The organism is Thalassospira lucentensis (assembly GCF_032921865.1).
GTDB classification, from domain to species: Bacteria; Pseudomonadota; Alphaproteobacteria; order Rhodospirillales; family Thalassospiraceae; genus Thalassospira; species Thalassospira lucentensis_A.
On record NZ_CP136684.1, the window covers coordinates 2,759,840 to 2,874,423 of the forward strand.

Sequence of the window (114,584 nt, forward strand, 5' to 3'; positions counted from 1 at the left end):
AAAACAAGTGATGCGACATACGGGAACCGGGACATTGGTGCTCCATTCAAATTGCCCGGCCCTGTCACGGTCGGTTGAGACGGATTTTGACAATATTTCAACGATATCGGCAACCGGGAATTGAAGGGAAAGCGATATGGCACTGAGCGACATCGCACTTTGTGCGCGCGCATTGGTGATGATCGGGGCGGCACCGATTGTTTCGTTCGAGGATGACACCGCCGAGGCCGAGGTGGCGGGGATGCTTTATCCGGCTATCCGGGACGGGATGCTGGCGGGTTATCCGTGGCGATTTGCGGCACGGGGCGCGTGGCTGGCGCGGATGGAAAGTGAGGATGCGACCGGTTCGGGTGACGGGATGTTTGTCCTGCCGGGTGATTTTATCCGGCTGCTGTCTCTTGAGACGGATGGCGGGGCGGTGCCGGAGTTTGAGCTGGTGCAGGGGGCGGTGAGGTGCGGGGCGGATCGGGCGTACTTACGCTATGTCGGGCGGCTGGCGGAGGGGGCGTTTCCCGCGTTTTTTGATCTGGCGCTGATTATGCGCCTTGCGGCGGAGTTTTGTGTGCCGCTGACCGAAAGTACGTCGCGGGCGGAGTATCTTTTTAAACGCGCCGAAGACCAGTTTCGCAGCGCGCGGCTGGCCGATGCGCAGCAATCAACCCCGCGGGCGATTGGGGATTTCACCCTGATCGGGGTGCGGGGATAGGAAATTTCGGGTGTGGTGAAGGGGACGGGTTATGGCGCGCAGGGTACTGGAAAAGACGACATTTTCGACTGGTGAACTGGCGCCGGAATTGTGGGGGCGGTCGGACCTTAATGCCTATGGCAATGGGGCGGCGCGGTTGCGCAATGTGTTCATTGAACCGAGCGGCGGGGTGCGCAGACGGCCCGGTATCGCGTTGATTGATGCGGTGTCCGGCCCGGTGCGGTTGATCCCGTTCGAGTTCAATACAGAGCAGACCTATCTGATGGTGTTTGGGGATTATCAGGGCACGGTTTATCGCGACGGGGTGGCGATTGTCGGGTTTGAGACGCCGTTCGGGGTGGCGCATCATGCGCTTCTGAACTGGACGCAAAGTGCCGATACGCTGCTTGTCACCCACCCGGAGGTCGAGCCGATGCGCCTGACGCGCAAAGGATCAGACGACGGGGCGGGGACGTGGGAGCTGACCAACTGGGCGTGGCGCGAAACGGCGGTGAAGCGGTTTCAGCCATACTATAAATTCGGGGATCTGGCGGTTTCGATCACGCCATCGGGGACAGGTGGCGCTGGTGGCACGATCAGCATCACGGCCAGTTCGGCGCTTTTCGAGGCCGGGCATGTCGGGACGCGCTGGCGCATTCAGGGGATCGAGGGGCAGATTGCCGGGGTTTCGAGTGCGACGGTGGCGACTATTGCGTTGAAAGAGGCGCTTCCGAATGCCAGCACGACACAGGATTTTGAAGAACAGGTTTTTTCGCCCGTGCGTGGCTGGCCGCGCAGCGTGACGTTTCATCAGGACCGGATGGTGATTGGCGGATCGCGGGATTTGCCCAATCGGTTGTGGATGTCGAAATCGGGGGATCTGTTCAATTTCGATCTGGGCGAGGGACTGGATGACGAGGCGATTGAATTTGCCCTGCTGGCCGATCAGGTCAATGCGATTACCGGTATTTTCGCCGGGCGCCATTTGCAGGTTTTCACCAGCGGATCGGAATGGATGGTGACGGGGGCCCCGTTGACCCCGGCCAATATCCAGGTCACGCGTCAGACCCGGATTGGCAGCCGGGCGGATCGGACGGTGCCGTTGGTCAATGTCGATGGCGCAACGATCTTTGCCGCGCGCAGCGGCCGGGAATTGCGCGAATTCCTGTTTACCGATGTGGAGCAGGCCTATGGGGCGGCGGATTTGGCGCTTTTATCGCGCCATCTGGTGCAAAACCCGGTTGATCAGGCGTTTGATGCGGATCACCGGCTTTTGCATGTGGTGATGGGCGATGGCAGCCTTGGCACCTTAACACTTTATCGCAGCGAGGCGATTACCGCTTGGTCGGCGCAAAGTGTTGCGGGGGCGGCATTTCGGGCCGTCGCGGTGGCGGGCGGGCAGGTTTACCTTTGCCTTGAACGTGCTGGGAAATTTTACCTTGGCCGGTTTAATGAGGGTTGCGGGCTTGATCTTTCGATCACCGCACAAGTGGCGGAGGAGGAAAGCCCGCGCCGCCATTGGGGCGGGTTTGGTGATCTGGAAAATGTCACCCTGGCCGTGTGGGCCGATGGTCGGCTTTATCGCGACATTACGGTGTCGGGCGGCACGATCAGCCTTTCGGAAAATGTTTCAACGGTCGTGGCCGGATTGCCGTTTACCCATGAAATTGCCGCTTTGCCACCCGCCGGATCGGATGGCACGCGGGCACATGGGGGCAATGCGCTGCGGCTTGTGTCGGTGACGTTCCGGGTGCAGCAGACCGAACAGTTGCGCGTTGATACCGGGCGAGGATTGCGCGATGTCGCACTTGGCCGGGGGCGCCAAGAAGATGCGGCTTACAGCGGTGATGTGAGCTTGCGTGCCCTTGGCTGGCGGCGTGGCAGTGCCGGGCGGGACAATGATGGATTATGGCGGATCGCCGGGGATTTTCCCCGGCCTTTTTTATTGCTGGGGGTCGCCAGCGAATTGGGGGTGAATGACTGATGGGCGCGTTTGCATCCTATGCACCAATGGCACTTTCTACCCTGCAAACCGGGCAGCAGATTTCATCAAGCCGGGCGAACCAGAAAAGCCGCGCGGCAGAGACGGAGGCCAACCGGAAGGCCGATATTGCCAGCATCAATGCCAGCGAGACGGAACGCGCACGCGAACGAGCCGAGGAATTGCGCATCCGGCAGGCAAGGCTTCGCGCACGCCAAGGGGCGGCGGGCCTGCAAAGCGGGGCGACGGGATCGGCCAGTGCGGTTCTGGCCGGGTTTGAGAAGCAGGCATTATCGGACAGTCAGGCCGATGCGGATGCGGCAGCGCGCAGACGGGCCGAGGTTAACCGGCAGGCAAGCTATCGTGAAACATCGCTTTTGCGATCCTCGCAGGATGACACGGTGGCACGGTTGAATGCGTGGTTTGCAAGGCGGGATGGGTGGTGAGGGCCTAAGGGGTTGGTGGCTTGTATTGAGTGTGCGGCACTGTTTACTGGATTCCCGCGTGCGCGGGAATGACGGGGAGTAGAGCGTCACAGCATCGTCACTCCCGCGAAAGCGGGAGTCCATGGGGCATCTGATGATTGCAGAGTATTCAAACTGTTGCATTTACACCCGGCTTTCTCATGGATAGAAAGTAATTCAAGTTTTACAATTTTTACGGAACTCACTGTGAAAAATATCTTATTGTCTGGTCTTCTTTTCGTCCTCCTCGGTGGATGTGCGACCTACCCTGAACATGCTCCACGTGCGGACGAGCGCAGTCAATTTGCCGCGCGTGAACTTGTTTCGAGTGGCCGCCGTGTTGATATGGTTGTGGAAACCAGGGAGAAATTGGGGCTTCCCGACGATACGGAATGGTATGAAACGCTGTTTAATCCGGGCATATCGGGCTTTCCTATTATCGGCCTTTTCTCGTCTGATGGCAGTTTGTCGTACGTTTCAAAATATGCGCTTCCCGAAACTGTTGACGGACAGGCAATCGATAGTCCCGATGCGGTTGACAGGGTTCTTTTGAATATGGTGAGCAAAGCGGGCAGACAGGCGGGAGGGCGTGTCATGCTTGAAGGGCAAGATTATCTGGTCTTTGAGAGCAAACTAGATGAAGGGGTGACCAATTATCTGCTCGTCTATAACAAGGGGAGTGTTTTGGTGGAAACGCCGGACCCGCTGGATGAATACGCTTGGGGCTTTAGTCCAAAATGGAAATCAGAGAGGCCAACAAGCCTTTATGTCTGTCAGGGTAACGCGTTCGCTCTGACTGAAGAAGGCGACATCAAGTACGGCGAAGATAAGAAGGGTCGCATTCTACCGATTCTTGATTGTGAGCTTGGGACATCTGTTCTTCATACGCGGTTTCTGGAGGAGCTTACCACCAACCCGTACTTTCTTTATGCGGATAAATCACCACGCGTAAATCGGTTCTATTTTCAAGAAAAAGTTATGTCACCGTTTTTTTAGTGCCTGAAGAAAGGCAATCATAGAAGCAGAACGGTACATCGTTGCAAGCGGTCGGACATTTCATGTCCGGCCGTTTTTGTTTGAGCAATGGAGAAGTATATGGGCGCGGTATTTAAGGTTGATGGCGGGGCGGGTGTCGGCTTTGCTGGCGACGGCGAGCGCACGGTTTTTCCGTTTCAGTTCGCGGTTTTTGGCAGTGATGATGTGGCGGTGCGCGTTGATGGAAAGCCGGTCATGACCGGGTTTCATGTGGCGTTAAATGACGCCGAAGAAGCGCCCGGTGGTGCGGTGATTTTTGAGGTTGCGCCAAAGGTTGGGGCGGAGATTTCGATCCGGCGGTATTTGCGGTTACGGCGCTTAAGTGCCTATGGCAGCTCGGCATCGCCCCGCGGTGATGCGGTGGATCGGGATCTGGATTATCTGACCGCCGCCCTTGGCGATATTGATCGGGCGATGGTGGGCAGTTTGCGGCTTGATCCCGCCGATCAGGACAAGGGTGATCTGGCATTGCCGCGGATGGCGCCCGGTCGGGCCCTGATGTGGAACGATCAGGGCGACGGGCTGGCGAACGGGCCGGATGCAGGCGAGATTGCAGCGGCGGGGCGGCATGGTGCGATGGCGCAGGATGCAGCGAACCGGGCCGAGGCCGCCGGAACGCGGGCCGAAACCGCGCTTGCAGGGTTTCAGAAGCAATTGGCGGGGGCAGCGTTTGATCTTGATCTGCGCGCGCAAAACGTAACGCTTTGGCAGGATGAACGCCGGATGCCGGTGGTGGATGCGCCGGGCGACCGGATCATGGATATCCGCGAGACCGGGGCGCTGGTGCGGTTATCGAATGGCGGGCGGTTGAGCCTTCCGGGGGTGAGTGCCGCGCGCAACGGGGTGCGATACCGGGTGGTCAATGGCGATGGCACGATGGTCGATATCGCGGCGGCCAGCGGGGATCAGATTGTGCCGCTGGATGGCGGGGGCGTGCGCAGTGTTCATGCCCTGCCGATCCGGGGGGATTGCGTTGATCTGATCTGTGATGGGACGCGGTGGTTTGCGGCATCAATCCGCGAGGGCGGGCCGGTGGTGAAGCTTTTGCGCACCAATGCGCAGGATATTCCGGCGGGTGGTTATTTCATCGTCGAATGGGATCAGGTGGCGGAGGATAGCCACGGGCTTTATGACGCCGCCCTGCATGGGGTCGGGAACCTTCCGCCCGGTTTTTACCATGTCGATGCCGGGGTGAATTTTGCCATCGGGGAGACGGCGGTGGCGGTCAGTGCCTATGTCGAGCGGCAGGGAGCGGCGGGATGGAGCACGCATTTGCAGGCGTCCGATATTGTCGGGTCGGGGAGCAATGCGACGCAGAGTGTGCGGGTGAGTGGTATCGCCCGGATCGGGATTGGGAGCGATAATGCGCTTCGGCTGCGGGTGCGCCATTCGGACAGTGTGACGCGCCAGATTGCGGCGGGTTCGGTGATGAGCTGGTTTCATCTGCATCGGATTGGCGGGTAGGTTTTGAGGCTGCGGCACGGCTGACTGGATTCCCGCGTTCGCGGGAATGACGGTTTATTGGGATCAGGCTTTTCCGCCTGTTCGTCACTCCCGCGCAGGCGGGAGTCCATCAGGCGGCGGGCTCTGTGATCCAAACGACATTTCATTTATTCAGGGACGGAGAATGCAAAATGGGCATGCGATATGCGCCATTGGAAAGCTGTCTGCGCGTGACGCGGGCGAGCCCGAAGATTGTGCGCGGACCGGACGGGGTTTTGGCCACGATTGGGGCAGATATTCCCGGCCATGATCATGATGGGTTGGGCCGGGCCAAGGGGCTTTTGATCGAGGCGGCGGCGAGTAATCTGCTGCGCTATTCCACCAGTTTTGCCAATCCGCTTTGGGAAAAGGATGCGGGGGTGGTTGTGGCAACGTCCGGGGTTGCGGCCCCGGATGGGAGTATCACGGCCACACGCCTTGACCTTCCGGGCGGCACGGCGGGGCTTTATCAGCGGGTCGATGATCTGGCCGTGGGCGGGATATACAGCTTTGGCGTCTGGGCGCGGGCGGTTTCGGGCGTGACGGAGATTACGCTGGGTGGGGTGAATGGGGCGTCAAACCATGCGGTGAGCCTTGATGAAAGCTGGCAACGGGTGGGGTTTGGCGAGGCCGCATCGGGGGCCAGCCGATATCCGAAAATCAGCACCGCGATTTCGGGCAATCCGGCATCGATCCTGATCTGGAATGCGCAGCTTGAGGCCGGGCCGGTTTTGACCAGCGATCTGATCAGCAAGGGTATTCCGGCGGCACGCGCGATGGATGATGTGATGCTTGATCCGGGGGACTGGTTCCGGGGGGCAACCGGGCGGGGGACGTTTGTGTTTGATCTGGAATTGCCGACGGCCTGGAGCGGGATTTGGCGGATCGTACAGATGCATTCGGGGAATTTGAACGATGATCATCTTGATCTTGGTTATGACAGCGCAGCCGATCAGTTGCGGATTTCATTGCGCAAGGCTGGCGTGCCGATCATCACGCAGTCGCTTTATGGCGGGCTTGTTCCCGGAACGCGCAGGCGGATCGTGCTGGCGTGGGAGGATGATGGGGTGGCGGTCGCCAAGGACGGGGCGGTTTTGAAATCGCCGGGCGGCTTTGCCATGCCGCGCAGTTTCAACACGATCCGGCTGGGGAGTTATGCCGGGCAAAGCGGGGCCTTAAACGGGCATTTGCGCGGGGTTTCCTATTGGCCGGAACGGTTGGGCGATGAACGCCTGATCGCCCTTTCGGCAAATTCGGGAAATTAACCCCATGGAAGCCAAATCGGGAACGGAGGACAGGATGGAGGAACTTGAGACGGTGCGGGCGGAGTTTTTGCAAAGCCTGCCCGGTGATATCAACCGGGCGCGCAATGCCTATCGCCGGATGGCGCAGGCAGCCGCCCTCAAGATGGATGCCAAAAGCTTTGCCGCCCATCAAACGGCCTGCAAGGCGGGGCTTTCGCATCTTGAAGGCCTGATCAAACTGCTGCGCTGGGCGGCCGGCCCGGATGGGGCGGAGAATGACAAGGCGAAGTCGCCTGCGGTGGAGGAGGCGGAGATCAGGAAGCTGATTGCCGAGGCAAGGGGGGCGTTGGCGGGGGGTGAGGGTTAGACGGTGGTTATGGAGGATATGGCAGGAAGGACTGGATTCCCGCGTTCGCGGGAATGACGGTTTTTGGGGAGGTAAGGCCTTTCCATCCGTTCGTCACTCCCGCGTAGGCGGGAGTCCATGGGGCGGCGGGCGCGGTCGCTGGTTTTGTTATACGGTCATTTGCCATTTGGCATAAAAATGATATATTAATGCCAAATGGAGGTGTGCGATGGAATTCGCGATTGTGGAGCCGACCGGGGCGCGGCCGGATCGGGCGGCGATTACCGAGGATGAGGCGGCGGCGCTGGCGCGGGCTACGGTCAATCTGTTTGGTGTCTGGGATCTAAGCGATCAGGAAGCGCGCGTGTTGCTGGGCGATATGCCGGCGCGCACATGGGCGCGGTGGAAGAAAAAGGATATCGGGCGGATTGATCGTGATTTGCGCACGCGCATGGCGATGCTGATCGGGATACACAAAGGGTTGCGATATCTGTTTCGTGAACCCGCACGGGGTTATGCCTGGATCCGCAAGCCCAATGCGGCGTTTGGCGGGCAAAGTGCGCTTGAGATCATGTTGCGCGGCGAGATCATGGATATCGCCGATATCCGAAGTTACCTTGATGCGGAGCGTGGTGGCTGGTGAGCAGGAGCAGGCATGTTGCGTGGCCGCAATGCGTGCGGATCATCCGGTCGATCTATCCGCCGATTGACCTGTTTGAAGACATCGCCGATCCCGCCGATTGGGAGGCGCTGGCATCGGCGGAAGCCAAGATGAACCCGCGTATTCGTGACAGCATCGGCAATCTGGCGAAGGTGCCGGTCGAACGCCGGGTATCGGGGCCGGGGGCGAGTTACGTGATGGCGCCGTTTGTGCATTGTTCGCCCTATCGCCCCGGCCGGTTTTCCGATGGCACATACGGGCTTTATTATGCCGGGGATGGCCGGTCTGTGGCGATTGCCGAAACCGTGCATCACCATGCGCGTATGATGCGGGCGACCGATGAGGAGCCGGGCTGGACATCGCAGTTTCGCGAGCTGGTCGGGCGGATTGATCATGTGTTTGATGACGTGAGCGATCAACCCGATCTGCTTGATCCCGATGATTATGGCGCATCGCAGAAATTTGGTGCAGAGCGCAGGGCAGCGGGATCGGACGGGATTTATTGGCCGAGTGTGCGGTTTGACGGCGGGCATTGCATCGCGGCGTTCTGGCCCGATGTGGTGCCGATCCCGGTGCAGGGCGATCATTTTTCCTATCACTGGAACGGGGAGGCGGTCGATTATGTCCGTAACCTTGCCAGTGGGGAGACTTGGCGGGTTTTGTGACAACCGGGTGGTTGTGAGGGTGCGGCGCGGAGGACTGGATTCCCGCGTTCGCGGGAATGACGGAGGGAGGCAGAGTGCTACAGCATCGTCACTCCCGCGAAGGCGGGAGTCCATGGAGCGGCGGGCGCGGTGGCTGCACCGTTTCGGGATGCAGCCACCGGATATCCAAGCGTTATTTGAGCGTGACATGGGCATGTGACGGGGCGTGATCGGTAAGGGCTTTGGCGGCGTCCGCCCATGAGGTATCAGCCGGATCAAGCGCGGATTTGAGGTAGGCCAGCGTCATGCGTTGGGTGATGGCGAGGCGGTCGGGGTCTTCGTCGTCGGTTTCCCTGGCGTCATAGCCGGCAATGCCGCCAAGGCCGTGTTTGCCACCAACGAGGGTCAGCAGGGCATCGGCACCGGGGCTGTGGTGGAACGGGTCGGTGTGCCAGGCGGGGCCGCGGGTTGTCAGGTGCGGGTTGTCATCGGCATCGCCGGCAACGACGAGGGTTTTTGTCGTCAGGTGGCTGAAATCGGGGTTGAGCGATGTGTAGTTTGCGCGTGCAAAATCGCTGAGGCTATCCCCGCCCTTGCCGGGGGCGGCCAGAAGGACGCCGACCGTGATGCGCGGTTCGATGAGATCGACATTCTGTGCGGCCGGGTCGTTGATATCGGTCAGACGCGCACCAAGCAGCATGCCGACGGTCTGCCCGCCCAGCGAATGGCCGATGGCCGCGATTTTGGAACGGTCCAGCCGCCCGGCGATGGCGGGAAACTGGTCCTCTATCACGTCAAGCTGATCAAGAATCAGCTTCATATCCAGCACGCGCGAGCGCCAGAAAAACGGCGCGCCCGGTGCATCGGCCGGAAGGCCCGCGACCCTGGAATTTCCGTGTGTCGGTTGGATCACGACAAAGCCGTGGGCGGCATAGAAATTCGCAAGCGGCGCGTAACCATCCTTGGACGGGATATAAAGCGATGGCCCATGCCCGTGCGACAGCAGAAGGATCGGAAGGTCGCGATCATTCGAGGGCGGGGTGAGCGGGGCGGTGATGCGCAGTTCAAGCAGCAACCCGCGATCCGGGGCCGGGAGGGTGACGGGATTGAGGCACAGGGTCGGAAAGGATGGGCCGGTCGGGATATGGCGGGCATCGGTAAGCAGATTGTTCATGACGGGGTGCCTTGTTTTGCTTGGCGAAGGTCGGGGGCTTCGCCTATATAGAAAAACGGAACGTTGATCCGATAATAAACGGAACTTTGCTCCACTTGATGAATTGTATATACGGAACGTTGTTCCGTATATCAAGGGTAATTGCGTGCGGGGTCTTCGGACCGGCGGCAACAGGGAAGATTTGAGTGACAGACGACCCGACAAAACATGACCTTGAAGGCAAGGCACCGAAGCGGCGCGTGAGGGCCGATGCCAAGCGTAACGAGGACGCGGTGCTTGAGGCGGCCAAGGCGGTTTTTGCGACCGCGGGCGTCGATGCGCCGGTGCGTGAAATTGCCACCAGGGCCGGGGTTGGTGTGGGGACGTTGTATCGCCGTTTTCCGACCCGATCCGACCTTGTGGCGGCGGTTTTCCGGCGGGAGGTTGATGCCTGTGCGGCGACGGCGGCAACGCTTGCGGCGGATTATCCGCCGGGCGAGGCGCTGGTGCGCTGGCTTAACCGCTATACCGATTTTATCGCAACCAAAAAGGGGCTGGCGGCGGCATTGCATTCCGGCGATCCGGCGTTTGATGCGCTGCCCGATTATTTTCGCGCGAAGTTCGAGCCAGTGCTGGTGTCGCTTCTGGAAGCCGCGGCGGCGGCGGGCGAGGTGCGGCGCGATATTGCGGCCTATGACCTGTTGCGCGCGATTGGCAACCTTTCGGTGGCGGGCGTTGGCGACGAAGCGGGGGCGGCGCATACGCGCAGCATGGTGGAGCTTCTGGTCGATGGGTTGCGGTTTGGGGCGGTGAAGACGGGGCGGTAGGGCGGAGGCCTTCGGTTTTGCGCGAAGGTTTTTCCAATCTGTCGTCACTCCCGCGCAGGCGGGAGTCCATCGGGCTTGCGGGTCCGGTGGAAGGTTTTGAGGCTGTGGCACGAAGGACTGGATTCCCGCGTTCGCGGGAATGACGGAAGAGAGTTTATAGCTGCTTATGCGTTCAGGCTGTCGAACAGGTCGTTCCAGTCGGGATTGTGTTTTTCGATCAGGTCAAGCTTCCAGGCGCGGCGCCATTTTTTAAGGCGCTTTTCGCGCAGGATGGCGTTTTCCATGCTGTCATGCAGTTCAAAATGCACGAGTTGCCCGACATTGTAACGTTGGGTGAAGCCCTTATCCGTGGCTGTGCGATGTTGCCAGATGCGGGCGCGCAGATCGGCGGTGACGCCAATGTAAAGCGTGCCGTTGCGGTTGCTGGCAAGGATATAGACGCAGGGCTGTTTCATCGTGGAAGGATAGCAGGATTTGGCCGGATGGCGGAGCTTTTGGTGATGCTGACGGGTGGTTCTGGTTGCCGGGTTTGAGGATGCGGCGCGAAAGACTGGATTCCCGCGTGCGCGGGAATGACGGCTTTGGGGATGGGCTTTCTACACATTCGTCACTCCCGCGAAGGCGGGAGTCCATGGTGCAGCGGGTTGAGTGATGAGGGGGATCGGGCATGGCGCAGGTGATTGATCGGGGGCGGGCGAGATGTGCCGGGTTTGGTGAGTTTGTCTGGATCTGGAATGCGATGATGGGGCTTGGTTTGCCCGATCATCATCGGGCGATGGCGGGGTGGCTTGAGGATTGCTGGAAGGCGGGGAAGGGGCAGCTTTTGCTGATGGCGTTTCGCAATTCGGGCAAGTCCACGCTGGTCGGGCTGTTTTGCGCGTGGTTGCTGTATCGCGATGCGGATTTGCGCATTCTGGTTCTGGCCGCCGATCTGGGGTTGGCGAAAAAGATGGTGCGCAATGTCAAGCGCGTGATCGAACGCCATCCGTTGCTGGCGGGGCTTCTGCCCGAAAAGCGGGTCGATTGGGGGACGCAGCGTTTTACCGTCGAACGACCGGGCGTATTGCGGGATCCGTCGATGCAGGCGGCCGGTATTGGCGCCAATATCACCGGATCGCGGGCCGATGTGGTGATTTGCGATGATGTCGAGGTGCCCAAAAACAGCGATAGCGCCCATAAACGCGCCGAACTGCGCGAAAAACTGGGCGAGATTGCCTATGTCCTGTCGCCCGATGGGACGCAGATTTATGTTGGCACCCCGCATAGCTATTATTCGATCTATGCCGACGAAATCCGGGCCGAAACCGGCGAAGCCGCCCCGTTTCTGGCGGGGTTTGAGCGGTTCTGCCTGCCGATCCTTGATGATCAGGGGCAATCGAGCTGGCCGGAACGGTTCCCGATCACCAAGATCGAGGATATTCGCCGCCATACCGGGGAGCGGAAATTTGCCAGTCAGATGATGCTGGAGATGGTCGCCCCCAGTGACGGGATCCTCGACCCTGCGCGGTTGCGCCGTTATGGCGATGATGCGGTGATCGCGCAGGCCAATGGCGCACTTCACCTGTCCATCGGGGATCGGCAGATGATGGCGGGCGCGTGCCATTTTGATCCGAGTTTTGGCAAAGGCGGGGGTGTACCTGGTGGCGCAAATGAGGGCGCAAAGGGGGGTGATGGCGCGGTGATCGCGTGCGTTTATGTCTGCGAGCGGGGCGAATACTGGCTGCATGATATGGCGTGGCTGACATTTGATGCCACGCGCCTGCACGAAGCCGATGAAGCCAGCCAGATCTGTGCCGGGGCGGCGGCGTTCATCAAGGCGCATCATTTGCCATCCGTCCGGGTCGAGACCAATGGGGTCGGGCGGTTTTTGCCCAATATCCTGCGGCGCGCCTTAAAGCAGGCCGACTGGGCGGCAAGTGTGGTCGAACATCACGAGGCGAAAAACAAGGATGTGCGGATCGAGGATGCATTTAGCGCGGCGTTGAGTGCCGGGCTTTTGCATGCGCATGAACGCATCTGGCAAACGCCGTTCATCCGTGAAATGCGCGAATGGCGTCCGGGCGAGGGCCGGGCGCGCCGCCGGGGCAAAACGGGGCAGCATGATGACGGGCTTGATGCGGTTGCGGGGTGCCTTATTCATGAGCCGGTGCGCCTGCCGCGGGTGGAAAAAGCCCGGTCGGAGGGCGACTGGCGGCCATCCGGGGCGGCATTTGCGGCGCAAAAGACGTTTGAACCGTAAAATATTCCGTGAATTCACAAATGCTTATGCACATCGTCGATCACAAAAGCGCGATATTCATGGAAAATTCAACTTTCATGCTTACGTTAACTATATGAAGGAATAGTTTTACGGAAATTTATCTATACCAAAGGCGTATATTTGACGAAATGATTTGCCTGCCGGTGCGATTGGGCCGGACCTATTTCCGCTTTGCGGCGTTGGTCAATTTATAGACTGGTTTACAAGTTGCTCCTGATTTCAACCGGAGCGCGCCGTCTGTGATCCCTTGAAGGAGGGCCTGACCATGAGGAGCATTCCAAAACTCATCGCCGTGACAGTTGGTGCGATTGCGGTCGCAACCCTGCTTGCCATGCCAGCCAATGCCGCATCCCCTGTCTGCGGAGACCGGACCAAGGTGCTTGACAGCCTGAGTGCCAAATATGCCGAGGAACCGGTTGCGGTCGGTGTGACCGCCAATGGCGGCGTGATCGAGGTGTTAAAAGCCCCCGATGGCAAAACCTGGACCATCCTGTTTACCTCGCCCAACGGGGCAAGCTGCCTTGTGGCATCGGGCGAGGCCTGGCAGGAACTGGAAGTGAAACTGAACGGGCCCCATGCCTGAACCGGTAGCGCGGCAAGATCGCTGCGTGACGGCTTCAAAAGCGCATTCGAGCGCGCATGGTGCGGCCTGTGTCGGGATGCCCGCCGGCCGATTGTGGCCGGGGTGGTGCCGGTGAGACCTAAGCCTGAGCCCCGAACCCTGAACCCTGAATTCGGATGATATTGCGCCTTTTGAGTTTCGACGAGTGACCTCCTTGACTGACCCGCAAGCCTTTCGGTTTGCGGGTCTTTTTTGTTTCGGGGCGGAAGGATGATGCCGGGGATGCAGCGCGAAGGACTGGATTCCCGCCTGCGCGGGAATGACGGAGGTTGAGGCGGAGCTTGAGGCGGGCGATATCCCCCATGCCGTCACTCCCGCGAAAGCGGGAGTCCATCTGGCAGCGGGTTTGGTGGATGGTTTTGAGGGGGTTAAATTTATGAAAATGCGGTTCTTTTTCGTGTTGACCTCAATATTGGTTAAGGTTGCAGCATGGCCTTCCTGCCCCGGAACGGGGCGCCCCATCAGGAGGAAAGACGGATTATGGAACAGATTTTCATGAAGCCCCGGCATGCCGCGCCGCCGCGTGTGATTGACGCGATCCTGCAAAGCGGGTGGCTGTGGCTGCTCGCGCGGATATGTCTGATGATCATTTTCATCGCGTCGGGTGCGGCCAAGCTGATCGATTTTGACGGCGGGGTGGCGGAAATGGCCGCCGCCGGGCTTTCGCCCGCATGGCTGTTTAACATTCTGGTCGTGGTGACCCTTCTGGTCAGTGCGGTTCTGGTGCTGATGGACCGGGCGGTGTGGCTGGCGTGCGGGGCGCTTTCGGTGTTTCTGCTTCTGACCATCGTGATCGTGCATAGCTTCTGGAACATGGAGGGGCCAAAGGCGCAGATTTCGATGTTCTTTGCGCTGGAGCATATCGGGGTGATTGGCGGGTTGATGATGACCGCCATGGTCAGCCGGTTACGCCGCCTGATCAGGGATGCCGGGGCCTGAGCCAGACCCGGCAGTAACGAAACAACAACAACCGGCCCGCATGGCGTGACAGCGATGCGGGCCTTTTTCATGCGCGATTTATGCAAAGGGGCAGGAGGATGTGATGAGCGGACCGGTTGATCTGATCTGGTGGATTACGGCGGTGGAAATCCCGGCGGTGGCGGGGCTTTTCTGGCTGACCTGGCGGATGCGTGGCGAGTTTTCCGACCGGCTTGAAAGCCTGCGTGTCAGCCACGATGCGGAGATGATCGAACTTCGCGACGGGCTGGCGGATTTCAAGCTGGATGTGGCGCGAAACTACGTTTCGATCCCGTACCTCAAGGATATTGAAAAACGCCTGACCGCGCATCTGCTGCGGATCGAGGCGAAGCTTGATCACAATGCGCCAGCGGCATGAGGCCGGGGGCAAAACAGGATAAGGAAACAGCGATGAATGATGTTCTGACGATGGATGCGATCACCGACCCGCACATTTTGCCGGTGGGTGATGTTCTGGCGCGGACCCTTTATGGCGAGGCGCGCGGCGAGGGTTTGCCGGGGATCGAGGCGGTGGCCTGCGTGATCCTGAACCGGGTGGCGTTTGCCAAAGCGCGCGGGCGGTATTGGTGGGGCAGTACGGTTTCGCAGGTGTGCCTGAAACCGGGGCAGTTTTCATGCTGGAACGCGGGCGATCCGAACCGGGCGAAGTTGCTTAAACTCAGCGCGCGCGACCCGGCATACCGGCTGTGCAAACGGGTGGCGACCCGCGCCCTAGCGGGGGAGATTGCCGACATGACCCAGGGGGCGACGCATTATCACACCCATGCGGTTGATCCCTATTGGGCGCGGGGGCAGGTGCCGGTGGCGGAGATTGGCGGGCATCTGTTTTATCGCGGGATTAACTAACCCGTTGGTCGTTATTGCCATCATGGCCATCGGGTGAATCCAAAGCCTTGCCTCAATTGGCGATAAAGGCCCCGGACCACATATGGGCGATGTTCTGGAACGGGACGGGCTGGGTGAAATAGGACAGCGGATCATTGATATAAAGCACTGCTGTCGGCCCCATCGGGGTTTGCACCCATGCCATCCCGCGCAGCACCACGACATGCCCGGAAAAGGGGGTGTTTTGCAGTTTCAGGATAATCGGACGCCCCGATGCCAGGGTGTTGTAAAGCACCATCGGATGGGCGGGCATGCCATAACCGGCGACATTGTTGCTGACCATGCTCAGCAATTGCATGATTTCCGGGTCGTGTCCGGTGCGGATGCATTGCTCTGCCAGCATCGGGTTGGACATCACGAGCGCTGAATTGCAGCAGGTCGGTTGCGACATGCCGTTTGCGACAGAAACAAGCTCGCACTGATGCGGGGATGTATTGGGATGGGTATGGTTTTTCCAATGGGCGATCTGTTCGACCACGGCGACCCAGCACCAGACCTTTGTCTGTTGCGTGATATTGACAATGCCAAGGTCGATCGGCGGCGGGAGCTGCTGCGCATTGGCCTGATTTATCCCCAGAAACAATAGCATTGCGGCAAGAAATCTTTTCATGACGGCCCCCTGATATCCCCTGCATCCAAACGCGAATATTAGATTTGATAAATAAATCTATTGGTTTTTTATTTTCGCGTCAATTTATTCAGGGTTGTGTTGGCGGGCTGAGGAAACCGGCATTTTTAAAAGGAAGGAGGTATCACGTGATACCAGCATTACTGGCGCAAATCGGCCTGCCGCTTTTGATGAAGGCGGTTGGCGCGGGGCTTGACACCATTGATCATCCGGTCGCGAAAACTGCGGCCGAGGGGCTTAAACAGGTGGGCGATGCGGTGACAAAGGGGGATGTCACCCCGGCCCAGATCGCGGAGGCCAACCGCCATTCCGAACGCATGGCGGAAATAGAGCTTTCGCGGGACCGGAGCGTTTTGGCAACCGTCAACCGCACCATCCGGGCCGAGGTGCAAAGCGAGGATGCGTTTGTGCGGCGCTGGCGACCGAGCTTTGGCTATGCCGTGGCACTGACCTGGATCATGACCATGGGATCGATTGCGGCCGCCATCATCCTGACCCCGCTTCAGGCCCCGGCGATTATTGCGGCATTGGTCAATACCAGCCCGATCTGGGGCATTGCGCTGGGCGTTCTGGGGGTCAGTGTGGTGAAGCGGAGTGCGGATAAGAAGATCGGGTGATCGGTTGAAGGCTTAGGCAGGCTGGCTATCGAATGTGCGGGAGACAAATTGCTCGATATTTTGCGGAAGATATCCGAGTAACTCCCCCATTCGTCTTACATCTGTTTCATGGCTGATGACGGTTCCCACGCAGAGATTCCGGTTCATTTCCATGGCGTCCGCGATGCGCCATTCTTCGCCGGAAAGGGCGAAAAGCAGGTAACGGATTTTGTGCTTTTCGGGGTGGCTGAGCACCGGAATGATTTCTTCGTGGCGGATGATGGTGCCGTTTGCAACGTGGGGGCGAAATCGGTATCGGGCAGGTGGGCGCAGTATAGAGCAGCATCATAAAACATTGCCATCGGTTTTGACCCGGCAAGCATCAGCTCAAGTTCCCTTCCTTCATGCGGGCCGATGCCCAGTGGAAGGGGGGCTTGCGGATTGCTGCGGTTGTTGGTCAATGGAGTGTTCCGATTGTGCGGGGCTCAGATGCTATATCGAAAGGGATAGGGCCGGGCTTCCGCGATCAAGGAAGTGGCGCACGGGGAGTGGGCATTTATGCTGGAGGGTAAGGTTATTAGATACTCGGGTGAGGAAGAGCTGCCAAATTTTCAAACGCAAGGTTGATGCCTAAAGGCTCGTGTTGTGCCAGTTTCTTATCAATTTGCCAATTCAACCAACATATCCATGGAGATCCCGCTTCAATATCAGATGATCCAATTAAAAACAGATACTTATCTATGACTCGCCTCGGGAATTGATATTGAAGTCCCGCTTCCTGTATTGCATCTTCAATTGTCTGAATATTCTGCAAACTGAAAGTTTCGGCGAAGCATACTTGAAAATCATCTTTTATTTTATTCGTGCTGAGACGATTGTTCAGCATTTTCAACCCTAAACGTGACAATGAATCATGCATCATCCAACCGTCTGGATCAAAGAACCAAACGAGTTTGGCGCAGAACGTTCTTGTTGATTTGTCGCCGACGAATTGGCGTATTATTTTCTGTAATTCGTTATGTATTGACAGTGCTGGTGCCTCTTCAGGCATTTTGTTCAAAAGCGTAGCAATTCCGTTATACAATTTTCCCATTTTTTCTTTTTTGATTCGAGCGCTTTTTTCTTTTGGGTGTAAGGAAATGGTGCGACTAACACTGTAGAAGTTTGCAAAAACCTGAACGTCATAGGCCGTTAATTCTCGCTTCTTAGCTTTGAGGTACAAGTACTCGTCTATAAAATGCCAACCTCTTTCCGCTTCGAAAATTGCCCATAGCCATGCGGCCTTGTGCAGATTGTCCGAGTTGTGCCAGAAATCCGATGAGTGACGATCCTCAACGAAATTAGTCATATTGGTTGTTCCTGCGCGGCGATATTAATCTCTTAGTAGAGTTTTTCACAGTTTTCGCTTGAGGCAAACAACTCTTGCCGCCATTAGATTTTGTTGCGTGTTTCCCTTAGGGAAACAAACCCGCCGACCCCGCGTTGCAGGGACAACGTGATTTTGCAAACAGGCAGCGAGGGTTGGCATGACGGACACAGGGCCGGGTTCCGTGGGCGGGATTGTGGCGCGGATCCGGGATCGGGCGGCGGGGCGGCGCGCGGTTTCGGTTGAGGATATGGTGGCTGTGCTGGGGCGGCGGAGTTATGGGCCGTTCCTGTTTGTGCCGGGCCTGATCGGGGTGACACCCCTATCGGGCATTCCGATGGTGCCCGCGATCCTTGCGATTATTGTCGCGCTTTTTGCCATTCAGATCGTTCTGGGGCGGTCGCATTTGTGGTTGCCCGATATCTTTGGCCGCCGGTCGTTTGACGGGGCAAGGGTCGCCGATGCAATGCGCCGGATCGAACCGGTGGCGGGGAAGCTTGATCGCTGGTTTTACGGGCGGTTGCCGGTCCTGACCGGGCGGCATGCGGTGCGGGTGGCGGCGGTGATCTGCCTGCTGCTTTCGGCTGTGGTGCCGTTTTTTGAAATGATACCCTTTGCCGGGATCGCACCGATGAGCGCGATTGCCGCCTTCGGGCTTGCGATCCTTGTGCGTGACGGGGCTTTGATGCTGTCGGCGATCATCATCACGGTGGCGGCGGTCGGCGGGTTTATGGCAGTTCTGATATAGTTCACAGCGCGCGATTGATGCCATATTGCGCAAAGCGGGGACGCGCCCTACATTCCCCGGATGACAAATACATCACATACCATGATTTACCGCGTATTGGGTTCGGACGAATGGGCCGAGGCGCTGGCGACCGGGCATTATGCCGGGGCCCCGCACGATATTGCGGATGGCTTCATCCATTTTTCCACCATCGATACGCTGGCGGCGACGCTTGCGCTGCATTATCCGAAGCGCGGCGGATTGCGGCTTTTGCATGTGCCGGTCGAGGCGGTCGCGGACAAGCTGAAATGGGAACCGGCGCGCGGTGGCACGCTGTTCCCGCATCTTTATGATGCGCTTTCGGTCGAGCATGTTGCACGCGTTGATGACCTGAAACTTGATGATAACGAAGTTCACATCCTGCCGGAGGATCTGCGCCCCGACTATATGAGCAGAGGATAATTACAGCCGACGATAGACCCGCCCGCCGCCGCGCTTTTTACCGGTATCCTCGACCGTGGGGAAATATCCGGCCCGCACGGCTTGCAGAAAATGGCGGCCGATGCTGACCTTGTCCCCGATATAAAGCCTGTCCCAGCCGGGGCCGTAAATTTCCGGAAAGTGAAATTCACCGGGATCGCGGGCGGCGAGGCGGCTTTGCAGCCGGGCGATTTCGGCGGCATCCATTGGGGGTTTCATCTGGGGCCTCCTTTTTTTGTCGGTGGCTTTCCTTCAGGTAGTTTTCAGGCGGGCATAAAGAAAGGGCGATGCCGGGATGGCACCGCCCTTTTGTGTTGAGGAACAGGCCGCCGCGGAAACCATACCCCGTTGAGTCAGAGGACTGGATTCCCGCCTGCGCGGGAATGACGGAGATGGGCCGGAAGCCGTTTCTGCAATCAAAGCCTGTCGATCAGACCAGTTCGCCCAGCGTTGCCGGATCAAAGCCCAGCAGCGCATCGGTTTTGTTGTCGCGGACCTTGGCGGTCCAGGCGGCATCGGTGATCAGCGCACGGCCGACCGCGATCAGATCGAACTCATCGCGTTCCATGCGGCTGACCAGTTCATCAAGCCCGGCGGTGGCCGAACCTTCGCCAGCAAAGGCGGTCATGAAATCACCGGAAAGCCCGACAGAGCCGACCGAAATCGTGGCCGCCCCGGTCAGTTTTTTCGCCCAGCCGGCAAAGTTCAGGCCGTTTTCGCCGTCCAGTTCGGGGAATTCCGGTTCCCAGAAACGGCGTTGGGACGCATGGATGATATCCACCCCGGCATCGACCAGCGGACCAAGCCAGTCGGTCATTTCATCGGGGGTTGTTGCCAGACGGGCAGCGAAATCCTGCTGTTTCCATTGGCTGACGCGCAGGATGATCGGGAAATCGGGGCCGACAGCGGCACGCATGGCGGCGACGACTTCGCGCGCAAAGGTCGCGCGTTCGCGGATGGTTTTGCCGCCAAAGCGATCCGTGCGCAGGTTGGTGCCCGACCAGAAGAACTGATCAATCAGGTAGCCATGCGCGCCATGAATTTCAAAGGTATCAAAACCGGCATTTTTGGCGTCAAGGGCGGCCTGGGCGAAGGCGGCGATGGTGTCGGCGATATCGGCATCCGACATGGTATTGCCGCGCGGCTCGTTCGGCGCGACAAGGCCCGACGGGCTTTCGACCGGGGTATCGGGCACCCATTCGGTCTGGAAGCTTTTGACCGATCCGGTATGCCAAAGCTGCGGACCCATCTTGCCACCGGCACCATGAACGGCATCCGCCACGGCCTTCCAGCCCTTTAACGCATCGGCGCCGTGGAAGAACGGAATGCCCGGATCGTTGCGCGATGACGGACGGTTGATCACGGTACCTTCGGACAGGATCAGGCCGACACCGCCTTCGGCGCGCTTGCGATAATAATCGGCATTGACCGGGCCGGGGATGCCGTCAACCGCGTGCGAGCGCGTCATCGGCGCCATGACGATGCGGTTGGGAAGCTCCAGGGTTTTCAGCTTGAAGGGTTGAAAAAGAACATTGGTATCTGACATCGGGTATCCTCGGATTGGAATTGGGTGTATGGTGGCTACTAGATATATGATGTATACTTACTGTCAATCAGGCACCTTGAAGTTACCAGGTATACTTGAGGAAACCTGGATGGCCCGGAGCCGGAGGAAATGAGGTGGAAATGCCATGGTAATGAAAGAATGTTCGGTCGAGATGTTCCGCTCGAACTGTCCGAGCCGGGAGCTTCTGGACCAGATTGCCGACAAATGGTCGATGATGATCCTGGCGGTGCTGGCCCATGGGCCCTTGCGGTTTAACGCGATCAAGCGCGGGCTTGAGGGCATTACGCAAAAGGCGCTGACGCAGACGCTGCGCAAGCTTGAACGCAATGGCATTGTCGCCCGCCACGTGATCGCGACATCACCGGTCGCGGTCGAATATGAAATCACCGATCTTGGCCGGTCGCTGGTGGAACCGTTCAAGGCGCTTTATACGTGGACGCGCGATCATTACGACGAAGTCGAAAAGGCGCGGGTGGCGTTCGATGCGCGGATGGAGGAGCGGGTTTAGGAGCCCATGTCCCAACCGCCGCCTTGGGCGACGAAGGTGTCACGGGATTGCTGCGTGACGGCGACGTCGAGAATTTCCGCGACAGTGGCGATATTTTGCGAAAACATGTCGCGGCAGGCCTTAAGGCTTGGGCCTTCCATCATATCCAGTGAGTCCTCGACATCCTGTAGAAGCGCACCCAGTTCGTTGAAATAGCGGGCGCGGGATTTTTCGGTGCGCATGGTGCGCGCAAGGCCGATGGCGGAAATGCAGGCGGCGATATCCGGTGCAGTTAAATCGGCCATTTTTTCGGCCTGTCCGATATTGAATGAAAAATCGTGGGTGACGGACCGGTCCAGAACAACCGGGATGATATCATAGGCCGGGGCGAGGATTGGTTTGTGGCCCAAGGCCGGATAAAGGATGGCGTGGTTTTTGGCGTGATTGTCGGTATTGCCGACCACCAGATTGAAGATCGACAGGGCCATAAAATGCTGTCGCGCGATCAGCGGGACTTCGGTTTCATCAAGAACGCGCGCCACGCCCGTGGCCGAGAATTTGTTTTCCTCCGTCCCGTTGCGTTCATATTTCAGACTGGGCGCAAGCGATAGCGCCTGACAGAAATCTTCCTGATGAATGCGATAGATGTTTCCATCTTCGATTTTGCGGTCAAACCGTTCGATCAGCAGGGCTTCGCAGCCTGCAATTTCGATTGTCCCCACATTTGCCACCGGCAGCGGCAGGACCCTGGTCGCCAGTGCCATCAGGGCGGCTTCCTGGGTGACAAGGGCCTCGTTGCCCCGTGACGGGACTTTGAGGATATGGGTCGTTGGTGCGCCGGAGCCCGGTTTGGGCAGGGCGAACTGGCCATCTTCAAGCCGGGTTACTGCGATTTTCCCCTGTACCCCGGCAAGGGGCGAGGGATCGTTCCTGCCATCGGGCAGGCGACGACGGTCACGCAGGCTGATCAGGATTTCGCCAAGATCGTCATTTGAAATCGCGTCATAGTCATCGGCCATGTTGCCGGGCATTTTTGACGGGTTTTCACCCGCTGGTACGCAGGATATGGCACCGGGGCAATCGCGACCGACGTGGTAGAGCAATCCGGCGATGTCGTCGCGGTCGATGCGATGCTTTGCCATGACCTGCTCAAGCGCGTTGTTTTCCTGTAACAGGTTGGCAAAGAAGCCGCGCGTGGTGTGATCGGTAAATGAACCATGCGCGGCAGGCATCGAAATCGACAATTGCATGTTCGCGCGAACAGCATCGTCGCCATAGGCAAAGGTCAGCGACTTGTCGTTATTGCCAAGAAGCTGGCCAATGGGGTGATCGACCCCTTCGAGATACACATCAAGCCGTCTGGTCATCTGATATGTCCTCATATCCCAGTTTCAGGCCAAGTTCCCGGCAGACATCCAGCGCCAGACCGACATTGACGCCGGGCGTGCCCTTTTCCAGTTCGCCAATCAGTTGCCGCGAGACGCCCATCATGGATGCAAGATAGGTTTGCGTTATTTTCAACTGCTTGCGGCGGGTTCGGATCGCCGTGGCAAGGTCATGGGTGTCTTTGATGAGTGCTGTCATGTCAGTATCAAAAATGTCAGGAATATTTGACATTATGCCGAAAATGACAGAGAAGTCAATGAATGTCAGAAATAACTGACAAATCGATCTGTTTTGGTGTTCTCTTTCTTAATGTTAGATATAACTGACATTTTATCGAAAATGAAAATCGTGGTGATGGGGGTGTCTGCCATGTCCTGACGCCATTGATCCTTGCCCCATCCTCCCTCACAGCGTAAGAACAAGGCAGGTATTTACAAGCACGGAGCAGGTCGCGTGGGGTGGTACAAGTCACTGGTTTTGCCGGTTGTGCGCTGGATCGATGCGGAGACCGCGCATGGTCTTGCGATTTGCGCGCTGAAAAACAATCTGGTGCCGCGCGATGATGATGCGCTCGATGCCACACCGATCCTTGAGATCGAGGTTTTCGGGCGCAAATTTGCCAATCCGGTCGGGCTTGCCGCGGGGTTCGATAAAAATGCCGAGGTCCCCAATCAGGCGCTTAGCCACGGGTTCGGCTTTGTTGAAATCGGATCGGTCACCCCCGAACCGCAACCGGGTAACCCCAAGCCCCGGCTTTTCCGGCTTTATTCCGACCGGGCGGTGATCAACCGCATGGGCTTTAACAACGAGGGTGCCGCCGTTGTTGCCGAGCGCCTGCGCAAGCGCGCACGCAAGGGGATCCTTGGTGCCAACCTTGGCAAAAACAAATATTCCGAAGATGCGGCGGCGGATTATGTGAAGGGTGTTGCGGCCCTTGGCCCCTATGCCGATTATCTGGTGGTCAATGTATCCTCGCCCAATACGCCCGGTTTGCGGGCATTGCAGGGGCGTGCGCCGCTTGAAAAGCTTCTGACGTCGGTTCTTTCGGCGCGCGATAGCCATGCCAAGGGCGTGCCGGTGCTGCTTAAGGTCGCACCGGACCTGACCGAGGAAGACAAGGCCGATATTGCTGCGGTAGTGCTCAAGCTCAAGCTTGATGGCATGATTGTTTCAAACACCACGATTGACCGGCCGGTCGGGCTTAATTCCTATGATCAGGATGAAAAGGGCGGTCTTTCCGGCCCGCCGCTTATGGAGCCTTCGACCAAGGTTCTCGCCGATTTTTACCGCCTGACCGAAGGCAAAATTCCGTTGATCGGGGTTGGCGGGATTGCATCGGGCAAGGATGCCTATGAGAAGATCCTCAATGGGGCGTCGCTGGTGCAGCTTTATTCCGCCCTTGTCTATCACGGGCTGGAGCTTGTGACCGATATCAAGGAAGACCTTGCACGGCGGTTGCGTAAGGACGGTTTTGCCAGTGTTGCTGATGCGGTTGGTGCGGCCTATCCGGAGATTTCCGGGCGCAGCGCCCCGGTGGATGAGGCGCGCGCGGCCAAGGCGGCGGTGACGGCGAAGGCGGAACCCGCCAAGGCCGAGGTGGCGAAGGTGGCTCCGGCGGCTAAAACGGCGGCGAAGAAGCCCGCAGCGAAGACTGCTGCCAAGAAGCCTGCATCCAAGCCTGCGGCGGCGAAAAGCAAGGCTGTACCAAAGGCCGAGCCAAAGGCTGGACCAAAGTCTGGGCCCAAAAGCGGACCGGCGGAATAGATTTACCTGTGGCGGCATGGACTCCCGCGTGCGCGGGAGTGACGGTTATTGGGGAGGGTTTGTGCTCCCCGTCATTCCCGCAAGCACGGGAAACCATCTTGCCGCATGTGCGATGACGACGATTTTAACATGAAGTGGAATGCGTGAATGACGGTTGGCACCAGCTATCAGATGATCAACGGCCTGTCGGAAGTGATCGAACAGTACGATGCGGTGATCCTTGATCTTTGGGGCGTGGTGCATGACGGGGTCACACCCTATCCAAGCTCCATCCCGGCGATGGAGGCGCTTAAAAAGGCCGGTGTGCCGGTGGCCCTTCTGTCGAACGCGCCGCGCCGATCCAGCGTCGTTGTCGCACGGATGGAAGATATGGGCATTGCGCGTGATCTTTATGGTCCGGCGGTGGCATCGGGCGAGATCGCCTATAGCCAGCTTCTCGCACGCTCTGACCCTTGGTACGCCAAGCTGGGGCGCCGGGTGATGAGTGTCGGTCCGGTGCGCGACATGTCGATGTTTGAAGGTCAGGATGTTGAAATCGTCAAGGATGTGGCCGATGCCGACTGGCTTCTGGTGACGGGGCCGAATGACGATTATGACGCGGTTTCGGTTTATGAGGATCTGCTACATGCCGCCAAGGCGCGCGATTTACCGATGTTGTGCCCGAACCCGGACCGTGAAGTGATCCGCGGCGGGGATCGCATCATCTGTGCCGGTGCGATTGCCGCACGCTATGAAGTGCTCGGCGGTAATGTCCGCTGGGAAGGCAAGCCGCTGGCGAGTGCCTATGATTTCTGCCTGCAACTGTTTGACAAGGGCCCGGATGCGAAGCTTCTGGTCGTCGGCGACAGCCTTTCGACCGACGTTGCCGGATCAAACAATGCCGGGCTTGATGTGGCGCTTGTGACCGGTGGCATTCATGCCGAGGAACTTGGCGCACCGCGTGGGACCCTGCCGGAAAAGGGCAGGCTTGACGCGCTTCTGAACGCGACCGGGCGCAGCATTACCTATGCGGTTGGGGATTTTTGTTGGTAAGGGCAGCCTGTACTTTAGGTCTACCTATTGAGGGTGGGTATCTACATAACCCTAGGTTTATATAAAAGTATGTCCTAATGTTTCTTGCGAGGTTAACTCGGGAGGAACAGATGCCTAACTATCTGGTTAATAGAAACGCTCAGCCAACAGGCGAGCACGAAGTGCATATTTCTACATGTGGTCATTTACCCGACTATCAGAATCAGGACCATTTGGGGTTCTATAGTAATTGTCGGGAGGCGGTGGCTGCTGCAAGAGCGCGTGGTTATATCAATGTTGACGGTTGCTATTACTGTTGCAACGATTGTCACACTCGGTAACTTTCAAAAGCAAAAATGCGCGAAATCACGATTGAAGAGTTGGCAGCACGCATCAGCCAGAAACGGGCCGAATTGGGCCTGTCTGGCAAGGGTGACGTGCAGCCAAATTCCGGCCGTCGGCGCACCCAAAGCAAGCGTAATCTGTTGCGCAATATTGCCGAGCTTGCCGCAAGGGACGGGCGAGAGCCGCCTTTTAAGGCCAATTACTGATTTACTGTAATCCCGTTTGCACCCGCCTTTCCCGTTGGAAGGCGGGTTTTGTTTTTGTGGTTTCGGGATTGCGGTGGCAGAGTATTGGGGCGTCAACAAACCGGAAAAAACATGCTTCTGACAGATGACATTCGCGATTATGCCGGGCGGTCGGTTTTGTGCTGGCTGGCGAGCGTTTCCGAAGACGGGCCGTCGGTCAGCCCCAAGGAAATCTTTGCCTGTTATGGCGAGGACCGGATCATCATCGCCAATATCGCATCCCCACAATCGGTGAAGAATATTCGCCATGACCCGCGCGTCTGTGTCAGTTTCGTTGATGTGTTCTCGCAGAAGGGTTGGCAGCTTTATGGGCGGGCCGTGCTTTTGAAAAACGGTGATGACGGCTTTGCCGGGCGGCAGGCGATCCTGCAGGGTATGGCAGGCGATGCGTTCAAGGTCGGCATGGTGATTGATGTGGCAATCGATCGGGCGCGGGAAATTATTGCGCCGAGCTATCGGTTCAGGGCCGATGTTAACGAGGCCGACATGCGGGCCGGGGCGATGGCGACTTATGGGGTGAGGCCGGTGGATTAGGCCCTTTGTCCTTTGGCGGCGTTTGAGGATGCTGCGCGAAGGACTGGATTCCCGCGTTCGCGGGAATGACGGTTTGGGGGAGCATCAGCTTTCGGCCACGCGCTTTTCGCGGAAGATGATGAAAATGCCGCTTCCGGTAATAATGGCCGCCCCAACAAATGTCAGAAGATCGGGTGTTTCGCCCCAGAAAAACCAGCCAAGCCCGGTGGCCCAGACGAGGGCGGTGTAATCAAACGGGGCGACGGTTGGCGCATCAGCCACCCGGAAGGCCTGGGTGATCAGGGTCATGCCGCTGGTGCCGACAAAGGCGATGGCGATGAAAAGTCCGATATCCTCTGTCCGGATCGGGGTCCAGAAATACCAGACAGCACAGGCGCTAAGCAGGGTGCTGGTGAAGCTGAGGTAAAACAGAAGCGTCCACATGCTTTCGCGCGGGTCAAGAAGCCGCGCGCTTAGCATCAGAAGCGCATAGGTAAAGGCGGTCGCCACCGGCAAGAGCGAGACGGGCTCAAAGGTTGCGGCACCGGGGCGCACGATCACCAGAACACCCAGAAAACCGACCATCACGGCCACCCAGCGCCGCCAGCCGACCCGCGCAATCAGCACCGATGAAATCGCGGTGATGAAAAGCGGGGCGACAAAGGCAAGGGCGGTGGCCTCGGCCAGTCCCATCAGATGGATACTGGTAAAGAACATGATGGTCGCGGTGATCCAGATGACGGTGCGCATGAAATGCACGCCAATACGATTGGACCGCAGGCCGCCAAGCCCGACCATTTTTATGGCCAGCAGGGCGGCAAAGGGCAGGGCAATCGAATTGCGCAGAAAGATGATCTGGATCGGTGAATAATGATCCATCAACCCCTTGGCCAGGGCATCATTGACACACAGCAGGGCGACACCGGCACACATCAGAATGATGCCGGTCAGGTTGTGCGGGGGCTGTTGTGCATTCATGGTTCGTGGCGCTTTCCCTGTGTGATGGTGGGTTATCGCAATCACCATCTGTTTTCTGAGCTTTAGGGGAAAGTGCCGGATTAGGCCAGCAAAGAAAGCGCCCGGTCGGCATTCCGGGAAGGGGGGATGAATTTTGCGAGACGTTCGCAAAAACGGTTGACTTTCTGCCTTGGAACAGATTTTAAGTGTTATGTTATATCATAACAAATTTGTTTCATGGAGAAGATGATGACGCGAGCACTGCTTGCCCGTTTTTATACCCTTGCCGGTATTCTGGCGGTTGCCGGGGCGGTTGAAACCACCGGAGGGATTACCGGTGTGGCGATGGCCGGGGCGAATGACGATGTGCTTGATATTGCAAGTCCGCTTGAGATTTCCGGACTTGATCCGGCCAAGTCGGGCTATCTTTTCAGTCGCATGCAGGCCGCCGAAACGCTGTTTACGGTCAATCGCGAAAGCCAGATCGTGCCGATGCTGGCGACAGGCAGCCGGGCAAGCGAGGATGGGCTGCGGTGGGAAATCAGCCTGCGCGATGATGTGACATTCCATGATGGCACGCCGATGACGGCCGAAATTGTGGCCGCCGATCTTAACCGCGCGTTCGAGCGCCCGGGCGTGTTGCGCCAGGCACCGATTACCGGCATTTCCGCATCGGGCAATGACATCGTGATCACGCTGTCCGAGCCGTTTGCGATGTTGCCAGCGTTTCTGGCGCATTACAGCACCATCATCCTTGCAGCGGGATCGTTTGACGATGTCGGGGAAGTCCAGACGATTATCGGCACCGGCGCATACCGGGTTGATGCGGTTGTGCCGCCGCTTCGGATCGAGCTTTCGGCGTTTGACAAATGGTGGAACGGCCGCGCGCAGATCGAGAAAGTCAGCTATCTTGCGGTCAGCCGTGGTGAGACGCGCGCGATGATGGCGCAAAGTGGTGATGCCGATCTGGTTCTGTCGCTGTTGCCGGTTGCGGTGACACAGCTTAAGGGCAATCCCGATGTGAATGTGACGGTGGCGACCGTCCCACGGACCCGGCTTTTGAAATTGAATCTGGCGCAGCCGTTCTTTGACGAAACGGTGGAGCGGCAGGCGCTGAGCCTTGCGATCAATCGAAAGGCGATTGCCGGGGTTGTGATGCGCAACACCGATCTGGCGGCAAGCCAGATGTTCCCGCCCGAAATTCGCGACTGGTATGATGCGAATATGCCGGTCCTTGATTTCGATCCGCAAAAGGCGCGCGACCTTTTGGCCGATGCGGGCTGGGTTGCCGGTTCGGACGGCATTCTTGAAAAGGATGGCAAACGGTTTGATGTGACCGTGCGGACCTATGCAAGCTGGCCGGATTTGCCGCTGATTGCCACGGCATTGCAGTCACAATTGCGCGATGTCGGTATCGGGCTTGAGATTTCGGTGGGCAGCTATACCGAAATTCCGGCCGGTCATGCCGATGGTACGCTTGAGGCCGCCCTTGTGACACGCAGTTTTTCGATGGTGCCCGATCCACTGGCGACGGTGATGGAAGATTATGGTCCCGGCGGGGCTGATTGGGGGGCGATGAACTGGCACAATGCCGAGGCCGAAGACCTGATTGCCGATTTGCGCAAGACGACGGACGGGGATGCGCGCGCGCAGATGCAAAAGAAGCTTGCCGATATCCTGCAGGCCGAATTGCCGACCATTCCGCTGGTCTGGAGCGAGCTTGCCATGGCATCGAGTGCGCGGTTGGAAAATGTCCGCACCGATCCGTATGAGCAGAATTATTACCTTGCCGATCTGCGGTGGGCTCGATGAAGGGATTGATTGCGACCCGCCTGATGCAGCTTGTGGCGGTTATTCTGATCGTCGGCACGCTGAGTTTTGCGTTGATGTATTTCCTGCCGGGTGATCCGGCATTAAGGATTGCCGCAGGCCGGTATGGCCCGGACATGATGGATAATGCGATTTCGGATATGGTCCGGGCCGAGCTTGGCCTGGATCAGCCGATCCTTGTCCGGTTCCTGTCATGGATGGGCGATCTGGTCCGGTTTGATCTGGGCCATTCGCTGGTGACCGGGGCGCCGGTGATCCACGAGATCGGTTTGCAGCTTGGCTATACCCTGTGGCTGGCGGTGACGGCCTTTGTACTGTCGCTTGTCATCGGGCCGGTGGCCGGGGCGATTGCCGGGCTGTTTCCCGGATCGGTCTATGACCGGGTGATGCTGCTTGTCGCGGTTGGTTTGCGTGCCGTGCCGCCCTTTGTTCTGGCGATCCTGTTCATGATGGTGTTCGGGGTGACGTTGCGCTGGCTGCCGACCGCAGGGTTTGGTAGCTGGGAGAACCTTGTGCTGCCGTCGTTCACCCTCGCACTTGGTCTTGCGGCGATGTCGTCGCGCGTGATGCGCGATGCCATGATGGGGGTGGCATCCGCCCCCTATTTCATCCATGCCCGGTACAAGGGATTGTCTGACCGGGCGGTGGTGATGCGCCACGGGGTCCGCAATGCGTCCCTGCCGGTTGTCACCTATCTGGGTTTGCAGATGGTGTATCTGGTCGAAGGGGTGGTCGTGGTTGAATCGATCTTTGCCTTTCCGGGGATCGGTCATGCGCTTGTCCATGCGATCATCGCGCGCGATGTGCCGATGGTGCAGGGCACGGCCCTTGCCATGGGGGGATTGTTCGTGTTGCTGAACAGTGTGGTCGATCTTATGTGTCTGAGGCTTGATCCGCGTTTGCGGAGGGCAGCATGATGAAAACCGGATCACTTGCACATCTTCCGGCTGGTCTGGCCGAACAGCAGGCTGGCGGATTCTGGACAACCGCACGCATGGCGGGGGTGGCGATCATTGTGCCGCTTCTGGCGTTTGCGTTTATCGGGCCGATGCTGATTGATACTGATCCGCTGGCACAGGATTACGATGCGGTTCTGATCGCGCCGGGCGATGCGGCGCATATATTGGGGACCGATCATTTCGGTCGTTCGATGCTCGCACGTCTTGCATTCGGTGCGCAGCTTTCGTTTGTCATGGCCTTTGTGACGGCATTGACGGCGGCGGTGCCGGGGATTTTGCTGGGCATTCTGGCGGCGGCACGCGGCGGATTAATCGAACGCGGGCTTGTCGCGCTTTCGGATATTGTTCTGGCCCTGCCGGGATTGTTGCTGGTTCTGCTGTTGCTGGCGTTTGCGCCGGGGCAGTTCGGGCCGCTTTATCTTGGCCTGGCGCTTTATCTTTGGGTCGAGTTTTTCCGGGTGGCGCGCATCGAAACGGCGCGTGTCATGACATCGCCCAGTGTTGAAGCCACACGGCTTTTGGGGTTCGGGCGGTTTTACATCGTGACGCGGATCATTTTCCCGGCGCTGGCCGGGCCGATGATTACGCTTTTTGCCTTTGCCACCGGATCGGCGATCATTGCGGTCAGTACGTTAAGCGCGATCCATGTCGGCCTGCGCCCGCCAACACCCGAGCTTGGCGCGATGATTGTTGAACTGATGCCCTATTACAGCGAGGCCCCGTTGCAGATCATGATGCCGGCAGCGGCGATTTTCCTGCTGGTTCTGGCGTTGCAGCTTCTGGCCGGAAGGAAAAGCTGATGCATGATATCCGTATCGAAAATCTGACGGTGCGCACACAGGGTGGCACGGTTCTGGTTGATGATGTGTCGCTGGCATTTGGCCCGAACAGGCCGGTTTGCCTGATCGGGGAAACCGGATCGGGCAAAAGCCTGATCATGCATGCGGTGATGGGCAGCCTGCCTGACAGTCTGGTGTGCGAGGGGAAAATCCTGTTTGACGGAGTGGATCTTCTGACACAGACAGCCGATGCCAGACGTGCCTTGTGGGGGCGCAAGATTGCCCTTTTGCCACAAGAGCCGTGGCTTGCGCTTGATCCCACCATGCGGGTGCAGGGGCAGGTGGCGGAAGTTTACACCGCCCTGCATGGTGTTCCGGCGCGGGAAGCCGGGCAGAAGGCGGATGGTGAACTTTCGGCGGTGGGGCTTGCCCATGCGGGAAATGCCTATCCGTTTGAATTGTCGGGCGGCATGGCGCAGCGCGTTTCGATTGCCATGGCCCATGCGGGCGGCAGCCCGGTGATGCTGGCCGACGAGCCGACCAAGGGGCTTGACCGGGCATTGTGCAAGGTTGTGGGCGAATTGCTGTGCTTCGAGGTTGCACTTGGCCGGGCGATGATGGTGATCACCCATGATCTTGAACTGGCCGAACAGGTTGGCGGGACGGTCGGCGTGATGCGGCGTGGCCGGTTGCTTGAGGCCGGGGCGGCGGCGGATATTTTGTCTGCGCCGTCCGATCCCTATACCCGGGATCTGGTGGCGAGCTTGCCACGCAACTGGCCGGTGCGCGACCATCCGCATCCCCGTAACGATGTGACGTCATCGGGTGATAAAGCGGTCGTCACCGGACGCGGTATTGGCAAGTCATTTGGCGAAAGGCAGCTTTTTTCCGGGCTTGATATCACCCTGAACCGGGGCGAGATCACCGTGGTCCTGGGGCCAAGCGGCAGTGGGAAAAGCACGCTTGGCAATATTTTGCTGGGATTGATGCCGTTTCAGGAGGGGACGGTGGAACGACCGGGAAATCTTCCGGCGATGCGATACCAGAAAATCTATCAGGACCCGCCATCGGCCTTTATTGCCCATCAGACGCTTGGTCAGGGATTTGACGACCTTCGGCGGTTACACGGGATCGACATGGCACGCCAGACCGCGATGATGGAAAGCCTTGGCCTTGATCGCGGGCTTCTGGCAAGGCCGCCCTCGGCGATTTCGGGTGGGGAATTGCAACGTTTTGCAATTGCGCGGTCGCTTCTTCTGGATCCGGTGATGCTGTTTGCCGACGAGGCGACATCGCGGCTTGACCCGGTCAGTCAGAAACGGGTGATCGACCTTCTGGTGGCACAGGTTCGCGAACGCGATCTTGCGTTGCTGCTGGTGACGCATGACGAGGTCTTGGCCGAACGCATTGCCGACCGGATCATCCGAATTGATAATGCGCGGACCGCGACCACACAGGCCAAAGCGGCATAACGGCTTCCTTGGCTTGTGGCCGATGGTTCGGTCGCGAGGCCCCGATTATTTCAGACAAACAAAAAAACGCCGCCCGGTAAAGGCGGCGTTTTGCGTTTGGGACGCAAGATGCTGAGTGGTCAGATCGCGGTGGCGCGGTTGGCGTCGATATAGATTTCGCGCAGCCGCTTGGCGATCGGGCCCGGCGTGCCATCGCCGATTTTCTTGCCATCGACTTCGGCGACCGGGCAGACAAAGGCCGAGGCCGAGGTCGAGAAGGCTTCCTTGGCGGCATAGACTTCATCGACCGTGAACAGGCGTTCTTCGACCTTGAGCTGCAATTCCTCGGCACATTTCAGGACGGCCTTGCGCGTGATGCCATGCAGGATGTCGTTGGAAAGCTGGCGGGTGACGATGACGTTATCCTGCGTCACGATATAGGCGTTGTTTGACGAGCCTTCGGTGACATAACCATCGAGCACCATCCACGCATCATCAGCCCCCTTGGCAGCGGCTTCGGTTTTGAGAAGGGATGCATAAAGAAGCTGGACGGTTTTGATGTCGGACCGGCGCCAGCGGACATCCGGGTAAGTCAGGATTTTCTGGCCGCGTTCGGCGAGCGGCGATTTGATCAGGGATTTGGATTGGGTGAACAGAACAACCGTGGCCGGAGTGTCATCCTTGATCGCGAAATCACGGTCACCGGCCGACCCGCGCGAGATTTGCAGGTAAACCAGGCCTTCGGTGATGTCGTTGCGTTTGACCAGTTCGCGGTGGATTTCAAGCAGTTCGTCGATATCGGCCTTGTAGGTGAAGCCCAGTTCGGACAGCGAGCGCGCCAGACGGGTCATGTGACCGTTGAAATCGATCAGCTTGCCATCAAGCACCGAGGTGACTTCATACACGCCGTCGGCAAACAGGAAGGAACGGTCAAAGATCGAAACCTTGGCTTCATTTTCCGGCAGATAGTCGCCGTTCACATAAACAGTACGCATGTCATCTTCCTGTCTGTTCGGGAACCGTCGAAAGGCGATGCCGGAAATCCGGTTTCCGGGGATGGCCGATCGCGCATGTTAAACCATATACCCATTTCGATAGCACAGAGCGGGCGGGTTTGTCGCGCGACGCTTTGGTTGTTGCGTATAAAAGGTGGAAAATTGCCTTTGCGGCCTTTCGAATGCCGCAATGTCGCATATATATGCGTTCATTGGCGCGCAGAACCGCAGAACATTCGATGAAAACTTTTTGAAATTAGTGTTTGACCTGAACTTAACTTGAGGTCCTATGGTCCTGTTCCAGAAACGGAAGTCCTGATTACATCACGCCCCAAACGGACAAGACACGGAGCCCCCCGATGAATACGCATCTGCCGATAAGTGCCCCCAAATTCGATGATGCCGCGATCACTTCCAGCGTGCAGAACGCGATTGACGCAAGCTGGGCAAAGCCCTTTCCGCTGCCTGAGCCGCAGGTTGATCTGGACGCCTATTTTGCCCGGATCGGCTATGACGGCCCGCGCGAGGCGACGCTTGAGGTTTTGCGCGATCTCCATGCGCTGCATCCTGCCCATATCCCGTTCGAGGCGATCAATGTGCTGTGTCGCAAGGGGGTAAGCCTTGCGCCAGAGGATATCGACCGCAAGATCATTTTTGAAGGACGCGGTGGTTATTGTTTCGAGCAGAACGGCCTTTTCCGCCGCGTGTTGCGCAGCCTTGGCTTTGAGGTCGAAAGCCTCGCCGGGCGGGTATTGTGGGGCTATAACGAGGGCGATGGCCCGCGGCCGCGCTGCCACATGGCGATGCGCGTCACGCTGGATGGCGAGGCGTGGCTGGTTGATGTCGGGCTGGGCGGCTGTGTGCCGACCGCGCCGCTTTTGCTGGGCGTTTCGGTGCCGCAGGTCACCCCGCATGACACCTTCCGGGTGCGGGAACGTCATGGCCGTTACCTGACGGAGCTTGAACGCGACGGGGTGTGGAAGCCGGTGCATGAGGTCGATATCGTCCCGGTCGAGGATATCGATTACGAGGTGATGAATTTCTATGCCAGCACCCATCCCGAAAGCGGCTTTGCCAAGGTTCTGATGGTGGCGCGAAGCGCCCCGCATGCAAGGTTCACGTTGCTGAACAATCGCCTGACCATTCGGCTGCGGACGGGCGAGGAAGAGGTGCATCACCTTTCAGTCGGCGATGTCGAGCAGACATTGACCGATATTTTCGGCATCAGCGTTGATCCGTCGTGGCGGACCTACCTTGAAGATGTGGTTGCCAGTGCGGAGGCCGTGCGCAAGCAGGGGTAATGAAGCCGTTAAATCAGCATGATCAGGGGCCGTGGCAAGGTGCTGCGGCCCTTTTTGCAGGCGGGTCAGTAATTGACCGACAATTCATGGCGGTTCATCAGGCTTTCGAATGTGCCGTTCTTTTTGACCTTGGCGAGGGCAGCGTTAAAGCGTTCAAGCAGTTCGGTGCCGTTCGGATAGTCCTTTGAGGTCATCAGAAACAGGCCAGCGCCCGGAAGCAGCGGTTTTTCAAGCGTATAGAATTTTTCAACTTCTTCGGGTGGGAAGAGGCTTCGGATGACGTGCCAGCCGACCGAGCGCGCGGTGGAAAACAGGTCAATCCGGCCCAGTTGCAGCATTTTGAAATTCTGTTCTTCGGACAGGGCATATTCGACGTTTAGCCCGGCTTCCTCATACCATGGCTGATAATAATATCCCTGTATCCCGCCCAGGCGGTAGGAATGCAGATCGGCCAGGGTTTCATATCGGATGGCTGGTTTCGCACCCTGTGCGTTATAGGCGAAAAACGGGGAATCCTCGATATAGAGCGGGTCGGAGAAATTGAATTTCCGGTCGCGTTCTTCGGACCAGCGATAGGGTAATGTGCCCCATGCTTCGAGATTTTCAACATCCTGTTCGCCGCGCTTCCACGGTCTGAAATGAAATTCGAAACGGACATTCATTTCTTTGCCGATGGCGCGAAACAGATCAGGCAGGAAGCTTTCGCGCGCCGTGGCATGGGTATAGGGCGGGTAATCGTTGGTGACGATCACCAGCGTTTCGGTGGTTTCGCTTGCGCGTGCCTGTATCTGTGTTTGAGCCAGCAGCAAAAAGGCCGCTGTCAGCCAGACTTTGCGAAAGAATGTCATCCGTGTCCTTTTCCCGGCGGCACCGGGTGATTGGTTGCGGTGTTCTGTCGTTGCCGCAATTCAACCGTGTGTTCCCTTGTATATGGGTGGGGGAAAAGGACTTTGCAGGGGGATGTCTGGTTTTCCGATATTCCGGGAAATAAAAAAAACGCGCCGCATGGGGGGATGCGGCGCGTGAAGTTGGGCAGATGTTGAGGGAGGCAGGCGTTAAGGATCAGTTGGCGTTGGCGGCCTTGAGGATCAGGTCGGCAACTTCCTTGGGGTGGGAAACCATGACGACGTGGGAGGCGCCATCAATCACGACGGTTTCCTGTGAATTGGCGCGTTTGGCCATGAATTCCATTGCGGCGGGCGGGATGTTTTTATCGGCCGTGCCATAGATGTGGTAGGACGGCACATCCTTCCATGCGATATCGCCAGACGGTTCGTTCAGCGCAAAGTCGGTGACCGGGCGTTGGGCAATCGCCATCAGGCGGGCCTTTTCAGCCGGAACGTCGGCGGCAAATTGCGCGTGGAATTTTGCCGGATCGATATAAAGGTCATTCACACCGTTGCCGAGCGGAACCGGGGCTGCCAGGGCCTCGCCCAAGGTGCCGCCGGGGAATTTTCCGGCCAGTTCGGCAATGGTTTCACCCTTTTCCGGGGCGAAAGAGGCGACATAGACCAGCGCCTTGACATTGGCCGCACCGGTTGCGGCGTTGCTGATGACTGGCCCGCCATAGGAATGACCGACCAGAACGACCTTACCCGGAATGCTGTCGATAAGCGAGCGGGTATAGGCGGCATCGCCCGAGACACTGCGCAGCGGGTTGGCAACGCTGATCACGCGATATCCTTCGTCCTGCAGGATCGGCGCGACACCGTCCCAGCTATCAGAGGCGGCAAAGGCGCCGTGGACCAGAAGGATGGTCGGTTTGGTATTGGCGGCATTCGCGGCCGCCGTGTCAGCGGCAAAGGCCGGAGATTGCGCGGCCATCAGACCGAAGGCAAAGGCAGTCGCCTTGAGCAGGTTTTTCACATTCAGCATTTTCATCTTCCCTTTTCCCGGTTTCGCCGATGACCGGCCAAACGTTGTTTCGATGAGATGCTTGTAGCTGTGAATTTATGATCGTGCAATATTAAATCGTGTACGATTTAATCACGTGAGATCACATGAGCGTGATGTCGGTATTGTGGCGGGGGTGCTGGTGGAGGTAAGGGCGGCAGGACACATTATCCGTTACTCCCGCGAAAGCGGGAATCCATCTTGCGGCGGGTTTGGTGTGTTCGGTTTCCGGGATCAGAATTTCATTCTGAACCCGGCACTGGCGGCATGTTCGCGGCGACTTTTGGAGATTGAGGGCTGGTAATCTGCATAGAAGCTCCAGCCATCGTCATCGGCAAGGGTCATGCCGAGATTGCCGACCAGTGTATCGCGGTCGGTTTCGCTGCCTGCGACCGTGAAGGAGGATGTGCCGGTAAAGGCCAATGTGGTGCTGTTGGCTGTCGGGCCAAGGTGATGGTCCCAGCCAAGCCGGAATTGCGGGATCAGGGTTTTGCCATTGCCGGTTTCAAACATGCCCACCATCCTTAGCCCGAGGCTTGCGGTTCCGGTCAGGGTGCTGTCAGATGCGCGTGACAGATTGGCCGAGCCGGCCCCGGTTTCGGTAAAGGCGTCATGATCGTTCCAGAGCACGCCCAGCGCGCCATAGGGCACAACCCGCCAGTTATGGGCAACGTCAAATCCCCTTGCCAGTTCAAGATTGGCATTGAGCGCATTGTCGGTGTAGTCCGCCGTGGCGGTACGATCAATACCGCCAAAAACAAGATTACGGCGGCTGTCATTTGCCGTTCGGGTCCATCCGGCCTGCCCGGAAAGCCGCAAATCATCGCCAAGGTCACGCGTGCCATAAAGCCCGGCCATGAAATTACGGCTATCGAGGGTGGCATCCCGGCCAGCCTGACGGTTCCTGGCGTCGGCATAACCGAAATAGACCCCCAGAATGGTGGTATCGGAAAGCTGTGTGTCAAAGCCGCCAACCATGCCGGTCCATTGGTAATCGGTGGTGTCGGCATTGCCATCACCATCGATCCGGCCGGTTGCGCCGATGGCCTGAAGCCAGATGGCGGATGCGGCCTGTGGTGCATTTTCAGCCCCCAGCGAGAGCATGTTTGCATCACTGGCATATATTTCACTGTCACTTGCCATCGGGCCGGAACGGGCAAAGCCGGTAAGTTCGGCGGGGGACAGGGTGCTGGCGGCGACAAGGGACCCGCTGATGGTTCCGGTAACGCCGCGGCTGCGATTCAGATCGGCAAGGCGCGCCCCGATCTGGCCGGTGGCCTGATGGGTGATGTGGTCATTCATGGTGGGGCCCGCGGCAAAGATATCGCCCGAGAGCTGCTGATAGGCGTGCTGCGCCCCGGCATCCGTCAGGCCGAGAATGGCGTTGCTGATGGTGGTGCCGTCCGTGCCCGAAAGGTTGCCGACCTGGCCTGCGACGGCTTTTTGATTGGGGGTTGTGGCAATGTCGGTAAAGCCACTGGCGTTGCGGGTCAGTGTCAGGGAGACATCATTGCCGGTGCCGCCGACGGTGGAACGGGCGGCGTCATAAAAGGCAAGCTGATTGTCAATCGTTGCAAAATCGCCGGTAATCGCATCAACGCCATCATTTTCGATGATTACGTAATTATAGGTGGTTTGACCGGAGAAATTGTTCCCCGATACGCCTTTGACCCGCAGTGTCGAGCCGGTGATATCGACCGTGCCAGTCACGATGACCTTGTCGGAATTGCCAGCACTATCCACCTCGATCTCGAGGATGGAACCGGCATTGAGGACATAGGCGCCATTGACGGTCTGGGTGCCGATGGAATTGCCCGGCGCGTGAACGCCGCCCGACTGTAAGGTCGTCGCCCCTAAGGTGCCGGTGCCGCCAAGGGTGGCACCGCTCGCGACCGTGACGGCAGAGGCAATTGATCCATTGACCGCAAGGCGGCCCGCAGAAACGGTCGTGGTGCCGGAATAGGTGTTGGCCCCACTGAGTGTGACGGTGCCGGTGCCGGTTTTGGCAAGCGCGCCGGTCCCGGCCAGAACGGCACTGATGGTGCCCGACTGGGTCGCGAAGGTGCCCGATGATGACAGGGTGCCGTTTGACACGGTTGCACCATTGAGTGTGATGGTGCCGGTGCGGGTCTGTGTTGTCGTGCCGAGATCAAGCGTGCCGCCGGTCAGGTTAAGTGCGCCTGCGGCATTTCCGAGTGTTCCCGATCCTGACAGGGATAATGTGCCCGCCGAAAGGTTTGTTGCGCCGGTATAGGTGTTGGCAGCACTCAGTGTGACGGTGCCGGTGCCGGTTTTGGCAAGCGCCCCGGTCCCGGCCAGAACGGCACTGATGGTGCCTGATTGGGTATCGAAGGTGCCCGATGAGGACAATGTGCCATTTGACACGGTTGCGCCATTGAGTGTGATGGTGCCGGTGCGGGTCTGTGTTGTCGTGCCGAGATCAAGCGTTCCACCGGTGAGGTTAAGCACCCCGGCGGCATCCCCGAGTGTTCCCGATCCTGACAGGGATAATGTTCCCGCCGAAAGGTTTGTTGCGCCGGAATAGCTGTTGGCGGCACTGAGTGTCAGGGTGCCTGCGCCGTTTTTGGTCAGTGCCCAGCTTCCGGTGCCGCCCGATCCGGCCTGATCGGTGATGGTATTGGCAAGGGTTTGTGTATCGCCGGTATCAGGATTGAAGGTCAGGGTGCCGCTGCCTTGCAGGAAAACACCATCGCCAAAGGCAGAGCCGTCCTCGGCCGTGCCCGCCGCACCGGTTCCGCCGGTTCCGCCGGTGACGGTGTTGTTATTGACGGTCAGGGTTCCGGCGATGGTCAGGGTTGCGCCATCCATGACAAAGATGGCACCCCCGGCACCAAGGCCACCACCCCCGGCCGCCTGAGAGGTGGTACCGCTTGAGACACCGTTGCCAGCGCCAAATCCGCCCTGACCGACACTGGCGACGCTGCCAAGGCCGCCACCACCACCGCCGCCGCCAAAACCGCCATCGCCCCGGAATGCGCCACCCCCGCCGCCAAAACCGCCATTGCCGGCTTTGCCGCCGCCGCCGCCAAAGCCGCCATCGGGGTCGTCGGTAAACGTGCCATCAATGCCGTTGACACCGCCGCCGCCGACCGACTGGTCGCCAGAACCGCCGCCGCCGCCATTACTGCCGCCCGTACCACCCCCGCCGCCGAGATCGGCGCCATCCCCACCGGCACCTTCGCCCTGGGCGATTCCGTCACCGCCATTTCCAACATTTGATCCACCGGTTGCTCCGCTGCCAAGGCCGCCGCCGCCGCCGTTAGTGCCACTGACAACCGTGCCGCCATCGCCCCCCATGCCGCCGCCGCCGCCGGTGACCCCACTTGCGGTTTGTGCACCGCCATCACCGCCGGTTGCGGCGTTGTTTTGCGCGACAAGGTTGCTGATGGTGACATTGGCGCCATCTTTGACGAACAGCGCCCCGCCAAGCCCGGCGCCGCCGCCGGCGGCCTGACCTGCGTCGCCGCCCGAAGCAACGGCGTTTTCAATGGTCAGGTCGTTGATGGCCACGGTGCCGGAATACACAAACAGGCCGCGAAACGCGTTATTGCCACTCAGCGTATTGCCATTACCGTTCAGCGTGATGTTGCTGTTTAACGCGTTCAGATCGCCGCTGGTCAGCGTGATGGTGCCCAGACCGTTTTGGACATCGATGGTGTTGGTGCCGCCCGCAGCGTTGGCATCAAAAATCGCCTGCCGCAGGGAACCGGCACCGCTGTCGGCGGTGTTGGTGACATTGAACGTTGCGGCCTGTGCCGATCCGATTGGTGCGGCGCATGACAGGATCAGGGGGACAAGACCATATCGGGTGTGCGCAAAGATACCTCGCCAGCACGAGAATTGACGTGCCCGCCGGGATGGTTGATGCGGATCCATGTAACAGCACGCCTTTGGTCATGAGAAATAAGAGGTTCCCATTCCTTTGGGCGACTTTCGCAAAGGGCACAACCCGCTATCTGAGAGCGTGGACTTTATTCTGCGCAATGTGGATAAGGGCTTGCGCAAAGTGGATAATTGGCAGGTTTTTTGATAAAAAGACCATCCGTCGGCGGGGCATGGTCGCCACGCGCCCGGATCAGTTTGCCGGTCTGGCATCGGCCCTTTGGGAAAGATCGTCAAGATAGGCGAGAAGATCGGCGATGGTTTCAGGGGTGAAGGTGAATTCCGGCATGGTCAGTTGATCGTGCGACACGGTGATGCCTTCGGCAAGGGCCTCTTCGAGGTTTTCAATCGGCCAGCGCTGACCGAAGCTTGCCAGTGGCGGGGCGGTGGTGATCGTCGGGTCGGGATAGGGATCACCGGCAAATTCCATATGACAGCGCAGGCAGGTCTGTTCGGCAATCGCCTTGCCACGAGTGATATCGCCCTGTTCCTCGCCGCGATGGGCAAGCTGGTTGCTGATCAGCAGGAAGGCCGCGGCGGCGACCCCGGTGATCAGGATGACAAGGCTTCGTTTGTGTATCATGGCGGTTCCCTCTTTCGTCTTTGGCGGGAGTATAGCGCCATTTGGTAAATGAAGTTTTTCGAATGTGCAGGCGGGATGTTGCGAAAGATATTGATAATCAGTCTTAATATCTGCTAGTGAAGCATCGTTGTTTGTGCCGTCCCGAGGAAATACGGCTTTGTCCGCGAACCCCAACGCCCTTGTTCTTTTCATGTCGCATCGCCCGGCGCTGGTGAATTATGCCAGCAGCATCACGGGTAACCGCGTGCAGGCCGAAGACCTGGTGCAGGAAGCCTGGTTGCGGTTTGACGCGGCATCGGACCGGCGGCTGATCGAGGATGCGACGGGGTATCTTTACCGGATCGTGCGCAACCTGGCGCTGGATAGCAAACGCAGGCTGGCGCGGGAAAACCGCGTGACCAGTGCCGGGGATTTTGACGAGGCGGCCCGGATATCGGCCGATATTGCCCCGGACCCGGAAACCGTCGCCCTTTACAAGGATGAATATGCGATCGTGATGGCGGCGATGGACGAATTGCCCGAACGCACCCGCATTGCATGCGAGATGCATCGGTTTGGTGGCGCAAAGCTTAAGGAAATTGCCGCCTTCCTCGATATTTCCGTGCCGCTGGCGCACAAGCTGGTGGCGGACGGGATCGAGCATTGCAAACAGCGGCTGGATCAGGCATGAGCCGGGTTCACAATATTTATAGAAAAAAGTTCCGCAAATGCGTTTAGTAGTTGTAGGAACTTTAGCTTTGGTTCTTTTCGGGGCAGGCCGGTGCGCACCCGCAATCTGCGATACCGACCGGGAATAGAGACGAGAATGGCAGCGAACACAGATGCGATCCCGCCGCAGGCCTCACGGGAGGCGACCGACTGGCTGATCCTGTTGCAGGAAGAGCCGGACGATCAGGATATTCTGCGCGCATTTGCGGAATGGTGCGAACGTGACCCCGCACATATGCAGGCATGGAACGCCACGCGCCGGGCGGCGGATGTGATGGCGACAGGCGCGCCTGAGCATGCTGATCGCTGGCAGCCCTTCGTTCGGGAGATGCGAACGGGCGGTGAAGGATCGTCTGTTTCATCATCATCGCGCAAAGACAATGTCGTGCATCCGGCTTTCGGGCGGCGAAAGATGTGGCTTGGTGGCGGGCTTGCCATTGCCGCATCGCTTTTTGCCGCCGTGATCGGGCCGGGGATCGTCACCCGTGCCGTTACCGGCTGGCAGGCCGATTATGTGACCGATACCGCCGAGATGCGGACCATCACCCTTGCCGATGCCAGCACGGTGACGATGGCACCCGAAAGTGCGATCCGGGTGCGGTTTGAGGCGGGCGAGCGCCATATCGACCTTTTGGGGGGGGAGGCGTTTTTTGAGGTTACCCCAGATGCCGAGCGGCCGTTTACGGTTTTTGCCGACGAGGTTGGCGTGACGGTACTTGGCACCGGGTTTGACGTGCGGCGCAATGAGGCGGGCACGGATGTTGCGGTCGAGCATGGTCTGGTGCGGGTCGGGTTTGATCAGATCACCCCGCCGGTCGCAGAGTTACTGGAAGCCGGGCAAAGTGCCAGCGTGACATGGCAGGGGGCGGTGGCGCGTGGCCAATTGCCTGCAGGTCAGGTTGCCGCGTGGCGGCAGAACCAGTTGATTGCTCAGGATCAGCCGCTGGGTACCGTGATTGACGGGCTGCGGCGCTATTATCCGGGCCGGATCATCATCACCGATGATGCGTTGGCGACCCGACCGGTTACGGGGGTCTATAATCTTGCCGATCCGCTGGCGGCTCTTCGCGGGATTGCACGGGCGCAAAATGCGGTGGTGCGGCAGATGACGCCGTGGGTTTTGCTGGTGTCGGCATCCTGAGAACGGCCTGAAACAGGCCGTTTGACAAAAATCTGAAAAATTTTCCGAAGTTTTTTTGAAAAAAAATCCCCGAGGCACGTTTTGTGTTTTAAGCGCAAATGAGAAGCGTTGTTATTCTCATTTGTGATCATGTATATGACGCAGAACGGAGATCCATGGAATGACCACAGGGGGTAAGGCGGGCATGCGGAGCCGCGGCAGACAGACGGTTTTTGCAAGCGCGCTTTTGGTGACAAGCGCGTTGGTGCCGGTCGTGATCGCGGCACCGGCGATGGCGCAGGCACAGGTGGCGCAAAGCGGGGCGGGGGTCCTTGCCGCGTCACATGCATTTGAGATTCCGGCGCAATCCATGACCAGCGCGCTGGCCCTGTTCGGGCAGCAGTCCGGTCTTCAGATCACGGTTGATGGCGCACTTGTGCGCGGGGTTGATGCGCCAGCGGTCAACGGCAGCATGACATCGCAGCAGGCGCTGGACCGGCTGTTTGCCGGAAGTGGCCTGACCTATAACATTTCCGATGACGGCACCGTGGTGGTCGAACAGATTGCAACCGGTGCGGCGGCGGCAGAAGGCGAGGTTCTTGATCCGATCCGGATTGAGGGCAATGCAGAGGGTGCTTATGGGCCAATGGGCCCGACAAAGGATAGTGTTGTTGCCAGCCGGTCGCGCACGGCATCGAAAACCGATACGCCGATCCTTGATGATTCCGCCGCCGTGTCCGTGGTGACGCAGAAGGAACTGGAAACGCGCAATGTCCAGGACGTGCAGCAGGCGGTTGCCTATAGTGCAGGCGTGCAGGCGGGCGAATATGGATCGGATGTGCGATATGACTATATCCGTATCCGCGGTTTTTATTCGTCGCTTTCGACCTATCGCGATGGATTGTCGTCACGGACCTACAACTTCGTGACGGCCCGTCAGGAACCCTATGGCCTTCAGCAGGTCGATATCCTGAAAGGATCGACATCAAGCCTGTTTGGCATGAACGGGCCGGGGGGGCTGGTCAACCTGATTACCAAACGCCCGCAGGACGAAGCCGGTGGTGAGGTTTTCACGACCCTTGGCGAAAACCATGTGCGCGGTGGCGGGGATGTGACCGGGCCGGTCGCGGAAGACAGCAACTGGACCTATCGCCTGACCGGACTTTGGCAGGATGCGGAACGCGAACAGGATTATTCGCAGGATGACCGTGTGTATATTGCGCCGGCCTTTACCTATAAGCCGAAGGCGGGAACGGAACTGACCATCCTGACCAGTTACAGCAACCGCGAAAGCAATCTGGGTTACGGCTTCCCGGCCGGGATCGAAACCAGCCGCAATGCGTTTTTCGGTGAACCGGATTTCAACACTTTCGATACCGAAGAAACCAATATCGGGTACGAGTTCTCGCACCAGATTACCGACAAGCTGCAATTCCGCCAGAACGCGCGATATACCCATGTCGATCTGGATTACGAGACGGTTTATCTGCATGACACGACGCCACTTGGTGACCGTTGGGCTTTTGCGATCTATGGCGAGCTTGACCGTTTTGCCATCGACAACCAGATGCAGTACGACACTGCACTGAATGAAACGTTCGACAGCAAGACGCTGGTGGGGTTTGACTACAACCGCGATCAGAACCGCGAACAACGCTATGACGGGACAGCATCGCCGATTGATCCTTACAATCCGTCTTATTGCGGGCTTTCGTGCATCAACTTTACCAGTAACTCGGACACGGAAATCACGCAGGCGGCCTATGGGCTTTATGCGCAGGAACAGCTTACGATTGCCGATGACTGGATCGCGACCGTGGGTGGGCGTTTTGACTATGTCCAGAGCGATGTCGATACGCTGAGCAGCGGGACTGTCGAGGAACGTGACGACCATAAATTCACATCGCGTCTAGGTCTGACCTACAAGGCGACGGACGAGATTTCGGTTTACGGGAACTATTCGGAATCTTTCCAGCCGGTCTATTCCAGCACATCGTCGCTTCCGGGCGGTGCCAAACCGCAGGAAGGCACACAGTACGAGGTTGGTATCAAATATCAGCCTGCCGCAATTGACGCGTTGTTCACTGCTGCCCTGTTTGACCTGACACAGGAAAACGTTTCGCAATGGAGCGAGGATTATTCGGTTCATCGTCAGATCGGCGAAATCAATTCACGCGGGTTGGAGCTTGAAGGCAAGATGTCGCTTGATGAGCGCACCAACCTGACGCTGGCCTATACCTATCTTGACGCTGAAATCAAAGAAGAGGTTATTACCGACAATATTGGCAACCGTCCGTCAAACGTTCCTGAACATAATGCATCGGCGTGGCTGGATTACACCATTCCGGAACATGGGGTGTTTGGCGACCTGACCCTTGGTGGTGGTGTCCGTTTTGTCGGGTCACGCTATAACAACGATGCCAATACCGATCTGCTGGGATCGCATACGGTGGTTGATGCCATGGTGAATTACATGGTGACGGACAATGTCAGCCTTGCGGTCAATGCGACCAACCTGTTTGACCGGGAATATGTCGCGTCCAACACGTTCGGCAGCCGTTTCTATGGTGAGGGCCGCACGGTTCTGGCGACGCTGAAATATAGCTGGTAAGATTTCCGATCCGTGAAGATGCAGGCGGCCGTATCCCCGTGATACGGCCGTTTTGCATGGCGGGGTTGCTGGTTGGTGTCTCTATCGGAAAACGGAAACCTTTGGTAGAATTCCGCAACGTTCCGGGAGGACATCATGGATCAGCGTCTTTTGGGTAAAACGGTTCTGGTATTCGGTGGTGGCTGCTGTGCGCCGGGATGGGGAAATGGCAAGGCGACGTCCGTGCTGCTGGCCCGGGCCGGGGCGAAGGTTGCAGTGGTTGATATCAACAAGATCGCCGCAGATGAAACCGCATCGCTGATCGAGGAAGAAGGCGGCGAGGTCATTGCATTGACCGCCGATATCACCAAACGCGATCAGGTCGATATTGCGGTTTCGACGGCACGCGGGTCGCTGGGCGAGATTGATGTACTGGTCAATAATGTCGGGATGGTGATTGGCGGCGGGCTTGAACGGCTTGACGTTGAAGACTGGCACAGTGCGTTCAAGACCAATGTCACCGGATTTTTCCATAGCTGCCAGGCGGTGATGCCCGCGATGCGCAAACGCAAAAGCGGATCGGTGATCAATATCGGATCGGTCAGCGGGGCGCGGCAGATGGGAATTGATTATCCGGCCTATGCCGCGGCCAAGGCGGCCGTTACGCAATTCACCAAATCGCTTGCGGTGGAATATGCGCCGCATCATGTGCGGGTCAATGCGGTGGTGCCGGGGCTTATTCACACGCCACTGGTCGAGGCATCGCTGGCACGGCTTTATGACGGGGCCGAGATCAACCGTATTCTTGAAACCCGCAATGCACAGGTGCCGATGGGGCATATGGGTGATGCGTGGGATGTGGCAGAGGCGGTTTTGTATCTGGCATCGGACGGGGCGAAATATGTCACGGGGATCGAGCTTGTGGTTGATGGCGGGTTAAGCTGCACCACACGGTGATGGGCTGCACGGTGACGGGCCATGAGGTGAACTGGTTCACCTGTAGCGGATTTGTGATTTGCCCGATCCGCGTGATTGCAGAAAACTTTTCGCAATCTTGCCGCCAGCATCATGATTTCCGCCCCGGCCCATCCGAAACAGGGAGCTTACGATGAACCGTTTGACTGCCAAAGATTTCTCGCCGGAACTGCTTGAACTTTATGATTTCTATGCGCATGGGATCATTTCGCGCCGCGAATTTCTTGACCGGGCCGCGAAATATACTGTCGGCGGGGTCACCGCGATGTCGGTTCTGGCGTCGCTTAGTCCGGATTATGCGCTTGCGACACAGGTCGAGTTTACCGATCCCGATATTGTCGCCGAATATATCATGTATCCGTCGCCCAACGGCCATGGCGAGGTGCGGGGCTATCTGGTGAAGCCCGCAAATCTGACGGGCAAGGTGCCCGGCGTGGTGGTGGTGCACGAAAATCGCGGGCTTAACCCCTATATCGAGGATGTGGCGCGAAGGGTGGCCAAGGCCGGTTTTATTGCCCTTGCCCCGGATGGGCTGACATCGGTTGGCGGATACCCCGGCAATGATGACAAGGGGCGCGAATTGCAGCGCCAGGTCGACCCGACCAAGCTTATGAACGATTTCTTTGCCGCCATCGAATTCCTGACCGCGCATGAGGCAACCACGGGCAAAACCGGCATTACCGGTTTTTGTTATGGCGGGGGTGTGTCGAATGCGGCGGCGGTGGCTTATCCGGAACTCGGTGCCGCCGTGCCGTTTTACGGCCGTCAGGCGGACGTGGCTGATGTGCCGCGCATTCAGGCGCCGTTGCTGTTGCATTATGGTGAACTGGACGAGCGGATCAATGAAGGATGGCCTGCGTATGAGGCGGCATTAAAGGAACATAACAAGGTTTATGAGGCCTATATCTATCCAGGCGCCAATCACGGGTTCCATAATGATTCCACCCCCCGCTATGACGAGGAGCAGGCCAAGCTTGCCTGGGACCGCACGATTGCTTGGTTCAATAAATATCTGAGCTAGGCGCGTTCTGCGTTCTGGTCCGCATGTTCATTTACAGCCCGGTGGTCACTATTCCGCCGGGCTGTTTTGTTTTGGCTGTCTTGTTTGGAGATGCTTGACGGGAATGGCTTTTACGATACATCATAAGTTACGTGATTCGATGTGGCTTGTGATGAAAGAGCATTTCCGATGCAAAACGCGACCGAACGGCCGGAAAACCCGGTTGAATTCTGGGAAGATCATTATCGGACAAAAAAGACCGACTATTCGGGTAATCCGGGGGAGTTGCTGGTGCGGTATGTGGCCGACCTGACGCCGGGGCGGGCATTGGATATCGGCTGTTCGCATGGGGATGATGCGCTTTGGCTGGCCGGGCGGGGCTGGGATGTGACGGGGGCGGATATTTCGCAAACCGCGATTGAGCGGGCGCAGGAGCGTCTGGTGGGGAGTGACCTTGCGGGGCGGGTGCGGTTTGTCGCCTGCGATCTGGAACGCGAGATGCCGGACGGGGAATATGACCTTGTCACCGCGTCCTATTTTCAGTCGCCGGTGGCCCTTGCGCGGGCCGATATCCTTCGGCGTGCGATGGCAAGGCTGGCGCCGGGCGGATATTTCCTGTGTATCGCGCACGCATCGGCCCCGCCGTGGCGGAAGGGCAATGGCGAACATCAGTTCCCGACCCTTCAGGAAGAGCTGGACGGGCTTGAGCTTAAACCCGATGAGTGGATTTTGCACAAGGCCGGGAATGTGTCGCGCAGGATGACCGGGCCGGAGGGGCAGGTTGCCGAGGTGATGGATCTCGTACTGTTTTTGCAGCAACCGTCATTGTTGCTTTAAAGAGTTGCGGCTTTGGCGACATGGACCGTAAGGAACTTATGTCTCTTAGGCGGTTTTATCACGTTTTCAGTGTCTTTAGACGCGGATCGGCAGGAAGCTGCGCAGGGCGGCAATGACTGCCTGTGGAGATTCTTCAGGTAATAAGTGTCCTGCGTGGATCGTCATTCCCGTGACGTCGTTAGCCCACTGCGACCATATTTCGATTTGGGTCTCGGCCGTGTTTCGGGGATCACTCGTTGGCCATAGGACCTGGACCGGGCATAAGAGCTTTTTACCGCTTGTTCTGTCGATCCGGTCAAGGTCCATATCTTCGTTCATTGCTGCCCGGTAGTCCTCGCAAATGGCGTGACGTACTTTGGGATTGCGAAAGGCTTCGCGATAGATGGCAAGTGCCTGTGGCTCGATATTCTCAAGACCGTTGGCCATTGTGGCCAAGCTGTGTTCGATGAAGGCATCGGGTGCTGCTGCCAGAAGTTTTTCAGGTAAACCTGCTGGTTGTGACAGGAAAAACCAATGGAAATTCCTGGCGGCGAATTGGTGATCAACAGCAGACATTGCGTCAAGCACCGGAACAACCGCAAGGGACGAGAAGGCCGTCACCAAATCCGGGTAATCCAGAGCAAGACGAAATCCTGCACGTGCCCCGCGGTCATGCCCGACAACCGCAAACTTCTGATATCCAAGGTGCTGCATCAAGGCCGTCAGGGACCGGGCCACACGTTGTTTTGTCCAGCGTGGCTTTGTGGTGCCGATCTGACTTGCGCCATATCCTGGCAAATCAGGAATGATAAGTGTCCATGAGCGCGCAAGATCATGAGCGATTTTTCGCCATGCGATATGGGTCTGAGGATAGCCGTGCAAGAGCAGCAATGGCGCGCCATTTCCGCCAATTACGCCAGCAAACCGAACATCATCAACCGTAACATCCAGCCGTCGAAAGCCGGGGAAAAAAGATAGGGATGCCGTTTTATCGGTGAGTAAATCCATTGTGTATCCTGCGAAGCATTCGGTTCTTGGGAGCGCCAATGCACGTTCTGATAATTATTTGTAGTGATCGATACAAATAATCTCTTGCGTCAGGAAGTCAAGTTATGTTTAGTGATCGCTACAAATTATCATTTTTACTGCGGGCGTGAATGGCCTTGCAAACAAAGGATGGAAAGCAAGATGGCGATGAACAGGCGCGACCTGATCAAGAATGCCGGCATGATGGGCATGCTGGGAATGGCATCAGCGGTTGCTGCACCCGCAAAAGCTGCGGATGCCTCTGAAGGACTTGTCGGCAAGGGGGCTTCGAAGTTCATTCTGGTGCATGGTGCGTTTCATGGGGGATGGTGTTATGGCCGAGTTGCCGCGCTTTTGCGCAAGGCGGGGCATCAGGTTTGGACGCCTTCATTAAGTGGTATGGCCGAGAATGCGCATCAATTTTCCGGATCGATCAATCTTTCGACCCATATCGAGGATATTGTTCGTCTGATTGATGCTGAAGACATTGATGATGCCGTGTTGTGCGGGCATTCCTATGGTGGAATGGTGATTGCCGGTGTCGCGGATAAACGGCTAAAAGCGATCCGCTCGATTGTTTATCTGGATGCTTTCATGCCAGCTGATGGACAGTCGTTATTTGATCTTGATGCGCCGGGTGCCGTGCAAGCTCATTTGAACAGTGCCGCCAATAATGGCGGCCATACAATCCCGCCTATACCGTCTTCGATCTTTCGGGTGAACGAGGCCGATCAGGCCTATGTGGACAGCAAATGCACCGCGCAGCCGCTTGCGACATTCAGCGAGCGCATAAAACTTGGTGGCGATTATCAAAGGGTTGCGAAAAAAACATTCGTCTATGCCGAGGGATGGAAGGATATTTCGCCGTTTGGCGGTGCTTACGAAAAGGCAAAGACAGATTCCGGTTTTGTGACGCATAAAGTGCCGTGCGGGCATGATGTCATGATCGATATGCCTGATCATTTGGCAAAGATTTTGGTTGATGCCGTATAGCGGATATTCTGTGTGCCTGCCGCTTTGTTCTGTTGAAGCGGCAGACACACTGTGATTGCCCGTCAATTCCTTGCCTTTTTGGGGTGTCTTGTATTTAGTGACAACCATGAATAAACAACCAGTATCCAGACGGAAAGGCCCCCGCAGTTTTGATCGCGATGAAGCGGTCAAAACTGCCATGCACCTTTTCTGGCGTCATGGATATGAAGCCGTTTCGATCAATGATCTGACACGGGCAATCGGTATTGCGCCGCCCAGTTTATACAGCGCGTTTGGCAACAAGGCCGGATTATTCCGCGAGGCTCTAGAGCTTTATGATGGGTTGCCCGGTGCGCTTGATGGTCTGACCGAAGCGGCGACACTTGAGGATGCGATCAGTGGATTGCTGCACCGGGCGGTAGAGGTGATTACAGATCCCGCACGTGAAGCAGGCTGCATGATTTCTACGGGAATGCTCGAATATGGGGCGGATCACGCGGATATTGCGGCGTCTATATCCATGCGACGAAGTCAGATGCAATCACGTATTGCAGAAACGCTAAACCGTTGGCTCGACAAGAAAACGGCGAATGCCAAGGCGTTTTATTTAGCCACCGTCATGCAGGGAATGTCGGTGCAGGCTCGTGATGGTGTTGCACGTTCTGATCTTAAGCAGATGATAAATGAGGTACTGGCCGGTTTGCGCTTGTAAGTCGAAATGATCGCAGCATCCGGAATGATGCGCGCATTATTATAACAGAGGCGAAAAGGGCGGGATCATGTGACCCCGCCCTTTGTTTTTCATTCGCGGAACTTTTCGCGGGCCGGGGCACCGCCGCGGCCACGTTTGAGGCTGGGCAGGGCCAGCATGGCGAGAACGAAAAGCCCGGTTGCCAGTTTCAGATCGGGCGGGGGCATACCGGCGGCCAGGCAGAGCGACACCAGCTGATAATAGATGATCGCGCCGACAAACGGGGCGAGGAGCTGTCGGAAGACGCTGTGTTTGCCAACAATTGCCTCGCCGATCATGAGTGCGGCCAAGCCATTGATCAGGATGCCAAGGCCCATATTCACATCGGCAAAGCCCTGTGACTGGACCATAAGCGCGCCGCTGGTGGCCGAAAAGGCACTGGCGAGGCCAACGCCGCCGATGGTTGAAACCCAGACGGAAATGCCTTGGGCCTCTGCCATGGCCGGGTTGGCGCCGACCGCGCGCATCGCCGTGCCCTTTTCGGTTTTAAAGAACCAGTTAAGCGCCACAAACACCGCAGCCCCGATGATCCCGGCAATGATGATTTTGGCCGCCGGGAAGCCCGGCGTGACGAAGGGTGCCCAGTCAAATACCGAACCGGTGCCAAAGATCGACAGGTTCGATTTACCCATGATGCGCAGATTGATGCTGTAAAGCATCGTCATCATCAGGATCCCGGCCAGAAGCGTGTGGATGCGGAACCGCAGATGGATGAGCGCGGTACAGCAACCAGCAGCAAAACCGCACAGAAGAGCGGCGACGATCGCCAGGGCCGGATTGATTCCGGCGGCAATCAGAACCCCGGCAACACAGCCGCCCAGCGGATAGGCGCCTTCGCTGGTGAGGTCGGGGAAATGCAGGGTGCGGAACGGGATCATGATGCCCATGACCACAAACGCCAGGATCAGGCTTTGTGCCAATGTTACCGGGACCAGTGCCACATAGCTTGTGAAGGTCGAAGAAAGGAATTCCATCATCAATCAGGCCCCCAGCAACATGGCATCGGATTTGACCGAGAAATGATCGATCAGCTTTGCCACCGTGACATCGGCCTTTTCTTCGCCGCCGATTTGCAGTTTGACCTTGCCCGCGTCCAGCATGATGACGCGGTGGCCGTAATCAACCGCGTGCTGCATGTTATGGGTGACCATCAGCGTGGTGAGTTTAAGCGCATCAACGGCGCGCACGGTTGCCCCCATGACAAGATCGGCAGTGCGCGGATCAAGGGCGGCGGTATGTTCATCGAGCAGCAGAAGATCGGGCGATCCGCCGACCGCCATGATGAGCGACAGCGATTGACGTTGCCCGCCCGAAAGCAGTTCAACGCGGGTATCAAGCCGGTTTTCAAGGCCAAGACCCAGGATTGACAGGCGTTCCTTGTAATCAGCAAGACGTTTGGCATTAAGCCCACGGGCAAAGGTGCGGCTTTTGCTGCGCAGTTCGGCCAGAAGCATGTTTTCGGCAACCGTCATGCTGGCAGCAGTACCCAACATCGGGTCCTGAAACACACGGGCAATGCGCATGGCGCGTTTATGCACGGGCGTGTTGGTGACATCATCGCCATTGATCAGGATCTGGCCGCGATCAAGGGGCATCGCGCCGGAAACGGCGTTTAGCATCGTGCTTTTGCCTGCCCCGTTGGAGCCGATGACAACACCGAATTCGCCGGTTTGAAGTGTCAGCGAAAGATCATCAAGCGCGACTTTTTCGTCGGGCTGGCCTTTGTAAAAGGTTTTTCGTGCAGACCGGATTTCAAGCATCCGTATCCTCCGTAAAGCAACATTGGCGCCCCCCGGGTGATACCGGAATGCGGGGCGCCAAATGTCATGTGAGGCCGGATCAGCTTATTCGACGACGCAGCCGCAATTGGCGAGTGCCTCGGGAATGGTGATGCCAAAGGCATCGGCGGCTTTTTTCGAAATCAGTGGCTCGTGATTGACATAGGATGGTTTGGACGGTGCGATGGATGCCGCGTCCTTGCCATTGAGGATTTCCGCCGCAATGATGCCGGCACTTAAACCGACCTGCGCATAATCGACCGAGAAGCTGGCAGGCACGGTGCCATTGGCAACGGCCGAGCTATCGGAATTGACAATCGGAACGCCGATCTGGCGTGCAGCCGCCGAAACCGCGGCAATTGCTGGCTGGATCAGGTTTGATGCCGGGGCATAGATGACATCGGCCTTGCCAGCGACCGACGTGATGCGCTGCTGGATATCATTGACGTTATCAATGCCGACCGGAACGACTTCAAGGAAGTGTGCCGGAGCCAGTTCCTGCACCTTTTCAAGCAGGGCGACGTCATTGGCTTCGCCCGGGTTATAGGGCAGGGCAAGACGTTTGGCATTCGGCAACAGCAGTTTGGTGAATTCCAGAACCGCGTCGATATCCTGCAAGTCCGATGCACCGGTCATGCCTTCGTCACCGGCTTCCCACGACGGGACCAGCTTGGCAGCGACCGGGTCGGTCACGGCGGAAAACACAATCGGAATGCCCGATCCGGCCAAGGCTTTTTTGGCGATCTGGGAAACCGGGGTGGTGACGGTAAAGATCAGTTTGGGATTTTCGGCCTGCAATTTGGCGATCATCTGGGGGACCAGAGACGCATCAAAATTGGTGTGGCTTTCGGAATAGACAACGTCGGTTCCCTCGGCAAAGCCGCCGCTTTCCATGCCTTCCTTGAAACCGGCGATGGCGGCGTTCAGCTGCGGATGTTCACCGAAATTGGCAATGCCGACCCTGATCGGTTCGGCAGATGCGGTGCCGATGGCCCCCAGCATCGCGCCAGCAATCAGAAGACCGGAAAGCGGACCGGATTTGAAGATTTTCATTTTTTACGAAGCTCCCTGATTTATCAGGCCGGTATGTGGCAGACCGACCCTGCCAACGGATCATGCGAAGTTCGTCACGGCCCGTCAACAGGATGTCACGCGCAGCACTGTAGAATTATCAGGGATAAGGTGATGTTGTTATTCGGCGGCCATGGATGCAGGCGATTGTTCCCGCGCCATATCGCGGTCGGTGGCCGGCGGCACGCCAAACATGCGGCGATATTCGCGTGTGAACTGCGACACGCTTTCATAGCCGACATCATAGGCGGCACTGCTTGCGGTCATGCCTTCGGCCATGATCAGGCGGCGCGCCTCGATCAGGCGGAGCTGTTTTTGAAACTGTCGCGGGGACAGCGAGGTTACGGTTTTGAAATGCTGGTAAAACGAGGACGGGCTCATGCCCGCAGTTGCGGCAAGCCGGTCCACCGGCAGGGGTTTGCTGAATTCTTCGCGCAGGATGGCGACCGCACGTGCCACGCGCTGGGTATGGCTGTCGGGCCAGCCAAGCTGGCGGATGGCAGTGCCATGCGGGCTGGTCAGAAGCCAGTAATGCAATTCGCGGATCAGGGATTGATGGAGCATCGGAACGGCATCGGGACGATCAAGCAGACGCATCAGGCGAAGGGCGGTATCGGCGACCTCGGCATCGGTGGGGGCGACAATGACGGCGGCATCATCGCTTTGCGGCGGGGTGCCCATCTGCAATGACAGGTCGGCAATGACCGATGGATCAAGATCAAGCACCAGCGACATATAGGGCGCATCGGAACTGGCATCGGTGATCTGGCTTACGGTCGGGACATCGGCCGTGATCAGAAGGGTATCACCCGGGCGCAGGGTGAAGGTCCGATTGCCAAGGGCAACCTGTTTGCTGCCCTGAAGGATCAGGCAAACCAGCGGGCGCGAGATGGCATAATCCAGCCCGCTTGGCGTGACGGACCGGATGGTCGTCAGGCCGGGAATGGGTGTCTGGGCCAGTCCGCTGTCGATGGCGCGGGTATCAAGCCATGACCGGACCGCGGTGAGAAGCGCGTTTGTCATGCCGTGATCCTAATCCCGATTGATATCGTCGTAAATATGGTTTGGAGGATTAGGCTAAGTATGCCGAGGTTCTGGCAACGACGGGCGGGAGGGGGCGGCAGTATAACGGACAACACCAAACAGCGTGAACCAACATCACCAAACCAAGGAGTTGTCCGATGACCAAGATTTCAATTGTAACCGGTTCCAGCCGTGGCCTTGGCCGCAATACCGCCCTTGCCATTGCCCGCCACGGCGGGGATGTAATCGTGACCTATCACAGCCGATCTGACGATGCCGATGCAGTGGTTTCGGAGATTAAGGCAATGGGGCGGAAGGCATTGGCCCTGAAGCTTGATGTTGCTGACATTTCCAGCTTTGCCGGTTTTGCCGAAAATCTGCGCACCGGATTGCGCGACGTCTGGGGCCGGGAAATGTTTGACCATCTTGTCAACAATGCCGGTCATGGCGACATGGCATCGATTGCCGAAACCACCGAGGCACAGTTCGACAAGCTGGTTGATGTGCATTTCAAAGGGGTTTTCTTCTTAACGCAGGCTTTGTTGCCGCTGATTGCCGATGGCGGGCGGATCGTGAACCTGTCTTCGGGGCTGACCAAGGGGGCATTCCCCGGATTTTCCGCCTATTCGGCGGTCAAGGGCGCGGTCGAGGTGCTGAGCCTTTATATGGCCAAGGAATTTGGGGCACGCGGCATTGCGGTCAATACGGTCGCCCCGGGCGCGATTGAAACCGACTTCCTTGGCGGTGCGGTGCGCGATACCCCGGATCTGAACAAGGTATTTGCCGAAATGACGGCACTTGGCCGGGTGGGCGTGCCTGATGATATCGGACCGATGATCGCCAGCCTGCTGTCAGAAGACAATCGGTGGGTCAATGCCCAGCGGATCGAGGTTTCCGGCGGGCAGGGTATCTAAGCCCGGTCAGGAACCGACTGCAAAGGCCCGGCTGGAAATCGAAACCGAATTTCCGGACGGGTCTTTCATATTGGCGAACTGATAGCCATCCGCCTGATGGATCGGGCCGACATCAACGCCGTGGGCAACCAGTTGTTTGCGGAAGACTTCAACATTCTTGACGTCAAAGACCAGTTTGACGAGGGACTGGCCTTCTTTCTGTCCTTTGCCCGCAGGATGTAGCATCAGGATCAGTCCATCTGTTGCCGGGCGCAGTTCGACAATGCGGTCGTCTTCTTGACGGATCGCGCGATAGACGAAAAGATCGCCATAGAAGCGAATCATTTCATCGATTTTTTTTGTGTAAATAACGACCCGGTTGCAGGTGATTGGCATCTGGGTTTCCGTTCGCCCCAAACTGTCAGCTGCCACTTGTGCCGCTGAATACGGTGATGCCGTTGACGACAATCCGGCCATCACGCAGCAGTTCCACGTCGTAATTCGTTGTGCCCTGTGTGCCCGGTTCACCGGCAGCAAGGCCATCGACGGCAAAGGGTACCAGCGCGCCCAGCAAAGTCGGGCTTTGCGGGGTGCCGATCAGGTCCTGAAGGCGTTCGCGCCCGATCAGATCAACGTCAAGCTGGCCGGAAAAGCCATACCGCGCGGCCTTTTGGGCGATGAACTCGCCCTTGCCGAGTGCCTCGAGGCCGCGGCCTTCAACATAGATTTCGTCAATCTTGACCGGGGCACCATTATCGGCGGCCTTTTGCCACAGATCATTGGCGATCTGGCGGCGGGCAGCGCGCGGTGCAAGGCCGGTCATCATGTCGTTAAAGCCCTTTTGCAGGATCGGCCGGGCTTCGGACCAGGGCAGGCCGGTGCTGCTGCTTTTGATGCGCACGGTGCGCGGTTGCAGAAGGCTTGGCAGCCAAAGGCCGTCATGGGCGTAATCAAGATGGGTTTCATCGTTTTCGCCGGGATAAAGCAGGAAGCTTGTCGATTTGACCGAGCCACGTTTTTCCCGGTTCGGGCCGGTCCATTCGGCGGCCTGCCAGGAAATGCGGGCTTCTTCGGGCATCCAGCGAATGACAAGGCCATTCATCAGCCAGTGTTTGCGCGTCACCGGTTCATCACCGATCAGGAAATCCGCCGAACCGGCGAAGTTGACCGGCACACCGTTAACATGGTCCCAGCGCAGGCTGCCAAGTGCCTTGCGCATGGTCAGTTCGCGCTGGTCACTGGTGGCTTCGGCCAGCATCTTTCCGCGTTCGGGAAGTGTTACACCGATATCGACCTGATTGGCGATATCGGTGTCGTTCATCGTAACCCTGACATCATCCAGAACCAGTTCACGCGCCGAGCTATAACCGCTGAGATCAAGGCGGACGTCGTCATAGGTGAAGATGACGGCACCGTTGCTGTTTTCCGCTGACATTTCGGTGGCGGAAATGCCGTTCTGCATCAGGATCGCATCCATGATTTCGCGGGCCTTTTGCGTTTCAAGTGCAAAGGCGGTTGCGCTGGTTGCGCAAAGGGAAATCAGTGAAACACCAATGCCGATGACAATACGGCGTGCAGGCATGATCGGGGCCCCCAAGGGTAATGGTTTGAACCGTTCCATTGTTTAGCGCAAATTTGGTGAAGATGGGGCAGGGATTATTGCAGGCTGCCTTCAGGTTGCCCTGAATGGCCCAAGTGTGAAGTGTATCACATCAGCTTGGCGGGGTGATCTGCGATTTGCATATCCGTCGGGATCAGTCGGTGGTGCAGCCGATTTTGTCGCGCTTGCTTTCGACGGTCACGCCACACAGGAAGACGTCGACGGCGCGTTTGACCCTTATTGTGATCTCTTCCTCGCTGAGTTTGGGCGGAGAGATCATTTTCATGACCTGATTCTGCCAGTCGCCAACAATCATTGCATCGAAGATTTCGGCGTAATGATCGGGGTCGTCGATGACAAGATTGCCAAGGTCGTTCTGGCGTTTCAGGTAGTTTGCAAGGCGTTTTCGCGTGCTTTCGGGGCCGACTTCCAGGAACTTCTCAACCATTGGTATGAAATGCTGTCCTTCGGAGAACAGAATCTGCGTGAAGCGAACGGCTTCCTCGGTTAGTATCTTGGTCGATAGTTTAAAGGCGAAGTCCGTCAAAGCGTCACGAGGAGGGAGATTGGATTCCAGCGAAATATGCAATTCCGCGGAAAATTCCATGCACCGTTCTGTCATGACGGCTGTCAGCAGCCCATCCTTTCCGCCAAATGCCTCGTAAAGAGTTGTACGTGAGCCACCGGATCGAGAAATTACGTCATTTAGCGTAACGCCAGAGAAACCTTTTTCCAACAGAAGCTGCCATGCAGCATCCATCATCGCGCGTCGCCGTGCGAAGCCGCGACTGGATTGTTTTCCTTGGGTTTCTGACGTTTCGCTCATGGTTTTTCGATCTTTGCTATCGACGTTGTTTTTGGCTCTTGATCGTGCAGCGCACAATGTGTACTGTACCGTACAGTATTTAATAATTCAATGGCAAAGCTGCCTGATATTCCCCCGACAGGGCAGCGCTGCTTACAGGACTGTGAGAAGGAAAATCATTTTGTCGATGCGATCTTGTTTGAAACTTGCAGGCGTTGCTGTGCTTGCATTGATGGTTGCGGCCTGTGATGAGCAGAAAGAAGCGCAACAGTCGGATGCCAGCGCACAGCAGCAGCCACAGGCAACGCCGGTTGGTACCGTGACGCTTGAAGCGCAGACCGTCGGTCTGATCGAGGAAATGCCGGGTCGTACCGTTGCCTTCCGCAAGGCTGCCGTGCGCCCGCAGGTCGATGGTATCATCAAGGAACGCAACTTTACCGAAGGCGCGTTTGTTGAAGCCGGTCAGCAGCTTTATATGATTGATCAGGCCGTTTACATGGCGGAACTTGACGCGGCACAGGCGGAACTTGCCCGGCAGCGTGCGACCCTTGATCAGACGACCAAAACCCGCAAGCGTTACGAAAGCCTTGTGAAAACCCAGGCGGTTTCCGAGCAGACCTTTGACGACGCGATTGCCGCAGAAGCGCAGGCGAAAGCGGCAGTTGCCGCCGCACGTGCACAGGTCGACCAGGCACGTATCAATGTCGAATACACCACCGTAACCGCCCCGATTTCGGGCCAGATCAGTGCATCGGATGTGACCGAAGGTGCACTTGTGACGACCAACCAGACGGATGCGCTGACCACGATCACGCAGCTTGATCCGATCTATGTCGATGTGACGCAGGCCGGTGGCCGGTTGATGAAGATCAAACAGGCGATCCAGAACGGCCGCATCCAGGGTGTTGAAGACGGCAAGATCGAGGTTTCCCTGATTATTGATGCGACCGGTGTTGAATATCCGCATACCGGGACGTTGCAGTTTTCCGACGTATCGGTGAACGAAACCACCGGAACGATCCGCCTGCGCGCGGTATTCCCGAACCCGGATGGCGTGCTGCTGCCGGGCATGTTCGTGCGCGGACAGGTGCGTCAGGGCAAGCTTGAAGGGGCCTTCCTTATCCCCCAGAAGGCGGTTATGCGCCGCCCGGATGGCTCGGCCTATGTCTATACCATTGGGGATGGCAAGGTTGTTTCAAAGGATATCCAGATCGAACAGTCGCAAGGCGAGAACTGGCTGGTGACGGATGGTGTCGAGGACGGCGAACAGCTGATCGTCGATGGCATTCAGCGTATTGCACCGGGTGCACCGGTGACGGGACAGCCTGTCGAGACCGCGAATGCCGCCCAGGGTGCCGCCCAAGGTTCAGCCCAGTAAGCTGAAGATTAAGGACGATTTCTAATGGCAAAGTTTTTTATTGATCGCCCCGTCTTCGCCTGGGTTGTGGCCCTGGTGATCATGCTGGCGGGGGGGCTGTCCATTCTGCAGCTGCCGATCGAACAATATCCTTCGATTGCACCGCCATCGGTGCAGATCGAGGCGACCTATCCGGGGGCTTCGGCGGAAACCGTGGAAAACACGGTGACGCAGGTTATCGAGCAGGAAATGAACGGGCTGGATTATCTGCGCTATATGTCGTCGAACAGTAGTGCGACGGGTAGTGCATCCATCACGCTGACCTTCGAACCCGAAGCTGATCCCGATATCGCGCAGGTTCAGGTGCAGAACAAGTTGCAGGCCGCCATGTCGCGCCTGCCAAGCGAAGTTCAGCAGCAGGGCATCACGGTTTCGAAATCGAGCGGTTCGTTCCTGATGGTTCTGGGCTTTGTGTCGGCCGATGGTTCGATGAATGCCGAAGACCTTTCGGATTTCGTGGTTTCGACCATCGAAGACCCGATTGCGCGTGTGAATGGTGTCGGTTCGGTTCAGGTGTTCGGTGCCCAGCACGCGATGCGTATCTGGCTCGACCCGAACAAGCTGATTTCCTATAACCTGACGGTTTCCGATGTCAGTGCCGCGATTGAAGCCCAGAATACCGAAGTCACCGCCGGTCAGATCGGTGGTGCGCCTTCGGTGCCGGGGCAGCAGATCAACGCGACGATTACCGCCCAAAGCAAGCTGCAGACGGTTGACGAGTTTGCCAATATTCTGCTGCGTGTAAACACGGACGGATCGCAAATCCGTCTGGGCGATATCGCCCGTATCGAGATAGGCGGCGAAAGCTATGACGTGATTGCGCGTTATAATGCGCAGGCCGCAACCGGTATCGGTATCAACCTTGCAACCGGGGCCAATGCGCTTGATACCGCCGAGGCGGTCAAGGCGCGCGTCGAGGAACTCAAACCCTTCTTCCCGCAGGGGATGGAAGTGGTTTATCCCTATGACACGACCCCATTCGTCAAGGTTTCGATCGAGGAAGTGGTTCACACCCTGTTTGAAGCCATCGTGCTTGTTTTCGTGGTGATGTTCGTGTTCCTGCAAAACTGGCGCGCGACCCTGATCCCGACGATTGCGGTGCCGGTGGTTTTGCTGGGTACCTTCGGGGTGCTGGCGGCGTTTGGTTATTCTATCAACACGCTGACCATGTTTGGCATGGTGCTGGCCATCGGCCTTCTGGTCGATGACGCCATCGTGGTGGTCGAAAACGTTGAACGTGTGATGCATGAAGACGGTTTGCCGCCGCGTGAGGCGACGCGCAAATCCATGAGCCAGATTACCGGCGCGCTTGTTGGTATTGCGCTGGTTCTGTCGGCGGTGTTCGTGCCGATGGCCTTCTTTGCCGGGTCGACCGGGGCGATTTATCGCCAGTTCTCGATCACGATCGTTTCGGCGATGGTGCTGTCGGTGATTGTGGCGATTGTCCTGACACCAGCACTTTGTGCGACCATGCTTAAACCGTCCAAGGGTGATCCGCATGCTAAGAAAGGTTTCTTTGGCTGGTTCAACCGCGGGTTCGACAAGACCAACAACTTCTATCAGGGCAGTGTCGGCCATGTTGTGAACCGCAAATGGCGCTATCTGTTCGTGTATGGCATTCTTGTCGGCTGTCTGGCCTTCCTGTTTGTGCGTCTGCCGGGCTCGTTCCTGCCGGACGAGGATCAGGGGATCATGTTCTCGATGGTTCAGCTGCCGGCCGGTGCCTCGCAGGAACGGACGGTCGAGGTTCTCAAGAAGCTTGAGAAGCACTTCATGGAAGACGAGAAGGAAGTGGTGAACGGTATCTTTACCGTGGCTGGCTTCTCGTTTGCCGGTAGTGGCCAGAATGCGGGTATTGCCTTCGTCAACCTGAAAGACTGGTCGGAACGTAACGAACCGGGCCAGTCGGTTGCGGCGGTGATCGGGCGGGCCTATGGTGCCTTTGCCCAGATCCGCGAGGCCATGGTCTTTGCCTTTGCCCCGCCGGCGATTATCGAGCTCGGTACGGCGAACGGTTTCGACATGCAGTTGGTCGACCGTGGCGGCTCGGGGCATGATGCCCTGATGGCGGCACGCAACCAGTTGCTTGGCATGGCGGCACAGGACCCGCGCCTTGTGGGGGTTCGCCCGAACGGCCTGAATGACATGCCGCAGTTCGACATCAATATCGATCAGGAAAAGGCAAGCGCGCTGGGGGTTGATATTGCCGATATCAACCGCACGCTGGCAACCGCCTGGGGGTCGAGCTATGTCAACGACTTCATCGAAAAAGGCCGTGTGAAGCGCGTCTATATGCAGGCAGATGCGAAATACCGCATGATGCCCGAAGACCTTGATCACTGGTATGTCCGCAACAGCCATGACGAGATGGTACCGATTTCCGCCTTCTCGACCACGCAATGGACATATGGATCACCACGTCTGGAACGCTTTAACGGTCTTTCGTCTGTCAATATTCAGGGGCAGGCGGCACCGGGTGTTGCATCGGGTGATGCGATGAAGGCGATGGAAGAAATCGTCGCCAAGCTTCCGGGCGGCATCGGCCTTGAATGGCAGGGGCTTTCCTATGAAGAACGCGAGGCAGGCGAACAGGGTCCGGCCCTTTATGCCCTGTCGATGATCGTGGTCTTCCTGTGCCTTGCGGCGCTGTATGAAAGCTGGGCCATTCCGGTTTCGGTGATGATGGTCGTGCCACTGGGCGTTTTGGGTGCCGTGATTGCAGCCTTGCTGCGCGGGCTTCCCGATGACGTTTACTTCCAGGTCGCGATCCTGACCACCATCGGGCTTTCGGCCAAGAATGCCATTCTGATCGTCGAGTTCGCACGCGAACTTTATGATCAGGGGATGGGGCTGCTTGAAGCCACGATCGAGGCCGCGCGTCAGCGTCTGCGTCCGATCATCATGACTTCGATGGCCTTTACGCTTGGTGTTCTGCCGCTTGCGATCAGTACCGGTGCCGGTGCGGGGGCGCGTGTTGCGGTGGGTACCGGGGTTATGGGCGGCATGATTGCGGCAACGATCCTTGCGATCTTCTTCGTGCCGCTGTTCTTCGTGCTGATTGTTGGTGCCTTTGCCAAGAACCGTTCGAAACGCGGTGATGTCAAGGCGGCCCACGAACATCCGGCCGAATAAATCAAAAAGCAAAGCCGGTCTGATTTAACAGACCGGCTTTGTCGGCGCGCTCGCGACGGTTGCAGACTTGTCTGCGCAGTCCCCCGACCCCGCCGTTGCGCGTGCGTAAGAAGGGCTGGTGCATTGCACCGGCCCTTTGTTTTGTCTGCTGGCGGCGTTGGCGTCAAGTCGTGAATTTCCCCCACCCATTTGGGTGGTTTTCAACTTGTAGGCGCTATCCCTTTGTATTGGGAGGCTAACACGTTGATTTCTGTTTCATTGATAGTGATTTTTTTCAAGCAATTTAATTGCTTTTGCGTGTGTTCGACGCGCATTGACATCTAAAAGTTTAGTTCGATAAATCTTTATTAGGGACAGTCTTCCGGTTTGATACCAAGGGGGTATTTTTTATGAATAAAGCTGTGTTGCGTGGCACGACCGCGCTGGTTCTGATGTCTGTACTCGCACTTGGCGGATGCAACAAGACGACGGGGCAGACCGTCGGTTCCATCGTCGGGGTGGTCGGGGGGACATTGTTAGGCGCACAGTTCGGCAGCGGAACCGGTCAGCTTATCGCAACCGCCATCGGGGCGACGGCGGGCTACATGATTGGCGACTGGGTCGGTGGAATGCTTGACCCCAAAGATGCCGAAGCCGTGCAGCAGGCGACCACCCGGACTCTCGATGCGGGAAATGACGGTGAAACAGTTACCTGGAATAACCCCGATACCGGGGCAAGTGCCGAAATCATACCGACCAATACCCGACAGGTGGCGGCCAAGGTGGATGTACAGCGTCCGAAAGTCGTGGCTAGCCCAGTGGGCATGACGATTGTGGGAGAAGAGCGTGTGATCACCAAGGGGGCCAATGTGCGTTCCGCGCCTTCGACTGATTCAGATATCCTGACAGGGTTGAGGGCTGGCGATCATATCAATGCGGTTGGTAGTGTTGCCAACGGCAACTGGTATCTGGTCGGGCGTGATGGCAAGGCCATTGGTTATGTGTATCACACGCTTTTGGCAGAGCCGAACACGGCCCCCGACATGCAAATGGTAGCAGCAGATCCAGCACAAGACCCCGAAGCAGCGAAAGTTGCGGCGGAAGAGGTTGTCGAGCGCGATAGCGACGTCATTGATCTTGATGCAGAGTTCGAGACTGAGACATTGATCGTGCAGACGACCTGCCGCGACGTTTCCATGACTGTCAGCGATGGCAGCGAGAGCGAGCAGAAAAGCTATTCCGCGTGCAAGTCGCCGGATGGTGTATGGGAGCTTGGCTGATGGGATATCGTCGTTTTCTTGTGGCGGCACCGCTGATGGCGTCAGTGGTACTTCTGTCGGTGCCGTTTGATGTTGAGGCCGCGGAAACAAAGCAGATCGCACGGTCCTCGAAGCTTGGTATCGAGCTGTTTGGTGTGGGGGGGGATAGCTGGTGCAAAGCGGATGCGCATTTGAAGCTTGCACGCAACGCGGACAGTCCTTTGGTGGATAAGGAAGAAACTCTTTTCCCGACCATCGCAAAGGTCTTTGATGCAGAATGCCCGCAGATGGAAACGGCGAGGATTGAGGTGACCGACAGTGCTGGTAGCCTGACGCGCGATTTCAGAATTGCAAAGGCAAGCGGCTGGGCTATTGCGACTGAGGTTGCTGTGGCTGATCCTGCGCAAAAAACTGCGGAGGATGTGACGCCGAAAGACGATGCAGCGAAAGAAATAACCGAAGTACCGGAAGCGCCGCCAGCGCCGACTGTTGCAAAGCAGGAAAAGCCGGTTGTTGTTGAGAAGAAGCAACCGGATGTGAAGCCGGTTTCCTTGACGGCCGAGAATGTCTTTTGGCTTGCAGCGAAATACTATCCCGAGGCCCTGAACGATGATCGTGTAATTGATCAGTTCGCGTCACTGGAAAGTTGTGACGACTATCGGGCCGTCTGGAAGAACGAGTTTGACCTGAGAGATTGGCGAAAAAAGGTTAAACCGGAGGTGATTGCGAAATCAGATTCTGCATCAAATTTGTTCGAGTTTTCGTTCACCTTTGATGTTCGCCGTCAGTATGATTTTGAGACTTCGATGCTCGACATCGGCGGTTTTATTCCGTCGGAGAGGCAATATGAAGTCCGTTGTTTCTACGGAAGCGGTGATTTTGATGATAATGCAATTGGCGGTCGGGTTCATGTCAGTTTTGAAGGTCTGCCAGACAGTTTTAACCAAAAAATCTATTTGCCCGGAGATTTGGGGCGCAGTGCGGTAGATCGTTTGCAGGCGGTTGGCAATAGGGTGCGCATCACCTATTTGGCACAGCTTTCGGGTGTGGGTCTTAAAACAGGTTGGCCAAAACATTACGAACTCAAGGCTGAATTTATTGACGTTAAAATCTTTACTGGGGAACAGCTTGACTATCTGCTGGTGCATCATGATGAGGCCAAGTTTATTGCGGCGCGTGAACAGCATATGGCCGCAGTAAGGAAGGCCGCAGAAGAGCAGCGTCGGGCCGAGGAACAGCGTCTTGCTGCCCAGCGCAGCCATGAAGAAGAGCTGCGCCGTGTTCAGCAGGAACGCGAGGATGCACAAGCGCAAAAGCTTTATGACAGTCTTGCCGGAGATGGTGTCGTTCCGGCCAAGCTTGCGGCCCTGCATCACGATGGCAATCCGTCTTTTGACAATCCCTATGATATTGCCGCCAGCGCCTTTTCTCGCGGTCAGAAATTTCCGGTTCGGGCCTTTGTGGAGGTCGGGGATCGCGACAGTGTCGGTTATCGCGCCAAATGGCCATCGCGTGTCTATCTGACGGGGGAGGGGCTAGAAGAAGGTGATTGGTATTTTGTTTCTGGCATGGGGGACGGCCAGAAGATCGATGGCGCGCTTTATAGCGTTATATCAGTTGATAAGGCGACGAAATGTGATGGCCGGATTTGCATGAATAAAGAAGATGTTGCTGCTTATGTCCGGACACAATATCCGCAATGGTCAGGCGCAAGGGAATAGGTGTGGATATGGAACAGAATAATAATCATATGTCCGAGCCTTCCCGAAAAGGCCGCAAAAAAATCGGATTGATTGCAGCCGTCGTTGCTGTTGTGATTCTCGCGGGGGGATATTTCGGCTTTCAAAGTCATATCGCAAATGAAGCCGAAATCGAGATCGCCCGGTTCCTTCGAGAAAACGAACTTGATCGCGACATCCGTTATCGGGAAATCGATGCGTCCCTTATCGGGCAGAGCGTGACATTGCATAATGTGCGTCTGAGTTTTCAGGGGACAGAGGGCACAGTTGGGGCTTTGACTGTTTCGAACTACGATCTGGATGAACGTAGCGGGCAGTTGCGAAGTGTCGATCTTCTGTTGGAAGACATCGATTTTCCGATTGCAGCAAGCTCATTCGGGCTGTTTGGTGCGCCATCCCCATTCATGATAGGGGTGGATGCAGTGCGCGGCGATATTGGTATTGAATATGAATACGATATTGCCAAAGGCGATGCGTTGGCATCTCTTGATATTTCCATGCCGGATTTACTGGATAGTGAGTTCGAAATCAGTGTCAGCCGTTTCACAGCACCGCCGGTCGAGCGTTTTTCTGCGCGTGGCTTTAATGCTATGGGGCGCATGCTTGATGATATGGGCAAGGCCGATTTGAATTCGGTTTCTCTTCGTTTGGCGGATCGGGGGCTTAAAGACCGGATCGCCGAATATGCCAGTGTCGAAAGCGGAGCTGCTCTTGATGGGGCATCCTATCGCAAGGAACTTTTCAGAAAGCTGGATCATCAGATTTTGGAAAACCCGCTGCAAAGTCGGTTCGAAAGCCATCTGGCCGAGGTAGCCAAGTCGGTGCTCGAAACATCCGAGGGGACTCTTACCCTTGCTTATGAGCCGGAATATCCTACACCGTTTGAAGATATTGGGGCTGCTGCATTTGAAGTTATGTTTAGCGGCTTTAACAACCTTGGAAAACAAGCGACCCGCAATGGGGATGCCTTGTCTGAACTAATTGACCGCGAAGTATTGAAAATCGAGTTCGATAGCTGATTGAACAAGGAAGCAACCTTCGAGGGTTGCTTCCTTGACGCTGGCAGGTGATTTTCTACTTTCGGACCAGTACCGCCAAAAGCTTGTCGAGGAACTTTTCGCAGCGCGCGAGCTGGTCGAGTTCGATGAATTCGTCGGGTTTGTGGGCCTGTTCGATGCTGCCGGGGCCGCAGACGACGGTGGGGATGTCGCCCATTGCCGAGAATACGCCGGCTTCGGTGCCAAAGCTGACCTTGCCGGTGGTGTTGGCACCTGTCAGTTCCATGACCAGTCTGGTGACTTCCTCGTCATCGCCGGTGGCGAGGCCGGGCATATCGGATACGACTTCGATTTCAACCCCGACATCGTCATAGGTTTCGCGCATTTGCGGGATCAGGGTATTGTCGAGATAATCGAAAATCAGGCCCTTAAGCTCGTTGCGGTCATGATTGGGCAGGTTGCGGAATTCAAAATCGACATAGCAATTCTGCGGGATGATGTTGAGCTGTGTGCCGCCATGGATCACGCCGCTATGGAAGGTCGTATGGTTGGGAACGAACTCGTCATCATGCGGGCCTTCGTTGCGGAATTTTTGGCCAAGGCGGCGCAGAAAGACGACAAATTCCGATGCAAATTCAACTGCATTGACCCCTTCGCCCGGAAGGGATGAATGACCGGAACGTCCGGTAAAATGCGCGCGGGCAGAATATTTGCCCTTATGCTGGGTGATGACCTGCATGTTGGTCGGCTCGCCCACGATGCACATGGCGGGTTTGTGGGGCAGGGCATTGATCGCTTCGACCAGGCTTGGCACGCCAAGGCAGCCGACTTCCTCGTCATAGGTGAAAGCCAGATGGATCGGCACGCGCAAATCGGCATTTTTGAAGGTTTCCGCCTTGGCCAGCAGACAGGCCAGAAAGCCCTTCATGTCACATGCGCCGCGGCCATAAAGCCTGTCGCCGCGGATATCGGTGGTGAAGGGATCGGATGCCCAGTTCTGGCCTTCGACCGGAACCACGTCGCTATGGCCTGACAGGATCACGCCGCCATCAACCGCGGGGCCGATGGTGGCGTAAAGGTTCGCCTTGCTTTTGGTTTCGTCAAACACGACCGCGCACAGATAGCCGAGGTCCTCAAGATAGCCTTGCGCCTGTTCGATCAGGGCAAGGTTCGGGGTCAGGCTAACACTTGGATGGCTGATCAGTTTAGCGAGCCAGTCAAGGGTTGCCTCGGACGGCATAGCGGTGGTGTTGGCGGCACTCATTCGACGAATTGTTCCTTAAGAATGCGTTCTTCCAGATTGTGTTCGGGATCGAACAGCAATTTGATTTTCATGTTGCTGTCTTCGCGGATGATCACGCGCGAGACATCGCGAACCTCGGTATAGTCGGCCACGGCGGAAACCGGACGTTTTTGCGGGTCCTGCACATCAAAAACAACTTCGGCACCGTGCGGCAGAAGTGCCCCGCGCCAGCGACGCGGGCGGAACGGGCTGATCGGGGTCAGGGCCATAAGGCCGCTTCCCATCGGCAGGATCGGACCGTGTGCGGACAGGTTATAGGCCGTGCTTCCAGCCGGTGTGCAGACCAATGCGCCATCGCAGACCAACTCGGCCAGCCGTTCAACCCCGTCGATCTTGATGCGAAGTTTGGCAGCCTGTCGCGTTTCGCGCAGAAGCGATACTTCGTTGATCGCAAGCGCACACATGCTTTCGCCCTGCATGGTGTGGGCTTCCATCTGCAGCGGGTGCAGTTCGACGGTCTGGGCTTCGGCAATGCGTTCGGGCAGATCCATTTCACGGAATTCATTCATCAGAAAGCCGACCGTGCCCCGGTTCATGCCATAGATCGGCACCTTGCGGCCCATATAACGATGCAGGGTTTCAAGCATGAAACCATCGCCGCCAAGCGCAACAATGACATCGGCGGTGTCCGGCGAAACATGGCCGTAGCGATGTTTCAGGCGATACATCGCGTCCTGGGCAATTTTGGTGTCGGCAGCGACAAAGGCGATGGAATGAATATGCATCTGCTTTCCGATCGAATGCGATCCTGTCATCGCATGCCACCATAATCGTGTCAGGGTGGCGTTTGGCCTGGTCTTGATACGCGTTTCCATGCCGTTTCCGGCCGGATATGGGAACCGTATTACGGCCCCGCAATCCCGTAATAGAGACTGGTTTGCTTGGAATTGCAAGGGGCTGGATCATCTGGCAGACGGGGATGCTGTGTGCAGGGTCACGTTGGGTGCAATGTGCTCTCGTATTGACGTTGGGGCAAAAACAGGGGAACCTTGGGCAGCCTTATCAAACATGGCACAAGATATAAAAATCATGAGCAAACCGCCCTTTAGCATTACGACCGCACTGGCCCGGATTTCCCATCCGGATGACCCGGTCGATGAAGGTGCGATTGAAAATGCCATTGCCGAACATGGCCAAAACGCGCTGACAACGCGTCAGCCCCGCAATCCGCAGGCAACCCGCAAGCTGATCCTTGATGCCGCATTCTATGAAATCCGCATGGCAGGGTTTGCCGGGGCATCGATCAACCGGATTCTGGACCGTACCGGCACGACCAAGGGCGCGCTTTATCATCACTTTCCCGGCAAGGCGAAACTCGCCTATGCCGTGATCGAGGAATGCCTGCCGCAATATATCGATGATGTCTGGCTAAAACCGCTGGATGGCGAGGAAGATATCCTGCCGGTCATGATGGGGCAGGTCGATAGCCTTGGTACCAAGGATGCACCGAAACTGCTTGAAGGTGGCTGTCCTCTGGCGAGGCTGGCGTCGGGGGCGGCGGAACTTGATGAAAATCTGCGCAAGCGGATTGATGGGGTTTACCGATACTGGCGGCGCGGACTGGCGCTTCATCTGGGCCATGGGCAGTTCAATAAAACCATCCGCACCGACATCGAACCGTCCTCGGTGGCGGAATTCATCATCGCCACCCTGCATGGCTTTCTGACCCGCCCGCCTGCATTGCGTAACAGCGAAACCCACGATGCATTTGCGCGCGAATATGCGCGGTATCTGAACGGGCTGAGACCTTAGCGTTTAAAGGCAAAAGGGCTGCTCAATTAACGGTATTTCAATATATAACAAAAAATAACTGTTATTTTAGATTAATTGACATTGTATACGTGGTGATTATATAAGTTTCACAGATTTCTAATTCACCAAATCGGAGACAGGCCCCATGCGTTCTCTTATTCTTTCTGCTGCTGCGGCAGTGGCGATTGTCTTTGGCGGCGCGGCAGCACAGGCCGAGCGCCTGACGGAAAAGCCGCTGGTCGATGCCGCATGGCTTTCGGATAATCTGGAAAACCCGTCATTGGTGGTTGTCGATATCCGCTCGTTGACCAAAGAAGGCAGCCCCTATGATGCCGGGCATATCCCGGGTGCGGTTTTTGCGCCTTATGGCAAGTTTGGCTGGCGCGCCAAGGTTGGCGATGTTGTCGGCCAGTTGCCGCCGGTTGATGTGATATCGGCCCGGATCGGGAGCCTTGGCATTGATAATGACAAACAGGTTGTTGTCGTCCCGGCCGGTCAGAACAGCTCGGATTTCGGTTCGGCCACGCGTGTCTACTGGACCTTCAAGGTGCTGGGTCATGATGCCGTGACCATCCTTGATGGTGGGCAGCGTGCATGGGAAGCCGCTGGCAAGCCGGTCTCAAACGAGGCGGTTGCACCACAGGCCGTGGCCTTCAATGCCAATTTCCGCCCGGAGCTTCTGGCGACCGCCGATGACGTTGCCAAGGCGCGTGAAAATGGTGTTGCGCTGGTCGATGCCCGCCCGGTTTCGCAATATAAGGGCGAAAGCAAAAGCGGTGTTGTCGCTCGTGCCGGTGCCATTCCGGGGGCGGTCAATATTTCGCAGTCCGAGTTTTATAATGATCAGCAGGGTGCGTTTGTCGCATCCGATGTGATCGAAGGACTGGTGGAAAATGCCGGTGTTGCCAAGGACGGCGCAGAAATCACCTATTGCAATACCGGCCATTGGGCATCGGTTGCGTGGTTTGGCCTTTCGGAAGTGATGGGCAACAAAAACACCCGTATGTATGACGGCTCGATGACCGAATGGGCGGCTGATCCGTCGCGCGAAGTAGTCATTCCGGAATAATTCGGAAATACGGCGTAACGCCCCTATAATACATCATGTTTTGACGGAACCGGGGCCTCCCGGTTTCGTTCGTTTTCAGGTTTCCTGTCAGATAGAGCGTCACCACCATGTCTGAAACGACCCTTAATGTCCGTGCTTCGGGCTTTAGTTTTGACAAAGGGCCCGCAGCCGTCACGGCCATCCTGTTTGTGATTGTCGCGGTGCTGATTGCGCAGGCCATCGATATCCATCAGGCCGTGCTTTATGGCCTTGGCGGGTTGCTGGGCATTGCCCTTTATCATGCGTCATTCGGTTTTACCGGCGGCTGGCGGCGATTTTCGGTTGAAAAGCGCGGCCGTGCGATGCGGGCCCAGCTTTTGATGATCGGCGTTGCAGCGGCGGCATTTATTCCGTTGCTTGCCATTGGTGCACCACTTGGCACCCCGATTGTAGGGGCGGTGGCACCGGTTGGTGTTTCGGTTCTGGTCGGTGCATTTATGTTTGGCCTTGGCATGCAGCTTGGCGGTGGATGCGGATCGGGCACGCTGTTTACGGTTGGTGGTGGCAGCGCGCGCATGTTGCTGACGCTTGCATTTTTTATCATCGGGGCGGTGATTGGTACGGCGCATTTGCCAATGTGGCTTGAACTGCCATCCCTTCCGCCCATGAGCCTTGGTAGCGAGTTCGGTATCTGGGGCGGTTTGGGCGTGACCTTTGCCGGTCTGGCATTGATTGCGCTGATCACGGTCTGGGTTGAAAAGCGTGCGCATGGTTCGATTGAAGCCGCACCGGCCGCACCGCGTGCGGGCTTTGCCCGGTTGCTGCATGGTCCATGGCCGATGGTCGGGACCGGTGTGCTTCTGGCGGGGCTTAACGTGGCAACGCTTTTGAGCGCGGGGCATCCATGGTCTATCACGTTCGGGTTTGGTCTTTGGGGGGCGAAGATCGCCCAAGGCATTGGCATTCCGGTCGAAACCTGGGAATTCTGGAACTGGGCCGGTCCGGCCAAGGCGCTTTCAAACTCGGTACTGGCGGATAATACCTCGGTGATGAATTTCGGCATCGTGATCGGGGCGGCATTGGCCGCAAGCCTTGCGGGCAAATTCGCGCCCAAGGTCAAGGTACCGTTTGCATCGCTTCTGGCGGCAGCGATTGGTGGAATATTGATGGGCTATGGGGCGCGTCTGGCATTTGGCTGCAATATCGGCGCGTTCTTTAGCGGCATCGCATCGGGCAGCGTGCATGGCTGGCTCTGGTTTGTTGCCGCCTTTGCCGGTAGCTGGATCGGGATTGCGCTTCGCCCGGTATTTGGCATGGACGGATTTAAAAAGTCATGAGCGAAAAAAATACAATCCTGTTTGGCGCGGTTTTCCTCGCGGCCAGCGGCGCGGTAGCGTTTGATCATTTCAGTCACACCAATGCCCCCGCCAATCCACCCGCAATCAGCAACCCGGCCAATAAACCTGCGACGGGGGGCAATCCATGTGCGGGGAACCCGTGCGGATCGAACCCGTGTGCTGCCAATCCTTGTGCCGGATATAACCCTTGCGCAGCAGCGCCGTGCGGTGCCAACCCCTGTGCTGCAAGTCCCTGTTCAGCCAATCCGTGTGCTGCCAGTCCGTGCGGCGCCTACAATCCATGCGGGGCAGGGAACCCGTGCGCGGCTTCGCCCTGTGGCGCCGGATACGCCCCCGCACCTTGTGCGCCGGTAAATCCCCGCAGCGATTATATGAACCCGTGTGCTGCAACCAAACCGTGTGCAGCGGCAAATCCTTGCGGGGCATATAGCCCGTGTGGGGCAGCGAGCCCTTGTGCGGCCAATTAAGTCTGCGGCGATTAAAAATAAAACAAGCCCGGCGCGCTTAATTGCCGGGCTTGTTTGCCTTTTACGCATGGATCATTTGAAACAACCCATTTGACAAGTGATGAAAACTCTGCGCATGGTGCCCTTGTTATCTGATCGCTCCAGAAGCGTAGAGGGGACTTTATTGGCCTCGCCTGTTGAGTGATCTACCGGAAAACCGCATTGAAGGGCCCTACTACGCGGGCTTTTCCGAAAGAATATGCAAGGCGCAGAGCTGACGTAATACATTCAAGGGCCGATTCCCTTCCCTTTGCTGCCGCAATACCAAGAGATACTTTTATTTGACCCAATTTTCGGATCTCGGCCTGGCCGAGCCCGTCCTTCGAGCTCTCAAGCATGAAGGGTATGATGTGCCCACGCCGATCCAGGCACAGGCCATCCCATCTCTCCTTGAAGGTAAAGACCTTCTGGGGATAGCACAGACCGGCACTGGCAAGACTGCTGCTTTTGCACTGCCGATTCTGGACCGTCTTTCCAAAAACGAAACCCGCACTCCGGCGAAATCGTGCCGTGTGCTTGTGCTTGCGCCGACGCGCGAACTGGCTGCCCAGATTGGCGACAGCTTCCGTGCCTATGGCCGCTTCATGAACACCACGGTTGCCGTTGTTGTTGGCGGTGTCGCACATGGCCCGCAGATCAAGGCGATTACGCCGGGTGTCGACGTTCTTGTCGCAACGCCGGGCCGTTTGCTTGATCACATTGATGCAGGCAAGCTCAAGCTGAACAATGTCGATGTCGTCGTGCTCGACGAAGCCGATCACATGCTTGATCTTGGCTTCCTGCCGCCGATCAAACGCATCATCAAGATGTTGCCGCGTGATCGTCAGAACCTGTTCTTCTCGGCCACCATGCCGACCCAGATCGGTCAACTTGCCGGTGATATGCTTTCCGATCCGGTCAAGGTTTCGGTGACCCCGGTTGCCACGACCCAGGAACGTGTCGAGCAGTCAGTCTATATGATCGAGAAAAACCGTAAGCGTCAGCTTCTGGCGGAATTGCTTGATAACCCGCTTTTCAAACGTACTCTCGTTTTCACCCGCACCAAGCGCGGGGCGGATCGTGTGGCGCGTCATCTTGAAAGCTGCAAAATCAGTGCTGCCGCGATTCATGGCAATAAAAGCCAGAATCAGCGTGAACGTGCACTGAATGCGTTTAAAGATGGTCAGATCGGCGTTCTGGTCGCAACCGACATTGCCGCACGCGGCATTGATGTCGATGGTGTGACCCATGTTGTGAATTTCGAACTTCCGAACGTCCCGGAAAGCTATGTGCACCGTATCGGTCGTACCGCCCGCGGTGGTGCCAGCGGTTCGGCGATTGCATTCTGTGACGAGGAAGAACGCGGTCTTTTGCGTGATATCGAAAAAACCACCCGTCAGTCGATCCCGGTCATCGATCGTCGCGATGCCAAGGCAGCCGCCGAGCAGGAAGCGATTTCGAAAGCCGAGCGCGATGCCAATCCGGACCGTCGTGCCAGTAATGGCAACGGTAGCGGACGTGGTCGCAATGGTGGTGGTCGTCCGGGTGCTGGTGGTCGTAATGGTCAGGGTCGCAATGAGGCCCGTGGTCGTAATGATCGCAATGACCGGAACAATGATCGCCGTCGCACCGAAGAAACCACGCGTGATGCAGCCAATGGTTCGGAAAATTCCGGCCGGTACAAGGGCGGTATCAAAGGTGGTGCGGATCGCAACGAACGCAATGATCGCAATAACGAGCGTACTGATCGTGCTGCGGCCCGTCCGCAGGGTCGTGATGGTGTGCGCCGTGACGGTCGTGATAGCCGCGATGCCCGTGATACCCGTAACGCCAATGGCGATAACCGGGTTCGTACGCCCAAGAAGGTGGCTTCGAACGGCGCGGGCGGCGGTGACAACCGTATTGCATCGAACCTTTCATTCCTTGGCAGCTCGGACGAGCGCCGCACGACCGGCAACGGTGCGAGTGCAAATGGTAAACCGGGCAATTCCGGCAAACCAGCAGCCCGCAACGCACGCCCCGGCCGCGCGCGCCCCGGCAAGCCAGTTGGTGGTCGCCTGGGCGCACGCCCGAATGGTGAGCGCCGTTCTGAAAACAATTCCGGAAACCGCAGCAGGCGCGAAACCGCCTGAGGCAGCTTTCCAAACTGATTGGTGCATCCACGCGGGATGCACCGTAACGCCAATCGACACTCTAAAGGAGATTTAAAGATGGCAACTGGTACCGTTAAATGGTTCAACGCAACCAAAGGCTTTGGTTTCATTCAGCCGGACGAAGGCGGAAATGACGTATTCCTGCACATCAGCGCCGTTGAACGCGCTGGTATGAACCACCCGCAGGAAGGCGACAAGATCAACTACGAACTGCGCACCGACTCCCGTTCGGGTCGCGTTTCGGCTGACGATCTGACCGCTGCCTAATTCGGTTTGCCTTCGCTTGCGAAGGCGCTGATTTGCGAAACCCCCATCCGGGTAACCGGGTGGGGGTTTTGTTTTATCTGTACGTTTTATGTGGCCATACCCTAGGGGCGCAGGAATGCGATATTGGCCCGGGTCGCGGCGCTAAGTACATGAAAATGCATGGCATCGCGTGCGCCCGATGGATTGCGGTCGCGTACATAGCGCAGGATCTGTTCATGTTCGCGCAACGGTGCTTTGATTGCGGCGGCATTGGCAAAGGGCAGCATCTGGTTTTCATGGATGGTTTGGGCGGCGGGAAAGATCGCGGCGGCAAATAGCGGATTGCCCGATGCGGACAGCAGGATTTCATGAAATTCAGTGTCAGCATTGGCCGCGGTGATCAGGTCGTCGGCCTCGAATGCGGTTTGCATGTCATCGATGCTGCGTTGAAGGGCGATCAGGTGATCGCGCGTGCGGGCCTGTGCGGCAAGGCCTGCAACATAGGGTTCGATCGCAAGGCGGAATTGATAGACCTGTGCGGCCTGGCGTTTCTGATTGTCATCGCGCGGCAATCCGTCATGCGGGTCGGCGATATAGGCCCCCTTGCCCGCCTGAACCCGGATCAGTCCCATGGCTTCGAGTGTTGCCAGGGCTTCACGCAGGCTGGCGCGGCTGATGCCAAGGGTGGCGGCCAGTTCGCGCTGGGCCGGTAAAGAGTCGCCGGGGCCTAAGCCGTTGCTTTTAATCAGGTTGCGAATGGCGCGCGCGGCGCGTTCCGGGGCGGTTTCAATGCGTGACATGCGGATTCCATAACTGGTCTGACCAGTAGTGCCAAAATTTTTCCGACGCGAAAATCCAATATATTTAAGGTTTGTAGCTTTAATCAGCTTGCCATTTTTCGCAAGTGCGAAATTTACCCATGGACAATAGCATAAATTTTATGCAGTTATTTTATACAGATTAAAAATAAGTCGAATAATCCACTTTCATACGGGTAGAGGCAAATGAACAAATTTCTGAAATCAACCATCGCCGCGATTGCCATGATTGCGGCCCCGCTGGCCGGTGCATCGGCAGGGGCACTTGATACCATCAAGGAAGCCGGTGTTTTGAAGGTCGCCGTGCCGCAGGACTTTCCGCCGTTTGGCACCGTGGGTGCGGATATGCAGCCCAAGGGGTATGACATCGATATGGCGGCGCTCATTGCAGATGACCTTGGCGTGAAACTTGAACTGGTGCCGGTCGCATCGAGCAACCGCATCCCGTATCTGACCACCGGCAAGGTCGATCTGGTGATTTCAAGCCTTGGCAAAAACCCGGACCGCGAAAAGGTGATTGATTTCACCGATCCGTATGCACCGTTCTATAACGGCGTTTTCGGTCCGGCTGATATCGCGGTCAAGGGTGCCGAAGACCTTGCAGGGCATTCGGTTGGTGTAACGCGCGGTGCGATTGAAGATCTGGAGCTGACCAAGATTGCCCCGGCGGATCTCGAAATCAAACGCTACGAAGACAATAACGGGACGATTTCGGCCTTCCTTTCGGGGCAGGTTGACCTGATTGCGACCGGTAACGTTACGGCGGCGGCGATCATCGAACGCAACCCGCCGCGCAAGCCGGAACCGAAATTCCTGATCAAGAACTCGCCCTGCTATGTGGGGCTGAACAAGGAAGAGGACGCATTCAAAGCCAAGGTCAACGAGATCATTGCGGCATCGATTGCCGATGGCCGTCTGAACGCGATTGCCGAAAAGTGGCTTGGCATTCCGTTACCGGAAAAGCTCTGATCCTGACTTGATTGCCTGATGGCTTCACCCCTGACCGGATTGCTTGGTTTCAATGGCTTATAAATTCGATTTCGGTGCAATCGTTCCCCATTGGGAATTGCTGCTTGATGGGGTTGTGCTGACAACCGAACTGACCGTCATTGGGGCCGTTGTTGGCGTCAGTCTGGGAACTTTGGGGGCGTGGGCGCGCGCATCGCGTGCCCCCGTCATCAGCCAGATCGTCGGCATATATGTGGAACTGATCCGCAATACGCCGTTTCTGGTGCAGTTATTCTTCATCTTTTTCGGGCTTCCGGCGCTTGGCGTGAAGCTAAGTGAATTTCAGGCCGCCGTTCTGGCGATGATTGTCAATCTTGGGGCCTATTCGACCGAAATCATCCGGGCGGGTATTCTTGCGATCCCCAGGGGGCAGATTGAGGCCGCCCAAAGTCTTGCGATGAGCCGGGTGCAGATTTTCCGCTATGTCATTATCCGTCCGGCGCTCAAGAAAATCTGGCCGGCGCTTTCAAGCCAGATCGTGATTGTCATGCTGGGTTCGTCGGTCTGTTCGCAGATCGCGGCCGAGGAGCTGACCTTTGCGGCGAACTATATCCAGGCCGTCAATTTCCGTGCTTTTGAGGTCTATTTCGTGGCGACCGCACTTTATCTGGCGATGTCGGTTCTGCTGCGCTGGGTTTTGAAGATATTCGGCAACTTCCTGTTTGAACGGCGCAGTCATGTCTGAATTTACCCTTTGGGATATTGTTTATAACCTGCTGCTGGCAGCGCGCTGGACGGTGTTGCTGTCGCTTACGGCCTTTGTGCTGGGCGGGATTGTCGGGCTTTTGCTTTTGATGGTTCGAACCGCGGGCAATCCGTGGGTGATGCGATTGGTGCGCGGTTATGTTGAACTGTTTCAGGGCACGCCGCTTTTGATGCAGCTATTCATCGTGTTTTTCGGTCTGCCGCTGATCGGGATTGATGTATCGCCCTGGATCGCGGCGATGCTGGGGTTAACGCTGTTTACCAGTGCGTTTCTGACCGAAATCTGGCGGGGGTGCGTTGAATCCATCGGGCTTGGCCAATGGGAAGCATCGGCAAGCCTTGGCATGAATTTCCGCCAGCAGATGCGTTACATCATTTTGCCGCAGGCGCTTCGCATTGCGGTGCCGCCGACGGTCGGTTTTTCGGTGCAGGTGGTCAAGGGGACGGCGGTTGCGTCGATCATCGGGTTTGTCGAACTGACCAAGGCCGGGACCATGATCACCAACGCGACCTATGCACCGTTTACCGTCTATGGCTGTGTGGCGGTCATGTATTTTCTGATCTGTTTCCCGCTTTCGCTTTATGCCCGCCATCTGGAAGGAAAACTTCGTCATGTCGCTCGTTGAACTGCACGCTATCCACAAAAGCTTTGGCGAGCTGGAAGTCCTTAAAGGCATTGATCTTAAGATCGAGGAGGGGCAGGTGATTGCCCTGATCGGGAAAAGCGGATCTGGCAAAAGCACGCTTTTGCGCACGATCAACGGCCTTGAAACCATCAATGACGGGACGATCATGGTGGCGGGAAAGAAGGTTGGTGACCGCGATACGGATCTGCTGACCCTGCGGCTTAATGTCGGCATGGTGTTTCAGCAGTTCAATCTGTTTCCGCACTACACCGCGCTTGAAAACGTCATGCTGTCGCCGCAGGTCGTGAAAAAGCAGTCAAAGGCCGAAGCCAAGGACGTAGCCGAGGAAATGCTGGCCAAGGTCGGACTTGCCGACAAGATGATGCATTACCCCGATCAGCTTTCAGGCGGGCAGCAGCAGCGCGTGGCGATTGCGCGCGCCCTGGCCATGAAGCCGCGTGTGTTGCTGTGTGACGAGGTCACATCGGCCCTTGATCCCGAACTGGTGAACGAGGTTCTGGCTGTCGTGCGCCAGCTTGCCGAGGAAGGCATGACATTGGTCATGGTGACCCATGAAATGCGGTTTGCGCGCGAGGTTTGCGACAAACTGGTCTTCATGCATCAGGGCCGTATTCATGAAAGCGGTGCGCCTGAGGCGGTTTTTGCCAATCCGAAAACCCCGGAACTTGCCAGTTTTGTCGGTGGGCTTTCCTGAGCCGGTTGTGCGATTTGTGACAATTTCACAGGTTTGCAATTAGGGGTATTTCCTGTCGGCGGTTGATCATCTAAAACGTGCTTTGGGCTTATGATGAGGCGGGGGCACGAAATTGCGCGATCAGACCGGCACGGCACAGGATGGCGGACATCCTGAAAACGGAAATCTTCGGCCGGTATCTGGTGTAACCGCCTTTCTGGATCGCTATCCTTTTCTGGTGCTTGGCCTGCTTTTGATGGGGGCGTTTACCGCGTCTTCTGCGGCACCGCTGGGCGGGCTTTATGTCATTGAGGGATTGGGGGAGCCGCCATGGAAGGTCAGCATGGTGGCAATCGTTCAAGTCGTCGTAACCCTTCTGACCAACCGGGCATTTGGCCGCGCGATTGACCGGGCCGTGCCGATCAAGGCGCTTCTGATCACCAGCATCGTCTGCTTTGCCAGTGGCATGGCGATCCTTGCGACGTTTCAGATTTACTGGGTCTATCTTTGCCTTGCCTCGATCCTGCTTGGCATCGGGTCTGGGGCGCTTTCGGTGATGTATTCGTTTGGGCGTCTGTTTGCCGAACAGACCGGGCGCGACGTCGTAAAATTCAACGGGTTTCTGCGCATGCAGACATCGCTTGGCTGGATGGTTGGCCCGGCGGCGTCATTATCGGTCTTCGGCGCGTTTGGCTTTACGGTGACCTATTACAGCATCGCAGCCCTTGGAGCGGTGTGGTTCATCGTATGTTTGTTCATCGTCCCGGCGGCATTCAAAACCCATCATCCCGGTTCGCTTGTGACGGGCAAGAAAATCCCGTTCAATTTTGGATTGCTTCTGGCCTGTGTGCCGGTGTTTTTCATCGGGGCGGGCAATGTCGTGTTCGTAACCGCCATGCCGCTTTATTTCACAACCGAACTTGGGCTTATTGCATCGGCGGCTGGTTTTGCCCTGACGGTGAAATGCTTTGTCGAGGTGGTGGTGATTTACTACTGCGCACATCTGATCAGAAAGATCGGCGAGCGCGGCGGCATGATACTGGCCGCCGTGCTTGCCGCGATCTTCTTCGGGCTGATCTATAACGCGACCAGTCTTGCCGATGTGCTGGTGCTTGGGGCCCTTGACGGGATTTATTACGGCATCTTTGCGGGGATCAGTATGACATTTGTTCAAAACTTCGCCCCTGATCGCCCCGGCGTCGCAACCAGTTATTATGTCAGCACCCTGTTCATCGGTGGCCTTGTCGCCAATCTTGCAACCGGTTTCATCGCAACGTGGTATTCCTTCCAGGCAACCGTTCTGGTGGCCGGTGGTTTCGCGCTGGTTGGCGGGGTGGTGTTGATGATGATGAAGGATGCCAAGGCAGCGCATGAAACGCCAACAATCGCCTGATGGCTTGACTTTATCATCTGCCTGACGATTATCGCGCCATGTCTGAAAATACATCAAATAAAGCGGCGATGCGGCCGCGTATCCTTGTCGATGCGGATGCCTGTCCGGTGAAGGCGGAATGCGAACGCGTGGCCGAACGCCATCGTCTGGAAATGATCATGGTGTCAAATGGCGGTATTCGCCCGTCGCGCAATCCGTTGGTCCGGATCGTGATTGTGCCGCCGGAACCCGATGCGGCCGATGACTGGATTGCCGAAAATGCCGTCAAGAACGACGTGATCGTGACCAACGATATTCCGCTGGCATCGCGGGGGCTTGAAATCGGCGCGCGCGTGTTGCGTCCGAATGGCCAGGAATTTACCGAGGCGAATATCGGCAATGCACTGGCCGGGCGCGAAATCGCCGCCCATATGCGCGAAGTCACTGGGGAGCAAGGCCGCAATGCGGGCTTTACCCAAAAAGACCGGTCGAAATTTTCCAATATGCTGGAAGTAACGATACAGGCCGCCCTGCGCCGTTAAGCGCAAGGCGGCCTGCCACAGGTCCCGGTCGATCATCTGAGGGAGTACGACCGGGCTTCCCCCCTGCGGAACGTAATATCCCTAGAACGGATAGTGGCGTTTGCCGCTTTGGATCGTGATCCAGCGCATTTCGGTGAATTCATCAATTGATGCCTGCGATCCGAAGCGGCCATAGCCGCTGGCTTTCACCCCGCCAAACGGCATCTGGGCTTCGTCCTGTACGGTCGGGCTGTTGATGTGGCAGATGCCGCTTTCGATCCGTTTGGCGACTTCCATCGCGCGCGGGATGTTGGTGGAAAAGACGGCAGATGACAGTCCATATTCGCTGTCATTGGCGATGCGGACAGCTTCGTCTTCGTTACCCGCACGGATGACGACACAGACCGGGCCAAAGCTTTCCTCGGCATAAATCCGCATCGCGGGGGTGACGTGATCCAGCAGGGTCGCATCCATCAGAACGCCATCGCGCGCCTTGCCGGAACCTGCGACCAGTTTTGCCCCCTTGGAGACGGCATCCTCAACCAGTTCTTCGATCCGGTTGACGGCTTCGGCATTCACGACACCGCCCAGAATATGTTCGGCCTTTGCCGGGTCACCAGCGGTCAGCGTTTTGGCCTTGGCGGCAAGTTTGGCGACGAAATCATCGGCAACCGCATTGTCAACGATCAGGCGCTCCGTCGACATGCAAATTTGGCCCTGATTCATATAGGCCCCGAATGCCGCGCCATTAACCGCCTCGTCAATATCGGCATCGTCCAGCACAAGGAAGGGTGCCTTGCCACCCAGTTCAAGCAGAACCGGTTTAAGATGTTCGGCCCCCAGTTTGGCGATGATGCGGCCAACGCGGGTTGAGCCGGTAAAGTTGATACGGCGCACTGCCGGATGGGCGATCAGGGTTTCGACGATTTCCGGGGCGTCTTCGGGGGCGTTGGTCACGACATTGATGACACCGGCCGGGGCGCCTGCCTCGACCAGACATTCGCCAATCAGGCGATGCAGGGCGGGGCACAGTTCGGACGCCTTCAGCACCACGGTGTTGCCACAGGCAAGCGGCATGGCAATCGCGCGTGTGCCAAGGATGACCGGCGCATTCCATGGCGCAATGCCCAGAACCACGCCAACCGGCTGACGAATGCCCATGGCCATCAGGCCAGGCGTATCGGACGGGATCAGGTCGCCCTGAATCTGCGTTGTCATCGCACCGGCTTCGCGCAGCATATTGGCGGCCAGATGGGCGTTGAAGCCACCCCACATGCGCGTACTGCCGGTTTCTTCAAGTACGAGGCGACCAAAATCATCGCCTTTGGATTCCATGATGTCGGCGGCCTTCAGCAGGATTTTGCGCCGAGCGCCTGGACCCATTTTTGACCATTCCGGGAAGGCGGCGGCGGCGGCATCGGCGGCCTTGCGCGCATCGGCGGGGCTTGCTGCAGCGGCGATGGTTGCGACCTCGCCAGTGACCGGGTTCTTGCGTTCGAATGTCCGGTTGTTGGCGGCATTCACGGCTTCGTTGTCGATCAATAGTTTGGCATCGTTCACGACGTTTCTCCTGACTTCTTTATGTTCTGCTGTGCGGTGATAACGCATGACATTGTATCACCCAAGGGCTGCAAGAGCCTTTGGTACAGCGTTCCCGGTTTTCCCGCTTTGGCGTCGTATTCAGGAAGATAGATACAAAAAATCTTTCATCTACTTTGATGTTCAAAGTAAATCCTCGACGTATCCTCCTGCCCGTTTCTTCGCGCGTGTGAAATAACGGGAACGCATTATTCGATATGTCTTGTTATTTTTGACGGTTCCTGAACCGCGATATTAGTAGGCGCTGGAACGCTTCCAATGTAAAGACAGTCAAATTGACATTTTAAGACGAAAAATTGTATTATTTTACATATAACCATTTGGAATATTTCAGGATCAAAAAGGCATGGTTTCACCGGAAGGGGCAGAAGATCATCGCGCCACGCCAATCGGCGTGCGGTCGTTTGACGATCCGATTCCGGTGACAACCCAGGCACTGATGGACCGGTTTGATCATGGGTTATCCGCGCAGGACTGGGTGATGAATGACCCCGCGCGGCGGGATCGGTGTTATGCGGTTTTGATTTTGTCGGGGCGGGCGCGCATTCGGTTGCGTCAGGGTATGATTGATTGCCGTGCGCCGGCACTTGTGTGGTTGCCGCTGGGCGAAACGCAGGCGATTTCGGTTTCGGCCGGGGCGGATGGCTATCTGCTGTCGGTGACTGATGATCTGGTGGCGCGCCATTGCGGGGGCGGTTCAATCGGCACATCCATGCTGCCCTTGGTCGGCGCGGGGCTGCCGTTACGGTTTGCGGCCGATACGGTTCATAACGTCACCCCGGCCGAGGGCAGTAACAATCTGGCGTTACTGGCGCGCAGTTTTGATGCGATCCGGGCGGAGCTTATGCAGAACGCGTTTGGGGCGGGGATGGTGGTCGGGGCGCATCTTCAGATCATCCTGACCATGGTTCTGCGTCTGGCCGAGGGGGTGATGGAACAGCGTGACAAACATCGCCCCGGTTCGATTACGTTTCAGCGGTTTTTGCAGGCGCTTGAACTGCATTTTCGCGAACACTGGAACATTGCCGATTACGCCACGGCTCTTGGTGTCAGTGAAAGGCGGTTGGGGTCGGCGGTGATGCGGGCGACGGGCAAGCCGCCCCTGACACTTGTGCATGAGCGGATTATCCGCGAAGCCTGCATGCGGCTGGAACAAAGCCCGCTTGCGGTGGCGCAGATTGCCTATGGACTTGGTTTTCGCGATCCGGCCTATTTCAGCCGGTTTTTCAAACGTTACATGGGCGAGGCACCCGGCGCCTACCGCCGCCTGCGTCGGGCCGAGGAACGGGCGCGCGACCATACCTTTGCCGCGTGGCCATAAAGGCGCGGAAAGCCAAATGTCGCAGAATTGTCGCAAGGCTTCACAGTTTTTTGATGCTGCTTCGCAAACCAATTGCCATTTTTTGATCTTATTTGTCGGATCACATCGTAACATTAGTGAAATATGACATCTGACAGGATTGATTGGTGAGAAAAGGCAGAAATTTTATTCTGGGCCTGCTTGCAATGCTTGTGCTGCCGTTCGGCATCAGCCTTGCGCAGGACCCGCCCGCCGAAAAGGCGGAAAAGCGCCAGACATGGCGTAATGCGCCGCGACATTCATCGGGTGTAGCTCCTGATCCGGCGGCAAATGCCGATATTGCGATTGTGCAGGTGATGGCAGCCCATACCTATGGCTGGCGCGGTTATTTCGCGGTTCATCCGTGGATCATCTATAAACGCGCCGGTGAAACCAGCTATACGCGGTATGACGTGGTTGGCTGGGGCGGTGGCAATGTGGTGCGCAAGAATTATGCCTTGCCCGATGGCTTGTGGTTCGGGTCTGAACCGCAAATTCTTGCAGATCATCGCGGCGAGGGTGTGGATGACCTGATTGATCAGATCGAAGCCGCGATTGAAACATATCCCTATCCGGATCAGTATCGCAGCTATCCGGGGCCGAACAGCAATACCTTTGTCGCCCATATCGGGCGCAAGGTGCCCGACCTTGATCTTGATATGCCGGCCAATGCAATCGGCAAGGATTTCCGTGCGATCACCGATCCGGTCGGTTTATCGCCCAGCGGGCAGGGCGTGCAGGCCAATCTGTTGGGGTTGTTTGGTTTTTCCATCGGTCTTGAAGAAGGGATCGAGTTGAACCTGCTGGGGCTTAATATTGGCATCGATTTCAATCGTCCGGCCTTGCGCCTGCCGTCTGTCGGGCGGTTGGGCATGGATAATGTCGCCCCGGTCGGCGATGTCGAGCCGGTGGAAGCGGCAGATGCAGGGGATGCTGGAGTACCGGCGTATTGATTTCATCACCCCAACGATAAAGCCCCGCACATTTTGATGTGGCGGGGCTTTGTTCTTTCGGGCTTCTTTGGCGAGTCAGTCAGCCAGCTTTACCAACATCTTGCCTGTATTTTGGCCCTTGAACAGATCGATAAAGGCTTTGGCGGCATTTTCCAGTCCCATGAGTACGGTTTCGCGGCTTTTGAGTTGCCCGCTTCGCACCAAATCGGCCCCTTCGCGGACGAAATCGGGGTAACTGCCCCAATGGTCGCTAACGATGAAGCCTTCCATCTTTGCGCGTTGTGTCGTCAGTCTGAACAGGTTGCGTGGCCCGGGTTGCGGGGATTTGTCATTGTAATGCGAAATCATGCCGCATACGGCAATCCGCCCGCCAGTATTGATATGATCAAGGGCGGCCTCAAGATGCGCGCCGCCGACATTTTCATAATAAACATCGATGCCCTGCGGGGCGACTTCGCCAAGGCTTCCTGAAAGGTCGTCGGTATCGCGGTAATTTATTACCGCATCAACCTTCAATTCAGTGCGCAGCCATTTTGCCTTGTCCCTATCACCGGTCGATCCGATAACCCGGCATCCCTTGGCTTTTGCCAGTTGGCAAACCGCAGAGCCGACAGCCCCGGCGGCGGCAGAAACAAAGACGGTATCATCTGTCTTGCAATTGGCAATCCGGTTTAACCCGACCCAGGCCGTCATGCCGGGCATCCCCAGCACGCTTAAAAATTTTTCCGGGGCGATGTCGGGCATATCGGGAATGGGGTGCAGATAGTCAGCTTCAAGCAGCGCATGGCTGCGCCAGCCAGTCATGGAGGTAACAAGCGATCCTTCGGCAAAGCGTGGATCGCGGCTTTCGATGACCCGGCCAATCGCGTGGCCTTCAAGCGGGGCATTCAGTTCGAACGGCGGGATATAGCTTTTGCGTCGGGTCATGCGACCGCGCATATAGGGATCGACCGACATCCAGATATTTTCAATCAGCACTTCGCCGATTGCGGGCCTCGGCAACACGCTATCCCTTACGGTGAAGTCGTCTCTGGTGGGAACACCATCCGGGTAATGTAAAAGGTGGACTTCCTTTGCTGCAATGCTCATCGGGGCCTCCTTGGTCGGTTCAACGCACGCTAGGATGTGCCCGACGTAGGAGCCTGATCGCCATTCCGCAATGGTGGATTTCCGGCGAACTTCAATTAAGGGTTCAGGAAATAAATCGCCCCGTTCAGCAGGGTGGCGAAACCAACCCACAATGCATAGGGCACCAAAAGCATTCCCGCCAATTGATCGATCCGCCAGAACATTGCGCAATTGATGATGATCAGGATCAGCAACGGCACAATATCAATCAGCCCCAGAAGCGGCGATTGCGCCCCGAAAAACAGAAATGACCACAGAAGGTTCAGGGTGAGTTGTGCGGCATATACCGCGAACGGCCCCTTTGCCCCGTCAATCCCGCGCTTTAGCCAGACGCGCCAGCCGCTAAATGCGATCAGGAAATAAATCAGGCTCCATGCCGGTCCGAACAGCCAGTTGGGCGGATTGAAGAACGGTTTTTGCAATGTCGGGTACCAGTCATTGACACTGGTCGCCGTTACCGCACCGCCTGCAGCCGAGATGATCAGACACAGCACCATGAACGCAATCAGCGCAAAAACGCGCGTGCGGTGATTGGGCCGGAAGACGGTTTCGGTGCTGTTGATCATCTGATGCCCCTGATTGCCAATTGACTTCCAATAGATTGGTGAAAAACGATTTTTCGCAAGGGGCGCAGTTTTGGATCAGCCAAAGGGATCATATGTCCCGAAGCTCCAGATATGGCCTTCGGGGTCACGTGCGGAATAAACCTTGCCGCCGTAATCCTGTTCTTCAAGTGGCATGACGATTTCGGTGCTGGCGGCAACGGCGTGGGCATAGTGAAGGTCGGCATCGGGGACGATGATATAGATGCTTTGGGTTACCCCGCCAATATCATTGGGGCGGCGGGTCAGTTTGCCGTAAGTGCTGTCGCGGGCCTGACCCAGCATGATCATACCATTGCCCAGAACCAGTTCGGCATGTTCGACAATGCCGTCCTCGTTTTGATAGATCGCGTGTTTTTCAAAGCCGAAAGCGCGGCACAGAAATTCTATCGCGGCTTTGGCGTCGTCATAATGCAGGGCGGGAATAATATTCCCGTGGGTTTTGGATGCTTTTGCAGTATTCGGGTCGGTCATGACAATGGCTCCGTTTCCATCGGTGCGTTCAACCCTGTCCATTTATGATTATGCCATATAACCCGCGACAAATTAAGTTGCTTAAGTGACTAAAATCACAGCCGAAGCATGTGTAAATATAATATTCAATATTATAATCTGACTATTCCCGAGCCTGCTTTGATTCAACTCATGGTCGAGGCGAGGGCAAGGGGTTCCTTGAAAAGAATAAAACGTTGCCAACATGTCGGGTGATGACCCGACACTGGTATATGGGGATGGAAATGTTCAATCTGAATTCAATGAAGATCGGCACGCGAATGCTGATCATCGTCGCGGGGGCAATTCTTGCTGCCCTGCTGGTTGGGGCATTCGGTCTGACCGAATTGCGCAGCAACATGCTTGAGGATCGCAAGGCCAAGACACAGAACCTGGTTGAATCGACAATCAGCCTGATTGGGCATTTCCATGCGATGGAACAGTCCGGCGAACTGACAACCGAACAGGCCCAGAATGCGGCCAAGGCAGCGGTGGCGGCCCTTCGGTATGATGAAACCAACTATTTCTTCGTGTTTGATTATACACCGGTTGTTCTTATTCATGACATCAAGAAGGATCTTGTTGGCAAGAATCTGAGTGATGCGGTTGATGGATCGGGTAAACACCATTATCGCGAATTCGCCCGTGTCGCCAAAGAAGAGGGGCAGGGCTTTGTCGATTACACCTATCAGGTACCGAATTCTGACCAGCTTCGCCCGAAGCTTTCCTTCGTCAAGGCTTTCAAGCCGTGGGGCTGGGTTGTTGCCACCGGGATTTATATTGATGATGTGAACGCGGTCTTCATGCAGAGCATGCTGGTCATGGGACTGGTTGCACTGGCGGTTCTGTGCGCAGTTGTTGGCGTGTCGTTGATGATCAGCCGCGGGATTACCCGCCCGCTTTATGCGATTTCGGAAAACATGCTGCGTCTGTCGCAGGGCGATCACAAGATCGACGTCAAATATACCGATCAGAAAAGCGAGATCGGCGATCTGGCCCGCGCAATGGATATCTTCAAATCGAAAACAATCGAAATGGAAGAAATGCGCGAAGCGCGTGAAGAGCAGGAGCGTGTTGCCGAGGAAGAAAAACGCGCCGCACTTCGCAAAATGGCCGACAGTTTCGAGGCCAGCGTCGGGCAGGTGGTTGCACAGGTTATTCAGGCATCGGGTAACATGCAGCATTCCGCCAATGCGATGACCGATACCTCTAAACAGGTCGGACAGCGTTCGACCATTGTTTCCGCGGCTTCGCAGGAAATGTCGAGCAACGTAGAAACCGTTGCATCGGCAGCCGAGGAATTGAGTGCCTCGATTGCGGAAATCAGCAATCAGGTAGCGCAATCATCCAGCATTGCCAATGGGGCGGTTCGGACATCCGAGGACACCCACCAGAAGATCGAACTTCTGGCCGAGGCGGCAAACCAGATTGGCGAGGTCGTTTCGCTGATTACCGACATTGCCGAACAGACCAACCTTCTGGCACTTAACGCGACCATCGAGGCGGCGCGGGCCGGTGACGCCGGCAAAGGCTTTGCCGTGGTGGCCAACGAGGTCAAGAACCTTGCCAACCAGACCGCCCGTGCGACTGAGGATATCCGATCCCAGGTCGGTGATATTCAGGTTGCGACATCCAACGCGGTAACGGCCATTGCCGAGATTGCCGAAACCATCCGCCGTCTTGACGGTGCGACAACCACGATTGCAGCAGCCGTTGAAGAACAGGGTGCTGCAACCCAGGAAATCGCACGCAATGTCGAACAGGCCGCACATGGCACCCGTGATGTTTCGGAAAACATCACGGGTGTTTCGTCGGCCGCCGATGATGCCGAAAAACTTTCGAACGAGGTGCTTGGCCTTGCCGAAGGTCTTGGGCGTCAGGCGGCGGTTCTGAACGATGCCGTCGAAGCCTTCCTGGCCGAGGTTCGCAGCGCCTAAGTTGCGGGTTCGCAAAATCATTGACGCCGCCAGCCTTGCTAAAAGGCTGGCGGCTTTTTTATGCCGCGGCTTTGCGGCCCCAGACCGGGAACGGATCGGGCAGGGATTTATAGCGGGCGGGTTCGAATTTTCCGGCGTTAAGCGCCTCGTCCTCGTCTATCAGGCAGTCCGCAAGGCGGGCGCGCAGGGCGGCTTCGTTCATCTGATCTGCAAGACCGATAAAGACGATTTCCTGCCGACGGTCGCCAAAGGTCGGGTCCCAGTTTGATAAAACTTTATCGCGCCAGTCATTGTTGTCGGGCCAGCGATCACGCGGTACGGCGCACCACCATGTGCCAAGGGCCTCGTGCTTTACCGCAGCCCCGGCCTGACTGATTTCGCCAACCCAGTTCGGGCGGGTGGCGATCCAGAAATGCCCCTTGGCGCGCACGATGCCCGGCCATTCGGAATGGATGAAATCGTAAAATCGTTTGGGATGAAACGGCAAGGGGGTGCGGAAGGTAAAGCTTTTGATGCCGTACTCTTCGGTTTCGGGCACATGGTCAGCAAAGCCATATAATTCCTTGGCCCAAAGCGGGTGATCCTGTGCACGGTCGAAATCAAACAGGCCGGTATTCAGGATTTCACGCGGATCAACTTGGCCATGATCCGTTTCGATGATTTTGGCATCGGCATTGAGCGCGCGAATGATGCCAAGAACGATTTTGTGTTCATCCGCACCAATCAGATCAAGCTTGTTGAGCACAATCACATCGGCAAATTCGATCTGATCGACCAGAAGATCGACGATGCTGCGGTCATCTTCCTTGCCAAGGCTTTCACCGCGGTCATTAAGGAAATCGGTGCTGCTGTAATCGGCGATCATGCGGGCGGCATCAACCACTGTAACCATCGTGTCCAGTTGCGCGATATCGCCCAGCGACTGGCCGTTTTCATCGCGGAAATCGAATGTTGCGGCAACCGGCAAGGGTTCGGATATGCCGGTTGATTCGATCAGCAGATAGTCAAACCGGCCTTCTTCGGCCAGACGGCGGACTTCGATCAAAAGATCGTCACGCAGCGTGCAGCAGATACAGCCATTGGTCATTTCGACCAGCTTTTCATCCATGGCCGAAAGTGCCGCCCCGCCATCACGGATCAGGTCGGCGTCGATATTGACCTCGCTCATATCATTGACGATTACGGCGACTTTCAGTCCGGCGCGATTGTTCAGCACATGATTAAGCAGGGTGGTTTTGCCCGCACCAAGAAACCCGGACAGAACCGTAACGGGAAGGCGTTGCATGGCGGTTCCTTTTGAATGTTATGTTATAACATAACGTTTATCGGGTTTTGAGATATGAGGCAATAATGAAAATGCTCAGGTCGGATCAATGCTGAATCAACGCCGTGACGATGTCATCGCCATGCCGATGCATGAGGGACGGGCATGGCGACAAGGACAAGGATCATGGCTGGCTGGTAACCGTGCGGATATCGGCAAGCAGGTTGTTGAAATAGGGGTTCCATGTCAGGCGGGCGTGATATTTGCCCGGCGTTATCTGGCCCCATGCCCCGAACCACAATGTTTCTGAATCCTCTGGCACGGGAATGCCTTCCTGGCCATTTTCAAACATGATGTGACTGCCACGCATGCCATAATAGGGGTTCTCAGGCGCAAACAGCACGTTCATGTGGGAAAAGGTGCTTATGCGGTCATCAAGCAGATTACTGGAAAGCGCGGTCACACGGGGGTCGTCAAGGTTTGGCGGTGTTTCGCCGTACCAGACAAAACGCGACCGGGGATTGGTGAAGTGGCTTTGGAAGGCATCGAGTGTGGCGACAGGATCAAGGACGCTGTCATGCTGGCTCATGGTGATCAGCACCGGGCGGTTAAAATCCGCGCGGGTCAGATCGTCCTGAACCTTGCTGACGGTCTGGTAATAAAGGCTGGCCCCGTGCGAGGGCAGGGATTGGTAATTGGGAATATTGTCTTCGGTGTCGATATCAACCCAATCCCACAGATATGAAATTGCCGGGGCGAGAAACAGATACCCGTTTGACGGATAAAACCCCGGTGAAAACAGCAAAAGACCGTTCACATCTGGATCATGCGCGGCATAGCTGGTTACCAAATTTCCACCGGTTGAAAACCCGCCCAGCCAGACTTCGCCAACCTCGTTTTTCAGCAATGTTGTTTGGTGGGCAATGATATTTTCCCAATCGTCGAGATCCGGCAGCATTAGGTCAGCGGATTTCGTTCCGTGGCCGGGCAAAAGGATTGACCTGACAAGCCATCCGTCCTTTGCCATGGCTGTTGCGATATCGCTGAAATACCACGGGCTGGAACCAAGCCCGTGCACAAACAGAATGCCGCGTTTGGGTGTGGTTTCCGTGCGCATTTCAAAGGGCGCGTTCATATCGATTTCAAGATCGTGGTCGTCGCTGATGAAGGCGCGGTGCTTGGCAATCCATGTGCGGTTTTCACGCACATAGTCCGCAAAACTGTCCTGATCAAAGGGCGGAAGATCCGCGGAAGGCTCAAAGCGTGGGGAATCCGGGGGGACTGCGCATGACGCAATCAGTACAAGACAGGAAACCAGCAGACAAAGGCGGGGAAGCATGAACCCTCCATCAATGTTTGTTCGGGCCATCGGACAGAGAGTCACAAACGCACCCTCCGGCCTGATCAGGCGGATAGTGCGTTGGCTGACGTGAACGCCTACGTTTTCAATGATTTGTGGATCAGTTTAAAGGTGTTTTTGACCGTAAGTCAATTACGTCGAATTCGCGATCATCCTTGGCATCCCCCGCCATTTGACTGATGGAGGATGCCGATTGCTGATGTCTGGGGATCAGTTGTTTTTGGCGGTTTTTGCCGTCTGACCAAACAGGACTTTCTTGTCTTCCTCGCTCAGTCCGTCTTCCTTGCGAAGACCTTCGCCGGCTTTATAGGCCGCGATGGTTGCCGGACGGGCTTTGATGTTTTCAAACCAGCGTTTCAGATTGGGGAAATCATTGAGGTCCTGCTGCTGTTTTTCATGGCTGACGATCCACGGATAGCAGGCCATATCGGCAATCGAATAATCGTCACCAGCGATAAAAGTGCGACCCTCAAGGCGCTTGTTCAGCACACCATAAAGGCGATTGGTTTCGTTGACATAGCGCGTGATGGCATAGGGGATTTTTTCCGGGGCATAACCGCTGAAATGATGGTTCTGGCCGGCCATCGGGCCAAGTCCGCCCATCTGCCAGAACAGCCATTCCATCACGGTTTTCTTGCCCCGCACATCAGTCGGCAGGAACTTGCCGGTTTTTTCTGCCAGATATTGCAGGATCGCACCGGATTCAAAAACCGTGATCGGATCACCGCCATCTGCCGGGTTCTGATCAATGATCGCAGGCATGCGGTTATTAGGCGAAAAGGCCAGGAATTCCGGTTTGAACTGATCACCAGCCCCGATATTGACCGGATGGATTTTATATTCAAGTCCGGCCTCTTCAAGGAAAAGCGTGATTTTGTGGCCGTTCGGCGTTGGCCAGTAATAAAGATCAATCATGGGGCGAAGCCTCCTTTGACTTTCGTGATGTGTGGCTCATCTCAAACTATGACCTTGCCAACACGTTTCTGATACGTCAATTTAAACTGATCATTCCATAATTCAAGGGCAGGCGAAAAATACGGTTTCGCCCCCCTTATCAGGAGACCCCGATGATCCGCTTTTATTTCCATCCGACCCCGAACCCGGCCAAGATTTCGCTTTTCCTTGAAGAAGCTGATCTGCCTTATGAAATCGTGCCGGTCGACACCAAAAAGGGCGAACAGCACAGCCCCGAGTTTCGCGCGATCAACCCGAATGGCAAGGTCCCGGCGATTGTCGATACCGACGGGGCGGGCGGCAAGGAAACCCGGGTTTTTGATTCAAACGCCATCCTGATTTATCTGGCGGAAAAGACCGGAAAGTTCCTTGGTGCGGCGGAAGATCGTGGAGAACTGCTGTCCTGGCTGATGTTTATTGCATCGGGCCTTGGACCGTTTTCCGGACAGGCAGTGCATTTTCAGCACGTAGCACCGGCTGGCAATGATTACGGCGTGAACCGCTATCGCAAGGAAATCGAACGCCATTACAGGGTGATGGATGACCATCTGGCCGGGCGCGAATTTGTTGTCGGGGGCAGCTACACCATTGCCGATATGTCGCTTTGGGGCTGGATCGAACGTGCGGCATTTGTCATGAAAAGTGACACACCGCTTGATCCCTATCCGAACCTGAAAAAATGGTATCAGGGCATCTGCGCCCGGCCAGCGGTGGAACGCGCACGCAAGATCGGCAGCGACCATGCCTTCAAGTCCGAGATGGACGACGTTGCCAAACGCGCGCTGTTTCCGTCGAATTACAGCTGATCAGCAGATCATTGCTTTAAAAGCCCCGTCGGTTCAGGCGGGGCTTTTTTCAGGGCGAGACCGGATTGCGTGCGTCGGCCAGAATGCGGCCGCCAATGGCAATGAAGCAGACACCAGCAACACGTTCGATCCAGTGCTGGGCATGGGCAAAGCGTTTCATGACCGGGGCAGAGGACATGAACAGGCTGATGATCGTGTACCAGACCAGCGCACTTAAGATGACAAGCCCGATCATCAAAACCATCAGCCAGACGGGCGTTTCGGCAGTGACGGCGGTGGCAAAGACGCTGGCGAACAGAACGATTGCCTTTGGGTTGGTCATCGTAACCAGAAAGCCAAAAAGGACCGGATTGCCGCGCTGTTTTGATGTGATTTCGTCAGAAGTGAGGGCGAAATCATCCGCCTTTGGTCGGGCGCGGATCAGCTTCATGCCAAGATAAATCAGATAACATCCACCGAGCACCCGAACAGTCCAGGTCAGCCATTGATATTCGACCAGAAGGGTCGATAGGCCCAGAAGGCTGAGCGTTGCGTAAAGGCCGAGGCCTGCGGAAACACCAATCGTTGTTTGAAGTCCTGCTTTGGCCCCGCGCGTCATGGATGACCTGACAACGGCAACAAAATCCGGCCCGGGCAGCATCAGGGCGGGGATGAAGATCGCGAAAACACTGATCAAGGTAATGGTGGCGTCCATTTCAAAATCCCTGTCATGTAATTGGGGCAGTCAAATTGGACCACTGGTCGGACGCGATTGCAAGCCGTCGAACAAAAACACCCCCGGCAAGTGACTGCCGGGGGTGTTTGATTGCAAATCGGGAAAGATCAGTCAGTCGGTGTTTTTCTGTCCGAACTGCTTGTTGAAATGCAGGACGAGCAGCGTTACCGCCGCCCCCGAAAGCAGATACGCCCCAACGCCAATCGGGCCATAGGCCACGCAGAGCAGAAGGGCGATCAGCGGGGCGAAACCGGCACCAAGCAACCATGCAAGGTCGGATGTCAGAGCCGAACCGGTATAGCGGTATTCGCGTTTGAAGTTCGATGCCAGTGTGCCGGCCGCCTGACCAAAGCACAGACCCAGAACCGCAAAGCCACCCAGAACGATCATGCCTTCATTGATGATGTTATAGGCGTAAAGAAGTGGCGTCAGAAGGGCGCCAGCCGCGATGATGGCTGCCGAATAACCCAGCAGGCGACGACGGCCGATCTGATCTGCGATGAAGCCTGATGCGATGATACCAAGGGCACAAAGCACCGCACCAACACCCTGGGTCAACAGGAACTGTCCCGGATTGGCGGGAGTATAAAGCACGACCCAGCTAAGCGCGAAGACGGTGACCAGATGGAACAGTGCGTAGCTTACCAGCGGTACAAGCGCGCCAAGAAGCACTGTCCGACCGTTGTGGCGAATGGTGTCGCGGACACGGACGGCCTGAAGTTCGTTCTTTTCAAGCAGGCTTCCAAATTCCGATGTTGCCACCAGACGCAGTCGGGCAAACAGGGCCACCACGTTGATCGCAAAAGCAACGAAGAAGGCATAGCGCCAACCGAAGGCAAGGAAGTCTGCAGGCGAGAGGGTCAGCATCAAATAGGCAAACAGCGAGGATGCCAGAATGAAGCCAAGCGGTGCGCCAAGCTGGGGCATCATTGCGTACCAGCCCTTGCGATTGTCGGGCGCGTTGAGCGCCAGCAGGGAAGCAAGACCATCCCATGCGCCACCAAGTGCAAGACCCTGCGTAAAGCGAAGAGCGCACAGCAGATAGATCGCAAACATGCCTGCGCTGTCAAAGCTTGGCAAAAAGGCCATCGCGGCAGTTGAGCCACCAAGCAGGAACATTGCAACGGTCAGCTTCGTGCCGCGGCCATACCGGCGGTCCACCGTCATGAAGACAAGGGAGCCGATCGGGCGGGCGATGAAAGCCAGCGAGAATATAAAGAAGGAATGGATGGTGCCGACGATTGCGCTTTCGCCGGGGAACAGAAGTTGGGGGAACACCAGCACGGATGCGATGCAATAAACGAAGAAATCGAAAAATTCCGACGACCGGCCAATAATCACGCCAAGCGCGATCTGACCGGGATCGTTGACTGTGCCAGCCGAGTGTTGGCGTGCGTCGCGTTCCAGACCCGAGGAGGTGGAGGTCGCTAAGGAATGAGTGGATTGGGTCACGCCTGTCTCCCTAAATATCTGACTTCATTGCTTCTCATTGGACCCTTCTTGATTGGATCGAGTCTAATTATAGACATGTGAATTGCAAACGTCAGTGTCAATTATTGTGTTGCGTTGCACAACGCATGGTTTACAACTTTTTGATAATTGTCATAAACACCAGCCTATGTTTGGCGGCCTGCTTGACATTGTTGCGGCGCAGCTATAGCAAGTGAGCGAAATTTTCTGCTGGTGAATTTGTGAAAAAAGTTCGCCGAATTTGTGTCTCTTCCGTGGAAGTTTGGAATTTGAATTCCTATATGCCGCTACGGTTGGGGTACGACGCGTGCCGGTCCGGTGGGCTGGTTATGCGGCTCGCAAGCATATGGTTGTTTGTGAGAACATCTTCCAGAGACTGACAAAGTACAAGCGCATGCTTTCAAAACTTGCACGCGGCGTCGCAATTGCTTCTGTGTTCACGTTACTGACCGGATGTAATCTGGTCGTGATGGACCCGTCTGGTGATATTGCGTCACAGCAAGCCGACCTTATCGTTGTTTCCACGATCCTGATGCTGATCATCATCCTTCCGGTGATGGCGCTGACTGTGTTCTTTGCCTGGAAATACCGTCAATCCAACAAGGATGCAGAGTACGATCCTGAATGGCACCATTCCACCAAGCTGGAAATTGTCATCTGGTCTGCCCCGCTTGCGATCATTATCGCGCTGGGTGCGATCACCTGGGTCAGTACGCACACCCTGGATCCTTACCGCCCGCTGGATCGTATCGATGCGGAACGTCCGCTTGAAAAAGATCACAAGCCGATGGTGGTGGAAGTCGTTTCCCTCGACTGGAAATGGCTGTTCATCTATCCCGAGCAGGGTATTGCGACCATCAACGAGCTGGCCGCACCGATTGATACCCCGATCCAGTTCAAGATCACTTCTTCCGGCATCATGAACTCCTTCTACATTCCGGCACTGGCAGGGATGATCTATTCGATGGCCGGTATGGAAACCAAGCTCCATGCCGTGATCAACGAGGAAGGTGTCTATGACGGGTTCTCGGCGAACTATAGCGGCGAGGGCTTCTCGCACATGCGCTTCAAGTTCCACGGGCTGAGTGACGCCGGTTTTGATGACTGGGTTGCGAAGGTGAAAGAGGATAGCCGCGGTCTTGGCCGTTCGGAATATCTCGAACTTGAAAAGCCGAGCATCGCCGAACCGGTTCATTATTTCGGCAATGTCGATCCGGAACTTTATCAGGCAATCCTGAATATGTGCGTCGATCAATCGAAGATGTGCATGAACGAGATGATGGATATCGACAGAAAGGGCGGCGGCGGTATTGCGGGGATCTATAACGTTATGTCGCTGACATACGATACCCCGCGTGAACGCGGCAGCCAGCCTTTGCCGTCAACCAAATCTTATGTGGCAACGCTTTGCACCACACCGTCAGGTGGTCTGAGTCAGGAAATTTCTTCGATCCCGTTGTTTGACAACGGTGTCGAAGATGACCGGTTCAGTCCCGTTCCTGCCGGTGTGTCGACAGGGTTCTGAAGCAGTGCCGGTTGATGTAAGTCGACCGGCCCTTCGCGGTTCGCGCACCGGCCTAGCCGGTGCGTTGCCGCATCGAAAAGAAGAGTAATCCGATGTTTTCAAATCCGGACCTTTTGCATTTTATATTTGGCCGGCTTTCACTCGACTCCTTCCCGATGTTCCACGAGCCGATCCTGGCCGTGACATTCGCGGGGGTTGTTCTGGGTGGTATCGTCGTTCTCGGCGCGCTGACCTATTTCAAGCTTTGGGGATATCTCTGGCGCGAGTGGATCACATCTATCGATCATAAAAAGATCGGTATCATGTATATCATTCTGGCCCTTGTCATGCTGCTGCGCGGCTTTGCCGACGCGATCATGATGCGTGCCCAGCAGGCGATCGCCTTTGGCGATGTTGCTGGTTACCTGCCGCCAGATCACTACGACCAGATATTTACCGCCCACGGCGTGATCATGATCTTCTTCGTGGCGATGCCGCTGGTGACGGGACTTATGAACTTCGTCGTGCCGCTTCAGATCGGCGCGCGCGACGTCGCCTTCCCGTTCCTGAACAATTTCAGTTTCTGGATGACGACAGCCGGTGCGATCACCGTCATGATTTCGCTGTTTGTCGGCGAGTTCGCCAAAACCGGCTGGCTGGCCTATCCGCCGCTTTCAGACATTGTTTACAGTCCGGGTGTCGGGGTCGATTACTATATCTGGGCCTTGCAGATTGCGGGTGTCGGCACATTGTTGTCGGGCGTCAACCTGATTGTGACCATCGTCAAGATGCGCGCACCGGGCATGTCGATGATGAAGATGCCGGTTTTCACCTGGACCTCGCTCTGCACCAACATCCTGATCGTTGCCGCTTTCCCGGTTCTGACCGCGGTTCTGGTTCTGCTGTCGCTTGACCGTTACCTCGACATGAACTTCTTCACCAATGATCTTGGCGGTAACGCCATGATGTATGTGAACCTGATCTGGATCTGGGGTCACCCGGAAGTTTACATCCTGATCCTGCCAGCGTTTGGTGTGTTTTCCGAAGTGGTTTCGACCTTCTGCCGCAAACGGCTGTTCGGTTACAGCTCGATGGTTTATGCGACGATCGTTATTACCATCCTGTCCTATCTGGTCTGGCTGCACCACTTCTTCACCATGGGTTCGGGGGCCAGTGTGAACGCCTTCTTTGGCATCACGACGATGATCATCTCGATCCCGACGGGCGCCAAGATCTTCAACTGGCTGTTTACCATGTATAAGGGCCGCATCAGCTTTGACGTCCCGATGCTGTGGACGATGGGCTTTATGCTGACCTTCGTGATCGGTGGCATGACCGGTGTGATGCTGGCAGTTCCGCCTGCCGACTTCGTGCTGCATAACAGCCTGTTCCTGATTGCGCATTTCCACAATGTCATCATCGGTGGCGTGGTGTTCGGGATGTTTGCCGGTATCGTTTACTGGTTCCCGAAAGCATTCGGTTACAAGCTTGATCCGTTCTGGGGCAAAATGTCCTTCTGGTTCTGGCTGGTCGGGTTCTATTTCGCCTTCATGCCGCTTTATGTTCTGGGCCTGATGGGCGTTACCCGCCGCATGAACCATTTCGATGACGGTTCGCTGCAAATCTGGTTCATCATTGCTGCCTTTGGTGCGGTTCTGATTGCCATCGGTATTGCATCGTTCCTGATGTCGCTGGTCGTATCCTTCATCAAGCGCGAAGAATTGCGTGATGAAACAGGCGATCCGTGGGATGGCCGTACGCTGGAATGGTCGACCTCGTCGCCACCCCCGGCATACAACTTTGCCTTTACCCCGGTCGTTCACGATCTTGACGCCTGGGCTGATATGAAAAAGCGCGGCTTTGTCCGTCCGACTTCCGGTTTCCTCGACATTCACATGCCGAAAAACACCGGTGCCGGTGCGATCCTTGCCGGTATGTCGCTTGTCCTTGGTTTCGCGCTGATCTGGCATATCTGGTGGCTTGCAGCCGTCAGCTTCATCGCCCTGATCGGTACCGCGATTGCACACACCTTCAACTACAACCGTGATTATCACATCCCGGCCAGTGAAGTTGTTGCAACCGAAGACGAACGTACTGCCCTTTTGGCAAAGCAGCAGGCGTAAGGGAATGACAATGGCGAATACAACTGCCTCTCAGACCGAAGCGCCGGTCTTTTACCTGAAGGAAGAGCATCACCCGCAGAACGGTACGATGCTTGGCTTCTGGCTCTATCTGATGAGCGACTGTCTCATCTTTGCGATCCTGTTTGCAACCCATGGCGTTCTCGGCCGCAATTATGCGGCCGGGCCTTCGCCGGCGGATCTTTTCGATCTGGAACTGGTTGCGATCAACACCTCCATGCTGCTGTTTTCCTCGATCACCTATGGCTTTGCCATGCTGGCGATGGAAAAGGGCAGCATCAAGGGAACCCAGATGTGGCTGGCGATTACCGGCCTGTTCGGTATCGCCTTCGTCGGGCTGGAACTTTATGAGTTCCATCACCTGTGGCATATCGGTGCCACCCCGATGCGCAGTGGCTTCCTGTCGTCGTTCTATACGCTGGTTGCGACCCACGGCCTGCACGTGACGTTCGGGATCATCTGGCTGGTCACCCTGATGGTTCAGGTTGGCAAGCGTGGACTGGTTCCGGAAAACAAGCGTCGCCTGATGTGCCTATCGCTGTTCTGGCACTTCCTTGACGTGATCTGGATCGGCGTCTTTTCCGTTGTTTACCTGCTGGGAGTTCTGGGATGAGCACGCATTCTCATGCACATGATGACCATCACGGTCACGATCATGGCGACGGTGCCAGCCACGGCACTTTCAACAGCTATCTGATCGGTTTCATCCTGTCGGTAATCCTGACCGCCATCCCGTTCTGGCTGGTGATGGACGGGGTTCTGGACAGCAAGGTGGCAACCGCGGCCTGGATCATGGGCCTTGGTGTCGTGCAGATCGTCGTCCATATGGTCTACTTCCTGCACATGAACACCAAGTCCGAAGGCGGCTGGAACATGCTGGCGCTGATCTTTACCCTTGTGATCGTGGCGATTGCCATCGCCGGTTCGCTGTGGGTGATGTATCACCTGAACACCAACATGATGCCGCAGATGGATCATGAAATGATCCGAAGCTTCGGCTAGGCTTGGCTTATGTCATAGGGGGCGCGATACTTTTACCGGTATCGCGCCCTTTTTCGTTCCGATGATGTTTTGAAGGTCCAACGCAATGGCTGATACCCAATTGTCCACCGATACACGACCGTCGACCAGAACCCGTATCGTGGTTTGCATTCTGGCCGCGATCCTGTTTTCAGGTTTTTCGGCACTTGGTGTCTGGCAGGTTGAACGCCGGGCGTGGAAGCTTGATCTGATTGAACGGGTTGATGCCCGAGTTCATGGCGATCCGTTAACCGCACCGGACCGGGCCGACTGGGAAAATGTCACCCGTGAACGCGACGAATACCGCAAGGTCACCCTGCTGGGCCATTACCGCAATGATCTTGAAAGCCACGTTTATGCTGCCACCGATTACGGTGCGGGATACTGGGTGATGACCCCGTTTGAGCGGGTCGATGGTACGATCATCATGATCAATCGCGGTTTTGTTCCGACAGACCGTCGCGAACCCGATAGCCGGGCCGAGGGCACGGTTTCGGGCGATACGCGGGTTACCGGCCTTTTGCGGATGGATGAGCCGGGCGGTACTTTTATGCGCGATAACGTGCCCGACGAAGATCGCTGGTATTCACGCGATGTGCGCGCCATGGCGGCCAAACGCGGCCTTAACCCGGATGATGTTGCACCATATTTCATTGATGCCGATGGCAGTAACAATCCCGGCAAGCTGCCGGTTGGTGGCCTGACGCGGATCAGTTTCCCCAACAATCACCTGATGTATGCCATCACGTGGTTTGGCATGGCGGTTCTGACGTTGGTGGCAGCATGGATTGTGTTGCAGTCCAGACGTAAAAACTATTGATCAAGCAGTTCGCGGATTTTCTGTGCCAGTTCCTGACGTCGATAGGGTTTTCCGATCATATGAACCTTCTTTTCAAATCGCCCGTCGCGAATGATCAGACTTTCGCTGTAGCCTGATGTGTAAAGAACGGACAGATCCGGTTTGAGCAGGGTGGCAATTTCGGCGAGTTTGAGTCCGTCCATACTGCCGGGCATGACCATATCTGTAAAAAGCAGGGCGATATCGTTATATCGGGCCAAAAGATCAAGTGCGCGTTCGCTGTTTTCCGCAAAGCTGATCCGGTAGCCAAGTTCACGCAGCATTGCAACGGCATTTTCCCGTACTAGTGCATCGTCCTCTACGATCAGGATATGTTCGTCGCCACCGGTAATAGTTGGGATTTTACGTGATTTTCCTGCGGGTGACGGCAGATCGTCTACACGTGGAAAATAAAGGCGGATGGTCGTTCCTTTTCCGGGTTCGGAATAGATTTTCGCATGCCCGCCTGATTGCCGGACAAAACCATAAACCATGCTTAGCCCAAGCCCGCTGCCTTTGCCGACTTCTTTGGTGGTAAAGAAGGGCTCGAAGGCATTTGCCACGACGTCATCAGACATTCCTGTACCGTTATCCGAAACTGAAATCGTGACATAGTCACCCGGCATTATATCGGAATTGGCCGTGAGATAATCTTTATCAAATGTGATCGTCCCGGTTTCAATGATCAGCCTGCCGCCGTCGGGCATTGCATCGCGTGCGTTGATGACAAGATTGATTACAGCGGTTTCAAGAAGGCTGGGATCTATTTCAGCGGTCCAGACATGTTGTTTATGAACGATTTCAAGATCGATATTTTCATTTAACGTTCTTCGCAGCAAAGGTTCGAGACCGTCAATATGCGTGCCGATATCGATCCGTTCCGGTTTCAGTGCCTGACGGCGTGCAAAAGCAAGCAGCCGATTGGTCAGTTCTGCGCCGCGTTCAGCAGCACCGATACTGATATCGGCAAGAGCACGCAGCTTCGGGTCGGTCAGTTGTTCTGCGAGCATTTCTGCATTGCCAAGGATAACAGTCAGAAGGTTATTGAAATCATGAGCAATCCCGCCGGTAAGCTGCCCGATTGCTTCAAGTTTCTGTGACTGCCGAAGGCGCATTTCGATTTCACGTTGCGACGTTACATCCATGACACTGCCCAGCATGCGAACCGCCTTGTCACGACTGTTACGTATGACAAATCCGCGATCGGCAACATGGCGTATTGTTCCGTCTGCCCGTACCAGACGATATTCGTCCTGCCATTTGTTGCCTGTTCCGTTGATGACGGCCTTTATGCTGGTCAGAACCCGCTCAAGGTCGTCGGGATGGATTTGTTTGGTCCAGGATTCCAGACCCGTTTCCATTTTTTCAGGGTCGTAACCAAACAGGGTTCTAAGTCCGTCATTCCACCAGATGTGATTGGTTTCAAGGTCCCAGTCCCAGATAACGTCATTGGTAGCCTGCGATACCAACCGAAAACGCTGTTCGTTCAGGCGCAACTCGCGCTCGGCATTTCGCCTCTCGGTGATGTCGCGTTCAACTGCAACCCAATGGGTATAGATGCCGTGATCATCCTCCAGAGGGACGATATCAAGCTCCAGCCAGAATGGTTCGTCCGATTTGGTATAATTGATCAGCTCTGCATGAACGGGCTGCCAGTGGCGCAGGGCATTACCGATCCGGTCCAGTTCGTCGCGCTGGGTTTTGGGGCCTTGCAGAATACGCGGTGTTTTGCCTATGGCCTCGTCGCGGGTAAAGCCGGTTCGTTTGACAAAGGCGTCGTTGACATAAACGATTTTCGGCCCGTCAGGACCCTCGACCGGTTCTGCTTCGGTAATCAGCAATATATCGTTCAGATGTGATACTGCTGTTTCAAGCAGGCGAAGTTGTTCATTTCGCGCGCGTTTGGTCGTCGTATCCCGGAAATAGATCGCAAGGCCATCTGGCGTCGGGTAGGCGCTAATGTCGAACCATTTCCGCAGCGGTGCATAGTATTCGCTGAAATGGGATGTTTTTCTGGTGGCGACGGCGTTTTCATATTCTTCCTGAAACCGGGTTCCTTTCGCTTCGGGAAATGCCTCCCAGATATTTTTGCCAGTCAGTTCATCCCGGCGGCGTTCCAGAAATTTTTCGGCCTGTCCGTTCATGAAACTTAACCGCCATTCATGATCGACAGTAAAAAAAGCATCGCTGATATGTTCAAGAGTTTCGGCAAGCTGGCGCGACAGTCTGTCGGTTTGGTCGCGGGCAACGATAACATCGGAGATATCCTGAAAAGCCCCGCGAACAGCAATGACTTTATTGGCATCATTGTATTCGGGTTCGCCAATCGAGCGTACCCAAAGGTTTCTGCCCTTTGCCGTTACAAGGCGGGTAACTTCGTCAAACGGGATGCCGTGCCGGATGCAGGCGTCGAAAGCGTCCCGGACGACAGGTTGATATTCCGGTGCGTAATAGGAAATTGCATCTTCAAATGTTGGTGAAAAACCCTTCGGCTCGTCATGAATTCTCGCTGTTTGACCGGTCCATGTTACGGTGGGTGGGTCAAGGGTGACCCGCCATCCCCCGAATTTCGCGGCTCTTCCCGCAATACGTATGAGCGTGGTAATTTGTGAAAGGTCTTCTTCGCGGGCAACGATGTCGCTGACATCCTGTATCACCCCGTTCAAAACGATGCCCGTCGGTGTTTTTGCTCGTTCCCCGATCCCGCGTACATGTGCGATTTGCCCATCGGGTCGAACGATCCTGTGACGGAAAATGAAATGCGGGTCGCTGCCGTCCCGAAACTGTTCATATTCCTCAACCATTGCAGGCCGGTCATCGGGATGAACCAGTTCAACATAGTTTTCGAAAACGGGATCGAATTTGTCCGCCCGAACACCGCAGATGCGGTATACGTTGTCGGACCATGTCAGACGGCCACTGGCGATATCAAGCTTCCAGACGCCCAGCCCCATCAATCTTTGTGCAGTGCGAAGATTGGCTTCCTGTTCTCGCAGTCTTTCGTTGGTGAGCTGCAATTCGCGTGACCGTAATCGTATGTCAAGCGCAAGGACCTTGCGATGATCCTCGAAATCGCGAATGGTCCTGCCAGAAATTTTATCGCCTGCATCGCAATCGTCGACGATCAGACTGGTGACATCTTCTATACGATGAATGATGAAGACGATGGCCCCATCGGGGCCGTGAACCGGTGTGTTTGTTATTGACCAAATCCGTTCCCTGAAGCCGTCGTCGTCGTTTGCTGACTGGTTGAAAGGGTAACGCTGTGCTGCGAGAATATCGGTCAAACCTGTATTGCGGACACGTTCCAGCGAAGCGGTCAGGTCCTGTATGGTACTGGTGATATCGTCGTCGAGATGCTTCGAGGGTTGCCCGGGGGATTGGTCGGGGAAAACGTCGAAAACCCTTTTTCCCTTGATGTCTTCGCGTCGGGTCAAGGTGGTATCAAGAAACGCATCGCTGACGGCCTCGATGACAAAATCTTCTGGCGATAAAACAAGGAAACATCCAGGCAGCGCTTCAGACAGCGATTTGAAGTGATGAGCGGCGATTTCCGCGCCAAGCCGGGCTTCATATTCACGATGCAATAGAAGTTCTCGTTCCGCTTCAAGCTTCTCAAGCTGCGTGATATCGCGGATTGATGTCAGGACGGCTTTCTTTCCGGCAAAGTCCACAATACGCCAACGGATATCGGTTAGTATGAAATCGCCTGATTTGCGGCGCAACCGCCAACGCCCGCTATAATAAAAGCCGTTGTCAATATTTTTGATCATTGTTGTAAGGGAAGGCAAATCTTCCGGCGCACGAAGATCGGCGATAGTCATTGATAGGAATTCATCGTGTGAATAGCCAAATTCACTCGTTGCTGCAGGATTGACAGCAAGAAAATGCAGATCTTCGGGGTCGAACAACCACATAGGATCGGGGTGGCAGTCGAAAAAATATGGCGGTCGGTGTCCATGGCGGTTACCCCCTCGCCATATGATTTAGCTATCTGATGCTTTTTCTCGAAGCAAGCGGTGAATTACCTCAACCAGTGCCGAGATCCTGAACGGTTTGGCCAGGGTTGCATCTGCACCGATCTGTTTGGCCATTCCCAGAAATTCCATATTGTGTGTGCGCCCGCCGCCCGACACGGCAATGATCGGCAGAGCCTTGTATCTTTTCCGGATTTCGCGAATGGTATTCAACCCGTCTGTGTCGGGCATGATGATGTCGGTAACGACGATGTCGGGTTTTGCTTTGGAAATCTTTTGCAAGCCTTCCATACCATTGAGCGCCGATACGACGGTAAAACCAGCCGCGCGCAAACCGTCTGTAAAGGTTTGGCGGACCATTGCATCGTCGTCAATAAACAGAATCTTGTGAGCCATGAGTGCATCGTCCTGAAAAAGTTTGGGTGTCGCAAAAGCCGGGGTCAGGATTGGAGCCATTTAATCTGATTGATCAGCCAAGGTTACGGATCAGCGAAGATTGAGAAAATCTTCCCACTTCAGGGTAATAACCTTGCCGGGAATTTTGCGCGGCTGGCCGATATTTTGACCGCAGAGGTAATTAATCCCCGATGCTGCGGCACTAATGGCAAGGCTCGGACTGTTAACATTCAACAAACAGGTTCTGAGACGGGCGGTCGCGGCCATGGAAGCGATATGATCGATCTTTTTCATAAGCTCGCGCTCGCTTTTGCGGGTATCGAGCAGGTCGATATTGACACCGAACAGATTGATGCCGGAATAAGCCTGCAAAGAGCGGGTTTCGAGCGGTATACGACAGGTAATTGCACGAAACAACGAGCTCAAAAACGACATGAATTCCGAAATACGCACCGCAGGAACGCCAATTGGCATATGATTTAGTTCAATAATGAAAAAGCGGCGCAACTGAACAGGTATTTTACTGGCGGCTTCGATATAGGCGCGACGCAAATCTGATCGGGATATCGTTTCATAGTGGATCGAGATCTTACATGCGAAGACAAAGCCACTTTCCATTACCCGCGAAAGCGTATGTGCGGCTGATCGCAGGGTGGCAATATCCAGATCAAGAATGTTCTCGATATTTTCGTCGTTGCCAAGGACCGCATAATCCTCGGTATGATAGTTTCCTGACATCAGGCGGGTAGGGACGGCACGATAGGTCGTGATTGTCTTGCGCTGGACATCCCAGATCGGGCGATAGATGAATTTTACCGGATGCTGGACCGGTGCAGGGATGTCTTCATCGGGCAAATCGTCGCTCGCGATGAGAACCGATCCCTGATATTTGCCTTCCTCGGTTGGTTTGTTATAGGCATCCGACAGTGCCTCGGCCAGATTGATGTCCTTGAACAGCAACTCCCCGTCGACTTCCTGTACGGCGGATTTGATAATAATACTTTTAGTATCGGGTGACCCCAGAATGAACTGGTAAACTTCTTCGACCACTTTCCCGACCAAAAGCTGTGCCGCTTCGTTTGACATGGTGGAAAAAACCACCAGAAATTCTTCTTCACCATAGCGAAAAAACACATCCTGTGGGCTAAGGTGCTGCTGAAGTTTCTTTTCGGTGAAATTCATGACCCGCTCTCGGACCAAGTCCCAGCGATCACCAAGCTTTTCACGAAGAGCATCAAACCCGACCATATGAATGCGCCCGGCCTCAACGAGTTTGGACTTGGCCAGAATAGCTGTCAGCTTTGTCTTGATGCGGGCAAAATTAGCGGGACTGTCGTGCATTTCACTCCCTCGGGTACTGATCCGGGTCGCTATACGATATCCCGGATTGTGCGTTTCTTGTTATTGTCCCTCATGCGTGCCGTTATGCCCGACACTTCAACCGCTTCCTAGCACTTTAGATGTATTCAAAGAAAGCCTTGTTTACAGCCCTATACATATCGATAGGGGATTTAATACCTTTCAGAAAAAACAGACATATTCTCCTGCGTTTGGTCTGTTAAACAGGCTTGCGAGACATGATTTTTTTGACCACGCTTGATAGTCTATCACCAAAGATTTGATGGTTTGGAAAACGAACAGGGATATATGTATATCCTTTCAGTTGAACATAGTTATTCCAGTTCTTTAGGTGGAAAATAAAAACGAAAAAATAACTCTTGGGTTGTGTTTCCCTTTGATGCCCGAACTTCGGAACATTTGCATCGGACAGGCAAGCAGTGGTTCTTGCAATATCATCATTGTTCAAGAGACGATGATGACAATTTCGGTTTCAGGAAATTGAAACCGGCCTGTTTTGCTTTTGTCATGCTGTTTTAGGGTGATCTGGGATTGGTATGATCAGCAATTTCGCCACGTGCCGGATAGTTTTTGGCAATCACGAAATCAAGCGCACCAAGGATTTCGGCAAAGGCTGGGCGGGCGAACGGCATGGTCTGTACCGTGCCAAAATAAAGCGTGCCATCAGGTCGAACCAAAAACAGACCCGGTTCGGAAAACAGGGCCGGTTCTTCGAACCCGGACGAGGTCACACCGTTACTTGACGAAATATACAGGCCCCATTCGCGCGCTTTCTCAAGACTAAGCCCATAACCGAGATCGATATTTTCAAGCGCCCATTTCTGCTTGGCCTCGGTCGCACGGTCTTCGGCGTCCGAGGACAGGACAATCACATTGACACCGCGCTTGGCGAAATCGGCCAGCTTGTTATCAAGGTCCTTAAGGTATTTACCGCAGATCGGGCAATGCAAACCGCGATAGAATACAACCATGGTGAAGTTTTCCGGCGTCTGATCGGCAAGCGACCATGTGCCGCCGCCAACAAGTGGGACCGAAAGGGACGGGACTTTCTGGCGGGGCATCAGGGGCGTAATCGCTGACATTTCGTTCCTCGTGACTGTTATCTGGCTGAATGAGGATAAATATGGAATGATCATTCTGGAATAACAATCAACAAATCGTCCTATCACCGAACTGTGATGAAGGCTGGTAGGCGATCAAAGTTTGCGGGCAACCACAAACCGGGCATGGTCAGACGCTGGATAAAGGCCGGTTTCGATGATTTCGAAACCCTCGCAGGCAATCATGGCGTCAAGCTCGCCATAGCGTAGGGAATTGACAAATGGCGCAAAGCCAAGCTTGCGCATGACGGCAATCAGAATGGCAAGAAAACGACCCGCTTCGCCAATACAGCCGGTTTTTGAAATGAAGAACCCGCCGGGTTTAAGCAAGCGATGAATGGTGCGGATTTCAGCGGGAATATCCCGGACAAGATGCAGGACATTAAACGCCAGAACCGCATCAAATACCTGATCGGCAAGACTGCCATCGGACAGGCGGGCCGCCTGAAAGCGGACATTCGGATGGTTCCCATCGGCGAGCTTGTCCTGCGCAATGGCGATCATGGCAGGGGACAGGTCGGTTGCGGTGATATGTCCGACCGACGGAGCAAGCAACAGGGCTGTCGAACCGGTGCCACACCCGATTTCAAGAACATTTTGATTCGGTGTCAGGTAATGACGAGTACGGTCCAGCGTTTCACCATAAGCCGTCGGGTTCCTGACGGGCTTTCGGGCATATTTCGCAGCGGCCTTGTCCCAGAATTTTGTATCTTGGTCCATGCCATTCCCCGTAGATGGTTGCGTGACCTGCGATGGATATACACGCAAAACGGGTGAATGTGAATTCACCCGATGGAAGCTGGCCGACATTGTTCCGAGATCGGGGCGATCAATCGAGGGTGGACAGGATGGTATCGACGTAATCGGCCAGAGTATCCTCGTCCGCCCCGCGACGCGCCATCAGATGCACACCCTGAATGGAGCCTGCCAGAAACCGGGATAACGAACGGATGTTTTTGTCCCGGGCAATTGTGTCATGTTCCATGCCGCGACGAAGCGCACGGGCAAACATATCTTCGACCCGGCTGAATGCCGCCTGCGCGATTGCGGCAGTTTCGGGATCATGCGGCGCCAGTTCCATGCCGGAATTGACCATCAGGCATCCCTTGTGGCGGCCTTCGCCGCATCCGACGCGACTGGCATCGCGAAACGTCGCGATGATCGCTTCGCGGCCATCGGCCATTTCGCGCAGCTTGGCAAACCGGTTCGTGCTGATCTTCTGGCTGTAATGATCAAGAACGCGCAGGAATAGGGCCTTTTTGTCGCCAAAGCTTGAATACATGGAAGCACGGTTAAGCCCGGTTTCCTCAACAAGATCCTGCACCGAGGTTGCCTCGAAGCCCTTGCTCCAGAAGATATTCATGGCGTTATCAAGAACGCTTTCTTCGTCAAATGCGCGGGGGCGGGCCATCGATGATCCTTTCTTGTTCCAGTAACTGGAATGAATGTTCTGAAACTTATACAAAAATAGGCGTGAGAGCGCGCAATATCAACCGACAAAGTCAGAAACAACCGGTATTGCGCGCATCCATGATGTCCGAGTCCGCAAATGGCGATTACGATTCCTTGCGCGTTGCCAGCAGGTCACGGATTTCGCGCAGGAGGGCGACATCCTCTGGCGTTGCGGGTGGTGGCGTTTCACCGGCCTTTTCGTCTTCTTTTTTCTTGGCCTTGTTGATCGCCTTGACGACGAGGAACAACACCCAGGCAATGATCGCGAAGTTAAGCGCAATCGTGATAAAGGCACCATAGCCTATCACTGCACCTTGTGCCTTGGCATCAGCATAATTGGTTGCGGTTACCGCATCCGACAGGGCGATGAAATAGTTCGAAAAATCAAGGCCGCCAAAAACATAACCGATCACCGGCATGATGACATCCCCGACAAGGGATGTGACAATCCGCCCGAATGCCGCCCCGATGATCACACCGATCGCCAGATCGACAACATTGCCGCGCAGGGCAAACTTCTTGAATTCTTCAAACATGTTTACCTGTCCTCTTTCATTCTTGGTTTTATCGGACAGGTGGTTTGACGCCCTGCCGACAAAAAACTTTAGAATTGAAATGCGAAAACAGGAATTGTTTTGTTTGGTTGGAGAAAGTTACCCGGTCAGCTTGTCACCCGGATGCGGTTCAACGTGACAAAGCTGTAATCCGGCCCATCGGGATTGTTGACTGTGGCACGCGCGGTTTCCTGCCATTTTTCCGCAGGCAGGGGGGCAAGAAACGCATCGCCATCAATGTCGGCTTGGACTTCAGTCAGCTCATACCGTGTGGTGTAGGGCATGGCGAGTTTGTAAATCTGTGCACCACCCGCAATGATGACCTCGTTAACATTGTCCTTGGCCGCAATCTGGTCGGCAAGTGCAATGGCGCTTTCGATATCATGACAGACCCGGACATTTTCATGATCAAACGTCCAGTCCTTATCCCGTGTCACGACGATGGTTGTGCGTTTGGGAAGCGGTTTGCCAATCGCTTCGAACGTCACACGCCCCATGATCATCGGCTTGCCAAGGGTAAGCGCCTTGAACCGTTTAAGGTCTTCGGGCAGGTGCCAGGGCATCCAGCCATCCTTGCCAATTGCGCCGTTTTTGGCGGCGGCAACCACGGCAACCCGTTCGATCCGGTCGTTATTGTTCGCTGGCATCAGACGGCTACCTTGCCCGCAATATGCGGATGCGGGTCATAGCCGGTCAGTTCGAAATCGTCATACTTGAAATCAAAGATCGATTTGACCGCCGGATTGATCTTCATTTCCGGAAGCGGGCGCGGTTCACGCGACAGCTGCAATTCGACCTGTTCAAGATGGTTGGTGTAAAGATGGGCATCGCCCAGCGTGTGGACGAAATCACCAACGCCAAGATCGCAGACCTGTGCGATCATCATGGTCAGCAGGGCATAAGACGCGATATTGAACGGCACACCCAAAAAGATATCGGCACTGCGCTGATAAAGCTGGCAGGACAGTTTGCCATCCGCGACATAGAACTGGAAAAGGCAGTGGCAGGGCGGCAGCGCCATGTTCGGCACATCGGCCACATTCCATGCCGAAACGATCAGGCGACGGCTGTCGGGATTGTTTTTGATCTGGTCGATCAGTTGGGTGATCTGGTCGATTGTTTCGCCGTTTGCCCCGCGCCATGACCGCCACTGACCACCGTAAACCGGGCCAAGTTCGCCGTTTTCATCGGCCCATTCGTTCCAGATGCGCACACCATTGTCCTGAAGATATTTGACATTGGTATCGCCCGCCAGAAACCACAGCAATTCATGGATGATCGATTTCAGATGCAGCTTTTTGGTGGTGACCATCGGAAAGCCCTTTGACAGGTCAAACCGCATCTGGTGACCAAAGACCGAGACCGTGCCGGTGCCGGTGCGATCTTCCTTATGGGCGCCGGTATCGCGCACCAAACGCATCAGATCGAGATATTGCTGCATGCCGCATCCTGTTGTTCGGAATCGTGTTTGGGGCAGCATAGTTGGCAATGGATGGGGCGGCAAGTCACCCGGTGACGGTATCAGGGCTTGGGGGCTGTATGGCAGGGCGTCGCTCGTTCGCTTTGTTGGCTTAAAGCTCGACCCGGTGAAAGTTTTTGCCAATTCCCTTGCGAAAGCAGACCCATTTGACCTATATAGGGGCTGTCGGGGCAACCCGACTATGGCGTTACACGACTTGGCAGAATAGACATTACGGACCCGGGGGCGGTACCCGGCGGCTCCACCAACTCTCATCTATCTGACTTCGTCCGACTCAGGCGAAGATGTTGGGGCCGAAATAGGATCGACGTGTGTAGTAAAAGCCTCTGTTGGCGCTCGGCATGGTACCACCGTTATCGGGCTAATGTTTGTAAACGCAAACGACAACAATGCTCCGGTTGCTGTTGCCGCCTAAGCGGTACTAGCACCAAAGCGAAATTCCGATTGCCGGGAGCGGTAGTCTGGTGGGGGATGGGGCACCTAGCAACAGAACGCCCCGCTCTTGTATTTCTCCCCGTCTCCGTTATGAATAGAAGCAATTCAATTGCGTCATCTGCAAATGACGCGATCAGGTGCCATATATAAATGACGGGTACATCCTGAAATCGTCAGGAAACCCGCCAGACACAGGATTATCGATGCAGGAACCGGAAGAATTCCGTTACGACCTTATGGTCGATCAGGCGCTGCGCGGCGTGGTAAAGCAGATTCTTTCGCGCGTGGCCGAAGAAGGCCTTTTCGGCGAGCATCACTATTACATCACGTTCCAGACCAATCATCCCGGCGTTGCTTTGCCTGAAGGACAGCGCAAGGCGCACCCGGATAATATCACCGTTGTATTGCAGCACCGGTTCTGGGACCTGAAAGCGGAAGATGATCATTTTTCGGTCGGCATGAGCTTCGATGGCATGCCAACCACCGTGGTTGTCCCGTTTGATGCCATGCTGGCCTTTGTCGATCCGTCTGCCAATTTCATGCTGACCTTCAGCGTCGAAGAAGAAATGGGCGACGATGATTTCGATTACGACGAAGATGACGATCTTGACGCCGATCTGGTTGATGGCGATGAAGACGCGACCCCGCAGCTGGTGACCGAGCCTTCAAAGCGCGGCAAGAAAAAGCCCGCCGAACAGGGTGAAACCGGTGAGGTCATCGCACTTGATGCGTTTCGAAAAAAATGAGCTTCAAAGGGGCGGGCATTTGGCTCGCCCTTTTTTCTTTCCCGCATGCCCGGTCCGGTTTCCCGCCGATTGCCGGAAGTCTGTTCATCTAATGTATCGTGGAAATTTGCCGCGTTTGGCGTTATGAACGGCACAAATTAAAACAAACCCACCTTGTTTTTGAGAGAGACGAGAACTTATCCCATGAGTGATTTTGTCTATAAACCCATGTTCGAGCAGGGTAAGGACACGACCCCTTACCGCAAGATCGGTGACGAAGGCGTTTCGACTGTTGAAGTCAATGGCGAGACGTTTTTGAAAGTCGAACCCGAGGCGATTGAGAAACTGACCCTTCAGGCATTTTTCGATTGTTCGCATTTGCTGCGCCCGGGCCATCTCGAACAGTTGCGCAAAATCCTTGATGATCCGGAAGCAACGCCGAACGACAAGTTCGTTGCGATGGATCTTCTGAAAAACGCCAATATCGCATCGGGCGGCGTTTTGCCGATGTGCCAGGATACAGGCACGGCGATTGTCATGGGCAAGCGCGGTGGCAAGGTCATCACCAATGGTGACGATGAAGAAGCGCTGTCAAAGGGTATCTGGCGTGCCTATCAGGAACATAACCTGCGTTATTCGCAAGTGTCGCCGGTCAACATGTTCGAAGAAAAGAACACGGGTTCGAAATCTTCCGGCCCAGATCGATCTGTATGCGACGCCGGGCAATGAATATAAATTCATGTTCATGGCAAAGGGCGGCGGTTCGGCCAACAAGACCTTCCTGTATCAGCAGACCAAGGCGCTTCTGAACCCGGAAAGCCTGCGCAAGTTTCTGGACGAGAAAATCAGAACGCTGGGTACTTCTGCCTGCCCGCCCTATCACCTTGCCATCGTGATTGGCGGAACATCAGCCGAGGCAGCGCTCAAGACCGTTAAAATGGCATCGGCACGTTATTACGATAACCTGCCGACCGAAGGCGGTGTGCATGGCCAGGCCTATCGTGATCTTGAATGGGAACAGAAGGTTCTTGAGATGACGCGCGAAATGGGCATTGGCGCACAGTTCGGCGGCAAGTATTTCTGCCATGACGTGCGTGTTGTCCGCCTGCCGCGCCACGGGGCAAGCTGCCCGGTGGCCATCGGTGTTTCGTGCTCGGCCGACCGTCAGGTTCTGGGCAAGATCACCAAGGACGGCATTTTCATCGAAGACCTTGAACACAACCCGGCAAAATATCTTCCGGAAGTGTCGGACGAACATCTTGATGACAATGTGGTCAAGGTTGACCTGAACCGTCCGATGGATGAAATCCGTAAACAGCTTTCCGGGTATTCGGTCAAGACGCGTCTGGCGCTCACCGGGACCGTGATCGTGGCGCGTGACATCGCCCATGCCAAGATCAAGGAACGCCTTGATGCCGGCGAAGGCATGCCCGATTACATGAAAAACCATCCGGTTTATTATGCAGGTCCGGCAAAAACCCCGGAAGGCATGCCGTCCGGTTCGTTCGGCCCGACCACGGCGGGACGTATGGATGCCTATGTCGAACAGTTCCAGGCCGCAGGCGGTTCATTCGTGATGCTTGCCAAGGGCAACCGTTCGAAACAGGTCAAGGATGCCTGCAAAAACCACGGCGGGTTCTATCTTGGTTCCATCGGTGGTCCGGCCGCGCGCCTTGCGCAGGATTGCATCAAGAAAGTCGAAGTCCTTGAATACCCGGAACTGGGCATGGAAGCCGTCTGGAAGATCGAGGTCGAAGATTTTCCGGCCTTTATCGTGATCGATGACAAGGGCAATGACTTCTTTGCCGAATTTGGCATCTGATTTCGATATTACTGATTTGAAACAGGGCAGTGTGGGCAATCCGTGCTGCCCTGTTTTCTTTTGCGGCGGGTTATGCATAGCTGACCCACGGTCAAAATTCTTGCCTTGGTTGGGGCTGCGTGGTCTGATTTTCGCAAAATCAACCCTTTAGCGGGAATGCTGATATGTCTCGAACTTCTGCTGTTGCCATGAACAGTGCAACAGAAAGCCGTCTGGTCGGTGTGACATCGGCCCTGGCGACGGTGGCGATCTGGGCGGCGTGGCTGATTGTCACGCGCTATGCCATGACATCCGATTTTACCGCGGTCGATATCGGGCTTTTGCGCTTTGTCGTGCCGTTTGTGTTGCTGGCTCCGATCTGGCTTAAACGCGGGATTTGGCCCAAGGG

The 114,584-nt window shown here is 56.3% G+C and carries 110 protein-coding genes, 1 other RNA gene and 1 pseudogene (2 of these 112 running past the window's edge); 67 read left to right on the forward strand and 45 right to left on the reverse strand.

Annotation, left to right across the window (positions count from 1 at the left end; translation table 11 throughout):
- Positions 1-35, reverse strand: the 5' portion of a protein-coding gene (locus R1T41_RS13320) for a tetratricopeptide repeat protein (RefSeq protein ID WP_317337447.1). Its footprint begins 1,519 nt before the window's first position; the window shows 35 of its 1,554 coding nt (coding positions 1-35); it begins with the start codon at positions 33-35; its stop codon lies off the left edge, out of view.
- A gap of 101 nt (positions 36-136) precedes the next feature.
- Here R1T41_RS13320 and R1T41_RS13325 point away from each other — a divergent pair, with 101 nt between their 5' ends.
- The 9 genes from R1T41_RS13325 (at position 137) to R1T41_RS13365 (ending at position 8,563) form a co-directional block, all read left to right on the forward strand.
- On the forward strand, positions 137-706 hold the full coding sequence (locus R1T41_RS13325) for a hypothetical protein (RefSeq protein ID WP_317337448.1): 570 nt from the start codon (positions 137-139) through the stop codon (positions 704-706).
- A 31-nt stretch (positions 707-737) separates the two neighbouring features.
- Positions 738-2,669, forward strand: a complete 1,932-nt coding sequence (locus tag R1T41_RS13330; protein ID WP_317337449.1) for a hypothetical protein — start codon at positions 738-740, stop codon at positions 2,667-2,669.
- Positions 2,669-3,112 (forward strand): hypothetical protein, encoded by a 444-nt coding sequence (locus R1T41_RS13335; RefSeq protein ID WP_317337450.1) that lies wholly within the window; start codon positions 2,669-2,671, stop codon positions 3,110-3,112. The genes R1T41_RS13330 and R1T41_RS13335 overlap by 1 nt, the downstream gene beginning before the upstream one ends.
- A gap of 225 nt (positions 3,113-3,337) precedes the next feature.
- Entirely contained in the window at positions 3,338-4,126 is a 789-nt protein-coding gene (locus R1T41_RS13340; RefSeq protein ID WP_317337451.1) for a hypothetical protein, read from the forward strand.
- A 99-nt stretch (positions 4,127-4,225) separates the two neighbouring features.
- The gene (locus R1T41_RS13345; RefSeq protein WP_317337452.1) at positions 4,226-5,629 is read left to right on the forward strand and encodes a hypothetical protein; all 1,404 of its coding nucleotides are present in this window, start codon (positions 4,226-4,228) and stop codon (positions 5,627-5,629) included.
- Between the two features lie 170 nt (positions 5,630-5,799).
- Entirely contained in the window at positions 5,800-6,912 is a 1,113-nt protein-coding gene (locus R1T41_RS13350; protein ID WP_317337453.1) for a hypothetical protein, read from the forward strand.
- 4 nt (positions 6,913-6,916) lie between these two features.
- Entirely contained in the window at positions 6,917-7,258 is a 342-nt protein-coding gene (locus tag R1T41_RS13355; protein WP_317337454.1) for a hypothetical protein, read from the forward strand.
- 208 nt (positions 7,259-7,466) lie between these two features.
- Positions 7,467-7,880, forward strand: coding sequence for an MbcA/ParS/Xre antitoxin family protein (locus R1T41_RS13360; protein WP_007092299.1), 414 nt, complete (start codon positions 7,467-7,469; stop codon positions 7,878-7,880).
- A complete protein-coding gene (locus R1T41_RS13365; protein WP_317337455.1) occupies positions 7,877-8,563 on the forward strand; it encodes an RES family NAD+ phosphorylase in 687 nt (228 codons plus the stop codon). Before R1T41_RS13360 ends, R1T41_RS13365 begins: the two co-directional genes overlap by 4 nt.
- Before the next feature lie 172 nt (positions 8,564-8,735).
- On the opposite strand, the gene R1T41_RS13370 is transcribed toward R1T41_RS13365, so the two are convergent.
- Positions 8,736-9,716, reverse strand: a complete 981-nt coding sequence (locus R1T41_RS13370; RefSeq protein WP_317337456.1) for a chlorophyllase — start codon at positions 9,714-9,716, stop codon at positions 8,736-8,738.
- A gap of 185 nt (positions 9,717-9,901) precedes the next feature.
- On the opposite strand from R1T41_RS13370, the gene R1T41_RS13375 reads away from it, so the two are divergent.
- Entirely contained in the window at positions 9,902-10,522 is a 621-nt protein-coding gene (locus R1T41_RS13375; RefSeq protein ID WP_317337457.1) for a TetR/AcrR family transcriptional regulator, read from the forward strand.
- A gap of 164 nt (positions 10,523-10,686) precedes the next feature.
- Here the strand turns inward: R1T41_RS13375 and R1T41_RS13380 are convergent, their stop codons facing one another.
- The gene (locus tag R1T41_RS13380; RefSeq protein WP_317337458.1) at positions 10,687-10,977 is read right to left on the reverse strand and encodes a GIY-YIG nuclease family protein; all 291 of its coding nucleotides are present in this window, start codon (positions 10,975-10,977) and stop codon (positions 10,687-10,689) included.
- 212 nt (positions 10,978-11,189) lie between these two features.
- Between R1T41_RS13380 and terL the strand changes: the two genes are divergently transcribed.
- The 5 genes from terL (at position 11,190) to R1T41_RS13405 (ending at position 15,228) form a co-directional block, all read left to right on the forward strand.
- Entirely contained in the window at positions 11,190-12,761 is a 1,572-nt protein-coding gene (gene terL, locus R1T41_RS13385; protein ID WP_317337459.1) for a phage terminase large subunit, read from the forward strand.
- 286 nt (positions 12,762-13,047) lie between these two features.
- Complete coding sequence (locus R1T41_RS13390; protein ID WP_062952718.1) at positions 13,048-13,365, forward strand: hypothetical protein; 318 nt, start codon at positions 13,048-13,050, stop codon at positions 13,363-13,365.
- Between the two features lie 519 nt (positions 13,366-13,884).
- On the forward strand, positions 13,885-14,343 hold the full coding sequence (locus R1T41_RS13395; RefSeq protein ID WP_317337460.1) for a DoxX family protein: 459 nt from the start codon (positions 13,885-13,887) through the stop codon (positions 14,341-14,343).
- A 103-nt stretch (positions 14,344-14,446) separates the two neighbouring features.
- On the forward strand, positions 14,447-14,740 hold the full coding sequence (locus R1T41_RS13400) for a hypothetical protein (protein WP_317337461.1): 294 nt from the start codon (positions 14,447-14,449) through the stop codon (positions 14,738-14,740).
- A gap of 32 nt (positions 14,741-14,772) precedes the next feature.
- Entirely contained in the window at positions 14,773-15,228 is a 456-nt protein-coding gene (locus R1T41_RS13405) for a cell wall hydrolase (protein ID WP_317337462.1), read from the forward strand.
- A 52-nt stretch (positions 15,229-15,280) separates the two neighbouring features.
- Here R1T41_RS13405 and R1T41_RS13410 read toward each other — a convergent pair whose 3' ends face one another.
- Positions 15,281-15,877 (reverse strand): papain-like cysteine protease family protein, encoded by a 597-nt coding sequence (locus tag R1T41_RS13410; protein ID WP_317337464.1) that lies wholly within the window; start codon positions 15,875-15,877, stop codon positions 15,281-15,283.
- A gap of 146 nt (positions 15,878-16,023) precedes the next feature.
- Here R1T41_RS13410 and R1T41_RS13415 point away from each other — a divergent pair, with 146 nt between their 5' ends.
- Positions 16,024-16,512 (forward strand): 3TM-type holin, encoded by a 489-nt coding sequence (locus tag R1T41_RS13415; RefSeq protein WP_317337465.1) that lies wholly within the window; start codon positions 16,024-16,026, stop codon positions 16,510-16,512.
- A gap of 12 nt (positions 16,513-16,524) precedes the next feature.
- On the opposite strand, the gene R1T41_RS13420 is transcribed toward R1T41_RS13415, so the two are convergent.
- Positions 16,525-16,746: a hypothetical protein gene (locus R1T41_RS13420; RefSeq protein WP_147253505.1), complete on the reverse strand. Its 222-nt coding sequence runs from the start codon at positions 16,744-16,746 to the stop codon at positions 16,525-16,527.
- 322 nt (positions 16,747-17,068) lie between these two features.
- Positions 17,069-17,839: a hypothetical protein gene (locus tag R1T41_RS13425; protein WP_317337467.1), complete on the reverse strand. Its 771-nt coding sequence runs from the start codon at positions 17,837-17,839 to the stop codon at positions 17,069-17,071.
- A gap of 178 nt (positions 17,840-18,017) precedes the next feature.
- On the opposite strand from R1T41_RS13425, the gene R1T41_RS13430 reads away from it, so the two are divergent.
- On the forward strand, positions 18,018-18,605 hold the full coding sequence (locus R1T41_RS13430; protein WP_317337468.1) for an exopolysaccharide biosynthesis protein: 588 nt from the start codon (positions 18,018-18,020) through the stop codon (positions 18,603-18,605).
- A 60-nt stretch (positions 18,606-18,665) separates the two neighbouring features.
- Positions 18,666-19,046, forward strand: a complete 381-nt coding sequence (locus tag R1T41_RS13435; RefSeq protein ID WP_317337469.1) for a DUF952 domain-containing protein — start codon at positions 18,666-18,668, stop codon at positions 19,044-19,046.
- On the opposite strand, the gene R1T41_RS13440 is transcribed toward R1T41_RS13435, so the two are convergent.
- On the reverse strand, positions 19,047-19,283 hold the full coding sequence (locus tag R1T41_RS13440; protein WP_317337471.1) for a DUF1413 domain-containing protein: 237 nt from the start codon (positions 19,281-19,283) through the stop codon (positions 19,047-19,049). It abuts the gene before it with no gap.
- A gap of 211 nt (positions 19,284-19,494) precedes the next feature.
- Positions 19,495-20,610, reverse strand: coding sequence for an NADH:flavin oxidoreductase (locus R1T41_RS13445; protein ID WP_317337473.1), 1,116 nt, complete (start codon positions 20,608-20,610; stop codon positions 19,495-19,497).
- Positions 20,611-20,755: 145 nt separating this feature from the next.
- Between R1T41_RS13445 and R1T41_RS13450 the strand changes: the two genes are divergently transcribed.
- Entirely contained in the window at positions 20,756-21,139 is a 384-nt protein-coding gene (locus R1T41_RS13450) for a helix-turn-helix domain-containing protein (protein WP_317337475.1), read from the forward strand.
- On the opposite strand, the gene R1T41_RS13455 is transcribed toward R1T41_RS13450, so the two are convergent.
- Both R1T41_RS13455 and R1T41_RS13460 read right to left on the reverse strand, forming a co-directional pair.
- Positions 21,136-22,485, reverse strand: coding sequence for a HipA domain-containing protein (locus R1T41_RS13455; RefSeq protein ID WP_317337477.1), 1,350 nt, complete (start codon positions 22,483-22,485; stop codon positions 21,136-21,138). The genes R1T41_RS13450 and R1T41_RS13455 overlap by 4 nt on opposite strands.
- Positions 22,469-22,702 (reverse strand): helix-turn-helix domain-containing protein, encoded by a 234-nt coding sequence (locus R1T41_RS13460; protein WP_317337479.1) that lies wholly within the window; start codon positions 22,700-22,702, stop codon positions 22,469-22,471. Before R1T41_RS13460 ends, R1T41_RS13455 begins: the two co-directional genes overlap by 17 nt.
- A gap of 255 nt (positions 22,703-22,957) precedes the next feature.
- Here R1T41_RS13460 and R1T41_RS13465 point away from each other — a divergent pair, with 255 nt between their 5' ends.
- The 4 genes from R1T41_RS13465 (at position 22,958) to R1T41_RS13480 (ending at position 26,403) form a co-directional block, all read left to right on the forward strand.
- The gene (locus tag R1T41_RS13465; RefSeq protein ID WP_411045424.1) at positions 22,958-24,268 is read left to right on the forward strand and encodes a quinone-dependent dihydroorotate dehydrogenase; all 1,311 of its coding nucleotides are present in this window, start codon (positions 22,958-22,960) and stop codon (positions 24,266-24,268) included.
- Positions 24,269-24,415: 147 nt separating this feature from the next.
- On the forward strand, positions 24,416-25,300 hold the full coding sequence (locus R1T41_RS13470) for a TIGR01459 family HAD-type hydrolase (protein WP_317337480.1): 885 nt from the start codon (positions 24,416-24,418) through the stop codon (positions 25,298-25,300).
- A gap of 335 nt (positions 25,301-25,635) precedes the next feature.
- The gene (locus R1T41_RS13475) at positions 25,636-25,830 is read left to right on the forward strand and encodes a hypothetical protein (protein ID WP_063093553.1); all 195 of its coding nucleotides are present in this window, start codon (positions 25,636-25,638) and stop codon (positions 25,828-25,830) included.
- Between the two features lie 111 nt (positions 25,831-25,941).
- Positions 25,942-26,403 (forward strand): pyridoxamine 5'-phosphate oxidase family protein, encoded by a 462-nt coding sequence (locus tag R1T41_RS13480; protein ID WP_317337483.1) that lies wholly within the window; start codon positions 25,942-25,944, stop codon positions 26,401-26,403.
- Positions 26,404-26,487: 84 nt separating this feature from the next.
- Here R1T41_RS13480 and R1T41_RS13485 read toward each other — a convergent pair whose 3' ends face one another.
- Positions 26,488-27,360 carry a DMT family transporter gene (locus R1T41_RS13485; RefSeq protein WP_317337484.1) on the reverse strand — a complete coding sequence of 291 codons (873 nt, stop codon included), beginning with the start codon at positions 27,358-27,360 and terminating at the stop codon, positions 26,488-26,490.
- 228 nt (positions 27,361-27,588) lie between these two features.
- Between R1T41_RS13485 and R1T41_RS13490 the strand changes: the two genes are divergently transcribed.
- From R1T41_RS13490 to R1T41_RS13505, 4 genes are read left to right on the forward strand one after another with little or no spacing between them, the layout of a single operon-like run.
- Complete coding sequence (locus R1T41_RS13490; protein WP_317337486.1) at positions 27,589-29,151, forward strand: ABC transporter substrate-binding protein; 1,563 nt, start codon at positions 27,589-27,591, stop codon at positions 29,149-29,151.
- The gene (locus R1T41_RS13495) at positions 29,148-30,086 is read left to right on the forward strand and encodes an ABC transporter permease (protein ID WP_317337488.1); all 939 of its coding nucleotides are present in this window, start codon (positions 29,148-29,150) and stop codon (positions 30,084-30,086) included. The genes R1T41_RS13490 and R1T41_RS13495 overlap by 4 nt, the downstream gene beginning before the upstream one ends.
- Positions 30,083-30,928, forward strand: a complete 846-nt coding sequence (locus R1T41_RS13500) for an ABC transporter permease (RefSeq protein WP_317337490.1) — start codon at positions 30,083-30,085, stop codon at positions 30,926-30,928. The genes R1T41_RS13495 and R1T41_RS13500 overlap by 4 nt, the downstream gene beginning before the upstream one ends.
- Entirely contained in the window at positions 30,928-32,379 is a 1,452-nt protein-coding gene (locus R1T41_RS13505) for an ABC transporter ATP-binding protein (protein WP_317337492.1), read from the forward strand. The genes R1T41_RS13500 and R1T41_RS13505 overlap by 1 nt, the downstream gene beginning before the upstream one ends.
- Positions 32,380-32,498: 119 nt before the next feature.
- On the opposite strand, the gene R1T41_RS13510 is transcribed toward R1T41_RS13505, so the two are convergent.
- Complete coding sequence (locus R1T41_RS13510; protein WP_062952698.1) at positions 32,499-33,353, reverse strand: D-amino-acid transaminase; 855 nt, start codon at positions 33,351-33,353, stop codon at positions 32,499-32,501.
- Between the two features lie 359 nt (positions 33,354-33,712).
- Between R1T41_RS13510 and R1T41_RS13515 the strand changes: the two genes are divergently transcribed.
- Positions 33,713-34,654: an arylamine N-acetyltransferase gene (locus R1T41_RS13515; protein ID WP_317337495.1), complete on the forward strand. Its 942-nt coding sequence runs from the start codon at positions 33,713-33,715 to the stop codon at positions 34,652-34,654.
- Positions 34,655-34,719: 65 nt separating this feature from the next.
- On the opposite strand, the gene R1T41_RS13520 is transcribed toward R1T41_RS13515, so the two are convergent.
- From R1T41_RS13520 to R1T41_RS13535, 4 genes are all read right to left on the reverse strand, one after another.
- The gene (locus R1T41_RS13520) at positions 34,720-35,502 is read right to left on the reverse strand and encodes a substrate-binding periplasmic protein (protein WP_317337497.1); all 783 of its coding nucleotides are present in this window, start codon (positions 35,500-35,502) and stop codon (positions 34,720-34,722) included.
- Positions 35,503-35,716: 214 nt separating this feature from the next.
- A complete protein-coding gene (locus tag R1T41_RS13525) occupies positions 35,717-36,535 on the reverse strand; it encodes an alpha/beta hydrolase (RefSeq protein WP_317337499.1) in 819 nt (272 codons plus the stop codon).
- Positions 36,536-36,781: 246 nt separating this feature from the next.
- Positions 36,782-40,444: an autotransporter domain-containing protein gene (locus R1T41_RS13530; protein ID WP_317337501.1), complete on the reverse strand. Its 3,663-nt coding sequence runs from the start codon at positions 40,442-40,444 to the stop codon at positions 36,782-36,784.
- Positions 40,445-40,643: 199 nt separating this feature from the next.
- Positions 40,644-41,033 (reverse strand): cytochrome c, encoded by a 390-nt coding sequence (locus R1T41_RS13535; protein WP_317337503.1) that lies wholly within the window; start codon positions 41,031-41,033, stop codon positions 40,644-40,646.
- A gap of 157 nt (positions 41,034-41,190) precedes the next feature.
- Between R1T41_RS13535 and R1T41_RS13540 the strand changes: the two genes are divergently transcribed.
- The 6 genes from R1T41_RS13540 (at position 41,191) to R1T41_RS13565 (ending at position 48,263) form a co-directional block, all read left to right on the forward strand.
- Entirely contained in the window at positions 41,191-41,703 is a 513-nt protein-coding gene (locus tag R1T41_RS13540; RefSeq protein WP_082832717.1) for a sigma-70 family RNA polymerase sigma factor, read from the forward strand.
- Positions 41,704-41,838: 135 nt separating this feature from the next.
- Complete coding sequence (locus tag R1T41_RS13545) at positions 41,839-42,882, forward strand: FecR family protein (protein ID WP_317337506.1); 1,044 nt, start codon at positions 41,839-41,841, stop codon at positions 42,880-42,882.
- A 160-nt stretch (positions 42,883-43,042) separates the two neighbouring features.
- Positions 43,043-45,472, forward strand: coding sequence for a TonB-dependent siderophore receptor (locus R1T41_RS13550; RefSeq protein WP_317337507.1), 2,430 nt, complete (start codon positions 43,043-43,045; stop codon positions 45,470-45,472).
- A gap of 135 nt (positions 45,473-45,607) precedes the next feature.
- Entirely contained in the window at positions 45,608-46,408 is an 801-nt protein-coding gene (locus R1T41_RS13555; protein WP_114110991.1) for an SDR family NAD(P)-dependent oxidoreductase, read from the forward strand.
- Positions 46,409-46,559: 151 nt separating this feature from the next.
- Positions 46,560-47,447 carry a YghX family hydrolase gene (gene yghX, locus R1T41_RS13560; RefSeq protein WP_062952689.1) on the forward strand — a complete coding sequence of 296 codons (888 nt, stop codon included), beginning with the start codon at positions 46,560-46,562 and terminating at the stop codon, positions 47,445-47,447.
- A gap of 168 nt (positions 47,448-47,615) precedes the next feature.
- Positions 47,616-48,263, forward strand: coding sequence for a class I SAM-dependent methyltransferase (locus tag R1T41_RS13565; RefSeq protein WP_317337508.1), 648 nt, complete (start codon positions 47,616-47,618; stop codon positions 48,261-48,263).
- Positions 48,264-48,338: 75 nt separating this feature from the next.
- Here R1T41_RS13565 and R1T41_RS13570 read toward each other — a convergent pair whose 3' ends face one another.
- Positions 48,339-49,250 (reverse strand): alpha/beta hydrolase, encoded by a 912-nt coding sequence (locus R1T41_RS13570; protein ID WP_317337509.1) that lies wholly within the window; start codon positions 49,248-49,250, stop codon positions 48,339-48,341.
- A 180-nt stretch (positions 49,251-49,430) separates the two neighbouring features.
- On the opposite strand from R1T41_RS13570, the gene R1T41_RS13575 reads away from it, so the two are divergent.
- Together R1T41_RS13575 and R1T41_RS13580 are read left to right on the forward strand one after the other, a co-directional pair.
- Entirely contained in the window at positions 49,431-50,261 is an 831-nt protein-coding gene (locus R1T41_RS13575; RefSeq protein WP_317337510.1) for an alpha/beta hydrolase, read from the forward strand.
- Positions 50,262-50,316: 55 nt separating this feature from the next.
- Complete coding sequence (locus tag R1T41_RS13580; protein WP_317337512.1) at positions 50,317-50,952, forward strand: TetR/AcrR family transcriptional regulator; 636 nt, start codon at positions 50,317-50,319, stop codon at positions 50,950-50,952.
- Positions 50,953-51,041: 89 nt separating this feature from the next.
- Here R1T41_RS13580 and R1T41_RS13585 read toward each other — a convergent pair whose 3' ends face one another.
- The 4 genes from R1T41_RS13585 to R1T41_RS13600 all read right to left on the reverse strand — a co-directional run bounded on the left by R1T41_RS13585 (position 51,042) and on the right by R1T41_RS13600 (position 54,863).
- A complete protein-coding gene (locus tag R1T41_RS13585; protein WP_197467370.1) occupies positions 51,042-51,968 on the reverse strand; it encodes an ABC transporter permease in 927 nt (308 codons plus the stop codon).
- A 3-nt stretch (positions 51,969-51,971) separates the two neighbouring features.
- Positions 51,972-52,751, reverse strand: a complete 780-nt coding sequence (locus tag R1T41_RS13590; protein WP_247793877.1) for an ABC transporter ATP-binding protein — start codon at positions 52,749-52,751, stop codon at positions 51,972-51,974.
- An 84-nt stretch (positions 52,752-52,835) separates the two neighbouring features.
- Complete coding sequence (locus tag R1T41_RS13595) at positions 52,836-53,822, reverse strand: ABC transporter substrate-binding protein (RefSeq protein ID WP_247793876.1); 987 nt, start codon at positions 53,820-53,822, stop codon at positions 52,836-52,838.
- A 138-nt stretch (positions 53,823-53,960) separates the two neighbouring features.
- Positions 53,961-54,863 (reverse strand): AraC family transcriptional regulator, encoded by a 903-nt coding sequence (locus tag R1T41_RS13600; protein ID WP_317337516.1) that lies wholly within the window; start codon positions 54,861-54,863, stop codon positions 53,961-53,963.
- Positions 54,864-55,021: 158 nt separating this feature from the next.
- On the opposite strand from R1T41_RS13600, the gene R1T41_RS13605 reads away from it, so the two are divergent.
- A complete protein-coding gene (locus R1T41_RS13605) occupies positions 55,022-55,777 on the forward strand; it encodes an SDR family NAD(P)-dependent oxidoreductase (RefSeq protein ID WP_317337517.1) in 756 nt (251 codons plus the stop codon).
- 6 nt (positions 55,778-55,783) lie between these two features.
- Here R1T41_RS13605 and R1T41_RS13610 read toward each other — a convergent pair whose 3' ends face one another.
- From R1T41_RS13610 to R1T41_RS13620, 3 genes are all read right to left on the reverse strand, one after another.
- Positions 55,784-56,152: a VOC family protein gene (locus R1T41_RS13610; RefSeq protein WP_317337518.1), complete on the reverse strand. Its 369-nt coding sequence runs from the start codon at positions 56,150-56,152 to the stop codon at positions 55,784-55,786.
- Positions 56,153-56,177: 25 nt separating this feature from the next.
- Positions 56,178-57,338, reverse strand: coding sequence for a hypothetical protein (locus R1T41_RS13615; RefSeq protein ID WP_317337519.1), 1,161 nt, complete (start codon positions 57,336-57,338; stop codon positions 56,178-56,180).
- 172 nt (positions 57,339-57,510) lie between these two features.
- Complete coding sequence (locus tag R1T41_RS13620; protein ID WP_247793874.1) at positions 57,511-58,182, reverse strand: TetR/AcrR family transcriptional regulator; 672 nt, start codon at positions 58,180-58,182, stop codon at positions 57,511-57,513.
- Between the two features lie 166 nt (positions 58,183-58,348).
- Between R1T41_RS13620 and R1T41_RS13625 the strand changes: the two genes are divergently transcribed.
- The 5 genes from R1T41_RS13625 to R1T41_RS13645 all read left to right on the forward strand — a co-directional run bounded on the left by R1T41_RS13625 (position 58,349) and on the right by R1T41_RS13645 (position 66,706).
- Positions 58,349-59,539, forward strand: coding sequence for an efflux RND transporter periplasmic adaptor subunit (locus tag R1T41_RS13625; protein ID WP_247794332.1), 1,191 nt, complete (start codon positions 58,349-58,351; stop codon positions 59,537-59,539).
- Positions 59,540-59,563: 24 nt separating this feature from the next.
- Complete coding sequence (locus R1T41_RS13630) at positions 59,564-62,710, forward strand: efflux RND transporter permease subunit (protein ID WP_062952676.1); 3,147 nt, start codon at positions 59,564-59,566, stop codon at positions 62,708-62,710.
- Positions 62,711-63,099: 389 nt separating this feature from the next.
- A complete protein-coding gene (locus R1T41_RS13635; protein WP_317337521.1) occupies positions 63,100-63,969 on the forward strand; it encodes an SH3 domain-containing protein in 870 nt (289 codons plus the stop codon).
- 170 nt (positions 63,970-64,139) lie between these two features.
- Positions 64,140-65,669 carry a hypothetical protein gene (locus R1T41_RS13640; protein ID WP_317337522.1) on the forward strand — a complete coding sequence of 510 codons (1,530 nt, stop codon included), beginning with the start codon at positions 64,140-64,142 and terminating at the stop codon, positions 65,667-65,669.
- A 29-nt stretch (positions 65,670-65,698) separates the two neighbouring features.
- Positions 65,699-66,706, forward strand: a complete 1,008-nt coding sequence (locus R1T41_RS13645) for a hypothetical protein (RefSeq protein WP_317337523.1) — start codon at positions 65,699-65,701, stop codon at positions 66,704-66,706.
- A 55-nt stretch (positions 66,707-66,761) separates the two neighbouring features.
- Here R1T41_RS13645 and argE read toward each other — a convergent pair whose 3' ends face one another.
- Both argE and R1T41_RS13655 read right to left on the reverse strand, forming a co-directional pair.
- A complete protein-coding gene (gene argE / locus R1T41_RS13650) occupies positions 66,762-67,949 on the reverse strand; it encodes an acetylornithine deacetylase (RefSeq protein ID WP_097050831.1) in 1,188 nt (395 codons plus the stop codon).
- On the reverse strand, positions 67,946-68,713 hold the full coding sequence (locus R1T41_RS13655; protein WP_062952983.1) for an NAD kinase: 768 nt from the start codon (positions 68,711-68,713) through the stop codon (positions 67,946-67,948). The genes argE and R1T41_RS13655 overlap by 4 nt, the downstream gene beginning before the upstream one ends.
- 304 nt (positions 68,714-69,017) lie before the next feature.
- Between R1T41_RS13655 and R1T41_RS13660 the strand changes: the two genes are divergently transcribed.
- The 5 genes from R1T41_RS13660 to R1T41_RS13680 all read left to right on the forward strand — a co-directional run bounded on the left by R1T41_RS13660 (position 69,018) and on the right by R1T41_RS13680 (position 75,051).
- A complete protein-coding gene (locus R1T41_RS13660) occupies positions 69,018-69,740 on the forward strand; it encodes a TetR/AcrR family transcriptional regulator (protein ID WP_258547298.1) in 723 nt (240 codons plus the stop codon).
- 145 nt (positions 69,741-69,885) lie between these two features.
- Entirely contained in the window at positions 69,886-70,809 is a 924-nt protein-coding gene (locus tag R1T41_RS13665) for a sulfurtransferase (protein ID WP_062959302.1), read from the forward strand.
- A 107-nt stretch (positions 70,810-70,916) separates the two neighbouring features.
- Entirely contained in the window at positions 70,917-72,125 is a 1,209-nt protein-coding gene (locus tag R1T41_RS13670) for a YeeE/YedE family protein (protein ID WP_317337525.1), read from the forward strand.
- An 877-nt stretch (positions 72,126-73,002) separates the two neighbouring features.
- Positions 73,003-74,763: a DEAD/DEAH box helicase gene (locus R1T41_RS13675; protein ID WP_317337526.1), complete on the forward strand. Its 1,761-nt coding sequence runs from the start codon at positions 73,003-73,005 to the stop codon at positions 74,761-74,763.
- A gap of 78 nt (positions 74,764-74,841) precedes the next feature.
- Complete coding sequence (locus R1T41_RS13680; RefSeq protein WP_007090722.1) at positions 74,842-75,051, forward strand: cold-shock protein; 210 nt, start codon at positions 74,842-74,844, stop codon at positions 75,049-75,051.
- A 101-nt stretch (positions 75,052-75,152) separates the two neighbouring features.
- Here the strand turns inward: R1T41_RS13680 and R1T41_RS13685 are convergent, their stop codons facing one another.
- Positions 75,153-75,830 carry a FadR/GntR family transcriptional regulator gene (locus R1T41_RS13685; RefSeq protein ID WP_317337529.1) on the reverse strand — a complete coding sequence of 226 codons (678 nt, stop codon included), beginning with the start codon at positions 75,828-75,830 and terminating at the stop codon, positions 75,153-75,155.
- A gap of 204 nt (positions 75,831-76,034) precedes the next feature.
- Here R1T41_RS13685 and R1T41_RS13690 point away from each other — a divergent pair, with 204 nt between their 5' ends.
- The 6 genes from R1T41_RS13690 (at position 76,035) to R1T41_RS13715 (ending at position 80,795) form a co-directional block, all read left to right on the forward strand.
- On the forward strand, positions 76,035-76,817 hold the full coding sequence (locus R1T41_RS13690; protein ID WP_062952669.1) for a transporter substrate-binding domain-containing protein: 783 nt from the start codon (positions 76,035-76,037) through the stop codon (positions 76,815-76,817).
- A gap of 52 nt (positions 76,818-76,869) precedes the next feature.
- A complete protein-coding gene (locus R1T41_RS13695; protein ID WP_317337530.1) occupies positions 76,870-77,541 on the forward strand; it encodes an amino acid ABC transporter permease in 672 nt (223 codons plus the stop codon).
- Positions 77,534-78,187 (forward strand): amino acid ABC transporter permease, encoded by a 654-nt coding sequence (locus R1T41_RS13700; protein WP_062952667.1) that lies wholly within the window; start codon positions 77,534-77,536, stop codon positions 78,185-78,187. The genes R1T41_RS13695 and R1T41_RS13700 overlap by 8 nt, the downstream gene beginning before the upstream one ends.
- Positions 78,174-78,902, forward strand: a complete 729-nt coding sequence (locus R1T41_RS13705; protein WP_317337531.1) for an amino acid ABC transporter ATP-binding protein — start codon at positions 78,174-78,176, stop codon at positions 78,900-78,902. The genes R1T41_RS13700 and R1T41_RS13705 overlap by 14 nt, the downstream gene beginning before the upstream one ends.
- Before the next feature lie 112 nt (positions 78,903-79,014).
- Entirely contained in the window at positions 79,015-80,274 is a 1,260-nt protein-coding gene (locus R1T41_RS13710; RefSeq protein WP_249278003.1) for an MFS transporter, read from the forward strand.
- A 38-nt stretch (positions 80,275-80,312) separates the two neighbouring features.
- Entirely contained in the window at positions 80,313-80,795 is a 483-nt protein-coding gene (locus R1T41_RS13715) for a YaiI/YqxD family protein (RefSeq protein WP_114110971.1), read from the forward strand.
- 81 nt (positions 80,796-80,876) lie between these two features.
- Here R1T41_RS13715 and R1T41_RS13720 read toward each other — a convergent pair whose 3' ends face one another.
- On the reverse strand, positions 80,877-82,334 hold the full coding sequence (locus R1T41_RS13720; RefSeq protein WP_317337532.1) for an aldehyde dehydrogenase: 1,458 nt from the start codon (positions 82,332-82,334) through the stop codon (positions 80,877-80,879).
- Between the two features lie 385 nt (positions 82,335-82,719).
- On the opposite strand from R1T41_RS13720, the gene R1T41_RS13725 reads away from it, so the two are divergent.
- On the forward strand, positions 82,720-83,694 hold the full coding sequence (locus tag R1T41_RS13725; RefSeq protein ID WP_317337533.1) for a helix-turn-helix domain-containing protein: 975 nt from the start codon (positions 82,720-82,722) through the stop codon (positions 83,692-83,694).
- 146 nt (positions 83,695-83,840) lie between these two features.
- The gene (locus tag R1T41_RS13730; protein WP_247793864.1) at positions 83,841-84,665 is read left to right on the forward strand and encodes a DUF3750 domain-containing protein; all 825 of its coding nucleotides are present in this window, start codon (positions 83,841-83,843) and stop codon (positions 84,663-84,665) included.
- A 75-nt stretch (positions 84,666-84,740) separates the two neighbouring features.
- Here R1T41_RS13730 and R1T41_RS13735 read toward each other — a convergent pair whose 3' ends face one another.
- The 3 genes from R1T41_RS13735 to R1T41_RS13745 form a co-directional block, all read right to left on the reverse strand.
- Entirely contained in the window at positions 84,741-85,754 is a 1,014-nt protein-coding gene (locus tag R1T41_RS13735) for an NADP-dependent oxidoreductase (protein WP_317337535.1), read from the reverse strand.
- A 95-nt stretch (positions 85,755-85,849) separates the two neighbouring features.
- Entirely contained in the window at positions 85,850-86,359 is a 510-nt protein-coding gene (locus R1T41_RS13740) for a TspO/MBR family protein (RefSeq protein ID WP_097050821.1), read from the reverse strand.
- Positions 86,360-86,434: 75 nt separating this feature from the next.
- Positions 86,435-86,869: a VOC family protein gene (locus R1T41_RS13745; protein WP_317337536.1), complete on the reverse strand. Its 435-nt coding sequence runs from the start codon at positions 86,867-86,869 to the stop codon at positions 86,435-86,437.
- A gap of 263 nt (positions 86,870-87,132) precedes the next feature.
- Between R1T41_RS13745 and R1T41_RS13750 the strand changes: the two genes are divergently transcribed.
- Positions 87,133-88,824 carry a methyl-accepting chemotaxis protein gene (locus R1T41_RS13750; protein WP_247742094.1) on the forward strand — a complete coding sequence of 564 codons (1,692 nt, stop codon included), beginning with the start codon at positions 87,133-87,135 and terminating at the stop codon, positions 88,822-88,824.
- Positions 88,825-88,882: 58 nt separating this feature from the next.
- On the opposite strand, the gene zigA is transcribed toward R1T41_RS13750, so the two are convergent.
- The 3 genes from zigA to R1T41_RS13765 form a co-directional block, all read right to left on the reverse strand.
- Positions 88,883-90,109, reverse strand: a complete 1,227-nt coding sequence (zigA, locus tag R1T41_RS13755) for a zinc metallochaperone GTPase ZigA (protein ID WP_317337538.1) — start codon at positions 90,107-90,109, stop codon at positions 88,883-88,885.
- A 163-nt stretch (positions 90,110-90,272) separates the two neighbouring features.
- Positions 90,273-91,427 carry an alpha/beta hydrolase gene (locus R1T41_RS13760; protein WP_317337540.1) on the reverse strand — a complete coding sequence of 385 codons (1,155 nt, stop codon included), beginning with the start codon at positions 91,425-91,427 and terminating at the stop codon, positions 90,273-90,275.
- A 231-nt stretch (positions 91,428-91,658) separates the two neighbouring features.
- Complete coding sequence (locus tag R1T41_RS13765; RefSeq protein WP_097050816.1) at positions 91,659-92,363, reverse strand: glutathione binding-like protein; 705 nt, start codon at positions 92,361-92,363, stop codon at positions 91,659-91,661.
- Between the two features lie 152 nt (positions 92,364-92,515).
- On the opposite strand from R1T41_RS13765, the gene R1T41_RS13770 reads away from it, so the two are divergent.
- Positions 92,516-93,208, forward strand: a complete 693-nt coding sequence (locus R1T41_RS13770; protein ID WP_317337542.1) for a glutathione S-transferase family protein — start codon at positions 92,516-92,518, stop codon at positions 93,206-93,208.
- A gap of 49 nt (positions 93,209-93,257) precedes the next feature.
- Here R1T41_RS13770 and R1T41_RS13775 read toward each other — a convergent pair whose 3' ends face one another.
- Both R1T41_RS13775 and R1T41_RS13780 read right to left on the reverse strand, forming a co-directional pair.
- Positions 93,258-93,902, reverse strand: a complete 645-nt coding sequence (locus R1T41_RS13775) for a LysE family translocator (protein WP_317337544.1) — start codon at positions 93,900-93,902, stop codon at positions 93,258-93,260.
- Between the two features lie 132 nt (positions 93,903-94,034).
- Positions 94,035-95,375 carry an MFS transporter gene (locus tag R1T41_RS13780; RefSeq protein WP_317337545.1) on the reverse strand — a complete coding sequence of 447 codons (1,341 nt, stop codon included), beginning with the start codon at positions 95,373-95,375 and terminating at the stop codon, positions 94,035-94,037.
- 412 nt (positions 95,376-95,787) lie between these two features.
- Between R1T41_RS13780 and cyoA the strand changes: the two genes are divergently transcribed.
- The 5 genes from cyoA (at position 95,788) to R1T41_RS13805 (ending at position 100,878) form a co-directional block, all read left to right on the forward strand.
- Entirely contained in the window at positions 95,788-96,918 is a 1,131-nt protein-coding gene (gene cyoA, locus R1T41_RS13785; RefSeq protein WP_062952654.1) for a ubiquinol oxidase subunit II, read from the forward strand.
- 92 nt (positions 96,919-97,010) lie between these two features.
- Complete coding sequence (gene cyoB / locus R1T41_RS13790; RefSeq protein ID WP_062952653.1) at positions 97,011-99,020, forward strand: cytochrome o ubiquinol oxidase subunit I; 2,010 nt, start codon at positions 97,011-97,013, stop codon at positions 99,018-99,020.
- Between the two features lie 10 nt (positions 99,021-99,030).
- Positions 99,031-99,651: a cytochrome o ubiquinol oxidase subunit III gene (cyoC, locus tag R1T41_RS13795; protein ID WP_062952652.1), complete on the forward strand. Its 621-nt coding sequence runs from the start codon at positions 99,031-99,033 to the stop codon at positions 99,649-99,651.
- Positions 99,648-100,040 carry a cytochrome o ubiquinol oxidase subunit IV gene (locus R1T41_RS13800; protein WP_062952651.1) on the forward strand — a complete coding sequence of 131 codons (393 nt, stop codon included), beginning with the start codon at positions 99,648-99,650 and terminating at the stop codon, positions 100,038-100,040. Before cyoC ends, R1T41_RS13800 begins: the two co-directional genes overlap by 4 nt.
- 85 nt (positions 100,041-100,125) lie before the next feature.
- The gene (locus tag R1T41_RS13805) at positions 100,126-100,878 is read left to right on the forward strand and encodes an SURF1 family protein (RefSeq protein WP_317337550.1); all 753 of its coding nucleotides are present in this window, start codon (positions 100,126-100,128) and stop codon (positions 100,876-100,878) included.
- On the opposite strand, the gene R1T41_RS13810 is transcribed toward R1T41_RS13805, so the two are convergent.
- From R1T41_RS13810 to R1T41_RS13850, 9 genes are all read right to left on the reverse strand, one after another.
- Positions 100,872-104,882: a PAS domain S-box protein gene (locus R1T41_RS13810; protein WP_317341581.1), complete on the reverse strand. Its 4,011-nt coding sequence runs from the start codon at positions 104,880-104,882 to the stop codon at positions 100,872-100,874. The genes R1T41_RS13805 and R1T41_RS13810 overlap by 7 nt on opposite strands.
- On the reverse strand, positions 104,883-105,269 hold the full coding sequence (locus tag R1T41_RS13815) for a response regulator (RefSeq protein ID WP_317337552.1): 387 nt from the start codon (positions 105,267-105,269) through the stop codon (positions 104,883-104,885). It abuts the gene before it with no gap.
- 90 nt (positions 105,270-105,359) lie between these two features.
- Positions 105,360-106,610, reverse strand: a complete 1,251-nt coding sequence (locus R1T41_RS13820; RefSeq protein WP_317337554.1) for a GGDEF domain-containing protein — start codon at positions 106,608-106,610, stop codon at positions 105,360-105,362.
- Positions 106,611-107,143: 533 nt separating this feature from the next.
- Complete coding sequence (locus R1T41_RS13825) at positions 107,144-107,710, reverse strand: peroxiredoxin-like family protein (protein WP_317337556.1); 567 nt, start codon at positions 107,708-107,710, stop codon at positions 107,144-107,146.
- A 114-nt stretch (positions 107,711-107,824) separates the two neighbouring features.
- On the reverse strand, positions 107,825-108,448 hold the full coding sequence (locus R1T41_RS13830) for a class I SAM-dependent methyltransferase (RefSeq protein WP_317337558.1): 624 nt from the start codon (positions 108,446-108,448) through the stop codon (positions 107,825-107,827).
- A 109-nt stretch (positions 108,449-108,557) separates the two neighbouring features.
- Positions 108,558-109,139, reverse strand: coding sequence for a TetR/AcrR family transcriptional regulator (locus R1T41_RS13835; protein ID WP_062952647.1), 582 nt, complete (start codon positions 109,137-109,139; stop codon positions 108,558-108,560).
- Positions 109,140-109,284: 145 nt separating this feature from the next.
- Positions 109,285-109,716, reverse strand: coding sequence for a large conductance mechanosensitive channel protein MscL (gene mscL, locus R1T41_RS13840; RefSeq protein ID WP_062952646.1), 432 nt, complete (start codon positions 109,714-109,716; stop codon positions 109,285-109,287).
- Positions 109,717-109,841: 125 nt separating this feature from the next.
- Positions 109,842-110,381: a dihydrofolate reductase gene (locus R1T41_RS13845; RefSeq protein WP_317337559.1), complete on the reverse strand. Its 540-nt coding sequence runs from the start codon at positions 110,379-110,381 to the stop codon at positions 109,842-109,844.
- Complete coding sequence (locus tag R1T41_RS13850) at positions 110,381-111,175, reverse strand: thymidylate synthase (protein WP_062959278.1); 795 nt, start codon at positions 111,173-111,175, stop codon at positions 110,381-110,383. The genes R1T41_RS13845 and R1T41_RS13850 overlap by 1 nt, the downstream gene beginning before the upstream one ends.
- Positions 111,176-111,338: 163 nt before the next feature.
- Between R1T41_RS13850 and ssrA the strand changes: the two genes are divergently transcribed.
- From ssrA to R1T41_RS13875, 5 genes and pseudogenes are all read left to right on the forward strand, one after another.
- Positions 111,339-111,715: a transfer-messenger RNA gene (gene ssrA, locus R1T41_RS13855) on the forward strand.
- A gap of 137 nt (positions 111,716-111,852) precedes the next feature.
- Positions 111,853-112,395 carry an SspB family protein gene (locus tag R1T41_RS13860; protein WP_007090751.1) on the forward strand — a complete coding sequence of 181 codons (543 nt, stop codon included), beginning with the start codon at positions 111,853-111,855 and terminating at the stop codon, positions 112,393-112,395.
- Between the two features lie 207 nt (positions 112,396-112,602).
- Positions 112,603-113,485: pseudogene (locus R1T41_RS13865) on the forward strand (fumarate hydratase); the annotation flags it as partial.
- Between the two features lie 132 nt (positions 113,486-113,617).
- Complete coding sequence (locus R1T41_RS13870; RefSeq protein ID WP_317341582.1) at positions 113,618-114,196, forward strand: FumA C-terminus/TtdB family hydratase beta subunit; 579 nt, start codon at positions 113,618-113,620, stop codon at positions 114,194-114,196.
- Between the two features lie 164 nt (positions 114,197-114,360).
- Positions 114,361-114,584, forward strand: partial view of a DMT family transporter gene (locus R1T41_RS13875; RefSeq protein WP_097050808.1) — the beginning only. 697 nt of this gene lie beyond the right edge of the window; 224 of the gene's 921 nt are visible here — the first part of the coding sequence; the start codon lies at positions 114,361-114,363; the stop codon falls past the right edge of the window.

Excerpts from the sequence above, each read along its gene's own strand:
- R1T41_RS13630 (WP_062952676.1), top strand. The coding sequence starts at position 59,564 with ATGGCAAAGTTTTTTATTGATCGCCCCGTCTTCGCCTGGGTTGTGGCC.
- R1T41_RS13565 (WP_317337508.1), top strand. The coding sequence starts at position 47,616 with ATGCAAAACGCGACCGAACGGCCGGAAAACCCGGTTGAATTCTGGGAA.
- R1T41_RS13575 (WP_317337510.1), top strand. The coding sequence starts at position 49,431 with ATGGCGATGAACAGGCGCGACCTGATCAAGAATGCCGGCATGATGGGC.
- R1T41_RS13750 (WP_247742094.1), top strand. The coding sequence starts at position 87,133 with ATGTTCAATCTGAATTCAATGAAGATCGGCACGCGAATGCTGATCATC.
- R1T41_RS13445 (WP_317337473.1), bottom strand. The coding sequence starts at position 20,610 with ATGTCAGATACCAATGTTCTTTTTCAACCCTTCAAGCTGAAAACCCTG.
- R1T41_RS13860 (WP_007090751.1), top strand. The coding sequence starts at position 111,853 with ATGCAGGAACCGGAAGAATTCCGTTACGACCTTATGGTCGATCAGGCG.
- R1T41_RS13330 (WP_317337449.1), top strand. The coding sequence starts at position 738 with ATGGCGCGCAGGGTACTGGAAAAGACGACATTTTCGACTGGTGAACTG.
- R1T41_RS13545 (WP_317337506.1), top strand. The coding sequence starts at position 41,839 with ATGGCAGCGAACACAGATGCGATCCCGCCGCAGGCCTCACGGGAGGCG.
- R1T41_RS13585 (WP_197467370.1), bottom strand. The coding sequence starts at position 51,968 with ATGATGGAATTCCTTTCTTCGACCTTCACAAGCTATGTGGCACTGGTC.
- R1T41_RS13645 (WP_317337523.1), top strand. The coding sequence starts at position 65,699 with ATGTCCGAGCCTTCCCGAAAAGGCCGCAAAAAAATCGGATTGATTGCA.
- R1T41_RS13515 (WP_317337495.1), top strand. The coding sequence starts at position 33,713 with ATGAATACGCATCTGCCGATAAGTGCCCCCAAATTCGATGATGCCGCG.
- cyoC (WP_062952652.1), top strand. The coding sequence starts at position 99,031 with ATGGCGAATACAACTGCCTCTCAGACCGAAGCGCCGGTCTTTTACCTG.
- R1T41_RS13435 (WP_317337469.1), top strand. The coding sequence starts at position 18,666 with ATGACAAATACATCACATACCATGATTTACCGCGTATTGGGTTCGGAC.
- R1T41_RS13695 (WP_317337530.1), top strand. The coding sequence starts at position 76,870 with ATGGCTTATAAATTCGATTTCGGTGCAATCGTTCCCCATTGGGAATTG.
- R1T41_RS13725 (WP_317337533.1), top strand. The coding sequence starts at position 82,720 with ATGGTTTCACCGGAAGGGGCAGAAGATCATCGCGCCACGCCAATCGGC.
- R1T41_RS13820 (WP_317337554.1), bottom strand. The coding sequence starts at position 106,610 with ATGCACGACAGTCCCGCTAATTTTGCCCGCATCAAGACAAAGCTGACA.
- R1T41_RS13470 (WP_317337480.1), top strand. The coding sequence starts at position 24,416 with ATGACGGTTGGCACCAGCTATCAGATGATCAACGGCCTGTCGGAAGTG.
- R1T41_RS13735 (WP_317337535.1), bottom strand. The coding sequence starts at position 85,754 with ATGAGCATTGCAGCAAAGGAAGTCCACCTTTTACATTACCCGGATGGT.
- R1T41_RS13605 (WP_317337517.1), top strand. The coding sequence starts at position 55,022 with ATGACCAAGATTTCAATTGTAACCGGTTCCAGCCGTGGCCTTGGCCGC.
- R1T41_RS13595 (WP_247793876.1), bottom strand. The coding sequence starts at position 53,822 with ATGAAAATCTTCAAATCCGGTCCGCTTTCCGGTCTTCTGATTGCTGGC.
- mscL (WP_062952646.1), bottom strand. The coding sequence starts at position 109,716 with ATGTTTGAAGAATTCAAGAAGTTTGCCCTGCGCGGCAATGTTGTCGAT.
- R1T41_RS13620 (WP_247793874.1), bottom strand. The coding sequence starts at position 58,182 with ATGAGCGAAACGTCAGAAACCCAAGGAAAACAATCCAGTCGCGGCTTC.
- R1T41_RS13670 (WP_317337525.1), top strand. The coding sequence starts at position 70,917 with ATGTCTGAAACGACCCTTAATGTCCGTGCTTCGGGCTTTAGTTTTGAC.
- R1T41_RS13770 (WP_317337542.1), top strand. The coding sequence starts at position 92,516 with ATGATCCGCTTTTATTTCCATCCGACCCCGAACCCGGCCAAGATTTCG.
- R1T41_RS13715 (WP_114110971.1), top strand. The coding sequence starts at position 80,313 with ATGTCTGAAAATACATCAAATAAAGCGGCGATGCGGCCGCGTATCCTT.
- R1T41_RS13410 (WP_317337464.1), bottom strand. The coding sequence starts at position 15,877 with ATGAAAAGATTTCTTGCCGCAATGCTATTGTTTCTGGGGATAAATCAG.
- R1T41_RS13625 (WP_247794332.1), top strand. The coding sequence starts at position 58,349 with ATGCGATCTTGTTTGAAACTTGCAGGCGTTGCTGTGCTTGCATTGATG.
- R1T41_RS13510 (WP_062952698.1), bottom strand. The coding sequence starts at position 33,353 with ATGCGTACTGTTTATGTGAACGGCGACTATCTGCCGGAAAATGAAGCC.
- R1T41_RS13660 (WP_258547298.1), top strand. The coding sequence starts at position 69,018 with ATGAGCAAACCGCCCTTTAGCATTACGACCGCACTGGCCCGGATTTCC.
- R1T41_RS13815 (WP_317337552.1), bottom strand. The coding sequence starts at position 105,269 with ATGGCTCACAAGATTCTGTTTATTGACGACGATGCAATGGTCCGCCAA.
- R1T41_RS13520 (WP_317337497.1), bottom strand. The coding sequence starts at position 35,502 with ATGACATTCTTTCGCAAAGTCTGGCTGACAGCGGCCTTTTTGCTGCTG.
- R1T41_RS13390 (WP_062952718.1), top strand. The coding sequence starts at position 13,048 with ATGAGGAGCATTCCAAAACTCATCGCCGTGACAGTTGGTGCGATTGCG.
- R1T41_RS13485 (WP_317337484.1), bottom strand. The coding sequence starts at position 27,360 with ATGAATGCACAACAGCCCCCGCACAACCTGACCGGCATCATTCTGATG.
- terL (WP_317337459.1), top strand. The coding sequence starts at position 11,190 with ATGGCGCAGGTGATTGATCGGGGGCGGGCGAGATGTGCCGGGTTTGGT.
- R1T41_RS13615 (WP_317337519.1), bottom strand. The coding sequence starts at position 57,338 with ATGCCTGCACGCCGTATTGTCATCGGCATTGGTGTTTCACTGATTTCC.
- R1T41_RS13570 (WP_317337509.1), bottom strand. The coding sequence starts at position 49,250 with ATGGATTTACTCACCGATAAAACGGCATCCCTATCTTTTTTCCCCGGC.
- R1T41_RS13490 (WP_317337486.1), top strand. The coding sequence starts at position 27,589 with ATGACGCGAGCACTGCTTGCCCGTTTTTATACCCTTGCCGGTATTCTG.
- R1T41_RS13775 (WP_317337544.1), bottom strand. The coding sequence starts at position 93,902 with ATGGACGCCACCATTACCTTGATCAGTGTTTTCGCGATCTTCATCCCC.
- R1T41_RS13495 (WP_317337488.1), top strand. The coding sequence starts at position 29,148 with ATGAAGGGATTGATTGCGACCCGCCTGATGCAGCTTGTGGCGGTTATT.
- R1T41_RS13700 (WP_062952667.1), top strand. The coding sequence starts at position 77,534 with ATGTCTGAATTTACCCTTTGGGATATTGTTTATAACCTGCTGCTGGCA.
- R1T41_RS13835 (WP_062952647.1), bottom strand. The coding sequence starts at position 109,139 with ATGGCCCGCCCCCGCGCATTTGACGAAGAAAGCGTTCTTGATAACGCC.
- R1T41_RS13345 (WP_317337452.1), top strand. The coding sequence starts at position 4,226 with ATGGGCGCGGTATTTAAGGTTGATGGCGGGGCGGGTGTCGGCTTTGCT.
- R1T41_RS13430 (WP_317337468.1), top strand. The coding sequence starts at position 18,018 with ATGACGGACACAGGGCCGGGTTCCGTGGGCGGGATTGTGGCGCGGATC.
- cyoB (WP_062952653.1), top strand. The coding sequence starts at position 97,011 with ATGTTTTCAAATCCGGACCTTTTGCATTTTATATTTGGCCGGCTTTCA.
- R1T41_RS13590 (WP_247793877.1), bottom strand. The coding sequence starts at position 52,751 with ATGCTTGAAATCCGGTCTGCACGAAAAACCTTTTACAAAGGCCAGCCC.
- R1T41_RS13480 (WP_317337483.1), top strand. The coding sequence starts at position 25,942 with ATGCTTCTGACAGATGACATTCGCGATTATGCCGGGCGGTCGGTTTTG.
- R1T41_RS13500 (WP_317337490.1), top strand. The coding sequence starts at position 30,083 with ATGATGAAAACCGGATCACTTGCACATCTTCCGGCTGGTCTGGCCGAA.
- R1T41_RS13360 (WP_007092299.1), top strand. The coding sequence starts at position 7,467 with ATGGAATTCGCGATTGTGGAGCCGACCGGGGCGCGGCCGGATCGGGCG.
- zigA (WP_317337538.1), bottom strand. The coding sequence starts at position 90,109 with ATGCAACGCCTTCCCGTTACGGTTCTGTCCGGGTTTCTTGGTGCGGGC.
- R1T41_RS13830 (WP_317337558.1), bottom strand. The coding sequence starts at position 108,448 with ATGGACCAAGATACAAAATTCTGGGACAAGGCCGCTGCGAAATATGCC.
- R1T41_RS13440 (WP_317337471.1), bottom strand. The coding sequence starts at position 19,283 with ATGAAACCCCCAATGGATGCCGCCGAAATCGCCCGGCTGCAAAGCCGC.
- R1T41_RS13335 (WP_317337450.1), top strand. The coding sequence starts at position 2,669 with ATGGGCGCGTTTGCATCCTATGCACCAATGGCACTTTCTACCCTGCAA.
- R1T41_RS13355 (WP_317337454.1), top strand. The coding sequence starts at position 6,917 with ATGGAAGCCAAATCGGGAACGGAGGACAGGATGGAGGAACTTGAGACG.
- R1T41_RS13655 (WP_062952983.1), bottom strand. The coding sequence starts at position 68,713 with ATGCATATTCATTCCATCGCCTTTGTCGCTGCCGACACCAAAATTGCC.
- R1T41_RS13395 (WP_317337460.1), top strand. The coding sequence starts at position 13,885 with ATGGAACAGATTTTCATGAAGCCCCGGCATGCCGCGCCGCCGCGTGTG.
- R1T41_RS13550 (WP_317337507.1), top strand. The coding sequence starts at position 43,043 with ATGACCACAGGGGGTAAGGCGGGCATGCGGAGCCGCGGCAGACAGACG.
- R1T41_RS13370 (WP_317337456.1), bottom strand. The coding sequence starts at position 9,716 with ATGAACAATCTGCTTACCGATGCCCGCCATATCCCGACCGGCCCATCC.
- R1T41_RS13380 (WP_317337458.1), bottom strand. The coding sequence starts at position 10,977 with ATGAAACAGCCCTGCGTCTATATCCTTGCCAGCAACCGCAACGGCACG.
- R1T41_RS13760 (WP_317337540.1), bottom strand. The coding sequence starts at position 91,427 with ATGCTTCCCCGCCTTTGTCTGCTGGTTTCCTGTCTTGTACTGATTGCG.
- argE (WP_097050831.1), bottom strand. The coding sequence starts at position 67,949 with ATGAGTGCCGCCAACACCACCGCTATGCCGTCCGAGGCAACCCTTGAC.
- R1T41_RS13690 (WP_062952669.1), top strand. The coding sequence starts at position 76,035 with ATGAACAAATTTCTGAAATCAACCATCGCCGCGATTGCCATGATTGCG.
- R1T41_RS13800 (WP_062952651.1), top strand. The coding sequence starts at position 99,648 with ATGAGCACGCATTCTCATGCACATGATGACCATCACGGTCACGATCAT.
- R1T41_RS13635 (WP_317337521.1), top strand. The coding sequence starts at position 63,100 with ATGAATAAAGCTGTGTTGCGTGGCACGACCGCGCTGGTTCTGATGTCT.
- yghX (WP_062952689.1), top strand. The coding sequence starts at position 46,560 with ATGAACCGTTTGACTGCCAAAGATTTCTCGCCGGAACTGCTTGAACTT.
- R1T41_RS13405 (WP_317337462.1), top strand. The coding sequence starts at position 14,773 with ATGAATGATGTTCTGACGATGGATGCGATCACCGACCCGCACATTTTG.
- R1T41_RS13740 (WP_097050821.1), bottom strand. The coding sequence starts at position 86,359 with ATGATCAACAGCACCGAAACCGTCTTCCGGCCCAATCACCGCACGCGC.
- R1T41_RS13600 (WP_317337516.1), bottom strand. The coding sequence starts at position 54,863 with ATGACAAACGCGCTTCTCACCGCGGTCCGGTCATGGCTTGATACCCGC.
- R1T41_RS13805 (WP_317337550.1), top strand. The coding sequence starts at position 100,126 with ATGGCTGATACCCAATTGTCCACCGATACACGACCGTCGACCAGAACC.
- R1T41_RS13555 (WP_114110991.1), top strand. The coding sequence starts at position 45,608 with ATGGATCAGCGTCTTTTGGGTAAAACGGTTCTGGTATTCGGTGGTGGC.
- R1T41_RS13325 (WP_317337448.1), top strand. The coding sequence starts at position 137 with ATGGCACTGAGCGACATCGCACTTTGTGCGCGCGCATTGGTGATGATC.
- R1T41_RS13455 (WP_317337477.1), bottom strand. The coding sequence starts at position 22,485 with ATGACCAGACGGCTTGATGTGTATCTCGAAGGGGTCGATCACCCCATT.
- R1T41_RS13745 (WP_317337536.1), bottom strand. The coding sequence starts at position 86,869 with ATGACCGACCCGAATACTGCAAAAGCATCCAAAACCCACGGGAATATT.
- R1T41_RS13680 (WP_007090722.1), top strand. The coding sequence starts at position 74,842 with ATGGCAACTGGTACCGTTAAATGGTTCAACGCAACCAAAGGCTTTGGT.
- R1T41_RS13850 (WP_062959278.1), bottom strand. The coding sequence starts at position 111,175 with ATGCAGCAATATCTCGATCTGATGCGTTTGGTGCGCGATACCGGCGCC.
- R1T41_RS13845 (WP_317337559.1), bottom strand. The coding sequence starts at position 110,381 with ATGCCAGCGAACAATAACGACCGGATCGAACGGGTTGCCGTGGTTGCC.
- cyoA (WP_062952654.1), top strand. The coding sequence starts at position 95,788 with ATGCTTTCAAAACTTGCACGCGGCGTCGCAATTGCTTCTGTGTTCACG.
- R1T41_RS13530 (WP_317337501.1), bottom strand. The coding sequence starts at position 40,444 with ATGGATCCGCATCAACCATCCCGGCGGGCACGTCAATTCTCGTGCTGG.
- R1T41_RS13450 (WP_317337475.1), top strand. The coding sequence starts at position 20,756 with ATGGTAATGAAAGAATGTTCGGTCGAGATGTTCCGCTCGAACTGTCCG.
- R1T41_RS13535 (WP_317337503.1), bottom strand. The coding sequence starts at position 41,033 with ATGATACACAAACGAAGCCTTGTCATCCTGATCACCGGGGTCGCCGCC.
- R1T41_RS13505 (WP_317337492.1), top strand. The coding sequence starts at position 30,928 with ATGCATGATATCCGTATCGAAAATCTGACGGTGCGCACACAGGGTGGC.
- R1T41_RS13525 (WP_317337499.1), bottom strand. The coding sequence starts at position 36,535 with ATGAAAATGCTGAATGTGAAAAACCTGCTCAAGGCGACTGCCTTTGCC.
- R1T41_RS13400 (WP_317337461.1), top strand. The coding sequence starts at position 14,447 with ATGAGCGGACCGGTTGATCTGATCTGGTGGATTACGGCGGTGGAAATC.
- R1T41_RS13425 (WP_317337467.1), bottom strand. The coding sequence starts at position 17,839 with ATGACTAATTTCGTTGAGGATCGTCACTCATCGGATTTCTGGCACAAC.
- R1T41_RS13765 (WP_097050816.1), bottom strand. The coding sequence starts at position 92,363 with ATGATTGATCTTTATTACTGGCCAACGCCGAACGGCCACAAAATCACG.
- R1T41_RS13350 (WP_317337453.1), top strand. The coding sequence starts at position 5,800 with ATGGGCATGCGATATGCGCCATTGGAAAGCTGTCTGCGCGTGACGCGG.
- R1T41_RS13685 (WP_317337529.1), bottom strand. The coding sequence starts at position 75,830 with ATGTCACGCATTGAAACCGCCCCGGAACGCGCCGCGCGCGCCATTCGC.
- R1T41_RS13610 (WP_317337518.1), bottom strand. The coding sequence starts at position 56,152 with ATGCCAATCACCTGCAACCGGGTCGTTATTTACACAAAAAAAATCGAT.
- R1T41_RS13475 (WP_063093553.1), top strand. The coding sequence starts at position 25,636 with ATGCGCGAAATCACGATTGAAGAGTTGGCAGCACGCATCAGCCAGAAA.
- R1T41_RS13665 (WP_062959302.1), top strand. The coding sequence starts at position 69,886 with ATGCGTTCTCTTATTCTTTCTGCTGCTGCGGCAGTGGCGATTGTCTTT.
- R1T41_RS13705 (WP_317337531.1), top strand. The coding sequence starts at position 78,174 with ATGTCGCTCGTTGAACTGCACGCTATCCACAAAAGCTTTGGCGAGCTG.
- R1T41_RS13825 (WP_317337556.1), bottom strand. The coding sequence starts at position 107,710 with ATGTCAGCGATTACGCCCCTGATGCCCCGCCAGAAAGTCCCGTCCCTT.
- R1T41_RS13460 (WP_317337479.1), bottom strand. The coding sequence starts at position 22,702 with ATGACAGCACTCATCAAAGACACCCATGACCTTGCCACGGCGATCCGA.